A 115,343-nucleotide genomic window follows, 5' to 3' on the forward strand; every position below is an offset into this window, starting at 1 on the left:
TTTAACCCACCCGTAGAAGCGGTAGAGTTACTGTACAAAACCGTGCGCAAGTTGTCCAAAAATGGTACGCGCCCGGTAATTGCCATTGCTGGAAATCACGATAGCGCCGACCGAATAGACGCTCCTGACCCGTTGGCTCGGGAATGTGGCATTATCTTTATTGGATACCCACAAGCCGAAATCCCTCTCTTTCAGATTGAAGACGGTTTTGCTGTCACGAAGAGCGATAAAGGTTTTATCGAAATTACGCTACCGGCCTACAATTACCCGCTACGGGTTTTGCATACGCCCTTTGCCAACGAACTACGATTAAAACAGTTCTTAGGTTTAGCGAACAAAGAACAGGGCTTAAACGAGGCCTTACAACAAAATTGGAAGCAAATTGCCGACCGTTATTGCGATAAAGAAGGTGTGAATTTGCTGACAGCCCACTTGTATATGCTTAAGCGCGGTGGACAACAAGTTGAAGAGCCAGAAGGTGAAAAGCCCATCAAGGTGGGTAATGCAGATATCGTGTATTCGGACGGTATTCCGGATGCCATTCAGTATACTGCGCTAGGTCACCTGCATCGTTTTCAAGAAATGGGTGGTCACCGTTCGCCTGTTGTCTATGCCAGCAGCCCTTTGGCCTATTCTTTTTCAGAAGCTGGTCAGGAAAAATTTGTGGTGCTCGTAGATGCCAAGCCTGCACAACAAGTCAAGTACACCCCCATTCTATTAACGTCGGGGCGTCCTTTATGTCGCATGCGCTTTGAAGACCTTGATACGGCGGTAAGCTGGCTACAAGGAAACCCCAACACCTTAGTGGAACTCACTTTAGTAAGCGATGAATTCATAAGCTCCCAAGACCTCAAACGAATACATGAGTCACATGATGGAATAATTCACATTATACCTATTGTAAAACAACAACAAAACGACGCACAAACACGTACAAAAATAAATCTGGAACAGCAGGTAGACCAGCTCTTTAAGGATTATTTCACCTATCGATTGGGGCAAGCCCCGAATGCCGAGATTATGACGTTACTGCAAGAGGTTATGAACAGCACAAACGAAACGGAGGGCTAGCATGTTACCATTATATTTAAGCGTCGAAGGATTATACTCCTACCAGAAAAAGCAAGAAATCGATTTCACGCAACTGACCGAAGCCGGCTTATTCGGTATTTTTGGACATGTAGGCTCTGGAAAATCATCGATTCTGGAAGCAATCGGTTTTGTCTTGTACGGTGAGACAGAGCGCCTGAACAAACAGGAGAAACGCACTTATAATATGTTAAACCTCAAGTCGGACGCCGCCTGTATCGTCTTTGAGTTTCTTAATTTTGAAAACCGTAAGTTTCGCTTTGTCGCGCAATGGAAGCGAAAGAAGCGATTTGAGGAAACCAGTACCTTAGAGCGTTTTGCTTACGAATGGCAAGATACAGGTTGGTTGCCAATGGATTCTGCCGATGGCGGGCTCGTTACCAACCTGACCTATGCAAACTTCCGCCGTACCATCATTATTCCGCAAGGTCAGTTCAAAGAATTTCTAGAGCTAAAAGGGAAAGATCGATCGGATATGATGAAAGAGATCTTTAACCTAAATAGATTTGATCTGGGACCAAAAACGGCTCTTTTACAACGAGCCAACAACAGTAAGATCGAGCATGTCAAAGGCGCCCTTTCAGGCTTTGAGACTGTCAGCGCAGAGATACTGGCGCATAAGCTGGCTGATCTCAAAGACGCACAAGAGCTGCTGAGCACAACCAAAACAGCAACGTTAGCCCTAGAAGAGCAATGTGCCTGGCTCATTCAAGGCAAGCAGAACAGGACTGCTCTAGCGGCAAAAAAACAAGAATTAAATGTTCTGCATGGCGATAAGCCACGTATAGAACAATTAGATAAGGAACTGCGTACCTACGAAACCACCAATCAAGTATTTCGAGAGATCCTTAATGTAGCGCTCCGTCTCAACAAGGATAAGGAGCAGCTTACATATAAGATTGAACAGCTGTCCGTCAAAAAGAAAGACACCCTGGAGCGTCTCGAAGAAAAGGAACAACAGTGGCTCGCTATTGCCGAAGACTTCAATAAGCTCGAGATATTCCGCGCTGAGCTGGAAGACCTTAAGCTCCTGATCAGCAATGCTCAAAATCATGAGAAACTGACCATCCTCACCAAGCGCCTGAACGACGGAAAACCTTTCCTGGAAAAAGAACAGAACGTAGAGCATGAGCTCTCCGCACAAATAACCAGTAAAGAGGAAAATCTGGAAGAACTAAAGACAGCTAAGGTCGATACTGCAGAACTTTTAGCATTGGAAAACTGGTACCAAGCGAACGATAGCAACCAGGCACAGATTACCGATATCCAACAACGAATAGACAAATATCAAACAGATATAGAAGAGATTAAACAGATATTTGCGGACAAAAACTTCACCTCAGAAAATTGGGAAGAGCAGCTTGCCGAACAGGAGCGCACGCAAGAAGCTGCCCTAACCGAGCTACGCAAAACGGAGACACATCTAAAAGTACAACTGAAGTTGGCTGAGTTTGCAGACAACCTGCATGCGGGACACAGCTGCCCATTATGTGGCTCACTGGCGCACCCCGACCCTATGGTTGCCCACGGACTGGAAGAAAAAGAACAAGAGCTCGAGCAACAAAAGGCAGAGATCAAGCAGCGTATCCTCGCCTGGAAAGAAAACTCCACAGCCCTAAACCGCGCCGCAACGCGACTAAAGGATATGCTGACACAACAGCAACAATGGTCAGCAAGTCTTTTAGATGCCCAAAAGAAACAATCTTACCATTTGAATCAATTTCAATGGCGTGATTTTTCAGCAACGGATAAGTCTGCCTTCCTGCAATATAAAAACAAGAGCAAACTTGCCGAGGACAGTATCAAACAAGTGGAGCAAGAAATAAAGACGCTCCGCCAACAACTGACAGCGACCCAAGGTAAAGTCGAGAAATACAAAGTTTCCCTCAGCGAATTTGAGCAAGAGATTACTGTGCTCAACAGTTTGACGCATCAAAACATAGCGCAATTGCGTGCCTTGAAAGCGGCAGACTTCACCGAGAACAGTCCACAATCGTTAGCAGATCTGCAAGAAAAAACGGGTAGTAAGATTAAGTTCTTAGAACAGAGCCACCGAACACTCAGCGAGGAGCTGAATCTACTCAAAACAGCTTTAGCCACCGTTAATGCGGAGCGCGGTATTGCCAAAGAGCAATTTCAACAACTGGCGCAGCAGCATAACCAAAAGCAATCCGAAATATCCTCGCTCCTTGCGGAGCATGGATTTAACGATACCATGCAGGTACAACAGATCCTGCAAAAGAATCTAAACAGCGAGGCGATACGTCAAACAATTCAAGAGTTTGTCATGCAATTGCACCTTATCCAGAATAAAATAGCAGAACTGGAGCAATTGATTACAGACGACCAGTATAATGAGCAGGTTTTTGAAGAAAAAACGCAGTTATTACGACTGAAACAGCAAGAGCTAGAAATGCAAATCCGCTTGACGGGTGCACTGGAAAAAGAATGCGCTCACCTACAGGTAGAAGTTGCCAAAAAAGAAAAACTGGTAGAAGAGTACGAAAAGCTAAACGTCCGCAAGGCAAACCTCACCACCCTTGAAAACCTATTCCGTGGTTCGGGTTTTGTCAATTATGTATCCAGTATACATCTACAGCGTTTGTGCGAAATTGCCAATATCCGTTTTCGTCGCTTAACAAAAAACAGCTTAAGCCTTACTGTCAACGAATCCAATGAATTTGAAGTTATAGATTATCTGAACAACGGTTACCAACGATCTGTCAAGACCTTATCTGGCGGACAAAGCTTTCAAGCATCCCTTTGCTTGGCCCTAGCTTTGGCGGAAAACATACAAGCCTTAAATAGAGCCGATCGTAACTTTTTCTTCATCGACGAAGGTTTTGGTACCCAAGATATAGAAAGCATTAACGCCGTATTTGAAACCCTCCAATACCTACATCGCGAAAATCGTATTGTCGGTATTATCTCCCACGTCGAAGAACTAAAAGAACGCATCCCACGTTCTATTACGGTAACCAACGACACAGAACACGGCAGTCAGATTAAATATAACTAATACGAAAATGGGGATGATCTTTTAGAAAACATTCCCTATTTTCGCTACAAATAAACTCCAGAAATAATGAACGTCTACGAACTAATCTCCATAGGTCTTTATATGTTACTGATGATTCTCATCGGTGTTTATTCCTATCGAAAATCAACGAGTAACTCTGATGAATTCCTGATTGGAGGCCGTAAGATGGGCGCTGCCGTGACCGCACTCTCCGCTGGCGCTGCCGATATGAGTGGCTGGCTCTTAATGGGTCTACCTGGCGCTATGTATATTTCTGGTTTATCTGCGTCGTGGATTGCGATCGGGTTGACAATCGGTGCTTTTCTAAACTATATCTTGGTCGCCCCACGTTTGCGGGCCTATACCGAGGTAGCAAGTAACTCTATTACCATACCTGTCTTTTTAGAAAACAGATTTAAAGACAAGTCTCAGGTTTTAAAGATTACTTCTAGTCTTTTTATCTTAATTTTCTTTACGCTGTACACCTCTGCAGGTATGGTCTCTGGCGGACGTTTATTTGAATCTGCCTTTGGTATCGATTACCATACCGGCCTTTTGGCAACCAGCTTTGTTGTTGTACTCTACACCTTCCTAGGCGGTTTCCTTGCCGTTAGCTTAACGGATTTCGTACAAGGTACCATTATGGTCCTGGCGCTCGTTATCGTGCCTATAGTACTCTTTACCCAATTAGGCGGCGTAGCACTGACTTTCGAAATTATTGCCACTAAAGATCCTATCTACCTGCAACTCTTTCAGGGTACGACTGCCATCAGTATCATTTCCTTGCTGGCTTGGGGATTAGGTTACTTTGGTCAACCGCATATTTTGGTTCGATTTATGGCGATCGACAAGATCAGTGACCTGACCAAAGCGCGTCGTATCGGTATTACCTGGATGATCTTCACTGTTGGAGGCGCCCTATTGGTTGGTTTAGTCGGTATCGCTTACCTCTATCAATTTGACCCCGAACGCATGCAGTTGTTCGACGGATCAAAAGAACATGCGGAAACGATCTTTATACACTTATCACGGATCCTGTTTCATCCCTTGATTGGTGGCTTCTTACTTTCCGCTATCTTAGCGGCTGTGATGAGTACGATATCGTCTCAATTGCTTGTTACCTCCAGCTCGTTGACAGAAGATATCTACCGCGCCTTTATCAATAAGAATGCATCGGGTAAAAATTTACTGATGATGAGTCGCCTTTCCGTACTCATCGTGGCTGCCATAGCCTACATTTTATCCATCTCCCCGCAAGACAGCATCTTGAACTTGGTGGGAAACGCTTGGGCGGGATTCGGTGCAGCCTTCGGTCCGGTAATTTTACTTAGCCTATTGTGGCGCAAATCCACCAAATGGGGCACCCTATCGGGGATGCTAATTGGTGGTGTCACGGTCTTGTTGTGGGTATATGTACCGCACGACTATAAGGAGGTATATGAAATTATTCCAGGCTTTGTATTGGCTTTACTCACGAATATCCTGGTCTCCTTGCTTACACAACAAACCGACCCTACCATCGATGCAGAATTCGATGAAGTGGATCGCTTGGTACAAAAGGGTTAATTTGAGCAATTACTCGTAGCTTTGTAACCATGCAAAAGAAATATGCCATCATCGTTGCCGGCGGCACGGGAAGCCGAATGGGAAACAACCTTCCGAAACAGTTTCAGCTGCTTGCGGAACGCCCTATATTGATGCATACCTTAGCAAAATTTTCTGATAGTGCAGATGCTCCTGAGTTAATCGTTGTACTTAACAGTAGCATGATAAACTACTGGTATGATGAATGTAAGAAATATTCATTTACAGTAAAACATCACATTGTGGAGGGGGGCGAAACACGTTTCCAAAGTGTTCAGAATGGGGTTAACTATATCGCAGAAATGGAGCCGGCCGCTGATAGCCTGGTTGCCATCCACGATGCCGCACGCCCCTTGATTTCATCGGAATTAATAGATGAAGCCTACACAAAGACAGCAGTTTTAGGAGCTACAGTCGTTGCGCTTGCCAGCACAAATTCGGTACGTTACGGCACCGAAGCATCCAATAAAGCCGTCGACCGTTCGCAAGTGTGGATCGTCCAAACACCACAAACATTTCGGTGGTCCATCCTGTCAGAAGCATTCACGCAAGAAGAGCAACCGTTTTTTACCGATGACGCGAGCGTTGTCGAGCAGCTGGATATCCCTATCCATATTGTTCCCGGCGAACAACAGAACATCAAGATTACCTACCCCGAAGATCTAAAGATCGCTGAGATGTTGATCGCTCGAGAGTGAGGAAGAGGTGAAGGTGTAAAGAAGTAAAGGGGGTTAAGACGGTAAAGCAGTAAAGATCTACCAACTACCAACTACCAACTACCAACTAAAATCACCAACAAAGCCTTGTGGCTCTGCAAACTACAATCTAGGAACTACAATCTACCAACTAAACAAAAAAAAGGGATCCAAGCCTTGCCTGAATCCCTACCAACCATTTTACGTTGGTGACTAACCAGAATTATTACAAAAAGTATCTTTTTACGGAACGAGCACTGCACGTCCTTTTATTTTTCCTTTAGCAAGCTTATCATACACCTCCACGGCTTGTTCCATCGGGTATTTCTCGATATCAATTTTGATTTTCCCCTGACGCGCCAAAGCGATGACTTCTAGGAGTTCTGTTCGTGCGCCCCAATACGGTGTACTGATTCGCGTACCGTATGGCACAGCGGCAGCATGGAAATCCAGGTGTCCACCACCTAAACCGACAATCGTCAGGTCACCATCTAAGCCAACCACTTGTTGACCAATAGTTACCGTTGGACCAACGCCAACAAAATCGAGCACTACAGCAGCCTTCTTTATGCCTGTGATTGCTTTGATTTGACTTACGACATCTTTATCCGTCGTATTAACCACATAATCCGCCCCATGTTTCTTGGCTAAATCTAATTTATCACTCGATATATCGCCAGCAATAATTGTTGCTGCTGTAGTGGCCTTAAGAATTTGTAAAGCAACATGCCCCAAACCACCGATTCCGAACACCACCACAAATGCATCTGAAGTCAGTTTATCTTTGGAGCGACGAATCGCAGCATACGGAGTTAAAGCGGCATCAGTTAGCGGAGCCGCGATGACAGGATCTAGATCGCCAATGGGCGCCAATAACCTCGACGAAGGAACCAACATATATTCTGCCATTCCACCGTCAAGCCCTAACCCACCGCCAAACGCGTTTTCACTTTGGTGATCGCAATAATTTTCTCTCGACTCCTGACAAGGCTTGCAATGACCACATCCCCACGGACCATAGACCAACACAGCCTCCCCTTTCTTTAAGCCCTTAACGCCATCTCCCATCGCTTCAATCCATCCCGCGTTTTCATGCCCCAACGTAAAGGTTGCCGGATTCGGCCCTAAAATACCATCGTGAATAATATGTAAATCAGAATGACAAACACCCGCACCACCAATTCTTAGAAGAACCTCGTCTCCTTTTGGTGTTGGTTTTTCGACTTCTTCAATGCGTACATCATTTGTACCGTGGAATCTTACTGCTTTCATTTTAAATCGTTTTTAATTAACTACCTCAACTATTATAATAACGTCTATCCGACGAAAAACAGTATAAATTACCGTTAAAGGCAGTAATTATTTCTAGTAGCAACTAAACTAAAAACAGAAGAAAAGAGGAATTGTTTTCTTTAAAAGAAATAAAATAAAAATTCAAGATAAAAACACTTACAAATCGAGCACAAGCTGATCATAAGCGACATAAATCCCTTCGGGTAAGGATTCTTCGATTTCGGTATGTGTTCCAAAGCGATGGCTGATATGCGTCAAATAGGTACGCTTAGCTTTCACTTCCCCCGCAAAAGCAATAGCTTCATCACGTGTAAAATGTGAAATATGCGGTTCATGTTGTAAGGCATTCACCACCAGCACCTCCACGCCTTCCAATAAAGCCATCGTCTCCGCAGATACGGTCTTAGCATCGGTAATATAAGCGAATGTACCGATCCGGAACCCCATTACCTGCATCCGGTAATGCAACACCTCAAACGGCATGATTTCCTGATTTCCAATAACAAAAGAAACACCAGGTTCAATCTCCCTTAGCTCTAATTGTGGCACTCCAGGATACTTAAAAAGGGTAAAGGCATAATAAAACTCTCGCTTCAAGGCATCATGTGTTTCTGGTGTACCATAAATAGGAATCACCTCCTTTTGCACATAATTAAAGGCACGCACATCATCCAAGCCAGCGATATGATCTTTGTGAGAATGGGTCATCAATACAGCATCCAGGTGCTTTACACCGGCACGTAACATCTGGTACCGAAAATCAGGTCCCGTATCCACCACAAGGACAGTGTCATCAAACTCGATCAACACCGAAGTGCGCAACCGTTTATCGCGGGAATCCGTCGACGTACATACGTGACAAGAGCAAGCAATAACCGGAACCCCTTGCGAAGTACCTGTACCTAAAAAAGTAACCTTCAAAACTATTCCTCTAATTTTTTAACAACCTTGTAGAACTCTCGTTTTTTATCATCCAGCAAGCTTAGATCAATCTCCATTTCTTGCAACAGCTGAATCAGGGAATGTATCCGGACCTCTAAGGTCGAAAACTTATTCACCATAATCACCTTTGTATTCTGTATCAAACAAGCACCCGTCCGAAATGATCCTTTCTCATAGCGTAGCTTATAGCCCAGATCATTAAATATATCCTCCAGCTTGCCTAAATTATATTGCGTAAATGAAATCACGTTTCTTATTTTTTGAACAAAATATAAAACTTTACACGATTATAAAAATCCTGTCTATTTATCTTTTCAACACTATTTTTTCCCATGCATTGGTTAAGAACCCCGTACCGTAGGCAATCAATTGTGTATAAGCAGCTACGACAGCTAATAGCGCCACATCAAGGCGTTTCGTAGTTGTCCATGCGTGCAAGAACAAGCCCATCGTATACAAGGTCAAAAATAACCCACCCATGGAAGCCAAGCTGTTCACAACGATGCATGCACCATGCGTAGCCACGTTAATTAAAACAAGCAGCAAGAGCCCGACCAATCCGAGCACAAAAACAGCGGGCAGGGCATGCACGGGCTTCAGCTCCTTTGGAAATAATTTAAAGATATCAATCCGTCCTTTTCCAAACGCATTCGTTTGCTTGTAGAATTGTTGAAAATTAGCCCTTCGTTTATGATATACAAACGCTTCAGGAATTAGACCAACCCGAAAGCCTGATTCAATAATCCGAATACTAAATTCAATATCCTCCGATCGTCTAGAAAGCTTAAATCCTTTCGTCTGTTCATACACGGCACGTGATATCCCCATATTAAAGCTTCGCGGATGAAACTGTCCGACATGTTTCTTATTTCCTCGGATACCGCCTGTGGTGAACGGGCTCGTCATAGAATACGAAATAGCCTTTTGAATCGGCGTAAAAGATTCATGCGCCGCATCCGGCCCGCCGAATGCATCCCAGTTATCACGCTTAAGCCCATTGACCACCTGAAGTAAATAATCTTCCGGCACCAAAATATCGGAATCAAATACGATGAAGAAATCTCCCTTAGCACGCGCAAAACCATAATTGCGGGCAAAGCCTTGCCCTTCATTCGGTTTTACATAATAATGCACATCCAACCGATCCTGATAGCTCTTTACGATATCTGCAGCGGGCGCCGTGGATCCATCTTCCACGATAATAACCTCAAAATCAGTATACACCTGCAGCGTCAAAGAATCCAACAATTCTTTAATCTCCTGCGGTCTATTATAAAGCGGAATGATTATAGAAAAGAACATCTATATCACTTTGGCTATATGGTACTTATTTCTATCCGCTGAATTCCGGGATACCAACTCGGCAATAAAACCTGTCAGGAACAGTTGCGTACCAATTAAGATCGCCACCAAAGAAAGGTAGAATAACGGTTGATCGGTCACATTACGATATGGCGTACCATTGGCAATGCTCATCAATTTTTCAACGATCAGAAATAAGGTAATGAAGAAACCGATGACAAAGCTTATCGAGCCGATCGCCCCAAAGAAGTGCATCGGACGCTTACCAAATTTACCAACAAAAAAGATCGACATTAAGTCCAAGAACCCCTTTACAAAGCGGCCGGCACCGAATTTCGTCGTTCCGTACTTACGCGGATAATGCTGCACAATTTGCTCTTGGATATTCGTAAATCCGGCCCATTTGGCCAACACAGGGATATAACGGTGCATTTCACCATATACCTCAATACTCTTCACAACATCCTTCTTATATGCCTTCAGTCCACAGTTGAAATCATGTAGGTTATGAATACCGGACATACTGCGTGTTGCCGCATTAAACAATTTAGTTGGGATCGTTTTCGTCAACGGATCATAACGCTTCTGTTTCCAGCCCGACACCAAGTCTGCCCCTTTGTTCATCACCCGATCATATAATTCCGGAATTTCATCCGGGCTATCCTGTAGATCGGCATCCATGGTAATCACGACATCTCCCTCAGCGATATTAAAGCCCACATTCAATGCCGCAGATTTACCGTAATTACGTCTGAATTTAACGGCGCTAATCTGTTCGTGTTGTGTTTTGAGCTTTTCGATAACCGACCAAGAAGTATCCGTACTTCCGTCGTCAACCAACACAATCTCATATGAAAAATTATGCTGATTCATCACACGGCGAATCCAATCTGTTAATTCTGGTAAAGACTCCTCTTCATTGTATAAAGGAATGACAACCGATATATCCATATATAGTATTAAAAAACAAGATTGTCACTGGTAGGTATTGCATCACCTCCATTTCGGAAGATCCACCACCCCGTGACAATCCTATCCACATTATTTATCTGTATTAAATATTTTCTTGCTCTATCGAGGTCGTCCCATCGACATTACGCTTCACTTTTAAGAAAGCAGGCTTTTCACGTTTCAAAATTGCAGCTAATATCAGTGCAAAAACGAAATACATGATCAAATTTACGCCTAATCCCTTTAGGGTTTGTCCCACAGAAAATGTACGTAATTCATCTCTTGTTTTCTCGAGGTCCGCTACTTGTTTATCGATCAGGTCCTCTCCCGCTCCCATGCTTTCCATTGTTTCGATCGTCAGGTTGATCGTCTTATCAAAAACCACTTGCTGTGGTTCAGGAACGATCACATTAAATACTGCAGAACCGATACTGGAGATGATAACAGCAATAGCAAGCATCGTAAAGATTCCTTTAAGCGCCTGACTGAAAGTCCAGAAGCCACCAGCTACCGTACGCAGTAGCACCGAAAAATATGCTGTTAACGCAATCATAACAACCAAACTGGTACCACCGGCAATCATCGAGATCATTTTAAAATCCGAACTGCTTACAAGCAGGTACATCGATACAATGCTCACCACAAGGGAAATAATCCCTAAATAAACACCATACTTAATACCTTCTTTTTTAACAGCTTCTGCTGCGAACTCCTCGTTAAAATCCTGATTCATAAATTAGTTATTTATTAAAGTTTACAATAATTTGGTATGTAGCTAAATCTAAAGCACGGTTTTGCGATGCTTTTACAAATTCATCAAACTGTGCGTCTGTAGGTTTTTGCTCATTAAAGAAACTCATAACCGGGTAAAACAACTCCTTCATATCATCATTAAAAGACAGACTCTCCGCCACCTTACTAATTTCCGGATATGTGCTGTCTACCAATATCTGGTTAGCGATAACCGTTTCATAAATATTATACTCGTCTTGGAACTCATCCTCTTCAACCAGCAAAAATTCCTTCAAGTAATCATCCAATGACGGTTCGATTTCATCATCAGCGCACTCTCGAAGATACAAAAAGATATTTAACAATTCGGTACCGCGATCGATCGTATCCTCCTCAATAGCTTCCCACTCTGGAGAATCGAGGTAATCCCCTTCCAACTTCTGCACATCTTCAGCAAAGAAGTTAATCATTAACAAATCAAAGTATATTTCGCGTAGTTCCTCAAATTGCTGGTGATCGTCAAACACCGCGTCAAGAGCTGCTACTTTATCGACAAAAGGTTTATCCAACTCGAAAGCTTTCGCTAATTCGGTAGAGAATGCCGCGCCATCAATTTGCTCTGTTTTGGCATAAGCCTGAATTCCTGCATTAAATGCTAACTTTACTTTACCTTCCATAACTTATTTATTTTCTATCAGTTGATTATTATTGACAACAGCGAGAACCTTTCCCGTCAGCTCTTGACCCATCACTGGGCTGTTGGCAGATTTTGATTTATTTGAAGCCGCATTGAACACCCACTTCTCCGTCGTACTGAACACCACTAGATTAGCTGGTTCACCGACTGTTAGTGTAGGCACCTCACGTTTTAGTACAGCACGCGGACCAATAACAAGCTTCGACACAATCTCTTCGTCCGTTAACCCCGCACGCAGCAAGAAAGGTAATACGGTCTGAAAACCGATAATACCATCTTTCGCTATATGGAATTCCACATCTTTAAACTCGATTTCCTGAGGGGTATGTTGCGATACCACCGCATCGATCGTTCCATCACGTAGCCCTTTCAACAACGCTTTTACATCCTTTTTAGTACGCAACGGAGGATTTACTTTATAGTTGCTATCAAAGGTGACCACCTCATCGTCCGTGAACACTAAATTATGTGCTGCCACATCACAGGTAACCTGGATACCTTTTGCTTTCGCCTTTTTGATAAGCTCCAGAGATTCAGTAGTTGAAATAGTTGTGAAGTGAATAGGCGCTTCATTATACTCGGCTAAGAAAAGATCCCGCGACACCATTAATGATTCTGCAAGATTCGGTTTCCCTTTCATACCCAGGTATGTGCTCATCACCCCTTCATTCATCTGATTTCCGCCCGCAATAGATTCATCCTCCGCAAAAGAGATAATCAACCCATCAAAACCTTTCGCATACAGCAAGGCACGTCCCATTAATCCCGCTTGTTGTACACTGTGGTTACCATCACAAAAAGCAACCGCGCCTACCGTTTTCATATCATACAGCTCAGCCAGCTCTTTACCTTCACGTTTCTTACTCACCGAACCCACTGGGTATACATTAACTAGATTCCCTTTCGCCGCATTCACCACCAATGCCACTTCCGAACGGCTTTGTAGTGCCGGATTGGTGTTTGGATGAATAGCAACCTCCGTAAAGCCACCCGCTGCTGCCGCGCGCGTTCCAGTAGAGATATCCTCCTTAGTTTCCAAACCAGGCTCGCCAAAGTTACTGTTCAAATCAAAGAAACCTGCCGAAACAACAGCGTTCTTTGCATCGACCACCTGAACGTCCTTACCTTTCGGGGTGATGCTTTTAGCGATCTCACGGATACTGCCGTTCTCAATCAGCATGTCAACAATTTGTCCATCATGTTGATGCCCTGGCAAAACCAGTTTGGCCGCAGAAATCAATATATCACTCATGTATATTATATAAATATTTTAAAAACAATGAATTACAATCTATTATACCCTTATCAAGGAAGTTAAAATGATAAGATGGAGCTGTGTTATTACGAAACAGGTTCTGCTTTTTTTCTAGCGAAAAATCAATACTATATTGAACACAAGCAACCAATTTGGAGAACTGTCTCATTAAAGTACAAATTTAGAAAAATTTACCTTTTCTCACAAGTGTTTAATTTAGATTAAACCGCTACTCGCCCCACTTAAAGCTATCGACGTGGATATCACAAAGAGAAAGCACCCGATCCACCACCGTAGCCGCTAAATCCTCAAAGCTTTGGGGTAGACTGTAGAAGGACGGACTGGCCGGACAGATGATCCCTCCTGCTTGTGTTACCAATTGCATATTATTAATATGAATGGTACTTAACGGTGTTTCGCGCGTCACCATAATCAGCTTGCGCCTTTCTTTCAAGATCACATCGGCCGCACGTGTCGTTAAGTCAGAAGAAACCCCATGGGCAATTCGTGCCAGTGTTCCCATCGAAGCAGGCACCACGATCATCGCTTCATAATTAGCCGATCCCGATGCGAAAGGTGCCATAAAATCATTCTTGGAGTAAAAAGTAAAGGGATAATCTTTATACGATTCGTTCTGCAGTTCGAATTTCCACACATCTTTAGCATTGTCAGACATCACGACCGCAACATCCTGAACCTGGTCGGAAAGAAGCATTAACTTATCCAACAACACCTTTGCATATATCGATCCGCTAGCACCCGTAACGGAAACTACGATTTTCTTTTTCTTCTGTACCATATTATACAGGCAAAGCTACTAAAACAGGGCCGAATTAAGGTGTAAAAAAAATAAGGGCCGAATAGAATATCCGACCCTACATCTACCTATGAAAAACATGCCCTTGGGGAGGGCATAACAAAAATAACTTAATTATTAGGATAACCAAATTCTTTTAAGATATTTTTAATTCTTTGTAGTCTATAAACTACACTTATGTCGAAGAAAAATGACATCGTCTATATAAAAAAAAGAATACTGCTATTGAAAATCAAGCGCTTAACTTGTCCACAAATCAAATATTATTAACAATAATAAAAGTTACCGTATTTTTTTATTTAATTCGTGACAAAGATTATGCTGATGAGCTTACTTAAGTTAGAAGAATACATAGAAACGGGAAATCATCATGACCTAGAGATATTATTGGTTAATGCACCCGAGTTATTACGGGAAAAGACAAGCCATGATATTTCGCCGCTACTGCTCGCTTGTTATTACCACAAAGAGCAAGTCATAAAGACCATCCTAAACCACCTGACGACTATTACCGTGCACGAAGCATGCGCGATTGGACTGACGCAACAGGTTGAACTTATGGTACAACAAAAGCCAGACGTAATCGATGAACTATCATCGCACGGTTTTACCCCGCTTGGAATCGCTACCCATTTTGGACAGGAACAGGTGGTTCGTCTTCTTTTGGCGAAACATGCGGATCCAAACATATCTTCACAAAACGGTTACCATGTTTATCCACTCCATACGGCCATTACCGGTAAGTTTGATACCATCAGTAAAATGCTCGTAGAAGGCGGAGCCGCTGTCAATGTAGTACAAAGCTCTCGTATTACACCTTTGCACCTTGCTGCACAACAAGGAAATATCGAAATGATTATTTTACTGTTGGAGAATGGCGCCGATATCAGCATCAAGACCGACACCGGACTTTATGCAAGTGATCTGGCACAAGAAAAAGGATTTAAAGAGATTGCCGAAATCTTAAAGGTCGTTTAGCGCCTAAATAAAGAAGTCCCGATAGCACAGCGCAAACATTGTTTGTGCGTGCAATAGTGCTGATATACCTGCAATGCCGCTTGCGAATCGGCGGCATTGTGTATGGGTACACCTAGTGCATCAAATGAAGTAGTCACCTTATTTTTCTCTGCCGGCAAATGTGTAAGCCAACCCAATGCTTTGAGACGAAGCGCCTCCTCCCCAACTAGAAGGGCGTAGCTATACATTACCGGAATAAAAGCATTTATAAGAATGTGCGAGGCAAAAGTCTCCGTTAAACCTACGCGATGTACCTTTGTCTCCTTCGCAAATAGAAAATGACTTTGCCAATAAAGATTTACCTTTATTTTTTCGAATAACGAAAATATGTCCTTAGGCTGTTCCGCCGATTTAATCCGTTGAAACCAATATGGAGTTTCTCCATACAGTGCCGCCAGTTGGGCCATACGGATCGTTGGAAAATTAAAAGGACGCATCCGGAGGAACTTCCACTGGAAATGATCGTTATCCGTTAGGTTGTGTAACACCTGCAAATACCCATACTCACGCTGTAACGACAGCAGGTAGCTATCATCCTTAGCCCCTCTCAGCATACCCGCCATTCCAAAAAAGTAAGCTTCCAATTTCAGGGGTTCCTGGTGGTATCGTTTCACCAAGTTAAAATTGAGGGCTCGTCCAAAATCAAAAAAGGTATCCGCATTGACCTTCATCCCAAAAGCCCGACATACCATAACAAACAACACCCGTTCCCAATCGCCCTGCATCTCCTTGCTTAACGTTTGAATATCGGCCGCCCTTGTTTCGAGGCGCTCCGAGAGTGCGCGATCCAACATCTGTATCTGATAAGGCATTTCTACCGCAGGAAGATGCCGCGCACAGGGAATCCAATCGAACCCTTTCATGATATCGGCATACGTATCCAGTAAACGACCATCCACATGTTCCTGTAGGACAAGCGTTGGAATAATCGTACCATCCGCCCGAGTAACGGGCATCGGGTTTTTATACACGACATGCAAGATCACGTTATTATAGGCCGAATCCTGATCATGCTGATGACGACGCCAATCTGCGCCGTCCACATGAATTTCAACATGCCCATGCCAATCATAATCATCGATCAGGATATGGCTATGCATAAAATCGGGCCCTGCATTTCTGTTATGCCAACCGGTATGTAATATTTTGATTTTTTCGCCTGTCTGGCTACGTAATTCGAATTGGTTAAAAAGCCTTAATTGCCAGACGAAGTGTAACAACTCTTCTGCAATCATGCTTAAAGATACGAAAAACGTGGCGCCCCTACAACAGCCCTACACTTGCTCCTCCATCCAACGGGATGGCTGCACCGTTTAAAAATGCCGCATAATCGGACGCTAAAAAAGCAACCAAATAGCCGTACTCCATCGGATCTCCGAGTCTTTTTACCGGTATCTTAGCAATACGCTCTGCTTTCACCGCATCAAAAGAAACACCGCCCTGTTCTGCCTGCATCTCCATCAAACTGTTCAACCGATCGGTATCAAAAAAGCCGGTAAGCACCGCATTTACGGTAATCCCATCCGGCGCCAGCTCTGTAGAAAGCGATTTTGCCCAGCTCAGGAGCGCTGTACGCATGGTGTTGGAAAGAATCAACATGGGGCTAGGCTCTTTCACCGTCATGGACGATACATTGATAATCCGTCCCCACCCCTGCTGCCGCATATGCGGAATCGCCAACCCTGTGGTCCATACCGCATTCTGGAAAAGCAAGTCGAATGCTTGCTGATAGTCGCTTCCCCCCTTGCTAAGCACACCACCGGCCTTCGGTCCCTGCGTATTATTGATTAAGATATCTATATCGTTATGCGAAAAGAAATCTTCAACCGTAGCCTTATAGCCCGCAGGATCTGCAAAGTCCGTCACCACGTACTGATGCTGCTGCCCCAATGTGGTATCCAACTTAAACAATGTATCCTTCAACTTTTCCTCATTACGCGCCATCAGCGTCACATCCGCGCCACACGCCGCCAAAACCAAGGCTATCGCTTTTCCGATCCCGGAGCTACTCCCCCCAACTAATGCCTTTTTACCTTTTAATGAAATATCCATCATACTATCTTTATTGCGCTATTAAAACCGGAATTTTAACAGCATGTCTTAATTTATTAACTGTTTCTCCAAATACAATATCCTTCCATCCCTTATGCCCATGACTCCCCACAATCAAGAGATCCGCCTGATATTTATGGCATAAATCTTTGATCGCTTTCACCCGATTATTGTAGCCCAGCTCATAACTCACCTCATATCCTCTTGCTACAAAATAGTCCGCATACTGCTTCAATTGCGCCATATCTCCACGTGTCTCGTAATCATCACTTTGATGCCCGATATATTTCACCGCGGCGCTCTCTACAATATGGGTCAGCACCAACTTACTTCGTTGCGCAGGAAGACGCAGCGCTTGGCTGACCACCTTTTCATCAGACCGCGAGAAATCCAGCGCCAGTACCACCGTATTAAATGCCGGTGCTTCATAAAAAACCAAATCTTCAAAAGCCCGGTGCACATCCGCTTTCACAGCCCTTCGTTTCAGGAGCCACGGATAAATCAACGTCATGACCAACAAAACCAGGAGCCCAAAGGCTCCGGCTAAAATAAGGCCATCCAACAGGACACTGGGCGAACTTTTCAACCACCCTTTAGCCTCTTCGTATACCAATTTAAAATTCAACACCGCAATAATTGCAGCAATGAGCCAACTGATTGATTTCTTGAAAAAGCCAATCGCAAATTCGCCCATCTTTTCTTTATCACTTACAAAGTGAATCAAGGGGATAACGGCAAAAGCAAGCTGCATACTCAGTAACACCTGCGAGAAGATAAGCATCTGTCCCACCTCCTTATCGCCATAGATCAGAATCACGATCACCGCCGGGATAATCGCCAGCAAGCGGGTGATCAAGCGTCGGAGCAGCGGACTGATCCGCAAACGGAGGTAACCTTCCATCACAATCTGTCCGGCAAGCGTTCCCGTAATCGTGGAGCTTTGTCCGGCCAAGATCAAAGCAATGGCAAACAATTTAGGAGCCCAAGCGGATCCCAAGGTGGTTCCCAACAGGTGGTACGCATCTTGCAGTTCGGCCACATCGTGCATTCCCCGTTTATGAAAAACCGCCGCCGCCAAAATAAGGATTGCCGCATTGACAAAGAAAGCCAGATTCAATGCGATGGCACTATCAAAGAAATTATACTTCAAGGCTTTTCGGATCGACGGAGAATCCTTATTAATCTTACGGGTTTGCACCAAGGCAGAGTGGAGATACAAATTGTGCGGCATCACCGTCGCACCAATAATACCGATAGCGATATAAAGCGCGGCATTATTGGGCAGTGAAGGAATAAAACCTTTCGCCACTTCGCCCAGGTCGGGTTGTGCAAAAAACATCTCTACCAAGAAACACAGGCCAATAACGGTAACCGTCCCAACAATAAAAAGCTCCAACTTACGCATCCCCAACCGTTGCAGGTACAACAAGAGAAACGTATCCACAAAGCTGATCAGCACGCCCCATATAATATCGATCCCGAACAAGAGGTTCAATCCAATTGCCATTCCCAACACCTCCGCCAAATCACAAGCAGCAATCGCAAGTTCGGCCAGCACATACAACACAAAATTCATCCGCTTGGGATAGATCTCTCGATTACATTGCGCCAAATCCTTTCCCCGCACAATCCCCAATCGGGTGCATAAGCTTTGCAATAAGAGCGCCATCAGATTGCTCATCAGCAACACCCACAGCAGTGTATAGCCAAACTGGCTCCCGCCCGCCAGGTCCGTTGCCCAATTCCCCGGATCCATGTATCCGACACTAATCAAGTACGCGGGACCAAAGAAGCTCAGCATGCGCCTGAACTTCGATTTTCCTTTATGCACTTCTACACTTTCATGTACGTCGTCGAGGGATTTATGCGGTTGATTTTCTTGCATGAAGAAAATTAGCATATATCTGAGTAACATCAAAAAAAAAGCGAGATAAAAATCTCGCTTTCTCATTACACCCATTAATATCCCGGGTTTTGGGTAAGCTTGGTATTTCGATTCATCTCGTCCCTATTGAACGAAGAAAAATACATCTTATCTAACCAAACCCTGTTTTCAATCCCCGGGTCAATCGTATTCACCGTATAGTTATACGTATAATTGTCTTTATCATATTTATACAAAGAAACCTGTTTCCCGGGCTTCAGCGTACCAAAAATACTTATGATGGTTGCTTTACGTCCGATCGTCTGTCCGGCTATCATCCATCTGCGCGCATCAAAGAAGCGATGCTCTTCATACGCCAACTCCACGCGGCGCTCATTTCTATAGCGTTCCTTCAGCGCCTCACCGCTATCCGTAATAGCTGGCATACCCGCACGATACCGTACCTTATTCAACCACGTCTTTGCCTCCGCCTCTTCGCCCAACTCCAAACAAGCTTCTACATAGTTCAACACCGCTTCCGTGTAGCGCAAAACCGGCCATGGAATCCGTTGTCTCGTATTTTGATCCACAATCGCAGGATCCATATCGACAAACTTCTTGTAGTAATACCCGGTATACGACCCGTTCCAATCTTCCACCGGACTATTTCGGGTATCCAAACCATACTGTATTGTTTTGGTTCCCGAACCATTTCCAATTTCATACTGCCCGGTTTGAATCTGGTTATAAGGATCCCGGTTCTTCACATCATCGGTACGTGGTTTCCAGCCGGCGCCATCGTGCAGTATAGTCGCATAAAAACGTGGATCCCGATTTTCATAGGGAGCTGCTTTCTGGGCAGCATTGTTCCAGCTAAACTTAGTGCCATCAGTTAACTCATAGTCATCCACCAACAACTGCGTTGGCGTATTTCCCGCCCAGTTGTGGTAACCGTTCGGACCATTATCACGCCCTACCCAGCCACCACGTTCATCTTTTAGGTCAATAAAGAAACGGCCTAAGATCAGATCCCTTTTACCGTCTGCATCAGCCACTTTACTACCGCCCCCCATCGCAATGGCATTGTAATTCGCTTGACCAGCGGTAGCAGAAACCGGTCCTGTGAGGTCCAATTTATAAGCGTGCTCCGCATGATCCAACACCAATTTAGCAGCATCCTTTGCCTTTTGCCAACGTTCGCTACGGCTGCCCGAAGGATAGCCGATATATTCCGCCTTCGCGTAAGCGGCAATCGTTGGGGACTTCGCCTTCGCCGTTGCATTATCATACAGGTCACTGGCGGCATACGTTAGCACCCGCGCTTTTAGTGCCAATGCGGCCACCTCGTTCGCACGCCCATCCACCTTGGCAATACCTTTAAGGAGCAACGCGGCCGAATCGCAGTCGTTAACGATAAAATCAACACATGCAGCATAAGTCCCCCGTTCCTTTGTATAATCCGTTTCGCCCAGCTTATACACTTGGTTTACCAAAGGTACCGCGCCATAGAAACGTACCAATTGCTGGTAGTAATATGCCCGCAGGAAATACGCTTCCCCCAGCAGCTGCGCAGCACGTGTCGGATTATCAAACTTAGGATTGCGTAAGTTTCCGATTGCAATATTGGTGGCACGGATACGTGTATAAAGATTACCATACTGATACGTGTCCATAATGTAGCCTTGCTCGGCCGGATTAGAACGACTTTCCGTTACCGTATTTATATTTCTTCCCGGGTGTGTAAACAACGCTTCATCCGTCATGGAAGCCATCTGTTGCTCATAGAAACCACCGACCCCAAAGCCATTGTATATGTCAAAAACGAAAGCCTGTGACAGCGCTGCATCCTTCCATACCGCTTCATCCGAAGCCTCTCCCAACGGTCGGGTGCTTACAAAATCATCGTTGCAGGAAATCGCAAGCATGCCTATGCTTGCCATACAGATCATATATTTGAGTTTGTTCATGTTTTAAATTTTAGAATGAAACCATAACCCCAGCGTTGATTAACCGCGCTTGTGGGTAATATTGTCCCAGTTGGTTTGTCGACTCCGGATCATACACCTTTACCTTACTCCATGTCAACAGATTAAGTCCACTGACATACAGTCTGAGGTTACTTATCTTTATCTTTTCCAGCACATGACTAGGCAAGTTGTAACCGAGCTCCACATTCTTCAAGCGCAGGTAATTGGTACTCCGTAACCAGTACGTATTGTTGTAAGAATAATATTGGTCACTGCGATCGGTAATCCGTGGATGCTCACTGCTCGGGTTATCGATTGTCCATCTGTTTTCGTAGAAGTCGTGCAAGTAGTTACCAATAGCACCCGATTCATCCGTTCCCACACGCAGCTCGCCACCAGTCGCCCCTTGGAACAAGACACTCAGATCAAAGTTTTTGTATGTAAGACCTAAATTGACACCCCCTTGGAATGTTGGGTCTGTATTTTTATTACGACGCACCCGATCTTCTGGGGTGATCTTTCCATCGCCATCATAATCTTGGTACTTCATATCTCCCGGACGCAGATTATTTGTAATGGCACTATAGTCTAATGTATTGGCTGCTATTTCTGCCTGATCTTTAAATACACCATCGTAGATGTAGTACAGTCCCGCATTAATTGCACGTCCCGTACTCTGCTGCCAAGCTGGTGATCCCGGTGCTTCATCCCAGAAGATAATCTTATTCTTAGCATAGCCACCATTTACCGAAACACTGTAGCCCACTTCGCCCACCTTATCGCGCCATCCCACATTAAACTCCCATCCCGAGTTATCTACCTTACCAATATTTTCAGCTGGTAAAGTCATACCCGTACTTTGTGGGATCGAGGCATTTCGGCGCCATAGGATGCTATTTCTGCTGTTCTTAAATATATCAAACTCCGCATTCATCTTTCCGCCAAAAAACTGGAAATCAAAACCGAGGTTATAGTTATTCGCCACCTCCCACGTGATGAAGTTATTAGGCACGCGTTTTTCAAACAACGATTTGACCATCTCTCCACCTACGATATAAGATCCAAAAGCATACGTCGAAAAATATTGGTATTCCTGTAGTGCACCATCGTAATACACATTGTCATTACCCATCTGTCCATAGGAAGCACGGATCTTGAAGTAATTGACAAAAGGCACATTATTTTTCCAGAAATTCTCTTCCGAAACCAGGTATCCGAGCATCACCCCAGGAAAGAAACCATAGCGGCTATCTTCCGGGAACATATAAGAACCGTCGTAACGCCATAGGAACTCCGCCATATATTTACTCTTGTAATTATAGCCTACACGGCCAAAGTAATTTAACCGGGCACGTTCCCAGGCACCGCCATTATTATCCTTTTCAGCGTCGCCACCAGCAAATAAATAATCGATATTATCCGACAGGAAATACCTTCTAAAAGCACTTAAATAGTCGTTACGAATCGTTTCCCGGTTCACCCCTGCCAATAAGCTCAGGCTGTGATCTCCAATCTTTTTGTCGTAGCTCAAGACACCACCCAATAAAATATTGAGCTGATCTTCATCGCCCTGTGTCAAGCGTGGTTCAGCAGGTCCCCGAATACCACGTACCAACTTAGGGGTCACCCCATCATCTTCGTAGGCCCCCTGCCAAGTATAAAGATACCAAGGCGTCTGCCATAGCTTGGTCTTTTTCATATACTTATCCACCGATGCCGTCAAAGAAAGCTTCAGTCCTTCGACCCACGGATTTGTAATATCCACCTGTCCATTGGTCTGCAAGTAATAGCGTTTATCTCTGTTATAGCCTGTTTGATCCGTTGTAATCACCACCGGATTCTCTCCATGCTCAATATCCGGTCCCGGCATACCATTTGGCCAGAAAGCCGGCATTGTTGGGTTTCCACGCATCAGCATCCGGAAGATCGTCCCTGCCGATTTGGTCGAATAATTACGGTCCTCCTGCCGTCCCAACACCCCAAACTGTGTTTTAATATACGGGCTGATATTGGCATCCAGATTAATCCGGAAATCATATTGACTATAGCCTGTCGCCGATTTTTTATAGTAGCCATCCTGATCCTGGTACCCCAACGACAAGAGGTAGCGCACATCCTCCGAGCCACCATCGATCTGTAGGTTATGCCGTTGTTGTGGCGACCAATTTTTCAACGCTGCTTTGTACCAATCGGTATTCGGGTGCCCCCACGGATCCGAGCCATCTTTAAAGAGCGTGACATCCTCCCGCGTAAACGGTGCCGTTATAGTTGTTCCATTCGGACGTACATACTTATCTTCTGTACCAAATCCTTTTAGCGCATTGGCCCACTCATTCACCGGCAGCTTATAAATCTCCAATTCATTACGCATCTCACTATACTCCACGGCATCCGCCAGTTTCGGAATTACGGTCGGTTGCGAGAACCCTTGGTTAAAATTATAGGACAGCTTCGGTTTACCACTTTTGCCTCGTTTTGTCGTGACAAGAATAACCCCATTTGCGGCACGTGCACCATAGATGGCGGCCGAGGCATCTTTCAGCACCGATATGTTCTCAATATCCGCTGGATTTAGGCGTTCAAAACCACCTTGTCGCGCAGGGATCCCATCAATAACAATCAACGGACCGCTATCCCCCAGCGTATTTGTACCTCTGATCTTGATGCTGGATCCATCGTATCCCGGTTCCCCTCCACCATTTGTGGCGATCACCCCCGGCACGCGACCTGCAATAGCATTCGAAACATTGACAGAAGGCGACTTCTGCAACTCCGCCCCCTTTACGGCAACCACAGATCCCACTACGTTTTCCCTCTTCTGAACGCCGTATCCCACCACAACAACCTCATCAATATTGGCATTGCTATCCGTAAGCGAGACATCGATTACCGATTGATTGTTTACCGGAAGCGTCACCAAATCCTTCCCAATCATATTAAAAGAGAGGCTTCCATTGGCAGGAACCCGTTGCAACAAATACTGCCCATTCTCATCGGTTGTTGTCGCCATATTTGTGCCGACAATCTGTACCGTTACCCCCGCCATGGGCGCATTTGTTAGCGCATCCCGAATAGTTCCCTTTACCGTAATTCCATCTTGCGGAATGCCGTTGTGAACCGTTAGCACCGTTGCAGCATAGGCACTATTCCCGAACGAGGAATAGCCTGTACACGCCAACACAGCGCTACCGATCCAAAAGAGTTTCTTCAACTCCTTCTTGTAATGTCGATTTGTACGCATAAGCATTTTTAATTTGGTTTAGAATTAATTAATTATAGCTGAATAGTATTTGCGCTAAAAGATCAAATACACCTGTGATACCGGTCTAAAAGGAGACTTCTGTTTTGAAAAGGGCATAGGATTTCCTGGGCAAAAAATATCATTTTTTTTACCTGCAGCTATACCATCGAGCATAGCTATCCCACTAGAAACGCTATCTGCAAAAAACGAAGGGGCAACCAGAGAACATAACATCCTTGGTTATTCCGTGCGTGCAGATATTGTTTAAATCAAAACAATCTTCTAAAAATAAAAATTAGGTATTAAGGTTTATTTGATGCGTTAAGTACGATTCCTTTTGTTGTTCTCATGTTTACTTTGTGTCTGGTTTATAGTTTTATGTTGCTCATGGGCAAAATACAGTGTAATCTCTCCGTTCAAGAAATGTGGCTCATACCTCATAGTGTATGAATAACACTGTGTTAGTGTAACAAACATAAATAAAAAAACTTAAAATGCAAATTTTATATAACAATTAATATTTTATCTTTTTTCGGTATTAGTGGTATGAAGCAAAAAGGAAGAGTTACCCCTTTCACGCAGTATTTAATTGACGGAATAAGGGTAGCACGTTTGGAGCAAAATATATCCGGTCGAAAACTCTCTTTAGAAATCACAGGAAGCAACCCGACACGGATTGGCAGCATCGAGAACGAATATACCAATGACCGATACAGTCCGGAGTTATTGCAGCGCGCCATCGACTACCTCCATATGCGGGTGGAGGATCTCTTTCCGGCGGATATCCTGGCGCAGGACACCTTGCAGGAAAAGACAAAAATACCGATCCTGCGCAACATGAGTATCCGCGGTGCCCTACTCTCGCTCCTGGAGGAAGGCTATTTTCATACCCCCCGTTTGCGTTCAGAAATTACGGCACACTACAACAGTTTTCTGGGTCCGACCTTAACACGCAAAGACAGCGACTTCTCCGCTCAGCTGGAGCAGATGTATAACGAAGGCTTGCTGCACAAAGTCGAACCGGTGACCGATTGGGGCGAAAAACTAATCCGCTTTGTAACGAAGCGAATAGAAAGCAGGAACAGCTAATTATTTTACAACTATAAATGATATCTTTACTCAAGCTAACTAACTAGGAGCATACGAATCGGTGTAAGTGATGTCTTTACCTTGTTCCTTCTCCTAAACCAATTAACTTGATATTAGTATTAATTTATGACGGAAATTGTCATACCTATTCTTTCTTATGAAATTAATACAACGGTGCGTCAGTACCGGGAAGAGAAGCTTTTCACGCAAGAGGAGTTTGCTTTTCTCATCGGGCGCACGGTTACGGAGGTCATGGATTGTGAGGACCTTACGAAAGGAGAAAGCTACGACCTGAACTTCCTTAATCTGTTTGCACGTATTTTGGCAAAATCGCCACGTGACTTCCTCCTGAACCTCCATTCGCCTACGCCATTGGTTAAAGTCAAGGCAACGCAAAGCCGCTCGCAGAAGCATACCACCTACAAAGGTACCCTAACAGCTAAAGGCGTTCCGATCCGGCAGGATCATTATCATATTGCACACACAGCAACCCCTCCTATCCCCCCAGCAGATAGCGAACAGGTTTTACAGGTACTGGAAGCATGGCTACTGGAAGGCTTCTTCCGTCCCGGCGTGACCGGACTATTTCTCTATGAGACCTGCCTACAACACCTTGCTGCTGGCGATCAACGGATCCCTAAGGACTTCCGTCCGCAGCACCTGATCGATGCTTTAGCCGTACTGAGCGGTCGCCGCAAAAGGCCAAAATTGTTACCGATGCGCCGAGCACCCAAGACCGAAGAAAAGTGGATTCTCTACCAAGAAGACTGTTAACCCCATCGTTACCTGTTATTTATACCGCTTCTAGATTTTGTACAAAAACGTTAAAATGCTTTTAAAAGTCGATCCGTTTCGATAACTTAGTTATTAATTATAAACGCCAACATTATGCACAGTAAAACAGAATACCTGATATGGGATAAGATTGTCCATAGTGCTAAAACACGTGTCGACATTTCTACTATAGGTGTACGCGCTTCAAAAATCCATCCTGAAATTATGGATCAGCTGATTCTTCACATGATTGCGGGTTTTGCTTCCGGAGAAGATCATTACACCATTGCAACGAGCCTACACAATGAGCTGCGCCATATTGGCATCGAAGTACATGAGGATACCATCGATGAAATCATTGCCGATAAGCATGTTGTCTTCAGTGCAGAGATTTATGCGGCTTACCTCACCTTCTCGATGTTGGAAGATGGTCATACCGAGCATGAGGTACTGGGTTACATTACCGAGCTCCTGGATCGTCCGACCGTCTATTAAACCCCGGCTTGTTACCGGTTCGCTTCGTTGTAGTACCAGTTTAAGGTATCGTTTCCTACCTTTTCCGAATATGTAGATAAGGCTGAAAGCGAAGGGCTTGCTATGCCTGCTCCCCACGTTTCTGGTCCGACGAAAACACGGGCTTCGTCCCATACACCGGCATCGATAAACAGCTGTAGTGTCTGTGCTCCGCCTTCAATGAGGATGGACTGCACATCCATCAGGTAAAGTTGATATAGAATATTCTGCGGTAGGTAAAGATCAAAATTTTCAAGTTCAATATGTTTGATATGGCCCTTCCAATCCGTTCGCTTCGCATTGAAGACAATCGTTTCGGCTTCAGCATTATAAATAGCGGCATGATCAGGCACCTTTAGGTGCTTATCAATAAGAATACGCTTGGGATTCAAGCCATGCCACAAGCGCGCCGTAAGCTCCGGATTATCGACCAGTGCCGTTGTTGTACCTACTAAAATAGCGTCCTCCTCGGCGCGCCATTTGTGCACAAGCTGCTTGCTGGCCTTATTGGTTATCCACCTTTGTTCCCCTCCCTTTGGCGCGAAAAAACCATCGCCCGTTTCTGCCCATTTCAAGATTACATAGGGACGTTGCGCCCGAATACGTGTAAAGAAGCGACGATTCAGAAAACGGCACGCTTCCTCCAGCACCCCAACCAAGACCGGAATTCCTGCCTCTTGTAACTTCCGGATGCCTGTTCCATTGACGCGCGCATAAGGATCAAGACAGCCGATTACCACCTCACGGAAGCCGTGATGCACCAACATATCGGCACAGGGAGGTGTTTTTCCATGATGCGCACAGGGCTCTAAACTGACGTAGATCGTTGATTCCGCAAAGAGCAGAGCCGCCTGATCGGGTCCATAGGCCTGTATCACCGCACGTACCGCATTCACTTCGGCATGTGGACCACCATAGGGCGAAGTATACCCCTCTCCTAAGATTTTCCCCTGGTGTACAATCACTGCACCTACCATCGGATTTGGACTCACCGTACCCGCTCCCAGGACCGCGAGGTCCAGGCAACGTTGCATATATTTCTCTGCCGTTTGCATCATACAAACTTAGTATTTCAGAAAGAATTAATAAAGTCTTTCCCGCTTATTGTATGTTTGTAGTATGAAAAATTACAGAGCAATAGCGGATACATACCGGGATGACCTCCAATCCTACTACAATCAAGACGAAAGCCGTCAGCTGTTCCTCTTGGCTTTTTCTCATATCACGGGCATGAAAAGCGCACAATTTGGCCTGATGCAGCAGAGCACACCAAACAGCGCCATGACGGAGCAGTTTCTGTCTATCCTTGCCGAGCTTGCTACCGGCCGGCCGATCCAGCATATCTTGGGCAAGGCAGATTTTTATGGCGAATCTTTCTATGTCAATGCACATACGCTGATCCCTCGCCCGGAGACCGAGGAGCTAGTGGATTTGATTATCCGCAATCACCCGGACAGCGGACTTCGTGTGCTGGATGTTGGTACAGGTTCAGGCTGTATTGCCATCTCATTGGCGAAGCACCTGTCGGGGGCCCGTGTATCGGCTATTGACATCTCCGCAGATGCTGTTGCTGTAGCACGCAGAAATGCAGATCACCTGGAGGTGGATGTGCAATTTGTAATTGCGGATATCTTGGAATGGGACTTAATCCTGCAAGCGGATCAGCAGTTTGATATCATCGTAAGCAACCCACCCTATATCACTCCGAAAGAACAAGCGGAGATGCACCCGAATGTATTGCGTCATGAACCGCATACTGCTCTTTTTGTGGAGGAGCACAATCCGTTATTGTTTTATAATGCTATTGCCGACCTGGCGAAGGTTCATCTGGCTGTTGGCGGGGTGCTATACTTCGAGATTAATCAATATTTAGGTCCCGAAACGGTGGATTTGCTCCAAAAGAAGGGCTTTACATCTGTGGAATTGCTGCAAGACATCAATGGAGCGGACCGAATGATCCGTGCGAGCATAAAAAATTAACATTTTTTTAATCTGAAAAACAGTGTTTTAAAGGCCTACAGCAAAAATAATCGCTGATATAGTTTGCACCTATAAACATTTTTTCTACCTTTGCATCACTCCAAACAACGAAGGATACTTCGAAAAAAGAAAGAGTAAAGATTCCGTAGCTCAGCTGGTAGAGCAATACACTTTTAATGTATGGGTCCTGGGTTCGAATCCCAGCGGGATCACAAAAAAGCAACTTCAAAAGAGTTGCTTTTTTTATTTTTAATCCCCTGGAATGAAAACCTGGGTTCGATTCGTGAAGGCTCAGGGTTGTGCTTGTGGATTGAGCGGCTGAGCAAACTTTCTCGCTCAGGACTGTGTACGGGCATTGCGGGGCTGAGCAAATCCCAGCGGTATCACAAAAAAGCAACTTCAAAAGGGTTGCTTTTTGTGTTTTTAATCCCCTGGGATGAGAACCTCGGTTCGCTTTCCAGTTTAGACCGTGTTTCATTGTAAAATTTAGCGATCATTACCTGCTGTTATTTTTCTTTCTTCCCCTTTTCATCGTACTGTAATTACACGCTTTGTTTTCTCTGTATTCAATTTTATGTTCAGATAGAAGCTGTACAATTATTTCGTTTGTTTCATCTTCGTTAAACCCCATTTTTTCTCCGAGATCAATTTCATTGAGTTGACCGTCATTTTCTATTAATGCTTTGTAATATTTTTCTTTATTTTCCATAATTATATTTTTTTTGCACAGCGATCATCATGTGTGGACTAAAGGGTAAAAGATAGCTATCGTTTTCAGTAACTTGAATAAGTTCCATTAATGTTCTTCGCTTTTTGTTATTCAGCATATTGGCAAAGTATTCTTTATCCAACCATGCCATACCCTCAACCGCATAAGTATTTAAATAGGTTAAGCCTTGATTTATAAATTCATCTTTTAGCTGTTCTGGCTTATGATAAAATGCTTCTGCTAAAAGCCAAGGGAAATCATCGGGCGGATTGTGCATACCCCTTACTAATTCTTCTTTGCACATTTCAAAAAATGGCTTTTTGTGAATTAAGCCATTTAAAAGACCAACCAATGTTGATGCCGTATAATTGATGGCAAAACCCAAAATAATTCCATCATTCTTTAAAATACGTTTAGCTTCGGAAATGGCTAAATCTCTATCCTCCTTTTTTTGCAGATGATAAAGAGGGCCATGCAGTATTATTAAGTCAGCATAATCATTTGGAAATTCCAATTTTCGAGCTTCTCCTAAGTGTACAGAAAATCTGTTCTTTAATCTATTCGCTCTGTTTTGGGCGATTTGTATATGTTTTGAAACAGGCTCTACCAAATGAACGTGATGTCCTTTTTTAGCAAGCCATTCCGAATACTTTCCCGTACCACCGCCAATGTCTATTATTTTTGAAGATGAAGTTGGTATATATTTTTCTATGAGTGATTTAATTCTTTCAAATTCAAATACGCCCATTCCTTTGTCAAGTCGAGTTTCTTCGGATGCTCTATTGTAAAATAGCTCTATAGCTCTACTTATTAACTGTTTACTATTCATTTTTATTCATCGTGTCACCACATTTTGAAATGTTGAATACACCGCAAAAGTGATAATGCAATCGATTTGATAATCGTTTGTTTTGTTTAAGATTAAGAAATAAGTCGATAGGATTATCTGTGCATTAAAAACCAAAAGATTTCAATGCATTAATCACTCTGTTTTTAGAGTTGTCTTTCGAGTAAGACCAGATAATATGTTAGATATAGTATAACAGACCACAAAGATAGAAATTTTGGATTAATGTTTAATGGTGAATTCGTGGTAATTCACTCCTCTTGTATCAAATGCTGTAAATCGGGATCATTCTTGATGCGTTCTATTTCGCTTTCTAGAATATGCACGACGTCCGCTTTGACCTGCCTGTAATTGGCTTCAACGACCTGCTTCATATTGTCTTTGTCGCTTTCATCGGCAAAGGATAATATCTGCGGTATCTCCTTATAGGCTTTGGTTTCTCTATATCCAACTTGCGCTCTAAAGTTCGAACCGTATGCAAGTATCAGATTTAGTTCTTGACTAGGTTTAGTCTTATCGCTCACGCCGAACCGATGAGTATTATAGAAAATCCGTAAAAAGTATACAACAATCGTGGATTTGTCTTAAAGCCGTAGCACTTCACTTAGGCATCTTTGTAGTATCAAATTTTAAATACTTAGAGATGAAAAAAGTAATTCTTATAACGGGAGCAAGCTCAGGGATGGGCAAAGAATCCGCAAAAGCACTTATCCAACAAGGACATATCGTTTACACCGTAGCACGACGCATTGAGCAAATGCAGGATCTCAGCGAATTAGGCGGACATCCTATCCAAATGGATGTTACCAAAGAAAGTGATATCCAAAATGTAGTGGACACAATCATTCAAAAAGAAGGGAAGATTGATGTATTGTGGAACAACGCTGGTTTTGGATTGTATGGCTCTATAGAGGACGTACCATTGGACGAGGCTCGAAAGCAAATGGAAGTGAACGTTTTTGGAATGGCTGCAATGACACAAAAAGTAGTGCCCTATATGCGTAAAGCTAATTCCGGAATTATCATAAATACTTCTTCAATGGGAGGAAAAATGTATTTCCCGATGGGTGCCTGGTACCACGCAAGTAAACATGCAGTGGAGGGATTGAGTGACTGTCTACGTCTAGAGTTGAAACCTTTTAACATCAAAGTCGTGGTTCTGGAACCCGGATTTATTGCCACTGAATTTGGAGCTGTCCTTTTAGATCAATTTGAAAAGCTACCAAAAAATAGTGCCTATAAAAATATGATGGAAAAAATTGCAAAGGGTACAGCTGATGCTGCTAAAGGAAACGCTTCTTCTAAACCAAGTGTGATTTCAGATGCCATTGTAAAAATCGTCAATTCCAAAAGCCCTAAAACGAGATACAAAGTCGGTAAATTTTCTAAAATGATGCCTTGGATGCGTATCTATCTTGGCGACAAGTTATTCGACTCTATCGTGATGAGTCAGATGTAATCAGTAAATAATGTTTAACAATCTATAAATTAAGAAAGATGAAATCAATTAAGATTGTACTCTTATTGATAATGGGAATGTTCGGCAACGTATATGCTCAAACCAAAAATGAGATTTTGGGGACCTGGGAATCTGATAAAAAAGACGTAGTAATTGAAGTCTTTAAGCAGGGGGGCAAATACTATGGAAAATATATCTGGGGGAAGGAAATCGTTGAGAGCGATGGAAAAACCTCTAAAAAAGATATAAAAAATCCCGATAAAACTTTACGAACGCGAAACATTGTAGGTATCACAAGTTTAACCGGCTTAAAATGGAATGGAGAGGAATACATAGATGGAAAAATCTATAACGCTCCAAGCGGAGATACCTATAGCTGCAAGATTTGGATTAAAAACAATAAACTATCTTTACGAGGGTATTTAGGTTTTTCGCTGTTGGGACAAACGGCAGTTTTTCATCGATATCAATAAAAAACATGAACTTGATCGATTATACAACCAACTGGATAAAAGGCGAATTATTTGAAGCCAGATTAATTGTCGCCTTTGGTATTTTGACTATTACTGCGGGATTCCTGTTCTGGAAAATTGGAACAACTCCTAACGCAAAAGCCTTATTGATTCCCCTACTTGTGGTTGGCACTATTTATTCGGCAATTGGCGGAGGAATGTTATATTCAAACCCAAAAAGGATGATAGAATTACCACAAAAGTACGAACGAGACAAAATAGAATTTACAAAATCTGAAAAGAAGCGTGTTGATGATTTTCAATATGGATACAAAGTCTCAAAAATCGTAGCGACCATCTTTTTTACACTGACATTGATTATTTTCTGGACAACCAAAAACCCGATCTGGATGGGAATCGGTATCGCACTGACCTATTTTGCTTTAGCTGGATTGGTTATCGATTATTTTTCACAGGAAAGAGCAGCTATATACTACTCGCAAATTTTAAAGGAAATAGAAAAATGAAACCGATTATAAACATTAAAAGCATTTCGGACATCAATAATTTTGTACAGCACAGAACGTCTCACCCATTGGTTACGGTAATTGATTTTAGTAAAATGGATGAAATAATGGAAGAAGGCACTCGTGTCAGTTGTGATTTTTATTCCATTATGTTCAAAAACTATTGTGCCAACAATATGAAATATGGACGACAATCCTACGATTTTCAGGAAGGCAGCCTTGTTTGCATTGCTCCTAAACAAGTGGTAACCATGGATACTGAAATCGAAAAAAAAGAAGATATGATGGGATGGGGACTGTTCTTTCATCCCGATCTGTTACGTGGTACCTCTTTGGGTACAAAGATGAAAGATTATACCTTTTTCTCCTACGAAACTTCAGAAGCTTTGCATATGTCCGACAAGGAAAAGGAAATTCTGTACGACTGCATTCAGAAAATTGAAACCGAACTACGGGAGAACATTGACAATCATAGCCAAACGTTGATCGTGTCCAATATTGAACTTTTGCTCAATTATTGCCAACGTTATTATGGCAGACAGTTTATTACAAGAAATAACTTCAACAGAGACATTTTATCACAAGTAGAAAATATTTTACGTAAATATTTTAACTCCGAAGATTTAAAAAAAAATGGATTACCATCGGTAAGCTACCTTGCTGATAAAGTAAACCTCTCACCTAATTATCTGAGTGATCTATTGAAGAAAGAAACTGGGATGAATGCTAAGGATCATATACATCACCACCTGATAGAAGAAGCCAAAAATATTCTTTTAGGTACGAATAAAAGTATTAGTGAAATAGCTTATGAACTTGGGTTTGAGTATCCACAGTATTTTAGCAAATTATTCAAACAAAAAACAGGGAATACACCCCAGGAATTCCGGAATTTGAATTAGTAAGTATTATGAGTTTTAGGAAGTAAAAAAACACAATAAACGCCTTCCTCTCTCAACTATCTTCTAAAATTAGGCAGCGATTAATTCACTAAGCAGTTTCAAATCTTCCAACAATTGGTTCAAATTTTGTACCATAAGGTTTACAAAAAAGCAACTTCAAAAGAGTTGTTTTTTTGTTTTAATCCCTTGGGATGAGAACCTGGGTTCGATTCGTGAAGGCTCAGCGCTGTGTCCGGGTATTGCGGGGCTGAGCAAATCCCAGCGGCGCTCCTCTCCATCATTTTAAAACTCTCAATAAAACCATAGGTGTTATGGGACAAGAAATATCTAATTGCTGTTAAATTCTGGCTTGACAACTGGGCCAGCTAATCCATTTTTTTTTTGAATACGATGAACAGGTTCGAAGGACCATTTGTATCACTAATCCTATTAAAAGAATGTGCCATCAGATTCGTAAAATCACGAAGACTAAAGGTGCATTCAGTTCTGGGCAGGTTTTTGTAAAGTTAATGTGAAGACTTACTATTTTTCAAACAGTTGAAGCCTTCCACATTTCAAGCATTGAATAAATATAAAAACACACTTCATTGTGAGCTCCTCCCAGTTCGGGACTATTTGAAAGTCACAATAAAGGGAACATTCAAAAAATATTTATACTTCCTTTTATCCGTAATGTAGTAGCTACTACCTTCTTCTAGGCGCACTTCTAGTATGAGGCTTAACATAGGTTCCATTTTTACGATAATACCCCTTCACTTGGACAGTTCCCCCAGAGGCACTACCTGAAGGATAATTACTCACTTTGCTTCCAGGAGAGGTATAGCTACTATCCAAAGAAACTGCGCTAACTAAATTATCAGGTTTATAATGCGAGTAGGATGAATTTCTAATCCATCCATAATAGTTATTCCATTTTACTTTACTTCGTTCCGAATTACCCTTAGTTACATATATAGAGGAGCCTTTGGGAATAATAACTTTAGTAATGGTAGATTCTTTCGAATTACGAAAAACAACAGCATCCTCTGTTGTATACATAGTATAATAATTGGTTACACAAGAAGTGAAAAATGATAAAAAAAATATGATCATTACAAGTGAAAGGCCTTTTCTTTTCATAATTGAATTAATACAGTTCGCAATAGAAAAATAGTATTTTGCAATAAAATAGTTGTTTTTTTTGAGCAACACAATACAGCAAAACAACTAAACCATGAAGATTATTAATTATATTGAACATAAATTACGGGAATCCGTATTTAGCTTGTTTTATTTAAAAAAATAATTTGCTATTAAATTGCTGCACCGGTTTATCAAAAAAATAACGATTAACACAAATACCAAATGTAAAATATTACTAAATATGAGGCATCGATTACCTATTTGGGTAGATTTACCCTATATTAAAGGAAACAAATAAAAGGACTATTGTCCACTTAATTGTGAATAAGCCAGATGTTTAGAGAAAAACTGAAATTAGTAATTAAATAAAGGCGGAATGTGGGTATAGCAACTATTTTGAGTAAGTATAGGTTTTTCAGAATCAATTACTAATTTTAAAAAGAAGGAAATCGCACCAAACCTGTAACAAAAAAATGAGCAAGATAATATTTGATAGCGGAATATCCCTAGACGGCTTCTTTGCAGGAGACAACAGAGGCCCAGAGAACCCCATGGGAGGTGTTTCGGCACAAATACATTCCTGGATGTTCAATCAAAAAGCATTCTGGGCGTATCTTGGGGTCGAAGGCGGCAAGGAAGATACCCTTGATGGTACGTATATCAGAGAAACCATTGCACGCACGGGGGCCTTCATCATGGGTAAACGCATGTTTGAGGAAGGCGAGGCAAGTTGGCCAAATGACCTATACAAAGCAGATGTTTACGTGCTAACGCATGAAATACGAGAACCTTGGGTGCAAGAAGGTAGTACAACCTTTTATTTTATCAACGATGGCATCGAGAGTGCACTCGACAAAGCCATAAAATCCGCAAAAGGAAAAGACGTCAGAATACAAGGTGGCGCAAACACAATCCAGCAGTTTTTGAATGCCGGACTGGTAGACGAATTTTTCATACATATTGCTCCCGTGTTCTTAGGCAGTGGTATTAGACTCTTTGAGGGGATTGATAAAGATATCTATGATATTAAAATTATAGAAGTTTTACCGTCCGATTTCACAACGCACTTACGGTATAAACTGACAAAAAAGAGCGCCTCGCTCACACAATGAGTTCAATGCTCCCGTCATTAAACCAACGTCCACTAGCACCCAACAAGACACCTCCAAAAACCAAACGATGATAACGAAAAACGATATTCTAGCGCTAGAAAACCAACTTTACGACGCAATGAAAAGCAGTAACGTCGAAGCACTGGACAAACTGCTGCATAAGGATCTACTATTTATCGTTCCCAGCGGAGAAACCATCACCAAGGAAATGGGTTTAGAAACCTACCGTTCTGGAATGCTCAAAATAGATACACTTACACCAGCAATTGAAGCACTAAATATCATAGACGATCTTGCCATCGTTACCGTACAAATCAAGCTCAACGGAAATTACGGTGGGCAAGTCTTCGAAGCCCAATACAAGTATATCCGGTTTTGGAAAAAATTCGCTGACGGAATAAAAGTCGTAGGTGGAAGCGGCAGTTCAGTCTAACCCATAATGTCCAGGCAATCGATAAGGCCAGAGAAGCCCTCAAAAGAAGAAGTCCCAATAAAAAAACAGCCCCCAATTAAAATTGAGGGCTGTTTAGCAGAATATTACTTCTTAGCGCCATCAAAAACAAAAATATTCTGATAATGCTTCGTATCCTGCTGCGTAATTCCACGCGACGTATAGCCAAGATACAACTTACCCTTATACACCTTGATACCTTCCGATTCCATCGCCCCCAATTCGGTAATCCCAATACTCTTTAACGCATTTCGATCAGAGATAACGGCCACCTGCGTCCGTTCCTCCACGATATTACCGTTAAAATCAAAAATAGTAACATACGATTGAGACACATCATCGGTAAAAAAGCTACCAAACAAATTATAATTAGACTGCCCTTCGACATAATACAATTTATCCTTATGAACATCGAACCCCTGCCAGTCGTAATAAGTCGCATTAGCATTTCCATAGCCCGTTTTACGGAACTTCATCTTGGCAACCGGTGTCAGCTTCGTCAAATCCCGACAGTAGACAGTATAGCTCTTCTTATTCAAGGAAGATGGGTTATTCGTTTCAAAACCGTCCGTGCTTTCCACCACCGTGTTCGTCATCGTCGCCTGCCTCGCCTCACTCAACTTAAACACCATAAAGCAACGAAATACATTATTGGTCGGATCCGCATAATTAATCGTCAGTAAATCATTCTCGGCATCAATGGAAGGATGCATATCCGTATACCCTTTGCCAATATAATAATACTCATCACACTCATTCGTCTTTACCGTCTTTCCCTTGACATACTTAACACGGCCGATCAACTTTTCATTCCAGTATTCCCCCGCATTGTTGGCGCTCCCATACGCACCGATCCACACATACCGATCCGACCCGACCTCCTCCATCGCTGTATTGGTACCGTGTCCAAAGTAACTCAGCTTCATAAAGTCTGTGTTCGCGGTCAATATCGAAGTGTTTTTATTTACGGCAGACTTCACTAGATTAATCTGATGCTTTACAGCGCTCTCCCCACTCTGCGTATACCAGATCGAACCGTCGCTATCAAAATTAAACCCCTGCATCGCATTATTTCCCAGCAAAGCAGTATTTCGGCTATAGATATTTGCTGCCGCATCAAAAGCAGAAATATTGGTGGTCGACTTCTTATCGGTCTGGTCCACCGCAGGTTTTACTATTTCGGGAAGCGGAAATTTGGAGCAGCCCGCTAAGCTCCAAACACTCGCTAAACCTAACATATATTTTACTACTGTTTTCATATTCCTCAACATTAATACTGTTCAACTTTAATATCATCTACCCAAATACGATAATGTGCACTTCCCGAATACGGATAGGTGCGTATCACCACCCTGGTGTTCTTTGTCGCACCACTCACCTTCACCTGATGTTGGGTCGGTATCGTGGTCTGGTACAAAGGCCCCTTCGTAACCGGATCTACATTTGACTTCATGGTCACCGACGCTTGCTTATCGCTATCAATGACTCCCGTCGCTCCTGCATCTGTTATTTTGCCGTCCCCTTCGATCTGTATATAGTGCTTCAGAAAATCTTCCCCCCAATTGTGATAGGGTTCAAAATAAGCAGCGGTATTTGTTGTAATCAAAATATTGGCAGGAACATCGCCTAGTTTATCCAGCTTTGCCGTCCTCAAATTACCCGTAGCCGATGCGGATGCCAGACGGATTCCTCCAGTAAATGGAAACGCATTTTCACCATTCCAACCCGCATAATCTGCTGCTGTTAGATTTTTACCGTACTTAGCACCATCCCAATAAGCATCCCATAACACCGGAGCGCCCGTTGGACCCAAGTTGCCCGCAAAGGCGTTCGCCAGATTGTTGTTCCATGAGTTGGTGCGTATATCCGTACCTTTAATCACATCAGAGCGCGGGTCCATTCCTGCACGGATATCAGCTTCGATAGGCTGAACCCCAAATGCTTGATAGATCGGAGATCCGCCCCACCAGAAATCATCAAAATCTTTGTAGAGCACCACATTGCTTCCCAAAACCTCTTCCCGTGGTGTAGAAAACTGAAAATAACTCACATCTGAATCTACATTATTGGAGTTAACCGTTTTATGCACAATCCGAAACCAATACGTAGTATTTGGCGTTAAAGCGGCAAAGGCAAATCGATTAAAATCAAAGAAGTAAGATCCTGTCCCAATGCTAGTCGAGCTCAACCAGTTTACCTGATTGGCATAGCGGCGGATAGCCGGACCATATTGACTGGTTGCCAATTCCAGTTCGAACGTACGGGAAACACCTGAATTTTTAATGTATTTACCCCAATCCAATACTGCCATCCGTGGTAAAACCTTAACAAGCGTTACGGTTGGACTTTCCAGTGGATCTAATCCCCCATCTACTTTTACCCGGCTCTTTACGATGAAGCTATTCTTCAATCCACGACTGGCCACCTCCAGATTTATCTTGATCTGGATCTCTCCGGTCTGTGTAGGCACTCCGACCAAAGGGATATTAATCGTCGCATTTCCAGCCACTAAATTTGTGGACTGCGGCTCCCCTATCTTTAATCCTTTACTGCCGGGGCCTTCCAGCTCAAACTTCAGGTCAACTTGATCCGAAGATGCTCCCTTTTGGTAAGGCAGCTGCAACATTTGACCATCTACCGCCTGGTTGATCAGAAAACTAGAGGCAACAATAGGTTTGTCGAACACCAAGTTTCCTTCGTCCTGCGTAATTAAAACATCGAAACTCTTTCCCCCTTGTGTGATGTTCACCTTACCCTCGCGCGCGTTCCCTGTATTTTGCTGGACTTGGATCTGCACCTGCTGCTCCGACGCCCCTTTCCCCTCTCCAGAAGCAGGGCTCACGGTGATCCAATCCGTACTGGATGAAGCCGACCAGGAACCGGATGACTTTATGGCAAAGTCTTTGCTGTTTGCCAGGTACTCAAAGTTCAACCCATCGGATTGACGTTGAAAAAGGTTTAGGAGCTCGTCCTTGGAACATGAGCTCAATCCGCATAGTCCGATTAGCAACCAGACTATGCATCTATTTATTGAATAATTAATACTTTTCATTACTTCCTGCCTGAGATTTACCATTCATTGTTTTGACCTAAATTGGGATTGATATTAATGGCCGCTTGCGGTATCGGGTAATAGTACATCTTGTCCAACCATATCCGATCTAGCTTATACACCAGATTATTATCCGAATTAATCCCGTACGTTGTTGCCGCATCCCCCGCCTTAGCGGTGATTTGCACATACGTAACACCAGGTTCTGTCGCCGTCGGGCGCGGACTGCTCGTCGAGTAAAAACAGATATCATTCTTTCCATCGCCACTCATATCAAAAGGCTTACCGAGTTCGGGAATATATATACCTGCCATCTCGACCGTCAACTTCTGCCCTAGCTTCCATCGCATCAGATCGTCGCGTCTGACATCTTCCATCAGCATTTCAACCGCCCGCTCTCTACGCACTTCCAAAATCCATTTATCGGATACCCCTTCATAATAGTTTTGCAGGTACGGGTCGGCCACGGATGGCTCTTTCCCATTAACACCCGAGCGCTCCCGGAGCAAACGGATACTCTTGTTCCACTCTTCGGTATGCATTTCTCCCAGCTCGGCCTTCGCTTCGGCATAGTTCAAAAGAATTTCTGCAAAGCGGAATACAGACAGTGAGTTTTGACTACTGGTGTTGCTTTCAAAGGCATCATCGTCCATGTTCCATTTGATAATTCGATAATAGGTCAGCTGCGACCCCAAGCCCGGAAATACCTTGGCAAAATCGTTGGTCTCTGTGCCCGCTACTTTCTTCCGGTATGCCGGTGTGATAATAGACTGCTGTAAGCGATAATCCCGGTTTTTAAATTCCTCAGAAAAGACCTTCTTATTGTAGTTTGGGAGGTCCGTATAGCGCGAACCATCCAGGTTCAAGTACATATTGACAAAAGCTTTGGTAACCGAATTTCGCTGCCCCGCTGTTCCCGATGAAAAAAACCAAGAGGCATCATGTACCCTATTTTCCTCGATATTCATCTCATTGGAAAGGATCACTTCCTTATACTGCGGAGCCAGGCTTTTAAAAACTTTCTTGTAATTAGTACTTTCCTCTCCCACAGTCCCCAACAGGCCAAAAGGACTCTTGCTCATCAGCTCCTGCGATGCCGCGAGACTCGCTTGCAACCATTTCTCCGAATCCGCCAATCCGTGGTATTTCCGGAACGTACCCTCAAACAGGCAAATCCTAGATTTTAAAGCCAATGCCACATACCGGTTGATGACATTCTTATTGACATACTTATCTTCCTGGGAGCAGTGGAGTATCGCAAAATCCAGATCCTCCAGCACATGTTGCATCACCATCTCCCGCGGATCGCGCCCCTTGTATAACTGCGCCTCATCATTAGGGTCTATCGGTTCGCCATACCAAGGCACATCCCCAAATAGCTTGACCTTATCCCAATAAAACCAAGCGCGCCAAAAGCGGCCCACCCCTTCATAGTGCTTTACCAAGGCGTCATTGTTTAACTTAGCGGCCGATTTCTGTAGGTTGACCAAAAAGTAATTGACATTGTAAAGTTGTTCCCACGTACCTGCCGTCCAGTTGTTGGTCGTCAACGCATTAAACCCCGGTTTCAAAAAAGCTTCCGTCTGTGTGGTCACACTGATATCACTGTATTGATCCCCTCGAGTGAGATTCTCTACGGACGGGAGATAACGGGTTAAAAAACCATTTGCATAGGTTTTCAAAGCACTTTCTGAATCGAAATACGTCTCTGCCGAAATCGAACGAATCGGTTCCTGATTCAGATTTTTTTGACAGGATAAGAATAATATCGCAACGCTTAACCCTAACATATTTTTATTAAAATTCATCTCTCTTTATCTTTTAAAATGAAATATTCAACCCTACGGTATAGCTTTTTGTCATGGGATACCCATAGCCCTGACCATCTGTTCCAGTTACCGCACTATAGTCGGAGTCCCCTGCTGTAATCTGTTCCGGGTCATAGTTCGGTGCATGCTTCTTCAGTGGAGACCAAAAGAATAGATTCTCGCCAGAAAGGTAAACGCGCATCTGCCCGACACCATATTTCTTTAATACATCTGCCGGAATGGTATAATCTACCGTTAGATTCTTAAGTCTGGTATACCGTGCATTTTGGATGTAACGATCATTTGCAGCACGCAATGTACCACGTCCCGATGCCGCAAGGGAACCCCGCAACCGTGGCCAATAGGCGTTGGGATCTGGATTTTCTTCGGTCCAGCGGTCTGCATTTTGCCAAGGCAAGGAATAACCATAGGTCCGATTATACTGTCCCCAGAAGTAGCCCGATTCACCGGCTGGATACCAGTAGCGCTGCATAATTCCCTGGAAGAAAGCTGAAACCCCAATTCCTTTGTAGCGCGCACCAAGGTTGATTCCAAAATGATAGCGCGGTGATGAATTACCTATTTTGTATAAGTCACCATGATTCTGAAGGGTGTTGTTACCGTTGTCCACTTCTCCACTACCATCCAAATCGGCAAATTTCAAATCTCCCGCATTCCAGCTGACATTATCACCACTCCAAAATGTCTTAGACTGCGCCGTTACGCCCCAAGCCTGCGCCTCTTCGTCCGTAGCAAATAGCCCTTCAACATGATACCCCCAAATTTCACCAAGCTCCATCCCTTCGTAGTACGCATTAGAATACAACGTCGGTAAGGTGTTCGTCTTACTCGTATATTTGGTAATAATGGACTTACTATCCCATAAAGCCAGCTTCACATGGTAGTTAAAGTTTTCGCCATTCAAATTAAACTTGTCCTTATAGCCCAATGCCAATTCGAAACCACGGGTGCGCATATCGGCATTATTGCCCTTAGGTGATGTATAGCCCGCCACTGCCGGAATTTCCGCGCCTACGACAAACATATTGGTGGTATTCTTCTCATAGATGTCCGCAACAAAGTTTAACCGGCCCTGAAACAAATCGATATCCAACCCTAAATCTGTGGTTGAAGCCTTCTCCCAGGTCAATGTTCGTGGAATGGGTGACGGAGCCGAAGTATTGGACTCCTTCGTACCGTTAGTCAGTACGCCCGTAGATTTCGAAATAGCCATCATCTCCATATACAGGTATGGATCTACGTTTCCATTACCTGCCGATCCGATCGAAAAGCGCCACTTCAGATTATCTAACCACGAGATGCCTTTCATAAACGATTCCTGAGACATGCGCCACCCCACCGAGGCCGAAGGAAAGAAGCCCCATTGTTGATTGGATGGAAACTTTGAACTTCCATCGTAGCGACCACTAGCCTCTAAAAGGTACTTGCTTTTGTAATTATAGCTCACACGGTAAAAAGCACCGTTAAAACCCCAGGCATAACTTCCCAAATCCTGCAACGTCAAATTGGTTCCATCCATCAATGAAAAGTTCGGTTGATCCGGTTTCAACAACCCATCTTTCATCATCTGAATGGAGTAGTACTTCTTATTTTCAATATTCCAACCCGCCAAAACATCCAAATAATGATCGGCGGATAGCTGTGGTGTATAATTGACTGTAGCATTGGCGACATGGTATTCCGTTTCGTAATCGCGTTGATCCAGGTAGCTTAGCAATGGGTAGTTGATCTGCAAACCGGGCCCGTTCGAATAGCTTACGGGATTGCTCACATCATAGCGCTTGGAATGGTTGTACAGGTAGGTATAATCTCCCTTTAGCTGCAATACTTTATCGATCAGGTTTACAGTCAGAAAAGTGGTGTTTTTGAGATCAAATTTAAAGTTATCCCGGTAATTGTTTCCATCGGCCATCGCTGCATATCCGGTATACACAGCCGTAGCCGTCCAGGTGCCATCGGGGTTCTTGACCTTGGTCAACGGATACCCCTGATGTTCGATGTTTCGTGGGATCGTTAAGGAACTTGGGTTCCCAAAAGGTTGATGATAGGTTCTACGGATAAAATCTGTATTATTTTCCAGCCGTATCTTTTTACCGATATTGATTCCTCCCTTTGCCCTGAAATTGATCTGCTTGAATTTCTCATCTCCAATACGATAAATGCCACCCTGCTCAAAGTAGCGAGAGGAAACAATAAAATCCGAAACCTCTCCGCCCCCCGATAGATTCAGGTTATGCTGCATGCCATAGGTGGCTTTATTATAAAACTCATTATGCCAATTGGTCTCCCCATAATACTGATACAAGCCATTTTTATCGATATCCCAATCCAAATAACTGTTCTCGGGATCATTCTTGCGCTTTTTAAACTCATCTTCCCACGCTTGGCTCCACGGAAAGAAGTTATTGATACCCGTTGGCAAGGCATGTCGATACGCGACATGTGCCTCTTTAAAATTGTCGTACCAAACTTGAGGATCCGTTTCAAATTTTGGTCTTACGGTTTCCTGATAAACATTGAAGCTTGGGCTATAATTGATGCTTACCTTATCCCGCTTGGCTTTTTTAGTGGTCACCAAAACAACCCCAAATGCACCGCGCGCACCATAGACCGCTGTAGACGAAGCATCCTTCAAAACGGATATATTTTCGATATCCTCGGGATTGATTGCCGTTAAATCGGCTTCAACCCCATCTACCAGCGTCAATGCAGAACCACCAGCGCCAATCGATTGCGTGTTTCCACGGATATTAATCGTGGCACTACGGCTCGGCTTACCATCCACCATACTGATGTTCACACCGGGAATCTGCCCCTGTAGGGAGCGCAACACATAGGCATTGGGTCTATTGTGCACCTCGTCTCCCGATAAGGTCGAAACAGCGCCGACGACATTCTTTCGCAACTGGGTTCCATAGCCGACCACAACGACCTCATCTAGGGTATGGTCGCGAACCTGCAAGACCACCCGCAACTCTTCGGTATTTTTCACTTCCACGCTTGCTTGGTCATACCCAACCGCAGTAAAATGCAAGATGCTTCCTACCGCAGGTGATTTTACCGAAAATCGTCCTTGGGCATCGGTATACACCACTTCCAAACCATCCCCTACACGGACAGTAACATTCGCTAATGGCTCATTCGCTGCATTGACGACCTGCCCTCGAATCTCTTTTTGCTCCATCATAATTCGTGCAGAACTATCGGAAGCGAGGGCTATTTGTGGCCAAATAAATGGCATGGCAAGCCCAATCAAAATTGGTTTTACAATTTTTGGTCCCATAATTTTATATTGTGTTAATACGCTACGCTTATTGTTGTCTCTTTACGGTTGGTGTTTTTAATAATTGGATCAGTGCATCCTTTAAGGCATCCACTTGATTGTCGGGCAAGTCTAGAACGACATGTTTACCCTGTTTTCCTTCCTCATAAAACATAAATCCCTTATCATCGATTGTAATTTTCCCTAAAGCGGACTTCTGCCACACCAGGCTGTTGGGGTTAAACACGTAATAAACAGAAGTGAGATCCCAGGTTGGTCGATCATAAGGGTATGGTCTATATCTTTTATAACTATCGACCAGTGGATGATGTCTCGCCCACTGGTAATCGGTCTCTATATTTTTGCCGGGGTAGATCACTTTCTTCCCAATTTCAAATGGCGATACAACGATCTGTCCCGGCCAGTTGGCAAACAGAAATTGCGCCGACGGAATATCGTGAATGACATTAAACTCGGCCCGCTTTTTTTCCCCGAATGAACCCGCCATGAGAGAGAGAAGTTTCACTTTCTTTTGAACCAATTCACGTCCAGACAATTTTGAATATTGATCGGCCTCGGTCTGTAGCAATCGCGCTAGGTTCGTCGAAAACCCGATGGAAATAATGGTGACCGATTGATCTTTCTGCGCGGCCAACAATTTACGATACAATATATGTGCTTCAGGCAGAGCTGCATGATTCTTCACGCTATAGCGGTACCGCACAGAATCTTGGTTCATTTCCACCATATTCCTGCTGTAATCGACATAGTCATCAATATGCACACCATCTTCAATACGACCGATCGGCACCGATCCGTATCCATACCACGTATTGAGCATATCGATCAGCCGCGTCGAATAAGCCGAGCTCTTATTATTCATGATCCCCAATACCTTGGCGCGCTTTTGATCGGCATATTTATACAAAATATCAATAGCCATGACATCATCAATATCATTTCCCATATCGGTATCCAGAATGACCAATGCAGGACTTTCCTTTTTAAGGTGTTGCGCAGAAGCTGTTATACATATCGTACCGAACAGCAAACTGAAGCCAAGCGCTAAAAATTTAATTCTTTTCATGGGTTTAACAGTTATAAGCCTGCATATATGATTGCCGCTAGGCCGAGTATAAAAAATAAAAACATGGCGCTCAGCATCGCTTTGGTTCCGCGCGGACCACCACTAAATTCTTTCCACACAAAGACACCCCACAATGCGGCCACTAAGGTCGCCCCTTGTCCCAAGCCATACGAAATGGCTGCACCGGCTTTTCCTGCCGCAATAAGATTTAAAGCATTCCCCAAGCCCCATATCATACCCCCAATAATCCCTGTCAAATGATTGCCCAGACTACCGCTAAAATAGGCCCGGTAACTGGTTGCTTCTCCAACAAACGGCTTTTTCATGATGTAGCTATTAAAAATAAAATTGCTCAGGAAGACGCCAATGGCAAAAACAAAAAAGGCTGTATAAGGTGTCATTTTTCCCACTTCTGGATTCACGAAATTTTGTAAGTCCATCGAGGCTGCCACAAACCGATAAAAGAATGCCATTAAAACACCGGCAACAATAGACAGGATAATACCACGATTTGAATGATTCTGAGCACTCGTGTTTGCTTTCAATTGATAGGCACGGGCATTGATCAAAATAGCGATGACGATGAGCACAACGCCGAACGCCAGATAATAGGGATTACCACTTTGTGCGCCTGAATAATTTACAATTACCCCCAATACCAAAGCTATTCCGATTCCCACAGGAAATGCGACCGACATTCCTGCAATCGCGATGGAAGCAGATAACAGGATATTGGCCGCATTGAAAATAATACCGCCCAATAAAGCCCGGAGAAGATTAGTGGAAGAAACTTGTTTTAGGTCGGCCACGAAAGATCTTCCCTCCGCCCCTATACTTCCTAAGGTAAAGGCTGAAATAATAGAAAACAGCAATATACCCAGCACATAATCCCAATAGAAAAGTTCAAATCGCCAATTCTTACTCGCTAATTTCTGGGTGTTCCCCCACGATCCCCAGCAGAGCATGGTCACGATACAGAGTACCACAGCTAATACATATTCTTTTACTATAAACATGGTTAATTGGTTATTTGGTTATCAAATCTTAAAAGTCAATACTTAATTCATGGAGAAAGGGAGCTGAGGATTGTGCTCCATTACGTGTGACGGAAATGCCAGCCGCGTGATTTGCCAAAGCGATAGCTTGATGTAAGCTATAACCTTTACTCAAAAATGCAACAAAAGCACCATTAAAGACATCACCAGCAGCTGTCGTATCTACCGCGACAATCTTTTCTGCAGCAAAGGCATGTTGGTTATTTTCCTGAAACAAGAGTACGCCCTTGCTCCCCATGGTGACCAGCACAATGGCAGGCCCTTTAGCCGCGAGCAACGAGGCGGCCTTACCTGCGGTTTCTGCATCTGTAACCTCTGTCTGGGTCAACGTAGAAATCTCATGCTCATTGGGCGTGATGATATCCACAAACTGCAATATATCTGCCGCCAATTCGGCGGCCGGCGCAGGATTCAGAACAACCAGCGCACCGCGCGATTTTGCATACTGCGCCATTTGGCGAACTGTTTCCAAGGGGATTTCCAGCTGCATCAACACAATGGCATCGGCGTCAATTAATGCATCAAGCTTACTGTAATCATCAACATGCAGTGCATTGTTAGCCCCCGAGGCTACCACAATTGTATTTTCGGCCTTTTGATCTACCGTAATCAAAGCTATCCCAGAACTAAGTTTTGCATCATATTCGATATGGGTCACATCAATGCCCTCTTCTTGCAGATGAGCAACCGCCTCTTTTCCAAAAAGATCATTCCCTACACGTCCTACAAAACTTACATTCGCGCCCAACCTCGCAGCAGCTACGGCTTGATTCGCCCCCTTGCCGCCTGGATTCATCAAAAATTCCCCACCTAACACCGTCTCGCCTGGTTTTGGAAAATTCGAGGTCTTAACAACCATATCCGTATTGGAACTGCCGATCACAATGATTTTTTTTTGTTTCATTATTTATTATGGTAAAATGGTATCTAATAATTGGTTACCTTTTGCGATAACGTTGTCGCTAATATAAAAACAAAATACTATATATAGCAAACACAACCCTGATATTTAATAATTTAATAACAACAGAAATCGCGTAACGATCATACCAAACTCCCTCATTTTAAACCAAAAAAGCCCTTTAAAAGGCTTTAATCTGTTTTAAAATAATCTTTAAAAATGTTTAATTATATTATTTATTAGATAACAAAAAGTTTACAGCGTATTGATTATCAAGGAATATATTGTACTGATTTCCGCGCAATAAGCTTTGCTTCCAGTACAATATTCGTCGGAGCAGACGCTTGGCTGGCCCCCATTTGATCCAGCAACATCTTTATGGCCAGCTGCGTGATCTCTGTAATAGGGTGAGAAACAGATGTAATTGGAACAGACAGAAAATCTAAATAGGATGAATTATCGATAGACACGACAGAAATATCTTCTGGAATCGACATCCCCTCTTCTCGTATCGCTTTCAGTGCCCCAAGCAATATGGTATCACTAAGTGCCATAATTGCGGTGGGCTTTTGCGATTGTTTCAGGAGTATTTTTGTTTCCAGATATCCTTCATCCGTCGTAAAGCTGCCTCCTTTCAAATAGGAATAACCGATATTATGTTTCTTTAATGCCTCCAAATAACCTTTTACTCGGTATTGATTGGAAATGGTCTGCACATCTCCTTGGATACAAGCGATCAGTGTATGTCCATGCTCCACCAAGTGTTCCATCAATTTAAACGCTGAATCAAAATGATCGGTTGCTACATAGGGGATTTTGCTTTCTTCAAAAAAGCGGTCAATAAATACGGTGGGCACTCCGCCCTTCTCTAGGAGTTCATAGTTCTTCCGCCCACCCACGGGAATCGCTAAGATACCTTCAATATTTTGCGTCAAGAAGGTCTTGATTAATTTGCGTTCCTCTTCGGGGTCATTCGCACAGTCGCTCATCAACACCACATATCCTTGGGCGTACAGTAATTTACTGACCGTACTGGCGACCAAAGAAAAGAACGGATTATTAAGCGTAGGAACAATCAGGCCAATGGTACGACTCTTATTCAATCGTAGGGTTTTTGCCGCCATATTGGGGATGTACCCTTGCTTCTTGGCTTCGGCAAGGACCGCAGCCTGCGTCGCTTCAGAAATACGGTATTTCTCCGCTGTACCATTCAGCACCCTAGAAACAGTTGTTAAGGATAAGCCCGTTTCCTGAGCAACGGTCTTTATAGTTACGTTTCCTTGCATGGCCATATGTTTTCTTGAGATTTACTGAACGTGATAGCGTTACCCGACTAGGGATACAAATCAAAAATAATAAATTCCATGTACTATTTAGGATTGATTTTTTGCAAGATGAATGAGATGATGAAAGAGGCTACTCTTATCAGTTGTGATTTTTTCCATTATGTTTAAAAACTATTGTGCCAGCCATATGAAATACGGACGACAATCTTACGATTTTCAGGAAGGTAGTATCGTTTGTATCGCCCCCAAACAGATATATACACTACCGACCTTATCAATAGTCTTACAGTACAAAAAAACAAGCACCTAAAGCATTTTGTATAAAAATATACTTTTTTAACAAAATATAGTATATTTACATACCAACTCAGTGTGTATGAAATATGATATTTTAAAAAATGTTGTCAATCTGCTTGAAGAATTTGAGGCAAATATTTCTCAAGACAGAACATATCCTAATGATATCGAAGGCTTTAAAAGATGGATAGTCGACAACTATAAAGATGAGGAGAGAAATAAGGAGCCTAATTGGGAAGGAAAAGAAAAGGGACGTAGTGCGGAAAGTGTCATCAATACTTTAATCGTCCATATGAATAGATATGCTAAGAGTTATTCCAAATCGGCAATATTCGGTTCAGAATTCTCTACGCAGGAGGATTTTATTTACCTCATTAACTTAAAAGCTTTCGGCGAAATGACTAAAATGGAATTGATAAAAAGGAACGTACACGAAAAACCAGCAGGAATGCAAGTTATTAACCGCCTAATTGCTCAAGGTTGGGTAAATCAAACTGATTCTGACACAGACAAAAGAAGTAAAGTTTTAAAAATCAGCAACAAGGGAATGCAGATTTTAGAAAGGCAAATGGATAAAATAAGAAAAGCAACTGAAATAGTTACAGGAGATTTAACCCATAACGAAAAAATGGATTTAATCAGGTTGCTGAACAAACTCAATGATTTTCATCAACAGATCTACGATAAAAATATTGACCCAGAATATTTATTGAACGATGTTTTAAAAGATAGAAAGGGATGAAGAAAAGAATAGCCGTTATTGGTTCCGGTTTTTCGGGATTATCCACAAGTGCTTATTTGGCAAAAGCGGGTAATGAAGTTTCTGTATTTGAAAAACACGATCGACCAGGGGGAAGAGCAAGACAATTTTCTACCGCACAAGGTTATGTCTTTGATATGGGACCAAGTTGGTACTGGATGCCGGATATTATTGAAAGCTTTTTTGCTGATTTCGGTCATAAAAGTTCTGATTTCTTTGAGCTGATTACATTAAATCCGCAGTTTGAAATAATTTTTTCACAAGATAAAATTAGTGTCCCTAAGAATCTAGAAGAACTTAAACTCTTGTTCGAACAAATTGAAAAGGGCGCAGGCTTGCAATTAGAAAAATTCATGAAGTCGGCTAAATTCAAGTATGAAGCTGGAATGCAGGATTTTGTGAACAAGCCTTGCCATAATTGGTTTGAGTTCATTTCTCCAAAAATAGCAAAAAGTGCATTGAAATTAGATTTGTTGACTAACTTCAGAAACTATGTCGCAAAATACTTTAAGAATGAAAAATTAAGAACATTGATGGAGTTTCCTGTAATTTTTCTGGGTGCATCTCCAAAAAATATTCCCGCATTGTATAGTTTGATGAATTACGGAGGTTATGCGCTAGGAACACATTACCCAAATGGCGGTTTTTATCAATTGGTGTTGGCGATGAAAAAAGTAGCCGAAAACCAGGGTGCTGTTTTTCATTTTAATAAAACCGTTGAAAGTATAAATACACAAAATGGCAAGGTAAGCTCTTTAACCATCAATGGCGAAATCTATGAGTTTGATGCTGTCATAGCTTCTTCAGATTATCACCATACGGAAACACTCCTAAATAAAGAGTATAGAAATTATTCGGAAGCATACTGGCAAAACAAAACATTTGCTCCATCAAGTTTGATCTATTATTTAGGTATCAAGCAATCTATTCCCAACCTCAAGCATCATACACTTTTCTTTGAGAATGATCTGGACGAACATATTGATTGCATCTACGGAGCGAAGAAATGGCCGGGGAAACCACTGTTTTATACCTGTTGTCCATCAAAGACAGATAATACCGTTGCCCCCAAGGGTAAAGAAAACCTGTTTTTGTTGATGCCTTTAGCTATCGGAATCAACGATGAGGAGTTTGTCCGGGAACAATATTTAACGGAAATGCTTGCAAGAATTGAGAAACATACAGGTGTAGCCGGTTTACGATCCATGATTGAATACAAAAGAAGTTACTGTGTTAGCGATTTTGTTTCCGACTACAATGCGTATGGGGGGAATGCTTACGGATTGGCAAACACACTCGGTCAAACTGCGGTTTTAAAACCTAAAATAAAAAGCAAGAGATTGAAAAACTTATTCTATACCGGCCAATTGACCGTTCCTGGCCCCGGCGTTCCCCCTTCCATCATATCTGGAAAAATTGTAGCGAATGAAATAATCAAACTTAAACACGAAGAGCTATGAAAAAGTTATTCGATGAACTATCGCACTCGGTAAGTAAGATAACAACGCAAAAATATAGTACGAGTTTTTCCTTGGGAATTTTAGCGTTGAAACCATCTATTCGTTCTGCAATATATGCAATATATGGTTATGTGAGATTAGCAGATGAAATCGTAGACAGTTTTCACGGGTACGACAAAGAGAAACTATTGAATCGGTTAAAAGCTGAAACCCACGCTGCCCTGCATGAAGGGATTTCGCTCAATCCTATTCTACAATCGTTTCAGGAAACAGTAAATCAGTATAAAATTGACAAAAGTCTAATTGAACAGTTTTTACATAGTATGGAGATGGATTTGCAGAAAATAGAGTACAATTCAGAGCTATACGAAGAATATATTTTTGGTTCAGCGGAGGTAGTTGGGCTGATGTGTCTGCAAGTTTTTACAGATGGGAATATGGAAAAGTATAGTGAATTGAAGCCTTACGCAATGAAACTGGGATCAGCTTTTCAGAAAGTTAATTTTTTAAGGGATCTAAAAGATGACTATCAGATTTTGGGCAGGACTTATTTTCCGAATATTGATATGTGCATATTTGATAATTGTGTGAAATGTGAAATTGAAAAGGAAATAGAAAAAGAGTTCAAGGAGGCTTTAATCGGGATTAAAATGCTACCCAATTCCGCAATGTTTGGGGTTTATTTAGCTTACAAGTACTATTTATTGTTGTTCCGGAAAATAAAAAGAAGATCTTCCAAAGAGATACTGAACAACAGAATTCGGGTTCCTAATTCTGAGAAGGCATTGGTGGCATTCAAAAGTTATGTAAGATATAAAACTGCTTTTCTATGATCAAATTTACTGGCTTACTAATATCAACGACATTCTTTTTTATGAGTTTTAACTCAACCGACTTGGATGAAGTAAGGACTAATTACAACAAGCTCGTATCAAACAAGGCGTTGTGCGAAAAAATGATTGCGGAATTGATGGAAACAAAAAACAATTCAGCCACACATTTGGCTTATTTAGGTGGTTCACAAACCATTTGGGCAAATCACGTCTTTAGCCCGATAAGTAAACTCCATACATTTAAAGAAGGGAAGAAAAACATTGAGCACGCACTAGAAAAAGAACCATACAATATAGAATTAAGGTTTATTCGGCTTTCAGTTCAAAAAAATGCACCTTCATTTTTAGGATATAAATCAAACATAAATGAGGACACCGAATTTATTAAGGAAAACCGCCACCAAATTGGATCGGCGATTTTGCAAAAGAACATTGAACCGTTTTTAAAAGACTAAACTATGAAACATCAGTTATACAGGGAGCAACAATTGTATTGCGATATCGAAACAGCCTGGGACTTTTTCTCTACTCCCATGAACCTTTCGAAGATCACACCCAAAGATATGGGCTTTACAGTTCTGTCTGACTATTACTGCAAACAGATTGTTGAAGGAATGGTTATCGATTATACCGTTTCGCCATTGCTGAAAGTTCCCTTGAAGTGGAGAACGAGAATTACCCATGTGGCCCCCAATAAAAGCTTTACTGATTTTCAGGAGAAAGGGCCGTATAAATATTGGAGTCATTTTCACGAATTTATTCCCAACAAAGACGGAGTGTTAATGAAAGACACGGTAGATTATGAATTGCCTTTCGGCTTTTTGGGGAAGATGGCACATTTACTTTTTGTAAAAAAGAAATTGAAGGACATCTTTGATTTCCGCTATGACGTTTTAGAGAAACTTTTTACCCCAATAAAGAACTGATATGGCTTTTTTAATCACATTGGTGACCTTTATACTAATGGAAGGGGCAACCTGGATTATCCACAAATATGTTATGCATGGTTTTCTTTGGTTTTTGCACAGGGATCATCACGACCACAGCAATGAGGGCATTCTTGAAAAAAACGACTACTTCTTTGTCATATTTGCTATACCAACCATCGCTTTGATGTATTTCGGTTCACTTGAAAACTTCAATTATCTGTTTTATATCGGGTTAGGAATTATGCTGTACGGTATGGCCTATTTTTTTGTGCACGATATATTTATTCATCAACGGATTAAATTTCTGTCACAAACTCGAAGTCCCTATTTTTTGGCGCTACGTAGGGCACACAAACAACATCACAGGCATATCGGAAAAGAAAATGGCGAGTGTTTTGGTTTTCTATATGTGCCTTTAAAGTATTTCAAAATGTATTTTAATTCCGCAAAAAAATGACGGCATATACTTATTCCTCCATATTGTTTCTTACGGTCATTATTTGTTTCATTGCATCTTACGATAGAAGAATTCGCTTTAACCGTTATTTTGGAGCGTTTATAAAGGCTGCAATTTTAGTTGCTATTCCATTTATTTTATGGGATATATGGTTTACGGCAAAAGGTGTCTGGTGGTTCAATACAGATTACACCCTTGGATTAGTGATAGCGGGATTGCCTCTTGAAGAATGGCTTTTCTTTATTTTCATTCCGTTTTCATGCGTGTTTACCTATTTCTGTTTTGAAAAGTTTTTCAAATTAGGATGGCTATCCGTATTTAATAACCTGATCGTTTTCGTTAGTGTGATTGTCTGTTCGGTTATTGCTTTGTTGCACTATGACAAAATCTATACATTGGTCACAGCCGTCGCTACCATAATTACTTTAATCTATCTACATTTTATTGTCCGGGCAGATTGGATTGGCAAGGCATCTCTGGTGTTTACTATCTTGATGTTAGGCTTTTTTCCTGTAAATGGCGTGCTGACGGGCACAGGATTAGAAACACCCATAGTGAATTACAATCCGGGAGATTTTCTGGGTATACGGATACTAACGATACCAATTGAGGATGCCGTCTATGGATATACACAATTTCTTTTGGTGCTTTACTTTTTTAAAATATTTCAACATACGCCTGATGAAAGCAAAAAGTTGCGCAAGAGACAGCGCATTGAAAGTATATAGAGAAGCGTTGCTAAAAAACAACCCATAACCTTTAAATCAAAGCAATGGAGAGAAATAATGTAGTACTGGTCGATGAAAACGACAATGCAATTGCCGAAATGGAAAAATTGATTGCGCACGAACAAGGGTGCCTTCACCGTGCATTTTCGGTATTTATATTTAATGATAACGGAGAGCTTCTTTTACAGCAACGGGCAGGTCAAAAGTATCACGGAGCAGGGTTATGGACGAACACTTGTTGTTCACATCCGCAATGGGGAGAAGATGTTGGCTTAAGTGCAGAAGAGCGGTTAAATTATGAAATGGGACTGGAATGTAAACTAAAATTGGTCTATTCATTTATCTACAATGAGCGGGTGGAAAATAATTTGACGGAACACGAGCTGGATTATGTTTTTGTTGGTTATTCTAAACAAAATCCTGTTTTAAACAAAGATGAAGTGAGCGATTATAAATGGATGTGTATAGATGAAATTTTAGCTGATATGAAAAATAATCCATCGCATTACACGGTCTGGTTCAAACAGGCTTTTCCGGAGTTACTTTCAAAAATCAATCGATAAAATAGATGTTAATCTGACGGCACATGCCAGTCTATTCCGTTTGTTCTTACATCTTGGCGCTGCATTGCGCTACAAAATGCTCAAACCTACGATCTGTATTGCGCATAACAGGTCCATGACCAAAACAAATAATAGCCGGATTCAGTTCTGCTAGCTTCTGGAGCGATCTTATATTGCGCTGCTGATCCGTGGTAAATATAGGTGGAGGGAGCCGAAGCCCTGTCACTGTAGTGAGTACATTCATATTGGTTACCACATCGCCTATGATAAGGACCCCATCTTGCTCACGGAATAAAGAAATATGACCTGGCGAATGTCCCGGTGTCTCTACTACCGTAAAGTTCCCCACCTTATCGTTTTCAACGATTGTCCGTTCTACTTTATGGCCCTGCCCTGCCCAAAACTTTTGTTGAAGCTTTGCCAACCAATGGTGTGGTGTCGGGTAATCATGCGTTACCAGCCCAGTCTCGGTCCTAAAAACTTCATTGGGATGACAGTACAAAGGCACTTCAAACTCCGCGCAGATCCGATCACTACAACCTTGATGGTCTGCATGCGCATGAGTAAGCACATGTGTATGAATAGGTATCTTTTGAACAGCTTTCTTTATCTGCGCGTAGGAACTCCGTATTCCGGAATCCACCAATACATTTTCAATAATATAACAGTTTATGCCGTTGCGTGGCAGCAGTGAAATCTGGAAAACTTCGGAAGCAATTTGATGTAGCATAGTTTTTTTTTTACAAAACTACAGCACAGATCATGCTTCCCTAAGGACATTTGTCCTATAATGCGTTAGGTCTATGTATCTGTCCTTTTGCCCGTGTCAGCGAGCGTTGCGTAATCCCTAGGTACGAGGCCAAGTCCTGCGTCGCTGTTCGATGTACAAGCATCGGTTCATACAAAAGGACATGGCGATATTTATCTACGGCAGACCTATTGTTGTAGTTCAGCATATAGCACTCTTTTTGGTTATACTCCTGTTCCATCACTGACTTTACAACCGCAGTCCAAGCCGTCACCCTATCAAGCAGCAGCTGATAGTCTGGAAAACTTATTCTATAAATCACGCTATCTTCCATAGCCCTGAAACTCCTTTTGGATTTTCCCTGTGCCACAAATTCCGCAAACGAGGTAATAAATTCCTTTTCAAACTTGAAGCAGGTTATGTTTTCTTTTCCTACGTTGTCATTGGCATATCCTTTTACAGACCCCTTAGCGATAAAACCAATATAACGACAGGGCTCATCCTCGCGAACAAAAAAATCACCTTTCTTTAAGTGTATAGGCTTAAAAAAAGGTATAGAAAAGCTGATTTCTTCGATCGATAATTTGCCATCTGAGGCTAGATAATGTTCTAATACGTCGTTCATTTTGCCGTTTGTCTATTTTTTCATCTCGTTTTTCTATGAATTACATCCCGTATGCAGCAGTCAAATCTACCAATTATTGTACATTCAAAAAATCGACAAGTGTCTTGGAATCGTCCAATAAAAGCAAGGACTTATCCTCGACAATGTGTAATTTTGTAGGCTATAAAAATCGCTACTACGCTACTAAAAGTGTGGTAGCGATGTTTAAAACTTACTAAACTATTTATCGATAAAGAATGAAAACACAAAAAGAGAATTACCCGTTGGTGAGCTTTATTGTAGGCTTTTTGGTATGGCTATCCGCCACCGTATTATTTAGAGTTGCCGGTCAACATTTTTTTATTGTCGACAATGCATTTGTATTAATCACATTGTATATCATTCTAATTCCAGCTCTCGGTCTCCTCGCTACAACCGTATTTAATAAGTTCCAGTTAAACAACCTTGAAAGTGTGAAATCGGCCGCGATTATGGTATTGCCCGGAATGCTTCTTGACACGGTATGTGTGCAATTTTTTGAAAAGATATTCACCAATATGCCTGAAATATATAGCAAAACCTTTGCTTCCTGGCTGATGTTTGCCTATGCGACGGTCTTAGTCTTTGGCTTGTTGCGAAAAAAACAAGGGACAGAAAAATAATAGAGAGATCGTAATTAAAAAGAAAAAGCAACGTGTGTACCGTTGCTTTTTCTTTTTGTATCTCTTGGCTTATTTCGCTTGTAGTGCCGCTCCTTCAAATTGGATACCTGCCCAACCGTGCGTTATAAAATTGCGTATATTCTGATGATCAGTTCCGGTAGGATTTTTTAGCACGTCCTCCCGGTAGAAAGCACCAAAAAGTGCTAATACCGCTTCCTTTTCCAGTTGTTGAAGCTTTGCAAAGCTAAAAACTTTGCAAGAACCATTGTTTTGATTCGCTTCATTTACCGTATCACCGTTCGTAAACTTTGTTGGTGTAAAATCATAATGCGCATCGATATATGCAATAACATCATTAAATTCAATAGTCTGTGGGTCGTTTTTTAGTTGTTCTAAAAGCATTTTATAAGTATTAGGATGATACGCTTCCCTGAAGCGCAAAGCTCAAATATAGCTGATAATCGGGATTTTTTCATACCACAATTCTCCCTAATATTGTCCCATACGATGAACTAAGCTTCACAGCATGAAAACAGTACTATTAAGTGTCCTTTGTATATTAACGGCAATGACCGCTTGCACCGAGGAAAAAACAGACGGTTTACCGTTGTTGCTTTCACAATGGAATACGACATCGATCATTCCCTTTTTAACAAAGCAAAATAAGTATATCTACGTCGATAAAAGCACGTTAAAGCCGCGCTCCAACCAACAGTTTCGAAGTGCCTCCCCATATACCAGTACCGGCTTCGCTGTCGTCGAAAATGAAAAGAATGAATCGGCAATCATTGACGGAAATGGAAAAATAGTAGTGGATTTTTCTCAACACGAGATTCGCTTACATACGATAAATGGATTAACACTCTACAAGAAGCAAAGTGAGTATGAAAAGAAAATGCCCTTTTGGCAATGGGAATGGAATATCTTAGGTGGCGCCATAAAAAAAGAGCAGACTTATCGTAAAATTGAAATAGGCGTTTTGGAAACCAAGCAGGTTCTCCTCCAAAAAGATCTGCCCTATCTCGATGAAAGTTATTATCTCAATTTTACACCTGTTGATGAAAATCATGTCTTTTGGAACGGGACACTATACAAAATAAAAAAGAACCGATTCCATAAAATGGAAGGTAACATCGTAGAGCTCCTAGAAAACAAACGCATGCTCAAAACTTCCAATGGATCCTTTTCCATGTACGGCATACATCAAAACAAAGCTTTACTCCATGGGTTAAAAGGTAGTGAGACGCTCTCCATAACATTTAAAGGCACCAACCTTGTTCTACATGAAATCAATAAAGAACGCTATGAACCACAAGTCCCTAAGCTGTTGGTGGATAGTAAAAACAATAACGTCTACCCTTTTCCGCAGTATGAAAAGGCATTTCCAAAGGAAATCACTAAAGCAACGAGCACACAAATCGATTTTATCAAAAAAACCTCATTGGTGTATTCTATTACGAACTCCCCTTACTTTTTGCTTGGCGTCTTTAATTACGATTCTGATGTATGGGCCTTCGACTGGCGCTACATCGATACCCTAGGGCAGGTTGAGGATCATATCGACCTGTATAATTTCAAGGTTTTGGATCAGGTGGGTAATTTGGTTTGGCCAGATCGAAAAATGATTTTTCCCGACCACTACAACGTTGAAGGGTGGAAATTTGGAAAAATAGCCGGGTATGAAGGGATGAATGATCGATTCCTGATCCCGATTGAGAACAAAGAGCAGCAGCGCACCATGGGCTTATGGAATAGTAAAAATCATACCTGGGAGATAGCGCCGGCATACCATAAAATACTGCTTCTGGATTCCGAAAAGGATATTTATGCCCTTCAAAAGGAGAATGACGGACTGTATACCCTTTACGACAATAAACATAAAAGAGACATCGGTTCGACAGGATATCAATCCATAAATTCGGATGGTTTGGTGAGCTGCAAACTGGATGCGCAACACACGATTTATTATTATATCGATATATCCTCTGGACTGGAGTATCGGGAGAAGTAAGGTTTACACGCCAAATGTGCCCCTATTTCCTCTAACATATACTTGCCAGGTTGGGTCTCGTTTGATTAAATTTACAACATGAAAAAAACTTATTTGGCCGCTTGTATATCCTTGGTTTTGATGGCCTCGTGCAATCAAAGAAAGGATAGTACCCAACACGCACAGAACAAACCAAAACAGGATACAACCGGGTTGGTCCATGCAGAATCAAGTTCTTCAGCAGTGACTCCGCAGGAGACTGCTGAACAGTGGTTAAAAAGTATATTCAAAACCAAAGATTCAGAGAAATACTTTCCCGACTATAATGTGGAGGAAAAGCTTTGTACCAAGCGTTATCAAGACTTTATAGCTGAATCTGGTGAGCTATATGGCCCCTCCAATTTAGATGATTCACAATTTCTAGCAGCCGAAAAAAAATATAAAGCCAAATGGTCTGGCATATACCCGATATCGGAACAAGAAATGTGGCTTTTTGGTCGAGGAAATGGAGATATCGGTGAGTTAAAGGCGTTAACGATCAGCAAGGTTAAAGACTTGGTTTTTAGGGTGGTTATTGATTACGGCGCAGGTATCAAAACGGAAAATGAAGTAACCCTCGTTGCGGAGGATGGGACCTACAAAATCGATTATTGCAAAACGGAGTTTTTGTAACCAAGAGGATCCTAGACCTCTTTGGCTACAAAAAACTTCTTAGATACGTCTAAAGCAACTGTTTATGCGTCATAAGATAAGCAAGCGCATCTTTAACCGCAGACTCGCTATCTTTCGGGTTAAACCCCAACTCATTTCTCGCCTTGGAAATATCAAAGTTTTGCTGTAAGCCCGAGAACATCGCTATCTCTTTGGTTGTAATGATAGGAGGCTTCCCTTTTAGTTTTGCCGAAAACTGCATTAAGGCAGCGATAGCAAACAACATGCACTTTGGAACAGCAGCAGGAATTCGCAGTTGGAGCTCCGGATAAAACTTTTGCGCAAGCTTAGTGGTATGGGTAATGGTCATACATTTTTCATTCGCAAGAATATAACGCTCACCTGCAAGCCCTTTCTGTGCCGCAAGAAAACAACCTTCGGCTACATCCTTTACATCGACCCAATTAAGTGCAATGTTCGTATCTACAGGAATTTGTTTATTGAGAATCAGTGCTAACACACCATAAGAGACATTAAGCGGTAAAAATGCCTCACCACCAATCATGGCGCCTGGCATTACCGAGACCAATGCTATCCCCAATTCCTCTGCCAATCTAAAAGCGAGTTTCTCTCCATCATTCTTCGAGTTATAGTAGGCATCCCTTCGGTCGGGGTTGTATCCATTACTCTCTCGGGTGGGTACATGCGTATAGTCTAACGCAGCGATAGAACTGACATAGACAATTTTCTTCACCCCCTCCTCCGCTGCAGCCTCAATCGTGTTGCGCGTTCCCTGCATATTCACATCGTAAATTTCCTGCTGTGGATCTTTCGCCCACAATTTGAAGGCTGCACCAACAGCGTAAAAGGTATCGACACCTTGTAACGCCTTTCTAAAGGATTCTTTATCTGTAATATCCGCCTGAACAACTTCACAGTCTAGTCCATCCAGCGCCGTACGATTTTTAAGGTTACGCACAGAGGCCCGAACCGCAAAGCCCTTTTGTATTAATAACCTAACGAGATTGGTTCCCAAATGTCCGTTAGCACCAGACACTAAAACTAATTTTTTATCTACCATGTTCTTGATTTTAAATAGTAAGACAAAGTTCAGCCTTACTCCTTCAAAACCACTTCACAAATGTTACCTAATGATTTGCTTTCGGATACGACTCAAGCTTTTCGGATTCATTCCCAAAAAAGAAGCGATATATTGCATCGGAACATGATGTAACACTTCTGGATACTCGTCCATCAACCTTAAATACCGTTGTTCAGCAGTAAGCGTCGCCAACTCTCTTGCTCGCTTTTCATTATAAGACAAGGACTGCTGAAACACATGGATACTAAAATCTTTAAAGGCAGAGCTTTGCTCAATTAATAGATCAAGACTTGCTTTGGAAACACGCAAAAGTTCACAGGCCGTCACACACTCTACATTCTCTTCTGCTCGAGTCTGGTTAGCAAAGTGCGTGTAGGACGTTATAAAGCCCGGCGGGCAGTTGATATGGGTGGTAACTTCGTCGCCTTTATCATTATAATGGAATAAACGAACAAAGCCCGATACCACAAAATAGAGATACATCGGAACTTTTCCTTCTTCTTCAATCACGCTATTTTTTGGACAGCTTATAGGCTCTAAATAACGCGTGCAGAGCACCTTCTCCTGATCGGAAAGCGTTACATATTGGGTAATAACTTCAATTAACTTGGTATGCATGGTCTGTTGTTATTCGCAGCTAATATACCATCAATCTGATTCATGTGCCGCATCATATGATTGATATAGAACTGAAAGACATCTCCCAGTTTGAGTTTCAGAAACTTGGTAATAGACAATTCAATTTTCACTTTATTTAAACTGACGGTTCTTGCGCTATTTAGGAGCATAATCAATTTATCCTGCTGCTCCAGAAATCGATCCAGAACCGCCCCATCGAGCTTACTGTTTAACGGGTTCTTATCCTTAAACGTTTTCATCTTATTTAGCTTTCCCTTTGGCAGCATACTCTTCGCAAAATACCCACCCAACATCCCGCTCTTAAATTCTGCTTCGCTCGAGGAAGATGAATGACGGATATCGCGCTCCATCACGGGTAAGTAGAAATCTCCATATAAGTTTAAATGCTCCAAACACTCCAGCACATTCCAGGAAGCGTCGCTTTCCCGCCAGCGTAACTGCGCCAGATCATAAGATTTCAACTGGTTCACCTGGCTGATGATCATCTCCGTCTCGGATAAAAGCTTTTGTATAAATTGTTCTGTCTGCATAACCTTTGTTTTATGCAAAAATGAAAATTGCAACGTTCATAAATCTTGATTGATATCAAGACTTTTTAAGTCGCGACAATGTTTCCGGGGTCATACGTAAATAATTTGCGATATGCCGGCTCGGAATTTCTTGAAACAGTTGCGGGCTCCGCTTTAACACGCGTTCATAACGCTCTCGGGGCGAACTGGTTAAAACATCAACCTCGCGTTCCAACTGCAAAACAATCAACTCCTCCAAAATCTTGATCCACAGCGTACGGTTCGCCTCTTCTTGCAAAAAATTGTTGATCTGCGCCTTTGGAATAATACGAACAACCGTCTTTTTGATTGCCTGAATATACAGGTCCGAAGGCTTGCCTGTCAAGAATGAATCCAACGAAACAACTAAATCATGCTTGTACCCCAACCGAACAATCTGTTCATTTTGATCGTCCAAAACAAAGACACGCAGGCTACCCCGCTCCACATAATATAAATTAGTATCGATGGTACCACTTACTGTCAAAAACTCGTTTCTCCCTACAACGACTACCTTCTCTGATAGTGCAATAATCTCTTTCATTATCTAGTTTTCCCTAAAACTACCGATTAAATCCAAAGCACCCTTCCAAAGGGTGCTTCTTCCCTTTAAGCCATCGGGCTACCATCTCCATGCCGGCAACAGAAAATGTAATGCCATTCCCACCGAATCCCAATACAAAATAGCTCTTTTCGAAATCATCATGTGTTCCCACATACGGCAGTCCATCTTTCGTCTGTCCGAAAGTACCGGCCCACGAAAAATCGCAGATAAAAGGAACGTGCGGCAAGTATTTCCTCACCGATGTCTCGAGCCTTTCTGTCTTCTTATCCAGTAAGCGATCCCGCCTTTCTGGATCACGGAACGGTTCATCCTCCCCACCGATCAGCATCCGCCCATCATCTGTCGTCCGCAAATAGATATAAGGATCTGCCGTATTCCAAACCAACAGGTTGTCGTATTTCTTTAACGGCACAGAAGTCACCTCCGAAACTATAGCGTAGGTACTGATCAGATCAACAAACTTTTCCCGTATCAGGTTAACGCTTTCATACCCTACACAATAAATAATCTTCTTTGCACTTATCTGTACGCCTGTATCTAGGGACACCGCATGTGTCGTCCTCTGGTATGTCGCCTTGGTGAGTTCCGTTTTATCGAATACCCGTAACCCTCTTCGACTATTAAACTCAAGCAACTCATGCACCAGTTTAAAAGCATCCACGCTTGCCCCTTGTGTCGATAAAATCCCCCCATAGGTACCTACAATATCAAACGCCTTTTCTATTGCCTCCGCCTCCATCCACTGCACATCAAAACCGACGGATTTCCGTGCTTCCAGCTCCTTCTGTAATCCGACAACATCTTTTTTAAAGGCCGCGAAATACAAGGACTGCTTACGTTTAAAACCTGCTTTAGACTTTATTTCCTGACATATCTTCTCCAATCGGTCGATACCATCCGAACAGGCCTTATAACTTGCAATTGCATCTTGTTCCCCAATATCTTCTATTAGCTTATGCAATGGCGTATCGATCTCATACTGTAACATCGCCGTCGTTGCAGATGAACTACCGAACCCGATCTCCCGCTTATCGATTAAAACCGTGTCGTATCCATCCTCCATACATTGGTGCGCGATTAAGCTTCCCGTGATTCCACCACCGACGACCAGTACTTCGCAAGAAAGATTTTCCCTTAACGAAGGATACGATTGTATGATACCATTCTTAACCAACCAAAAGGGTTCATTCGACTTTAAGTCCATAGCAATTCAATTGATTCCAGAATGAAGATAACAAAATTATATGTATATCGCCCCTGCGCCTACTTTTATATATTTCTTTAAACCTTATTGCGTAAAAAACTAAAACAGCCATCCACATGATGGGTCACACCGACTAAAAAAGTCAACGTATCGCCGATACACTTTGTAGCATCGGCGTCTGCAATGATGGCAAACCCGAACGACATTGCTGCATAGTTATAACGGCGAAGACTACCAGACAACGACAATGCGACGTCATGCATGGACATGTAAGCATCGACAACAGACCTGCGAACAAAGAAGATAGGAATCAACACAAACCTGACGTACATTAGCACGATGACGGAAGCCTTTAATCCAATGCCCTCCGTCGATCACCTTTCGTCTATCGACATCCCCGCATCGCACTCCTTCCATACGACCAAAACGTCGTCGGGAAGCATGCAAGTGACTTCCTTTACTGTTTCGCGTGTCGACTATAGCACAAAGCGTATAGGCTAGATAGCAAAGCTGACAGGAATTGCCACAAAGGCTGCTCGCGTTACTACGGAGAGGTCAGTGTTTATCGTACAAAATAGCCCGTACAGCCTTTAAACCTAGCATTTGAACATACCTCCTCCCAACAAAATCAATTATTCACATCCGAATGTAACTTTTTTTTACAAGCAAAACTAAACACTTGTTTAAATTAAACATTTGTTTAAATTTACACACTATTTTTCAAAAAAGGCATGAATCAAAAGCAACTGGAAATACTAGAAATCGCTGAATCCTTGTTTGCCAAAAATGGATTTGAAGGCACTTCGGTGCGCGATATCGCACAGGCGGCAGGCATCAATGTCGCGATGATCAACTACTATTTTGAGTCAAAGACCAACCTCTTGGAGCTGATTGTTAAGCGCGCGGCCGAATCGTATAAAATGAGACCTGAAGAATACAACGAGGAAGTGGACTCTTTTAAACGATTGGATAAAATGATTGAACATTATGTCAATTCTAAAATCAACAATAAAGACGTCTACCAGCTTCTTTTTACAGAGGCAACGATAAAAAAACGTATTATCAATTCCACGGTTTTCAAGGAGCTTCGTAAGCATAATATCCAACTGATCAAGGAAGTGATAGACTACGGTCATGCACGTGGCGACTTCCGTTACTACGACCCATTGCTGATCAACAGTACGATGATCGGCACCTTGATGAACTTTCGAATGAACCGTTCTCTTTATGAGGAGCTGTTGATCTTGAAGCCCGATGAGGACTTTGATGACATGCAAAAAGAACTACTGCGCACACATTTAAAATTTACCATAAAAGCAATCTTAACACATGAGAATAAATAATTGGAGCATGGCCATGTGCATGCTATTCTTTTCTGCCGGTAGTTTTGCCCAAGAAAAGAAACAGCTGAGTTTGGAAGAGGTTATGCAGCTGGCATACCATAATTCAAACGATGCGAAGGTGTTAGACTCCAAAGTCAAAACACGACAATTGGAGTACGAAGCTTCGAAAGACAGCCAACTGCCCGAAGCGAAACTATCTGGAACTTATCTGATGATGAACAGTCCAACCGTGGACTTAAAAATTCCGGTCGGAGGCGGAAGTGAAGCGCCCGATATAGCGACAAACAGGTTGTTCTTAGGCCAACTTGCTGTGAATATGCCACTCTATACAGGCGGTAAAATAAAAAACAGCATCAAATCGGCCGAAGACAGCTGGAAATCAAGCGAGCTGCAAGCCATTGCAGAAAAACAAAATCTCGCCATACAGGGAATGCACCTCTACATCGCCCTCTACAAAGCGCAACAAACGACCCACCTCATTGCGGAGAACATCAAAAAATCAGAACAACAGGTACTCGACTTCAAAGCCATGGAAACCAATGGTGTAATTGCGAGAAACGATCTCTTGAAAGCACAATTACAATTATCCAACTACAAGGTTTCCTACCAAGAAGCGGTTAAAAATGTCAAAATATTGAGCTATCAGCTGAGCACCCTTTTGGGGCTGGAAGAAAACACCGATTTTGAAGCGATTACATTGGCTAAAAATCCAGATGCTATCCTGCTCCCGGGGAACCCAAATGATCGCTACGAAATAAAATCATTGACCGCCCAGAAGGATGTGGCCCAAGACCAGCTGAATATCACAAAATCAGCGTACTACCCGACTGTATTTGCAACGGGTGGTTATGCTGCACTGCAGGTGCACAACATCGTGACGGTTACCAATGCCGCCAACATTGGGTTGGGGGTATCCTATGATATTGGTGCGCTTTACAAGAATAAAAAGAAGGTAAATGTGGCGAGACAACATATCGAGGAGGTCGACCAAAGCTTAGCGCAGACACAGGACCGCATCAAAACACAAATCCAAGAATCACAACAAGAGGTGGTATTGGCTAAAGAAAAGCAAAAGCTTTTCCAAGAAGCCTATGAGCAAGCAAAGGAAAACTACCGAATTGTACAAGATAAATACAATAACGGCGTCGCAGATACCGATGATCTGCTCGAGGCCGATGTACAGCAATTACAAAGTCAAATCAACCAAGCTATTGGGGATGCTACAATCGTGGAGAAATACTACGATTTATTGTTCGCCAGTGGTCAACTTAATCTAAAATAGCATAGAAATCATGGAAAATAATATAGAAAACAAAAAGTCATCCAATCCCAAATTTATTATTGTATTGGTGGCAGTTGTCCTTTTGGGTGGCGGATTCGGCGTATATAAATACCTACACAGTCAGCAGCACGAAACGACCGATGATGCACAAGTAGAACGAAACCTCAACCCTATTATACCGCGCGTAGGCGGTTACATCGACAAGATCTACGTGAAGGATAACCAAATGGTCAAAGCAGGCGATACGTTGTTCACGATTCAGCGAGCAGACTATGATGTGCGTGTGGAAGAGGCACGTGCCGCGGTATCGGTCGCCGAGAAATCATTTGAAGTATCCAAGGCTGATGTTTCGGCAACACAAGCAAATGTAGCAATCTCGGATGCCACCATCTTATCCAATACGGGTACGATCGAAGGTGCAGAAATTAAACTGCAACAGGCAAACAATGATTTCGAGCGTTATGCGAATCTGTATAAGAACCACTCCATTACTAAACAGCAATACGAGCAAGCACTTACCGCCAAGTTAGAAGCCGAAAAACAAGTTGATGTTCTAAAGCAGCAGCGTAATGCGAGCAGCTCACAGAAACAGGCTGTTATCAGTAAAACAAGCGTTGCCAATAAGCAAACATCGGTGGCAGAAGCTAACATCCAAAAAGCAAAGGCTGTTCTTAAAGCGGCGGAGCTGAATGTTGCCTACACCGTGGTAACGGCCGCTGTAGATGGTCAGGTTTCCAACATTAAACTACAAGAAGGACAGATGGTTAATCCGGGTCAATCATTGTTTTACATTATCAATACACAGGAAACATGGGTGGTTGCCAACTTTAAGGAGACACAGCTGAACAAGATTCGTGCTGGCCAAAAGGTAGAAATCAAAGTGGATGCTTTCCCCGATAATACTTTTGAGGGTGAGGTGGAGTCATTCTCTCCGGCTACTGGTTCAAAATTCTCGTTGTTGCCTCCAGATAATGCGACAGGTAACTTTGTAAAAACTGTACAACGTCTACCGGTAAAAATCATATTGGCCGCATCCAACAAACAAGAACTCATTCAGATGTTACGTCCTGGAATGAACGTAGATGTCGACGTTCATATTAAATAAACGCTATGCAAACATTGACTGGAAATGACAGTTTGGTCGAATATGGAGTCAAACGTGCATTAATAACATTTACCTGTATCCTATGTGCCTTGTTGGAAATTGTCGACACGACCATTGTCAACGTCGCACTCAATGATATGAAAGGTACCCTGGGCGCTACCCTTACCGATGTAGCCTGGGTGATTACCGCTTACGCAATCGCCAATGTTATCGTTATCCCGATGACCAGCTGGCTATCGCAACAATTTGGTCGCCGCAACTACTTTGCGGCTTCCATTATCATTTTTACCCTTGCCTCATTCCTCTGTGGTAACGCCACAAATATTTGGGAACTCGTAGCCTTTCGGTTTATCCAAGGGATGGGTGGTGGTGCGCTGCTGGTAACCGCGCAAACCATTCTCACGGAGACTTATCCGCCCGAAAAAAGAAGTATGGCGCAAGCGATCTATGGGATGGGAATTATCGTAGGCCCTACGTTGGGACCTCCCCTGGGTGGATATATTGTCGATAACTACTCTTGGCCGTATATCTTTTACATCAATGTGCCGCTGGGTATCTTAGCGACAATGATGGCTATTTCCTTGGTAAAGAGTCCAAAATATGGCAATAAGCAATCGGCTCGGGAAGTGGATTGGTGGGGCATGATTTTCTTGATCATGTTTATCGGATCCCTACAGTTTGTGCTGGAACATGGCCAACAGGATGATTGGTTTGAGGACTCGACCATTTTGGTGCTGTCGATCTTATCATTCTTCGGTTTGTTTTTCTTTATCTGGCGTGAGCTTACCTACGCGAAGCCGATCGTAAACCTTCGGGTGTTGAAGGATAAGAACCTGCAGGTGGGTACCGTGATGAGCTTTATCCTCGGTTTTGGGCTATTTGGATCCACCTTTATCATTCCGCTTTACACCCAGTCTATTTTGGGGTGGACAGCGACTGATGCAGGACTGTTGCTTATACCGAGCTCCATTATGACGGGGATCATGATGCCTTTTATCGGTAAGATGATACAATCGGGCGTCCCACAGAAATATATGGTGGCCGTCGGACTTTGCATCTTTTTTGGCTTTTCTTTCTTCATGTTCGGCCTGATCACGAACGATACCGGTGCGGAGCACATGTTCTGGCCACTCATCATCCGTGGCGTTGGATTGGGCTTGCTATTTGTACCTGTTATGACGTTGTCTTTATCGACACTTTCAGGGAAAGCAATTGGTGAAGGAGCTGCTTTTACCGGTATGAGCCGACAGCTGGGTGGCTCTTTTGGGATTGCCTTAATTACCACGTTTATCTCCAGAGATACACAGCACCATCGGGTGGACCTCATCTCGCACTTGGACCCTTCGCGGTTCGAGGTGCAACAGCGGATTGCCGGGATGCAATCAAATTTTATAAGCAAAGGATTTAGTCCGAATGAGGCACTCGCGAAAGCACACCAACTGATCGAAGGCACCGTCATGAAGCAGGCGACCGTATTGTCTTACATGGATGTTTTCCTATACCTCGGGGTTCTGTTTTTAATCTGCGTACCTTTTGTACTGCTGATCAAGCAAGGCAAAAATAAAGTGGATATGTCGAATATGCATTAATAGGGTTAAGAGTTAAGGAGTTAAGAGGTTAAGGAGTTAAGAAGTGAGGTGGTGAAGTCGTGAGATTGGAGTTTATGGACTGTAGCAAAGCCGTAGGTATAAAACCACCCCACATAAAACAAACACGAGCCACAGGCTCGCGCTAGCGAAGCGACAAGACCGTTGCTGGCGCGAGCTTTTAGCTCGTGTCCGTCGATTAATCCATAACCAAACAAGCCACGGGCTCGTGCTTGCCAAGTATCACAAGTTCTCCCAACGTCATTCCGAACGAGATATAAGGAGGAATTTATGACCTGTAGTTCGTTTACCTACATGCTTCGTAGATCCCTCCACTCTCGGGATGACGATTTGCCTACTGGAACAAGACTTACACTATATAGAGCACAAGAAATTTTCATTTTATACCGCTTACAAAGCTTCTGGCTATCCTTAACCACTCCATGTCGCCTGAGGAATATTTGCTCCTGTACAAACTTGTCTATGCACAGCCCATCCCTGCAAATATTCCTAGCGACGAGTTTTGCTTACTTTTTCGGCAAAAAGTAAGATGCCTGGCCGGCATAGAGGCCGTAGTTGGGCTAACAAGTTAGAGAGTTAAGAAGTGAAGTGAGATTAGAGGGTTAAGGTGCTTCGTAGATCCCTCCACTCTCGGGAGGATGAAACAGGATAAAATCAGAAAAAAAATTCTATATCATTATTAAGGTAGTGTTATATTTTTTCTATTTTAACCACCAAACTTTCATGTAGAGAAAAAATAGATTAAATTTAAGTTGTTAATAATAAAATATTTAACAATGAAAAAATCTACATCGAAATTCGACAAAGTCTTGAACAGTTCGAGACAATTCGGAAAGGTAAACCACGAACCTGACTCGAGCAAAGAAATCCAGATCAATACCCCCGAAAAAACAATGCCCTTTTCGGATCAGATCGGAAACTATCAGCGCAACAAAGGAATTCCCTCCAAATCCTTTGACAACAGCAAAATCTACATCGTTGGAAGTGGTATTGCAGGCATGGCTGCCGCCTATTATTTTATACGTGATGGACACATTCCGGGAAAAAATATCATCTTCCTAGATCAACTCCATGTGGAAGGTGGTTCCTTAGACGGCGCGGGAAATGCAAAAGAAGGTTATATTATTCGTGGTGGACGCGAAATGGACATGACCTATGAAAATCTATGGGATCTCTTCCAAGATATTCCAGCCCTCGAGCTGCCTGCACCATATAGTGTGTTGGACGAATACCGCCTCGTGAATGATAACGACCCCAATTATTCCAAATCCCGCTTGATACACAAACAAGGTCAAGTGCAGGATTTTAGCAAATTTGGAATCGAGAAAAAGGATCAACTCGCCATCATCAAATTACTGCTCAAGAAAAAAGAAGAACTAGATGATCTAACTATTGAAGATTATTTCAATGATTCCTTTCTGAACAGTAACTTTTGGTACTTCTGGCGTTCTATGTTCGCCTTTGAGAACTGGCACAGCTTGTTGGAACTCAAACTATATATGCATCGCTTTCTCCATGCTATTGATGGGATGAAAGACTTTTCTTGCCTTGTATTCCCTAAATATAACCAGTTTGATAGCTTTGTCACACCCTTAAAAAATTTCTTGGTCGACAAAGGCGTACAGATCCAATTCAACACACTCGTAGAAGACCTGGATATTCAAATTTCAGGAACAACGAAAGTTGTCCAGCATATCCTAACCAAACAAGACGGTAAGACCGTTAAAATCGCTGTTGGGCCCGAAGACTTTGTGATTGCGACAACGAGCTCCATGACAGAAAGCACCTTTTATGGCACAAATGATACAGCTCCGAATATTACCATCGATAATAAAAGTGGTAGCGAGAGCGATGGCTGGAAGCTATGGAAAAACTTGGCTACCAAATCAGACGTTTTTGGTCGGCCACACAAATTTTATAGCGATATTAAAAAATCATCTTGGGAGTCCGCAACCTTAACATGTCGACCTTCTGCGTTTGTCGAAAAGCTAAAAGAACTCTGTGTCAATGACCCCTACTCGGGCAACACGGCAACGGGCGGGATTATTACCATTACCGATTCCAATTGGTTGATGAGCTTTACCTGTAACAGACAGCCTCACTTTCCAACCCAGCCAGATGATATCCTTGTGATTTGGGTATATTCTCTCTTTATGGATAAAAAAGGTAATCATGTTCAAAAAACAATGCCCGAATGTACCGGAAATGAAATCCTGTCTGAGCTATGTTACCATCTAGGTATTAGCGATCAACTGGACAATGTCATTGAAAATACCATCGTACGCTCCTCTTTCATGCCTTATATCACTTCCATGTTTATGCCACGTGCCCAAGGTGATCGCCCGCGTGTTGTGCCCGAAGGATGCACCAACCTCGGTTTAGTGGGACAGTTTGTAGAAACAAACAATGATGTGGTATTTACGATGGAGAGTTCTGTGCGTACGGCAAGGATTGCTGTATACGAGTTGCTTAATCTAAACAAACAGGTTCCAGATATTAATCCGTTACAATACGATATCCGTCATCTCTTAAAAGCCACCCAGGCATTGAATGACTATAAACCGTTCCTAGGCGAAGGTTTCTTACGGAAAATCCTCAAAGGAACTTACTTCGAACATATACTGGTAGAACGGAAAGAGGAAAAAGAAGAACATGAATCATTCCTCACCGAACAGCTTTCAAAACTGAAGGACTGGATAGGCACCTTTAGAAACTAGGTTTCCTGAATATCAAAAAAACTCATTACTTTTAGGGAGAATAACGCAAATCATCACGAGGCAGGTTATTCTCTCTTTTGCTTTACCGGATTTTTTTACACTAAAAACAATCAGTAATGAAAAACGCACATAGAATCACAACATACCTCTTCCTTATTAGCACTGTACTAGCAGTTTTTGCCTCCTGTTCTTCATCCAAGCCTGAAAAAGCCATCCCTGTTACAAATTTTGACGTCAATCGTTATTTAGGTACCTGGTATGAAATCGCTCGATTTGACTTCCGTTTTGAAAAGGATCTCGATAATACATCGGCGCAGTACAAGCTGGATGATGCCGGAAATGTAATCGTCCTGAACAGTGGTTACAATTACAAAAAGAACACCTGGGAGAAAGCCGATGGTCTCGCTAAATTCAGAGGCGATAAAAGCACGGCCGCACTAAAGGTTAGTTTTTTCGGTCCTTTTTATTCGGGATACAATGTCATTTCGATGGACGATAATTACCAGTATGCTTTGATCGCGGGTAAAAATTTGGACTACCTCTGGATTCTTGCACGGGAAAAAACTATCCCAGACGATGTTAAAGCAAATTTCCTTAAGGTTGCACAGGAAATCGGCTATGACACGAACCGATTGATCTGGGTGAAACAGGATCGAACGAACAACCCGTACCTTCAAGATAGAAAATAAGAGGTATTTATGACTAAGACTATACTACTCGTTGGTGGCACCGGCTTTATTGGGAAGCATCTTATTACGCATTTGACCGTTTTAGGCTATTCCCTCCACGTCTTAAGCCGGAGCGAACGCAGTAGCGACAACCAATTGGTGCGTTATTACACTTGGAATATGGAGACCGGTTATATAGATGCCCAAGCTTTTGACAGGGTATCTACGATTATCAATATGACTGGCGCCAATATCGGCGAAAAGCGTTGGACCGCCAAACGCAAAAGCGAGATTATAGAAAGTCGCGTCAAGTCTTTGAACGTACTCTATCACTATATTGAGAAATACAAACTACCTATCGACACGTTGATTTCCTCTTCTGCCGTAGGTTTTTATGGCGCTATTACGCGGGAAGATATATTTACAGAAGAGTCGCCCAGTGGAACCGATTTTCTGGCGACCACTTGCCGGCAATGGGAGAACGCAGCGGAGCGATTTGCTGACTTAGGGGTTAAAACCATCATTCTCCGCAAAGGAGTCGTTATCGGTCCAGATGGTGGGATGTACCACAAACTAGCGCCTCTTGCGAAGCTAGGTATTAACACCACCTTAGGCAGTGGCAAGCAGTACCTACCATGGATCGATGTTCGCGACCTGGTGCAGATATACAGCTTTCTATTGGTCCAAAATCCACCCTCAGGTGTTTTCAACGCAACCGCCTCTGCGCACATTACCCTAAACGATTTCTCTAAAGCACTGCTCCGTGCTGTCGGCAAAAGGAGTATTTTGCCTAATGTCCCCGCCTTCCTTATCAAACTGTTGTTGGGAGAAATGTCCATCATGTTGCTCGAAGGTTCCCGCGTCAGTAATGAAAAAATCAAAAGCGCAGGTTTTCAATTCAGCTATGATACACTCGAGAAATCACTCGAGAGCCCTGCGCACCAGAAAAACAGAAGCTAGCGGCAAATCGCCTAAAACAGAACTTCCCTCCTGCTGCACAAAACCATGCTCCTCCAAGAGCTCCAACACAGGGTGGTCCACATACTCCTGGACCCATATATTTTCATACGAACGACACACAGAAAGGCACTTATCCAGCAAAGCCATATATACAGCTGAGGTATTGTATTTAGCTAAGATACCAAAATCGGCAATACGTATGGAACGTCCCCCTTGAAGCGATGCAGGCTTTTGTCCTTTGGATGTAATCCGTGCATAGCCTGCTGCACGCCCATCAACATACACCACCAGCCATTGATTGGACATACTGTTGAGCTCCATGACAAGTTTTTCCTTGGTAAGTTCCTGTCGCATATGATTGTCCAATACGTCTGGCGCTAACAGAGGTCCCAGCTTTTCTACGGTGAGTGCTTGCGTAAGCTCCATTAATACGTCTACCCCTTGCTCGGTAGCTACTGTAAATTTGGTAATAATTTCCATCGCTATATGTGATCTAATGCTCCAAATCTAGCAAGCATCACACAGAAAGAAGCATACAGTTTAAGCACATTACAACGATACAGTTAGGCGCCCATCGCCTGCCCGACAGCCCGTATCGCTTCGATCTTCTGTGCGGAGAGACGGTCTGCAAAGACAATCCTAAAACAAGAATCATACTGGGTTGAGAACGAGAAAGTATATCCCGGTGTAAACTGTACCCTCCACTTTTCACATTGCCTATAAAAGAGATCCATATCCGTATCCTTGGGCAGCTTCACCCAGCCATTAAATCCGCCCGAGGGCGTAACAAAAGATGTCCCTTTGGGAAAGCTATCGGCCAAGATATGAGTAACCTGATACGCATTTTTCGCCAGCTGCATCTTAAACGCCCGAAGATGGCGATCGTAACTTGTTCCCGACAAAAGACGCTTCATCACTTCTTGATAGATAGGCGAAACAGTACTGCCTAGCGTAAATTTAATTTGTTCGGCACGCTCCGTAAATCGACCTGCCGCCAACCAGCCCAAGCGAATACCTGGAGACACGGTCTTGGCGTATGAGGAATAAGAAAGTACCAAACCGCGCTTATCCAACGCCTTTAACGGCAGGGGGCGCTGCCCGTGGAAGCCTAAGTCTCCATATACATCGTTTTCAATAATAGCCACGTCATAGCGGTCAGCCACAGCCAGCAAAGCCTCCCTCTGGTCGTGAGAAAGTATCGTTCCCGTAGGATTATGATAATTAGGCGTAACGATAACCGCCTTTATGGCATTCTTGTCGCAGGCTCTTTGCAGCATATCCACATCAAAGCCCTCCTGTGCATCAACAGGGATCTCGATGACTTTTAACCGCAGCACCCGTATCACTTCGAGCATCGAAAAGACGCACGGACTTTCTATGGCCACAAGGTCTCCTGCCTCACACACGCTTGCTAAAGCGATATGCAAAGCCTGCAGAGCACCATCGGTAATGATCAACTCTTCCATACGGATGGGTGTACGATAGAGTGCCGCACGCTCCATGATCTTCGCTTTTAGTTCAGGGTCTCCGTCAAACGGATAATAGCGCAATAATCCAGCACCCTCTTCACGAACCACCTGCTGCATCGTGCGCAACAATAGTTTCTGGGGCATAACCACATCGCCCGGAGCAGCCACATGAAAGGCCGATTGATGACGTTGGTCTCGACGAACAGTAGTCGCCTCTAAGTGATTCCTAAATACGGGATCATGAACCACGATTAAAGGGGACACACGATCCGTAGAAATAAGTGCTGGTCGGGTGCTAACGAAATAGCCGGACTGCGGTATACTCTCTACTAAACCTAAAAGAACCAGATGTTCATAGCCCTTTTGTATCGTACTCATACTCATCTGGTACCTTTCCTTCAACATACGGACTGACGGAAGCTTCTGCCCTGCCTTAAGAACACCTTCCCTAATATCTCTCTCGATCTCTGCCGTAAATATTTCGAACTTGTACCCGCGCATATCTGTACCCCTTGTTTGTAAAAAATTAGACCCCTGTACTGCAAATCTAACTAAAATTAGAGACGATAAAAGCACCCCACCCTTTTCCATAAAAAATGGCACCTAAAGGAAATCACTATTGTGACCTCCCTAGGCACCACCTTTACGACTACCAAATTACTATATCTAGTATCCTGGGTTTTGTACCAGGTTATAGTTGGTATTCAGCTGATCTAGCGGAATAGCCAACCAATAGGTCTTTGGACTTTCAAATACACGCACACCACCCTCTTTCATCGGTTTAACTTGATAGAAATCATTCTGCGTTTTACCGGCCAAATTCCAGGACTTCTGCTCGCGGGTCATCTCAATATGAGCAATCTTCCAACGGCGGATATCATGAAAGCGTCTCCCTTCCATAAAAAACTCGATCGAACGCTCCTGCTGCAGTACTTTACGCAATGATTCACCGCTAGGGATGCCGCCTACAATTGCCCAAGAAGCCTCAAAATTAGGAAGCCCAGCTCTGCGACGCACCTTATTAAGGTAGGTAAGGCTCTGCGCACTTAAACTCCCATTGTACTCGAAGTCCGCCTCCGCATAGTTAAGGTATAGCTCCGCCAAACGCAACAATGGAATCTGGTACTTATTGGAAGTAATGACATCGCTTGTTGCATTATACGAATCCACCTTAGAGATCCATTTTTGGCAATAATAGCCATTATCCGATTGGTATTCATTTTTAGGATCTCCATCATTCTGTTGCATCTCGCCCCGACGACTACGAATGGTAATGGTTCCACCATTGATTTGATAACTGCCGCGATCAAAACCCACCGATGCGTAGAATCGAGGTTCTCTATTACGGTTCAATAGGGCCGTACTATCGCCAGGCGCCACCGTGTATAAGTTGAGGTTCTTTGTCAAAGGATCTACATCCATCGGAAGTCCGTTCTTGGAATAATAACTATGGATACAATCCCAAGTTGGGAATACATAGCCCCGGAACCCTTTACTTGAATACGTCTTAAACCCAATCCGAGGTGCTATGTTACGGATCGTATAGGCAACAGAAGCTTGGTTTCCGAAGCCAAATAAGATCTCATCGGTATTCCAAAATGAGCCCGACCCTTCGCCAACAAATGTGGAGTGGTAGTTTTGAATACCGCGTTCCATATCGGGCTTATTCGTTGCACTCGGACTTTCGTACAGCTTGTAACCATTCGACTCACAGTAATCGATCGCTTCTTTGGCCGTAAGCATCGCCAAGCGCCATTTCTCTTTATCAAATTGTTGCGGAATGAGGTTCTGTCCATCTTCGTTCTTAAAGCCCGCATAGAAATCCGAATTGCCATTCACTAAGGGCGATGCAGCATAAAGCAGCAACCGTGCCTTTAGTCCCATGGCAGAAGCTATCGTTGCGCGCCCCAACTCATCGTTCCCCCAACTGTTCGGTAAATATTGTACCGCTTCATTATATTTCCCCACAATAAAGTCTACACACTCGTTGTACGGTCTTCTTTTCAAGTATACGTCTTCGTCTCCCGCATTCAAGGGGATCTCCCCTTGTACGAGAACTGTAGGGCCATAGTATTCCAATAAGATCTGGTGGTAATAAGCAATTAAGAAATACGCTTCTCCCTTCCAATGCTTTAGATTCTCTGGCGTAATATCAGGTACTTTATCAATATTGGCAATGAGGTTGTAACAGTTACGGATGGATTCGAAGATATTATAGCGCCACGCACCTGTTGGAAAGGTCGAAACGGTAGACCATAAACCATAATAGGTACTGCTGGATGATTCTAACCCGTAAATCAAGCTTTTATACGTGAAATACCGAACAGAACCATAATAGCCTGAAATAAAATCACCTCCAGCAAACATATCAGGCATTACTTGAAGGTTAAAGCGATCTGGCATGCTACCATACAGGGTGTATACGAAACGTTGTGTTTGTAGTTGTGTACGGTAGATATCCTGAATGGTTGCCTTTCCTTCGGGCACCACATCTAAGTATTTATTGCAGGAGGTCAATAGCAATAGACCTGTAATAATAAGTTTTAACTTTTTCATCTTACGTATTCGTTAAAATTGACACTGTATACCCATTTTCGCCGTGCGCTGCAACGGATACTTCAACCCATTGCCATCTCCCATTTCTGGATCCCAGTATTTAAAGGAATGCAGGGATAGCAAGTTTGCTCCGGAGACATACATTCGGATCGTTTTATTGAACCGGAATCCCATCTCGGCATACTTTAATCTGATGTAGCTCGCATCTTTAACCCAGAAATCAGAACTTTGGATGTTGTTGACATTCCACGTAGAGCTCAGCCGTGGGTAAGCCGCGTCAATATTTTGGTTTTCTTCCGACCAGTGATCATCAGCGATATATTGTGTGATATTAAACCCAAATCGGCCGGCGTCAACAAATGGATGCATATTGTTCATCCGCAAGGAAACTCTATTTGCCCCTTGAATTAAGAAAGAAAGGTCAAATTTCTTGTAGGATAATGCGCCATTGAAGCCGTAAATGATCTCTGGAATGGTGGGATAGCCCAATGCAGTAATATCATTCCCGTTGATACGATTATCGCCATTCAGATCTTTATATTTAATATCACCGGGTTTATAGGTGGAGAACTCTTGTGTTGAACTGTTATCAATATCTTGTTGATTGGCAAAAAGTTTATCTGATACCAACCCATAAATGGTATTGATCGGCCGCCCGATTACGGATGTATACGGATATAATAAACGAGGTTCATCTTTTGCTACGACCTCATTATGCGCATATGTAAAGTTACCTGTTGCCGAGAAACTGAACTGGTTGGCATAACTGCGCTTATAGGAAACCGTAAAATCAACGCCATTGTTCTTGACCTTTCCGATATTGGCATAAGGCGTTGTGCCGGCAAGACCTACCGATGTTGGAAGGGACAAGCGTTGCATGAATATACCAGAACGGTTTTCATTAAAATAATCAATGGTGAGGCTGAATGCTTTTGCTATTTCTACATCCAAACCAATATTTGCTTTCTTTGCCTGCTCCCAGGTAGCGTCTTCGTTTCCGACAATAGACACCTTCGGTCCGCTGGTGGATGAAAAGTTAATACCCTTGTAAAAGTTCAACGCATTACTCATCGTTACCGTTGTCAGGTACGGAAACCGAGAACTTAAAGCATCGTTTCCGGACAAACCATACGAAGCTCTAATTTTCAGTAGGTTAATTGTATTTTTAAGTCCTTTAAAATAGGGTTCATTGGAGATTAGATACCCCACCGCTGCCGATGGAAAAAAGCCATACCGTTTTCCGGATATAAAGTTCTCCGAGCCATTGTAGCCGAAGTTAACCTCTGTAAAGTATCGTGTATCGTAGTTATAGGTTAAACGGCCAGCCAATCCCTGTTGGCGAAATGGGAGGATATCGTTTTCTTCCGCTTCCGGCGTGTTCTTTACCTGTTCTTTGGCGTGCATAACCACCATACCATTGACTTCATGGCGTCCAAAAGTGCGATCGTAATTCACAGATCCTTGGACCGAGTATTCGCGATGCCCCGCACGGCCCACAGAGGATGTTAGGTATGTACTTCCCGGAGTGCCGATACTTTCGGTCGTAAAATTGTACGTACCATCCGGATTTACCGTATAATTATCGTTTACCTTAAAGTAGAACGGCGTGAAGGTCCGATATGTCCCCGAATAGGTGTAATTGTAAAAGGATGTTAGAAATTTAGCGCTCAAACCTTTCACCAACGATCCAAGGTCTTGATCGACGTTAAGTACCGTGGTGAGGTAGGAATAATACCGGTTTCCATATCCTTTACTGAGCAATGCATATGGGTTCAGGTCAATCGGACCAACATCCCACGATGTATTATTTCCATACCGCACAAAGGTATCCCCCTCTTCGGCGGGCAATGTTGCCGGGAAACGAACGGGATTGGCGCGCATGGTGTAGTAAAATAAATCGGTCACATCTTCTTGCGGACGATCGTTGTACCACAGCTGTGTATTCATCTTAAGGCCAATACGTGTACTCTTAGTCACATCTGAAGACACATTACTCTGGAACAAGAACTTTCTGTTGTTGATCCCTGTATCGTAGTTTCCTTCCTTCGGTTCCTTGATTATACCATTCTCGTTAAAGATCGACGTATTCAAGAAATAGTCCACTTTCTTCGTTCCCCCCGTAAGATTGAAGTTAAAGTTTTGGTTCATGCTAAAGTCCTTAAATAGCATATCATACCAGTTATTATCTGGAAAGATATAGGGATTCAGCTTATTCCGCGTCCCGTCTATTTTCTCTTGTGAATAGAACGGAACATAGGTCTGATTGGCGGGGGTACTGTTCTTCACCGCTTCATTATAGTTCTCCATGTAGGTCACCCCGTCTGCAATCTTTTGGACAAAAGTAGGCATAGAAACCGTGTTATCTAAACGGACATTAATCAACATCTTCTCTGTGTTGCGTCCAGATTTGGTATTGATGATAATGACCCCGTTTGCCCCACGACTACCATAGAGTGCGGTTGCCGTTGCGTCCTTTAGGATGGAAAAGGACTCGATCGACTCGGGTGGTATGTTGTTTAACATGGTCGAGTTTATCTCGACACCATCCAAGACAATCAATGCCGTGCGGTTAGATCCAAAAGTAGAAATACCGCGGATGTAGAAATTCGCTTGGTCATACCCCGGCTCGCCCGAAGGCTGGCTTGCAATAATGCCGGGAATATTTCCCGCGAAGGCCGTACTCAGGTTACTCGATGTTGTTTTCAGGTCGTCCGGCTTTACGGACTGCACCGCACCGACCACACTAATCTTCTTTTGTGTACCAAAACCGACCACGACCACTTCCTCTAAATCACTAACAGTCGATTTAAGCGTAATGCTGTGCTCCTTATCGCTATCGATGGCAACCTCTTGGCTTTCGAAACCAATAGCGGTGATTACCAAGACAGCCGAAGGCTTATTGTGCTTCAAGCTAAAATATCCCTGTGAGTTGGTTGTTGTGGCATCCGTGGCCTGCTTAATCTTTATACTAGCCCCACCGATTGGCGTGCCTTTATCAGACATGACCTTACCTTTGAACAGGTAAGATTGCATTTTTTTCAACTCCTCGGTGTTTTGTTTTTTCACCACGAGTACGGTGGTTCTATCAATCTCAAAATCGAGTGCTAAACTTCGAAATAAATCTGTTAACACCACATCTAAGCTGCTGTTCTTGGCTTGTACCGTTACTTTACGATTTTTGTCTAAGAGATTGCTATTATACAAAAAGTCGAAGCCCGTTTGATTTTGAATTTCCGAAAACACAGCTTTTATAGGTTGGTTTTGAAAATTCAGCGTAACACGTTGTCCATATAGCTCGGCTTTTACCTGTGTGGTAAAAATGAGCAGAAAAATGACTGCAATCTTCATAATCACGATGCATTTAATCCAGGTTCTAGGCGGAAAGCTCCGCTTTTTATCAGTTATTTTATACATTTGTTCATATTGTTTGGTTAGTAATAGTCTTTAGCGAGTACTATTAGGATTTGACTGAATAATTCTTTGCGGAAGTGTTGGTAGCACTTCCGTTTTTTTGTAGGTTATATTTCTATTTCATAACAATCACCCTCCTATTCTCAATTTTAAATTTATACGATGATATTTTTTCGAGCTGCCGAAGCACATCTGATAACTTCTCGGTTCGCTTGATGGACCCCGAAAATCGATCGTTGGATTGGTAGCGAACATCCGAACCATCGATTTGGTACCAATCGTTCAGCTTGTCCAGCACTTGATGTATATTATCTTCCGCAAAGCTAAATCGGCCGTTTTTCCACGCTAACACCTCACTGTTATTGCTTTTTTGAACGGTGAAATTATTCTTTGCAACATCGTAAAGGGCTTGTTCTCCAGGACGTAACGCCGCGTGCTGATCCTGGTAATCGATCTGCACTTTTCCGGTTATAAGGCTCGTAATCATATAGTTTGGGGTATAGCAGTTAACATTAAACTCCGTACCCAGGACCTGAATCTGTTGTCCACCTCCTGCTACGGTAAACGGACGGCTCTTATCATGCTTCACACTAAAATAGGCTTCCCCTTGAATATGGACATGCCGTTTTTGGGCTGCAAAAGTACTTGGGTAACGAATCGTACTGTTGGAATTAAGGTATACGATACTGCTATCGGAAAGGACCAGTTTGGCGGTGGCCCCTTTTGGATTGGAAAATGTTATTTCTTCTTGCTCCCTGCCTGGAACAGGTTTGCTCCGAAAGACAACTTCATTGTTTTCATCAACGCGTACTTCGAGCCCCAAGTCGTGATAGGTACGCGATTTATCGCTATGGATCTCCTCTTTTTTTCCGCCTGAAGAGGAAACTATGATACCAATATTTTGCGGTAATATCACATCGTTCACCACCAACTGATCGGACTGTAATTCTTTTTTATCCAAGGTAAAAGGGAAAAAGTAGAAGATCAATGATACTGCAGCAGCTGCGGTTGCCAACGCGATCACCACTTTGCGCGTAATACGGCGGCCTATAGGACGTACTTTACGATCCTCCTCGAGCGCTACTTTTACGCGCTGAAAAATAAGTTTTTCCTTAAAGGCATATAGATCCAATGCTACAGCAGTATCTTCGGGTTGCACCTCCTCCATCAACAATAGAAAATCTTCTTCGCTAAGCTTATCCATAGCTTGGATCAGCGTATTCAGTTGATCTTTGGTTAGGGTATGGTCAAAATATTGCCTAAAGAGGTCGTGTATATGGTGCTCGTTCATAAATGGTTTCTGTTTTGGTATAAACAGAACACCATAAAAAAATAAATGGTCTAGTCCTTTTTACTTTTTTTCTAAAAATTACAGAATAACAGGAGAACGAGCAGATCTGCTTTTCGTATTTTGGACTTAATAACCTTGGAAGCTACGACTAAATGGTTCCTAACGGTGCTGTTCGAAATTCCTAATTTGTTTGCTATTTCCTCATACGAGAGCCCTTCGATTTTATTTAACAAGAATACTTCCTGCTGCTTGGGAGGCAAAATTTGAATAATCCGCTGCAGGTGGTCCAGACCATCTCGACATATAATTACTTTCTCCGAATCATAATGTGGGGTCGTGAAATGTGTCCAAAGTCGTTCGAAAGCTTCTTGCGATCTTTTTATTCCCCGTAGTTTATTATAGGCTTCCCGCCTGGTCAGCACCAAGATAAAATTCCATAAGTTACTTTCATCCAGAAGTTGATCGCGGTATTTCCATAATTTAATAAATACCTCTTGGACAATATCGTCGCTCCACCCGGTGTCTTTCATTAAGATGAGTGCATTTTTATAGACTCGCGAAGCATATTTCTCGAAAACAACCTGAAAAGCATGTTCATCATTACTTTTCAATAATTGGATTAACTTCAGATCCTCTGAACCCATATCAATCAAAAATCTAGGTGGTATAATTAATCCGAATATACAAACTATTTTGATTCAGCGGCACGTTATCTCCCAGAGTAAAAGAATATTTTTTGATTTGACCTAGTAATTAATAAAAAAAATCAAAAAAAGAGCACGTAAAATTTTTCATTTTTTTTCGGGAGAATAAAAAGCCCCACAACCGTTTAGCGGTGTGGGGCGTATTTGTTAGTTAATAAATTGGTAATTGTAGTGTTTTAATTGCTTCCCAACAGCTCGGCAAGCTTCTTTTCAAGCTCTTCACCATGCAACCTTGCAGCAACGATCCGTCCTTCGGGATCTATCAGGTAGTTTTGTGGTACAGCGCGGATTGCATACCGTAAAGCTGCCTTATTTTTGAAATAGTTCAGATCGGACAAGTTGGTCCAGGTCAGACCATCATTCGCTATCGCTTGTATCCAAGCCTCTTTTTTATGATCTAAGGAGACCCCGACAATCGTGAAATTTTTGTCCTTGTATTTTGCATACGCTTTAACCAGGTTTGGGTTGTCCTGTCGGCACGGCTTACACCACGATGCCCAAAAGTCCAACAACACATACCGACCTCTAAAGTCCGACAACCGAACCGTATTGCCCGTTGCGTCTGTCTGCTCAAAATCTGGTGCCATCGAGCCGACTTTAATCTCCTTAGCTGCCTCAATCTGGTTTTTAAACTCTACCCCCTCTTTACTGGATTTAATCCGAGCGCTCAACCCTTCAAAAAGCGGTTCGATCTTCACGACATCGAGCTCACCCGAACTCAGGAAGTTTAATGCCAGCAAGCTAAAATAAGAATCTGGATAGGATTCGATATACGTTTCATACCGCGTACCAATCGTACTATACAATGCCTCTCTCTTTTCTTCTAGCATTTTCTTCAAGTTCGGATCATCCGTGGCTCGTGCCGCACGTGCCAGCTTACTCATCTCGCCCAAAGCAATTGTTTCTTTGAAAATAAGATATTCTTTATTGAGATTTCCTTGTGTAATCACGGCATTGACCATCGAATCCTTGCTCTGCAAGAGCACCGTACCGGGCTCCAAATAAAAGTCCTTGGAATCATGAACCATACTTTTTTCACCTTCGTTATGAACCAAACGAAGGGTTGCCGGCATAACTTCACTAAACTGAACCTTAAATTGGAAGTTCCCTTTCTTGAGGTATGTCGAATCGCGGAAAACGGTACCGTTTACCACATAGCTCAGCATCAGTTTCTGTCCCGTTCCCTTCCCTACGGTTCCCTTGATTACAGCTTTATGTTGTGCCGAGATTAATCCCGGCAAACTTAACAGCGCTAGGAAAAACAAACGTTTTCCTAGGGCGCCCCAATTTTTATTAATCATAACCTTCGTTTTGTGTTAAGTTAAAATTCATTTGTCTTTCTCTACGTGGAATCGGATACAGGGCATCTGTATCTTGCCAGTATTCGGGTTTCAACGCGCCGATAACAGCACTGACTTTGTTTGTACGCTTCAGGTCGAACCAACGGTGGCTCCATTCGCCAAACAGTTCCCGACGGCGTTCATCCGCAATAGAAGCTAAAGCTTGATCCTTAGATGCCATTGCGATATCATCTACTTTGGCACGTTTACGAATCTTATTTACATCGGCCGCTGCACCGCTCAAATTATTAAGGTAGACTCTTGCTTCGGCGCGAATAAAGTATTGCTCCGAGATACGCAACACCACGTCAAACTCATCTCCCACGCCCGTACGCACCTTATACTTGTGCATAAATGGGTATCCCGCGGAGGTACCGATCCAAGCCGCTTTACGGGCATCCTTTTCTTCATAAAGGCTCAATAAAGTCGGGTGTATAATAATACTTGGAACTGTTCCAGGCGTAGGAACACTGTTCAACCCCGGTGTAGTATACCCTGCATAAGAAACATCAAAAGCGAAAATGGCATCCACACTCGTGTTCTTCCCGAAAACCGTATTTAGATTCTCCGATAAAATATAGGTACTGGATTGGTCAATCACCTGTGAGGCTAAACGCTCCGCTTCGGGATAATCACCTAAATAAAGCTTAACCCGTGCTAACAAAGCTGTTGCCGCCCACTTATTGGCTCGATCGCGCTTTTTTGCAGGATATTCAACCGGCAGGAGCTCAACTGCTTTTTCCAGATCACTCACAATTTGCTTATAAACAGTCTCCTTGGCCGTCCGTGGTGCCAGCTCCGTTTCCTCAATGTGGGTCGATAACACCAGCGGCACATCCCCATAAAGGTTAACGAGATAAAAATAAGATAATGCACGAATGAAGAAAGCCTCTCCCATCGCCTGATTCTTCACTGTTTCTAAGAAAGGTGCTGCCGGAACTCCCTCAATAATTGCTGTAGAACGGTATACCCCGACATACAGATCCGACCAAGTTGTCCCTACACTTTCATCGTTGGAGACCAAACTATTGTTTTTATATGGATCATATCCTGCCACCGTCGCGCTCAAATCATCGGCTTGCATACCGTTGTTCAAGGAAAGCATACCAATGCTGTTGGCATTGCCAGCGTTGTACATCCCCGCAATAGCGGCTTGTAATCCGGACACATCTTGAAACACCACTTTGGTTTCTACGGCATCCTTCGGGTTTCCTACATCCAACCACTTTTCACAACTTGTGAACAAAGCGCAGGTTACTAGAAGAGTTATATATAGCGTTGATTTTTTCATAAGGTCAATTATAAAGTTGTTTGAAGTCCGACTGTAAACATGCGTAACGGAGGTACCGCTAAACCTTGTGTCTCCGGATCGAAACCGAGGTATTTACTAAAAGTTAGTAGGTTCTGCCCACGTAGGTAAACACTCAGGTTTTTCAGTCCCAATGGTTTTACTGCTTTCTCCTCAAACTGGTAGGTTAATGACACATTTTTTAAGCGGATAAAGGATGCATCTTCGAATACCGCATCTGAATATTTATAGCGATTGTATGCAATAGCGGCCGGTCCAGAACGCATCGTCGTATAACGGAAAGGTTTGTTCAATACATCGGCGACCAAATTGTTTCCGATGCCAGGAATCACCGAGCTACCCTCGTAATAGATATTGTATCCATCCTTCTTCACGAAAGAAAACAGAAAGTCCAAACTGAAGTTCTTATACTGAAAGCTGTTGTTAATACCGCCAAAGAATTTAGGATCTTGATTTCCTGAAACAATCTGATCCCCCTTTCCAGTCGTTACAAAAGACCCTGAAGTAATCGTGCCATCTCCATCGAAATCCTCGAACTGCGCAATTCCATCTTCAAAACCTAAGAAGTGGTAGTTTTGCGCAACAGATAAAGACTGTCCCACAACATAACTATTGGCCAGAGATGATTTATTCAATCCCGGATAGCTTAACAGTTTGTTCTGTGATGCTGTAAAGTTGATCGATGTGCTCCACGAAAAATCTCGTCGTGCGATATTCTTCGTCGTAAGGCTGAACTCCCATCCTTTATTTTGGACCAATGCCGGTAAATTAGCCAGATATGTCTCAAATCCTGTTTGTGTAGCTATAGGCACCTGAATCAATAAATTATCGGAACGATTGCGGTACCATGCTGCAGTAAATGCTAATCTATCCTTTAGAAAGTTAAGGTCTAATGCGAATTCCATTTTTTTGGTGACTTCCCAGCGGAAATCTTTATTGGCCAAGGTTAATGGCATTAGTGAAGATACCCCACTGTAGTTACTCGCAAAAGCACTGGATGCATAAGTCGCTAAGTAAGCATAATCTTGATACGGGTCATTTCCAATCGTACCGTAACTACCGCGGATCTTACCAAAGTTGAGCCACTCCAAGTTATCCTTGATAAATCGCTCTTCGCCAAAAATCCAAGCGGCACCGATACTTCCAAAATTTCCAAACTTATTACCGGGGCCAAAGCGTGAGGAACCATCACGTCTAGCATTGACATTCACGATATACTTGTTTGCCATCACATAGTTCAGTCGTGTAAAACCTGATAAGTAGCGACTCTCGACATTACCGCTGGCGGTAAATTGCATCAATACGGAGGTTAAGCTCTTGTATAATGCATCATTGGTGAATGAACCAATAAAAAATAAAGGTTGCGTAGACTGTGTGTTCAAGTATGTACCGCCCAAAAGTGCTTCTAAGCGGCCTGGTCCGAGTGTACGCTGGTAGGTAAACTGCGGTTCTACCGATAGGTTTTGGTTGTTGTTCAAATTGTATGACAACTGTCCGTTCACCGTCGTATTTGGATTCCGCGACTCGCGGGTGATCGCCCGATAGTTTTCATTGCTGATGCGATTAAAGCCAAGCTCTGTTTTAAATTCCAAACCTGGCATAATCACATATTTCACGCTCCCGTTCAACAACATGTTATGCGTTGTCGCTTCCATCGGTGCTTTCAGCGCTGCGGCTGGATTTTGGTAACTGTTGTGCCAAAAGAATGTACCATCATCCTTATGCAAAGGCAGGTTTGGCGGCAAGGCGTAATAATAGCTGATACTTGCTGAAGGGAGGTTGTTTAAATTTCTGGTATATGCGCCCGAAAGGTTCACAAAAAAGCGTGCATTCTGGGAATGTGTCTGCATATTAAAACGGATCGTACTCTTTTTATCGTTGAAATTGTACGGAAAAATAGAGTTCTGTGTGCGGTGGTTCGCACTGATCAGGTATTGTGCTTGAGATGATCCACCCGAAACGCTCACTGTACCATCCACCATACTAGCGGTATTGCCATATAGGTAATCGATAAAGTTAGTATAACCTTCACCAAAGCTCAGCAAATCCGGGGCATTGGCCAGTGTTGGAGTGATTTTATCGTTGGCGAAAGCCTGTCTACGAATCGCTAAATAGTCTTCCGTTCCTAACATCTTTAAGCCGTTGACCAACTGGCTCACGCCAGAGTAGATGTTTGCGTTTACCTTCATGGCGCCTGCTTTACCCTTTTTGGTGGTAATAATAACCACACCATTTGCCGCTCTTGAACCGTAGATTGCCGTCGCATCGGCATCTTTTAGGATATCGATACTCTCGATATCGCTCGTCGGGATATTATCCAATGGACTAAAGCCGCCGCCGACTACACCATTTACAATTTGGTTTCCGGAAGTTTGCTCAATCGGTGTAGACGTAAAAGGCACCCCATCCACGATATACAACGGTCTTGTCGCACCATTGATGGTGTTCACCCCACGTATTTCAATATTGACCTGGCTACCAGCAATACCTGAACCTTCGGAAATATAGACTCCGGGAACGCGTCCCGAAAGTGCTAATAAAGGATTGGAGACTGGTTGCTTCTCCAACTCTTCTGTACGTACAGTGGATACAGCGCCTGTGGTCAACCTTTTGGATGTCTTACCGTATCCGATAATCTGTACCGCATCCAAGGGGTTATCTAAAATCTCTAAGACAACATTGCCCATTGCCTCACGACAGCCGACTTCTTTCGTCTGATACCCTACAAAACTGATCACCAAGAAACATCCTTTAGTGACATTCTTTAGGGCAAAATTTCCTTTTACATCCGAAAGGGTCGACCGTCCCACCTTTTTCATTACAATGCTCGCTCCGACCAACGGTTCACCATCTTGATCAACCACACGGCCTTCGACATTGATAACATCTTGAACAGGTGCTTCGATGGACTGCGCTGGTTTAGCTGCGCTCTTGGTAATAGAGATACCTTCCTTTGTGATATGGTACGTCAAAGGCAGATGCTGAAATACTTCATTCAATGCATCTTTTAATTCCGCATTCTTCAGGTTAACAGAAACTTTATAGTGATCTTGTAATGTTTTATTGTCGTAGAATACATCGACTCCACTTTGCTTCCGCATTTCTTTGAGGACTGTGACTAATGGTGCATTTTGCATCTTTAGTGTGATACGTTGTCCAAAGGTTTTTGCCTGTGTCTGCAAGAAGCAGAAAATCAGGAAGGTGCACACGAGCCGCGCACGAAGAGTTAATTGGCGAAAGCACATTCGGAGCCTTTGCCGTTCAAATTTGTTTGAGTAATTCATTAATTCAATGGGTAAGTTAATGGTTGGTTTATATATACTGTTTGTTTATTAAAATAAGGTAAGACACTAGTATGGCATAACATATATCTTGTCACCATCAGCTTTAAAGCGGACCATCTTGGCGGATTCAATAAATTCCAGCACCGACGAAAGGTTCTTCTTTCTGGAAATCCATCCCCCGGCCTGCAGATCTTTTGGTAGCGATTTATCGTAAATCATTTCTACATTGTACCAGCGTTCTATTTTACGTAATGCGGTTTTAAAGTCGACATTCTTAAAGGCAAAATCGCCCTCTTTCCAATCGGTAATATTTTCGATATTCGCCTGTCTCACCTGCAACTGTCCTTGTTTATTGAGGGCTTGTTGACCAGGACTTAAAAGCCTTTGCTCGGTCGCTGTACGTAAACTAATCGAACCTTCTAACAACGTGGTCGATATAAAGGGTTCATTTTCGTAAGCGTTGACATTAAACTGTGTACCAATAACTTCAACATCTTGCCCTTTGGTCTTCACTATGAAAGGATGGCTTTTGTCTTTAGAAATCTCAAAATAGGCCTCTCCCCGTAATTTGACTACGCGTTTGCCTTCGGTCACCAAATTAGCCATATACTCCAGCTCCGAGTCGGAGTTCATCCATACTTTTGAACCGTCGGGTAATACAATAGAGTACATCTGTCCGCGAGCTGTCGTCAATACGTTAATTTGATCGGTGGCGGATGTTTTTGTGTCCATACGGTATATGAGCTCGCCATCGCTCCCCTTTTCAATCTTGATTCCTGCTTCTTGCGCAATCTCCCCATTTCCTGCTTCCTCCAAATTTATTATACGCCCATCTGCGAGACGCAATGTAGCGCCATTTGTTCCTGCCGGAATTTCTTTCACAACGGTAGGTTGATTGCTTTCCCCTGAAGATTTTATGTTTATAAGTGCCAATCCGGCAATCGACAATACGGCCACAATACTGGCGGCAATCGACAGCTTACGCCATCCGATACGCTTTAGGCGACCAGGCAAAGTCTTGATCTCGTTATCTACTTCAATTTCTTCTTGCTCACGCAAGATATAGGTGAGGATTTGATTTTGCTTCTCCTCCCCAAGCGTATAGTGCGGCAATGGTTCATCGGTTGCATCCGGAATCAAACGCTTTACTTCTTGGCTAAACATGGGGTCATTGATATAGTCCCACAATTCTTGCTTATCGCCATCATGGATATTTTGCGCAAAATAAAGGCTCATCAATTCCTTTAGTCTGGCATTCGACTTGTTCGTTTCACTAGCACGCATATGTAAGCTTTGTAAGACCCATTTATAAGTATGACACAGAAGTCAAACTAAATGGGGAGATAAAAAATGATTTTTTTGAAAAAAAAATTGAAAGGTATAAACAGGTGGTCACTAAGAGAATAATAGAGCAAAGAGAATACTATACGCCAGTCCGCTATTCCGAAAGTGTGTACGAATCTTTTTGATTGCTTCTTTCATATGGGAATGAACGGTTTCATAAGATACATTCATCTGATCTGCAGCATCTTTATACTTTAACCCTTGGATATGACACAGCTCGTAGGCGGCCCGCTGTTGTGGGGTTAGGATCTCGAGTGCTTGTTCGAGAATAACGGAAGCTTCTTTGAGATCAAGCACATTATCGGTGGTGTGCTCTATCTCCTTGTGCTCCATACTGTTCACCGATTTAGCATCTTGAGCCAACTGGCGAAGGATATTGTAGGACTGATTGCGTACTACCCGATTGAGATAGGCTCCAAAATTAGCCACCTCCGTTAGTTTTTCTCGGTGTCTCCAGATTTTGAAAAAAATATCCTGAACAAGTTCTTCGGCCCAATAATCGGAATGTGTTAACCTTTTGCCGGAGCTGTAGACAAAATGGCTGTATTGCTTGAAAAGTACAGCAAAGGCATGACGATCGCCGTCCGCTATGCGTACTAACAATTTCTTTTCCTCTTCAGATGCGCTACTGGTCATAAAATTTCGTTCCAAAACTACAAAAAAGCTTTTTAAATTATCAAGCTTGATCAGCAGGCACTGTTAATTTTGAGGAGCGCCTCATTTGGAGGCAATAAAGCAAGGCTGCCACGTCGTTGCGCTTCTCGCTTGACGTGACAACACCTTGTATCTACTAAAGAGAAGTTTTCACCGTACGGGTGTCGGTTTTCATCATAGTTAGATCGACGTATGATATGACTTGTCCAAAATTTTTGGAGGACTTACTTTTCACCTTCTTTCCATCTACCCACAAGTAGGGATGTTTTCCAACAAAGGAAGCGCGCCAAATGACAGAGGGAGTTCCTTCCTTATACTGCATCGTTGTGGCGCGCTGCCCCATCTGGGTAACAGCAAACAACTGCCCTCCAATTTTAACATTATCCACCTTAATTTGTCCCACTTCCGCAGGTAGCTGAGAGCAGGTTTTTATACCATTCAGGTCCATTGATGGCGATATTCCGACCATATCGTGTACGATATTTCTAATTAAAACAAAGGATACCTCCGGATAGTCCCCATTGTTTCCCGTCAGTTCCGATTGTTCATGTACATAGTCTATTTTAGAGATAATATATTTCAACCATTTCCATCCAAGTTCATGCTGACCATACTTAAAGAATATTTCCGGAATATACGTGATGGCCTCAATATTTTTTGGCAGTCCAGCATCAGAAGACAACTGCTTATCAATAAATTCCAGGTACTTAAAATGCCGTAAACTAACTGGATCCGTAATTTCTTTGAGCGGTAGAAACCATGAATTTTCTTTGCCCCAACCACTTACAGGCTCTCCTTTCAAATTATACCCTCTATTGTAAAGGCTATCGTTGTTCAGCACGCCCCATTGGTTGTTAAAGTACCATTTTAGTTCAATCGATTTATTTTTATACAACTTTGCCAGATTTTTATCTCCTCTATGCAAAGCTATTTCACTAAAGGCCTCCAATGCCTTATATTGAGAACCGATTCCATCCCCCGCTTCAATTAATGTCTGATCGCGATGTTCATTGTACGTTGCCGTGCCAACAAATATATTTCCTGTACCGGTGCTTTCCGCTACGCCATTCCTTTTTTCTGTATCATGCAACCGAATAAAATCATTCACGGCCTTTGTACAATAGGTCCAGATAAAACCGTCATCGATATATCGGCGATCACCGGTCCACTGATAAAGCTCCAAATTTTTCTCTACCAGCTCGAATACGGCGGGTATTTCACGAACAAAGTTGTTATCACTTCTATAATCTAACTTATAGGGAGAGCCATCGAAATTGATCGCCCAAAGCGGAAACCACTTTTTCGCAGAATCTGCCGAGGAAGCAAAAGCACGCATCATCGTGAAGTTTTCTTCTTCCAGGCCCAAAAGATGTGCGCCAATTATTTGATGACAAAAATCGCGCGAGTAAAAAGCGGTCCGCAAGGGATATCCAGCCCAATAGGATGGTATGTAATCAACCAGAGCAGCCGTTTGTCCTTTCTTATAAATATCAATGGGGCCACGCTTCCCCGTTACGACAAAAGACCGAGCCTTATCTTTCGCCCAATCGAAAATTTCCACCAATTCTTTGTTATCGGATTGAAGGGTAATTTCATGCTGAGCGCTGACTTTGGGCATCAAAAAACAAGATAATATAGGAACAAGGCAATATTTAAAAACATGCATAAATGAGATACTAAGAATTAAAAAAAAGAAAGCGTCTAAAAAGACGATGTTTCGTCACTGCGAGAAGCTTAGCAATGTGGCAGTCTTTGATTATTTTCAGAAGATTGCCACACCTTCGTTCCTCAGGTTCGCAATGACGTTTAACGTCTTTTTAGACACCTCCAAAGGATATACTACACGTTATTTGTAATCTGGGTTCTGTTCTAAGAGCGGATTTCGCTGTCTCTCATCTCTAGGAATAGGCAACAAATAGTGCTGCGGAAAAAATTTCCGTTCCTGGAGAACATCAATCTTATAGGTTTTAACCTTCGTTTGGTCATTCCTGATGATGGAGATTCTACGGGCTGGTTTATTCTCCGTTATTTCGGCAATTTTCCATCGGCGCACATCGAAGAAACGATGGTCTTCAAATGCCAGTTCGATACGTCTTTCGTGTTGTATCTTTGAAAACAACTGGGTGCCTGTCGCGGTAATATCAGGCAAAACATTGGTGCTTGCACCTCGCGCTCGCTGACGAATTTTATTGATATACAAACGTGCTGTCGATTCATCTCCTAATTCAAACATTGCTTCCGCATAGTTCAAATAAATCTCACCCAATCTCATGTAAATCCACGGCTGGTTCCCTTTGTCATTCCACGGATTGCGGAGACTTTCGTTCATGAATTTACGAATGGTGTAGTGCGTCTTTGAAGCATTCCAATCATCAATACCAAATTCACTATCCTTCCCACTTTGCGCTCTGTTTCCAGTTGAAGAGATAAAAAATTCAATCTCTCTCCCACGAAACTGTTGTCCATCACATACGATAGAAGCATAAAATCGAGGCTCTCTATTCAACCAAGGTTTTCCATCTATATACTCCTGCTCCGTCGGTGCACTCCCGTCCGCCATTTCATAGGCATCGACCATATCCTGTAACACACAGGTTCTAGACCATCCCGTAAAACCATTGGGCGAATCGGTCCAATCAAAGGAATGTCCAAACTCCGTATTAAATTGGCGCATAAAAATAATCTCGGGACTAGTGTTCCGCAGAAACAACTCCTTGTAGTTTGGATCTAAACTATAGACCTGCCCTCCATTCTCTTGCAGCGTGATTACTGCTTTTGCAGCATCCGCGGCAGCCTGCCATTTACTTTTTTCCTTTGATGGGTTCCAGTATGCACTGGCAGCATAAAGTAAAACGCGGGACTTTAGTGCCAAGGCAGCCCCTTTGGTGGCACGACCAAAGTTCACATTGTCATACTTAGCGGGCAATAGCTGCGCAGCTTTATCCAGTTCAGCAACAATAAATGCAACACACTCTTGGTAGGTATTGCGTGGAATTTTCATTTCACTATCGAGATCAAAACTCTTTACGACTAAGGGAACACCGCCAAAACGAGCAATAAGATCCGCATAGAGAAAAGCTCTTAAAAAGGTTACTTCGCCAGTCAGGCGATCCACTTTTGCCTTATCGGCTTTTAGCAACCCAATATTATCAAAGAAAATATTACAGTTTTTGATGGACTCATAGTACGCATTCCATGTTGTATAATCGCCCAGTTGATCCGGCGTTACTTCTCCTCTATTATAGAGGTACGGATTACCAGAGTTAAAATTATGGTACGCTTCATCCGATATATAGCGTAAACCAAAATTACCGAATCCATCACGCAGTTCGGTGTAGCGTTTATTTACATACGTCTCTGTTAATTGCAGGTCTGAAAAGATTGCTTCTCCTGTAAAGGAGTCCAAGGGTTTTACATCCAGAAAATTGGAGCAAGACAGGGTACTGGACAGCAAAATAACGCCTATATATTTTATTATTCTATTGTTCATCGTTCAAGTTGTTTAAATTAGAAACTAACATTAAGTCCTACACTATAGATCCTTTGCTGTGGGTAATACATCCCTCCGGCATTTGTCCCTTCAGGATCTTGAACTTTAATGTGATCTATTGAAAACAGATTGAAACCGCTCACAAAAATCCGTAGGTTATCCATTTTTATACGTTCTAACACTTTTGGCGACAAATTATATGCTAGTTCTATGTTTTTCAATCGAATAAAAGAAGCATCTTTTAACCAAAAGGTTGAATTTCGGGTATTAAAGGTATCATCGCGATCAAAAGCTCTTGGATACAATGCATTGGGCGTTTCAGTCGCGGAAATCCAGCGATTATCAAAGTATGTTACATCACGGTTGTAGCTTCCCGGACGGATCATCTGTTTTGCGCGCCCTTGACCTTGCCACAGCACATTCAATTCAAAATTTTTCCACTTTCCACCCATCGATATCCCGTAAATAATTTCAGGTATTGCACTTTCATAAATGCGGACCATATCGTTGCTGGTAATATTACCATCGCCATCCACATCGACATACTTGATATCACCAGGTGCTGTATTCAACAGGTGTGGTCCACTATTTACTTCCTCTTTGGTCTGGTATATACCATCGGTCTTGTAAACGAGCCAGGAATCGATGCTATGCCCTGTTCTGCGTTGCCAATCAGGCACACTAACGGCTTCATCAAAGAAGTGGATTTTATTTCGTACGAAGGTGAAGTTACCGCCTACAAAGTAGTTGAAATCATGCACCTTACTGCGATACATAACACTCGCTTCAATGCCTCGATTTGAAATCTCGCCAATGTTTTGATCCGGTAATGTTAACCCCGTATAACGAGGTACAGAAGCTTGCTTTTGCGTTAAGATATCTGTACGCATGGAGTAGAAATACTGTAGATCAAAGCTGAGTGACTGGTTAAACAACACCGACTCGAAACCAATATTTTTTGTATCCACTTTCTCCCATGTAATTCCTGGATTAGCTAATCTCCCCGGTGTAAAACCTTTCCCTCTTTTGGGGTCCACACCAAAAAGGGCACCATCGCCCAAATTGAACGTACTTAAGTACTGGAAAGGATCCACGCGATCATTTCCTAGTTTACCCCACGAAGCTTTTATTTTCAGCTCATTAATAGCCGGCAGGTTCTCTTTAAAAAAATCTTCTTGTGAGATACGCCAAGCAGCTGCTATTCCTGGGAACCAGCCCCAACGCGCATCGCTTGTAAAATTCTGCGAACCATCACGGCGTAGGGTGAAGTCCATTAAGTAACGATCTTTAAAGCCGTAGCTTAAGCGACCAAAGTAATTCTGACGTGCCGAGATGGTGGCCTTGCCATCATTATTTTTTTGGTTATCACTCCCCGCAAACATATAGTCTACTGCATTGCTCAAAAAGTCACGTCGGTAAGCAGAAAACCAGTCTCCGCGCGATTTACTCTGTTCATAAGCCGCAAAGACATTGATATTATGCTGTCCAAATATTTTCTCGTAGCCTACTTTGAAATGCCATGTATCCGTTCCATTATCATCGTTCCTTTGACTTAAGTTTATATTCGCTTCACCTGTCGTTTCGCGGATATTATTGTATTCTTTGGTCGCCGGATTATAGCGATAGGCATCCCACATATCGTTGAGTCTCTTCTCATTTCGTACCTGTGAGTCAAATGCGCCATACCCTGAAAAATATAGTCCATCAACAATCCAAGGCGCTTTTAGGTTGAAGCCTACTTTAGTGTTCAAGAAATTATCCTTTATTTTTTGGTACCCCGTTGCTCCCGCGGCCAAGAGCGCTAGGTTATTTCCCCAAGAAATACCTGGCCCTGGAAGGCCGTTTGGATAATAGTCGTGCAAAAACGGATAGGCATGAAAAGCTTCCCAGAAGAAAGTGCCCATGTTATAATTCGAATTGTGCCTATTTTCCTGACGCGTTCCTACCTCAACCAATAGCGAAAGGTCACGGTTAATTTTAGCATCTAGATTCGCACGGAATTGAACGGTCTTAAAATCTAAATTGGTATTTCGAAAACCTGGTTTCTGGTACAACAATCCGCCCGACACATAATACCGTATACGCTCGTCTCCACCACGCAGTGAAAGGGAGTGCTGGCTTTGGGGAGACCGTGTAAAGACAACATTCATCCAATCGGTGTTCGCATACAGCAAGGGGTCTATTGTTCCGTCTTTGTAGCCATTTTTAATGTCCTTATACTTCTCATTTCGACCAAAGTGTGCATTAATTTCATCGTCGTATACCATGTACTGGTAGGAATCCATTAGTTTTGGTGTTCGTGTATTTTCTGATAACCCAAAATTTCCTTCATAGGTAATGATCGGTTTTGTGCCAGTACCTCGTTTTGTCGTAACTAAAATAACACCGTTGGCCGCTTGCGCACCATAAATAGCGGCCGAAGCATCCTTTAACACCGTTATACTTTCGATATCACTGGGATTCAGACGCTCTATGCCCCCTCTATTAGCGACCCCATCAATCACATATAAAGGACTGTTATTACCCAAAGATCCTTTACCCCGGATATAAATTTCGGAAAAATCATTCCCCGGTTCACCGGAACGGTTGTTGGCAATCACACCTGGCATCCGCCCGACTAGGGAGTTCGATAAATTGGGAGCCACCGATTTTTTCAATTCGTCCCCCGAAACCTGACTGATCGATCCCGTCAAAGTTGCTTTCTTTTGCGTACCGTAGCCGACAACCACCACTTTTTCTAATTGTGCCAAATCCTCGACCAACACGACATCCATCATCGTTGCCCGATAAGGTACATCCTGCGTCAAGTATCCCACATACGAGAACTGTAAAATAGGATCAACGCCTTCGACGGCCAGGGAAAACTGACCGTCACTGTTGGACTGCGTCACCTTATCGGAATTTTTTAGCTTAATAGACACACCGACCAAAGGTTTCCCATCCTGATCCCGTACAGTACCTGATGCGACCTTCTCTTGGTTTTGAGGTTTTCGTTTGATGAGCACACTATTTTTACCTACAAAATCTGCTTGAAAGGCATGTTCTTCCAAAATAGGGAGTAGAATGTCCACCCATTTCTTGTTACGGACGTCAATTTCTTCAATGCGGATTCTTTCAATGGCGTTGTCGTTATAAATAAAGGAAACATTGGTCTGCTCTTCTATAGTAAGTAAGAGGTTCTTTAGTTTCACATCCCGAAAACGCAAGGAAACGGTTGCCTGCGCCTTCGATTCATTTGCCGTTACTGTTACGGTAAAAGCAATAACAAAAAAAATAATTAATTTGACCATTAACAGCCACTTAAAGCAATACGGAAATAACACATGTCTTCCTGCATGTGATTTTTTTTTCATAATTTTATGGTATTAAAGTTAATCATTAGAGCATCTAACTTTCCTAGGGTGCGATGCTCATTGGTTAAAAATGCTTAGGTATGTCTTAATCTATTAAGATGTACCTTTTTTTTAGGTTCCTTTTTTAATTCATAATCAGCTATTTTATATATATGGTATCTTTCTCAATTCTATAATCTAACTTCCCCCCCGTCTGCTTTAGCAAATCCAATACTTGGATATAAGTTTCTCCTTCAAACTTACCGGTAAACACCTGATTACTTTTTCCCTGATCCTCTACAATCACTGTTTTATCGTACCATCGTCCAAGCTTTTTCGCCATCTCGTCCAAGGAATCACCATCAAAGACAAGCTTATTTTTGACCCACATAATTTCTGCAATATCCTGTTGTATCGGGCTCACTGTCTGCTCTATCCTTTCCTCCCGGGTTACTGGGGATACCTCGGACGTTGTCTTTATCATCTTGAAATTTTCGGTTGACACAGCGACCCGGTCGCCTGGTTGCATGATACACTCTTCATTGTCTCCCTTTCCAGGAACACGCAGTCGCACCACACCTTCAATAAGTGAAGTTACTGTCGCTTTATCATCCGCATAGGCACGCACGTTAAACATGGTTCCTAAAACTTGGATCTCACTCTCTTTAGCTTTGATATAAAGGGGTAAACTCTTATTTTTCGCAACAGAAAAAAATGCTTCGCCGACCAGCTCCATCTTCCGACTTTCCTTACCATATCCCTTCCCTATCTTCAGTTGGCTATCATTATTTAGCCACACCGTAGTGCCATCAATAAGTTTAAAGAATTTTCGCTGACCTTTTGTGGTCTGAACATACTCCCATTGATGATCGGTAGATCTTGTCTTTTGAATGAGTAAAAACATCCATACCCCCGCCAAGAGACAAATGACACAGACCGCAATGCGTAAAACACGCTTATCACGAAACATCCGGAATGGGCTTTGGGGAAGGTGCTTAACGGCAGTATGATCCAGGTCGTGTGGCCGGAACTTCTTGTAAATTTCTTCGGCTTCTTCTAAACTTTCCGCTTGATTTTCACGAATATATCGGAGCAACACCATCCTCTCGGGGTCTTCATTCACACAACGCTCCAAAAGGTGCTCCTCCTCCGTTGTGAGGCTTTTGTCCAGGAACTTGCCGAGTAGCGCTACAAATTGTTGATCGTTGATATACATGGTTTATATGTGGTGTCTATATCAAAGACACCGATAAACCATAAAATCACCATAAGAATTTTACTTTTTTTTGCGTAATGCTTTTAAGAGCCTCTGAAGGGCATTTTGAATATGTTTATCTATCGTATTTACAGATATGTTCATGATTTCGGCGGCCTGCCGATACGAGTATTGCTCCTCTTTGACAAGTTTAAAAGCTTCTCTTGTTTTTTCGGGTAAGTTTAGAATGGCTTGATGGATGATCTTGAGGTCTTCGTTCGTAATAAAAATTTGTTCGGGACTACTGTCATTGATTAACTCATCTTTTAGTTCATCTTGATCGGTATACACCAATTGTCTAACCCTAAATTGATTTAAACATTTATTTTTTATGGCGCGCAAAATATACTGTTCAACAGATTTGATTCGCATGAGATCGCCTTCTAAGCGCCAGATCTGCCACATAACTTCCGAGACAATATCTTGCGCCATATGCGCATCCCCAAGGTAAGATGCGGCGTAGTTTTCCAGCGCCCTATAATTTGCCATAAAATAAGCCTTAAAAGCCTCCTCCTCCCGATAGTGAGCAATTCGTACTTTATCCTCTTCTAATAATGGTTTAAAAAGCATTCTTCAACTTGGTTAGCGCAAGCCAAGGTAGCAAATTGTACAATTATTACGAACATTAATGTTACAATTCAGGAATCACCCCATACCTTAGGTCGTTCCAATGGTTCGCAACGCCTTCTTAATAATATAGTTGGTTTCCTTGGTGTCGCTTTCCCGTTTCCATCTTGCGCAGAGCGATTGCACAAAATCGGGTCGGCTTTTGCTGGCATCATTGAGCCAGTTCCCGACGCTATCCTGTACATACTTAGATGCATCGGACCGCAGCGGTTCCAACAGCGACAAGGTCAATTCCGGCTCTTGTTTTAAGACTTCGATATGGGCGCACCAAACTCCTCTCGGACGTGTCGCTTCGGTGACAAACCTCCGGACATTTGCATCCGTACTGGTTGTCCAGTCGACCAGCACGTTGATACTCTCCTGTAAATGAAGGGTTATATGTTTTCGAACCGCCATCCAACAGATCTCTCGTACTCCAAAGTGCGTATCAGCTGCAAAAGGTCGAATCCGCGCCAACATTTCTGGGAGGCTTATCGCAGCATTTCCTATCATATAAGTAGCCCAGCAACGCACCAGATCAGCCGGATGCTGCGCTAATATTTCCACGAAAGGATCATCATTGTTACGCAGGCTTTCATGAAACAAGGTGATGCCAATAGTTTCATTTATTGTATTGACCGTTTGTTTTTTAAGTGCATCAATTGCTTGTAATATAGGTTCCTCATAGGTCGATCGGTTATGTGCTACCAATACATGGTGCAACAATAACCGTTGATCTACGGCGAGCCATTCTACCAAGTTAGCTGTTTCTATCTCGCCTCTGTTCAGTTGATCCATCACATCCACAGGGATATCGTTTTTACTTCGTGCACCTTTACGCTTCACTTGGTCCATGACTATGCTTTCCGTTTTACATTGTTTATTTTTACAAAGTTTTGAAAGTAAATTCAAAATAGCAATACCGCATAATTTTATCCCTATGGGTTAAAAAAGTCAATTTTATATGGAAACAAAAGAACGTACAGTAGAAGAAAAAATATGTCCATTGGAATTTGCTGTGAATGCCATCAGTGGGAAATGGAAAGTACCAATCGTGTGGCGTATTAATCAAGGTGAAAAACGACCAAGCGAAATGTTGCGTGGCATTGCAAAAGTAGATAGACGTGTATTAAACCAACAACTGAAAGAACTTGAGCAGGATGGTATCTTATCCAAACAATCCTTCAATGAGCTTCCGCCTCGGGTGGAGTATACACTAACCCCACTCGGCGAACAGTTAGTGAAAGTATTATGGGAGCTCAACCAATGGGGTTCGCTCTTGTTGGAACATAAAAAATAAGTGGCCCTACATGCTTCGTTAAACAGATAGGACCACTTACTAAATGAGTTTTTTGTCGAATTAGCGAATAGCCTTGCTCACCTCAATAGGGAGATCAGACTCTAAAACTGTTGCGCCATCTGCAAAAACAGCGCGATATTTAGCTGCACGCTCCGTTGGGCTGCTTAGTTTATCATATGTGGGTGCAGCCGAAATCATACACAGGACGCCTTTCGCTTTAAAGAAATCGTACATCGCTTGGTTGGCTTCTTTGATTTCAGGCCCAATGTATACAATCATCCGGTCGTATGGAAGTCCAGAAGCCTTAAAAGCTTCGAGATCCTTAGCCGTTTTGATATGCATAGAAAGGTATTGCTTGGGATTTTTATCTAAATAAAAGCGAGCCTGCTCTACATTATGCACCGTTACCCATACCCAGGCATATGCATTATGTTTCCGGATAATTTCTGCTGTCGTTTCTAAGGGAAGATCTTTCTTATCCAGGTTGAGAATGGTTTTTCCTTTGGCCCACACGATCATCTCGTCCAGGGTATTAATCTTGTATTTGGTTGGATTCCCTTCATGATCCTTGAGTTGGAGCGCTTGAAGTTCTTTCCAGGTATAGTCCGCTACTTTACCGGTTCCTGTCGTGGTACGCTCCAAAGTCGCATCGTGCACCATAACCGGCACACCGTCTTTGGTTAATCGGGGATCGATTTCAAAGATGGCAGTCGTGTGTTTCAGAACGGCTTCCATTGCTGGGATTGAGTTTTCCGGCATATGTCCTTCGATAGTTCCCCGGTGCCCAGCAATAATCTTTTTACCCGGTGCATACCTAAAATAAGCATACATCTCGTCCACATTCTTGAATGTTAGTTTATGCAACTTCTGTGCAAAGGATGCTTCTCCCTGCGTAAGCAAAAGCAGCAAAGAAAGTCCCGCATATAGTTTTTTCATTAGGTCTTGATTAAAGGTGGAAAATTAAGCATTTAGCTTTAACAAATTAAAGCCTTTATGTGTATCTAATGTTATCAACGTGAGGGCCGAGTTTTCTTGCACCAGCATACGATAATTCTTTAAAGGCATCCCCAATTGATGCGCCAAAAACAACCTGTTTACCCCATTATGTGCAACCACAAGAATAGTTTGCCCGTCGTGTTTCGCTACTAATTCTGTATAAAAACTATCCAACCGATCGAGCACCTGCTGCCCCCGTTCGCCGGTACGTCCAGCGGGAAAGCTCGTAGGATCAGCCAACCAATTGGCCCAAGCTTCCGGATCATCATGGATAAAATCGTGTGCACGTTGTCCTTCCCACAGCCCAAAATCAACCTCGATCAAACGCGCGTCCGGGGTCACTTCTTGCGGCCTCCCCGATGCTATTTCCGCTGTGCGTACAGCACGTTGCAAAGGCGAGGAATAGACGTGATCAAAGTGATAGTCCTGCAAAACCTTATTCATCCGACCAGCCTGTAGTAGACCGCTATCATTTAAGGGAACATCTGTTCTCCCGCAGTATTTATTTCCATCAGCATTGTATGCCGTCTCCCCATGTCGAAGCAAACAAATTGTCACCATTTATATATAATTTAAATCCTTTAGTTTATTCTTGAAACATTGATATTGCTGGGCATACATAGGCTGTAAACGTGGATTAGGAAGCACTTCTTTTTCTATCGTAGTCATGGCTGCTGCTGCGGCAATCAACGAATCGTAATACGTATGAGATGCCGCCATTATGGCCGCTCCAAAAGCGCCACTCGCCTCTTTACATTTATAAACTGGGACATTCAAAATCGATGCACGCATCGCCAACCAAACGTCACTATTGCTTCCTCCACCGGCCGAATATACAGCTTGCACGTGTTCTCCTGATAGCGCTTCAATCATTTCATATGCGAGCCTTTCTATAAAAGCTACCCCCTCGAGATTCGCCGCAAAAAGCAGCTCACGGCTGATACCTTCGGGCATGAACCCTCTTGCTTTTGGCGCCATAATGGGATATCGTTCCCCTTCTTGACGCAACGGCCAAGCCAGTTCTCCAGTAGGAATCAGCGCTTCGGCAGCGATAGTAAGAGACTCTAAATCGTCTGAAAAATCAATTGTAATCCAATCAGCACCTGTATTACTCGCCCCCCCAGGCATCCAATATCCTTCAGGATGTCGGTGACTGTATACCGTGCCCGATGGATCAATCACATTTTTTTGGGTCACGCCTTTAATCACGAGGGTCGTACCGATGGTGGTATTCCAATCGCCTGGCTTTACCGCTCCCGATGCCATCTGCGTTGCACAGCCATCGGTCATGCCAACCACAACGGCAATTTCACCGAGCCCCAAAGCTGTCGCCAAGTGCGGTAATAGCGTACCGACAACGGTACCTGAAGGCATAATATCCTGCAGCCAACTTCGTTTTAACCCCAGTTCCTCACACACAAATGAAGGCCATTCAAGGGTTTCCAAATCATACCCCGATTTCAAGACATTGGTATAATCCGTCATATGGTAGTTTCCAGAAAGTTGACCTACTATATAATCCGACGCATGTATCCAAAGGGCTATATCATCGACACGTTCCGGAAAAGTATCCACGAACCAACACATCTTACTGATACCACTTGAAGCATTAAAACCAGTATAGCCGTGCTTTACATAGCGTTTCGCAATTTCCTGACACCGTTCCCCTTGTGCAGCAGACCGTGGATCGCTATACATCAACGCATCGTGAATAGGACGATTCTGTTTATCCAAGGGAATGACGGTTCCCGAAGTGGAGGTCACCGAAATAGCGCAAATATCGCTCTTATCGACCCATGTCGGTAACTCCGCAGTTAATGAGCTGAGCATTTCCATGGTTTTGGTCCACCATATCAGGGGAGATTGCTCTTGACGAAATGTATCCGACAACTCAAATTTTTGCGCTTCTGACGCAACCAACTCGCCTAATTGATCAACTAAAACAATCCGTGCGCCTTGTGTACCAACGTCAACACCAAAAAAGTAACGCTTCTCCATTAGGCTCCCACTTGTTTAAAGGTTTTTCGTGCACTTTTCCATTCCTGGTATAGCTTCTCAAAGGCTTCATGATTTTCTGGATGCACCTCCTCCAACAGTTGCGGCTGTGCTTGCTTCACCCCCAAGGCAGTATTACATACAAAAACGCCACCGAGTACAGAAGCTTGCCGGAAGGTATCTCGAATCTTGATACTCTTCCCGAACAAATTGGCCATAAATTGACGCAGCTTTCTGCTTTCAACGCCGCCGCCACATGCCCATATATAGGATTCGTGATGCGGAGATACGGCGCACAAAAACTTATAATTTTCATAGATACTACAGGCGATATCCCAAAGGATAGCAAAGACGAAACTGCCACGCGTTAACTGATGGGAAACTGGCGCATTAAATATAAAACCTCCTTTGGTCAGCGGCTCTTCCTCATCGGCAATAAGCGATCCCAATGACGCCACACACTGCGAGTAGGTGGCAAGCTCCAGTTCTTTTTCGATCACATCATATCCTTCATTCGGGTAGAATATTTCCTTCAAACGTTGATAGTTCAGACCCGTTACGCCCGCATTAGCCTCCAAAATAAAGCTCCCCTGATCGATATGACGACTCGTCCAGGTACGTTGTTCATCATCCTTTTCATAAGAATCAACAATTTTGATAATCGGTGTTGTTGTTCCTGATACGATAACAACATCATTGGCCGAAGGAACCATACTGCAAATCGCGAGCTGTGTGTCCCCTCCTCCTACCACAACGACAGCTTCGGGATTGATCGATAAAGTGGAAGCCACAACGGGTGTAATGGTCCCTAGGATCGAGGATGCATCTTTCAACGGGGGTAAAATAGGAGCAGAAAGACCGAACTGTGCTAACAAGACATCGGACCAAACCTTTTTTTCTACGTCATACAAAAGCGTCTCCGAAGCTTGCGAATGTTCATATCCCACCACGCCCGAAAACTGGAACTGAACCCAGTCACTGATACTCATAAAGGAGTCGATCTTTTCGAATATTTCGGGATAAACCTCGCGCACGCCAACAAGTTTAAAAGCAGAGAACAAGGATGTCGGATAACGACCCGATAAATTATATACCAAATCTTTATCCTGTAAATCCTTTTCCCATTTACGACCGCGATGATCGATATTCGGCATGCCTAATAATGAATTACCGGCCTTATCGATAATCACAATTCCTTCTCTTTGGCTCGTTGCTGTAACCGCTTTTATCTGCACATCGCCCGCCTCCACTAACGCTTGTTGTGCCAATCGTAGAATCTGGTTCCACAATGTATTGGGATCAAAATAAATAGAATCTTCGTATCGGTGATCGGATTCATACTGTACATTCTCCCGTTTTATTCCAAGAATCTCACCATCTACCGTGCAAACAGCCACACGTGCGTTTCCGGTACCAATATCAACAATTAAATAGGCTTCTCTTTTTGTTGTCATAGTTAGTTTATTGGGGTTTTATCCAATACGGTTTTGTTAACCAATTGCTTGATGGACCTATTGCCGTTGTGAAAAAACTCACGTAAGTTGTTGTTCATAATAAAAGCATGATGGTCTTCCACCTCATGGGTTGCTCCCGCAATATGCGGTGTGGCCAGCACATTTTTATTCAAAATCATTTTATAATCGACTTCATCCGGTGGTTCGTTATAAAAAACATCCAGCACAGCACCCCGAATTTTTCCCTGTTCAATGCTTGCGAGCAAGTCATTTCTATTGACCACCGAGGCACGTGCCGTATTGACAAATATAGCATCTTGATGCAACAGTGAAAGATAGCGATGATCGATCATGCCTTGTGTTTCTGGCGTTACCGGGAGGTGGATCCCCACGACATCACAGGTAGCAAAGAGTTCTTCCAGTTCGACCTTTTTAAAGTCTTGCTCAGGAGCCGTATAGTAAGGGTCAAAGTAATAGATCTCGCAAGGAAAACTAACGAGCATCCGCGCTATATGTTGCCCCACCGCTCCAAAGCCTACCATACCGACCTTTTTGCCGGCCAATTCATTTCCCTTGAACTGCAAATAAGACGTGTGTGCACCCGCTCCCCAGTTTTTACCGGCTAACCAGTTTACCGCCGGTATCGTGTTGCGAAGTAAGGTTACGACATTGGCTATAAACATTTCGGCTACAGCCTGTGCGTTTCTTGCTGGTGTATTGAATACCGGTATTCCCAATTCTGTTGCAACTGCCAAGTCAATGTTCGATGGCGTACCGCGGCAAATGCCTACAAATTTTAAATGTGGATTTGCATATAGAACATCGGCTGTAATCTCATCGTGCTCAGAAATCAAGGCGTCAGCCCCCGTTTCTTTCAATAGTGTCGTTAATTCATCTGGGTTATAGGCTCGCCCTTGTGGCTTCCATGAACGATAGATGACTTCATCAAAGAGACCCTTTAACTCATTTAGCGCTTTTTCATTTTCATATGGCGCTGTTAACAATACTTTCATAAGGTTATTCTAATTCTAATATTAATCTTTAATCTACTGTTTCTACACGCGGTTGTGCTTCCAGCACAGGTGCCGGAAGCGTAATAAATTTGGTTAGGATGGCGGAGAGCAGGTATAGGCCTGCCAAAACCCAGACAACGCCCTCACTTCCTATGGTTCCAATGAGTAACCCGACTAAGGCTGGCCCCACGAAAACCGGTAGCCCGGCACCCAGGTTTAAAATGGCCATGGCCGCACCTTTATGCTCTTTGACCAAGGAAGGCACCAATGCGGATAATGGGACGTACCCTGCCAAAAGGGCTCCCCAAGCGACACCAGCAATCATGACGGCCCAATAAGAACCTTCAAACCAAATGGGTGCATAGTAGAACCCGACCGTTGTTATCGCACAACCGACGCCACCGAACCACATAATGGTACGTTGCCACCCCAAGCGATCGCCTACAAATCCAAAAATCAGGTTAAACACGATATTACTTGTAAAGATCGTTCCCCATATCTGTAACCATTCTTTGGTGCTAAAACCATGCTCAGCCATATATATGGGCAGGAATACAGGAAAGGCGAATTGCGCTGTCGTGTTGATCACCCGAACAATACCTCCAAGAAGAACTTTCGGTTCCTGTCGCACAATAGTTAAACCGTGCAGCAGCTCCTTACGTTTATCTTCCTTGCTTGAAATTTTTGTTTGGAACTTATCTTTATTGAGTACTAAAGCAAAAAAAGCCCCGATCAAAACCCATAAAATAGAAGACCATAATGTATTCTCATAGCCCATACGCTCGAGTGCCCAACTGGAGTAATACGCCCCCAGAACATTCAACCCTCCCGTGAATACAAACCAAAACCAACCTACGGCCCTGCCTAACATATCCTGTGATGTTCGGTAATTGATCCAAACCATAAACGAATACGCAAACAGCGGATAGCCAAACCCACGGATCGCATAAAACAGCAACATGTTGTTAAAATTTAGCTTGGCCATCCCCAACGACACAAAACCAACTGTACCAATAAGATAAAGCAGCAACCCCATGGCCATAGCTTTTCGTGGTCCGTAATTCTCAGCCAGAACGCCCGAAAACCAAGACGAAATAGCAATGGTTATACCGTATACTGTAAAAAGGGTCGCCGACTGCCCCATATGCATACCATGCTCAATCAAGTAAGGACTTAACCAGCCCTGCTCCACACCATCCCCCATCATAAAGAAGAGAATACCGAGATACCCCCATTTGAGATGGCCAGGAATACCCAGCCTATCCATTGTGTTATTCTGTGTCATTTACATTATTTAAGTTTAGATTGATTTATTTCTTGGTTCTTTTATATCATATTAAGTCGTATATCGAAGTTGCGTACGCACAAAATAGTGATCGCTAGGCCATACACCCTTATAGGCATCTTTGACAATGGTCGCATCCTCCCCGTTGATAGGACCACGAACAAAAATGAAGTCTATTTTCTTTGACCGCTTCTGCACGGCCGGATCGTTGGGCTTAAAGCCATGTGTTGTTCCTTCCGGTTTTTCATTTCCTTTAGCCTGCACATACGAGTCTAACCATCCCGCTTGCAACACGTCCTGATATACTTTATTGTTCATGTCAACATTAAAGTCACCTGTCATAATCTGAATGAAATCAGCCTGATATGGAGCAGACTCATCCAAGACCACCTTTATTTGTTGTTCTTTAGCCTCTTGACTCACATGATCCAGGTGCAGGTTCACCAGCCGGATTTCACGCTGCGCCACCCGATCCCAAAGTCGTACCCAACAAGCATTGCGGGCACGGGCTGATCCCCAGGATAAACTACCAGCCTTTAACGGTGTATCCGAAAGCCAGTACCCACCGGCCGTCAGCAGTTCAAATCTCTTTTTAGAGAAGAAGATTGGATTTTTAGCGATACCGTGATACCCTTCCTTAAATGCATCCATCTCTGGTCCATCAAACCCAAAGGCGAAATAATCGGGCAGCTGCTCCTTCAAGTCGAGGAACTGCCCCCGCAATACTTCTTGAAAGCCAATCAAATCGGCTCCTTGTTTTTTGATAACAGCGACACAAGCCTCGCGACGATGTTTCCATCCCAAACCTTTCGCGGCATCTTCTTCCAAGTCGACACGGATATTACAAGTCATAACGTTCAGTACACTTGATTTCGCTCCACTAGAGAAGGCTTGCACTTCCAGTCCCCCCAAGAAAGGTAGGGCTCCAAGTATTCCTGCTTTCTTTAGAAATGTACGACGGTTTGAGGTAACGTTTTTTTTCATGGCAACTTGATTAAACAGTTTCTATTAGGTCTTCGCCTAGATACGCCCCAGATTTCAGTAACACGGTCCGCAGTGTGGCGACATCTACCTCAGCTGGCGTCACCCCGTTACGGACGGCTAATCGCGCAGCATGTCCTGCTGCTTCTCCCATAGCCATACAAGGTGCCATGACCCGAATAGCCGACATGGCTTCGTGTGTCGTAGAAATCGAACGACCAGCAACCAGAAGATTCTTTATTTTCTGTGGGACTAAGGAGCGGTATGGAATATCATAACTATCGCCGCACCAGGTAAGTGTACAGCCCCCGCCCTCCGGGTGGTGAATATCTAGCGGATAACTCGCAACCGCCACCGCATCATCAAATCGACGGCAACCTAAAATATCATCGGCCGTCATCACATAGTTCCCAACAATACGACGCGTTTCTCGAATTCCCAAGAAAGGAGCCATCTTGGTGAAATGGGAGTTTTCGAATCCCGGCACAAACGCTTGAAGATAGCGTTGAATTTCTTCGACTTGCTTACGCCCTTCAATCTCACCAAATGTTAAACTTTCTGGATCCGTACCATCGACTCCATTTATCCGGGACATATTGACCCACACTTCCCCTTCACGAAGGCCTGTAATTAAAATCGTTCGCTCCACCGGTAAATGGTATCCCGCGGCACGTGCCTTCTCCATTACACTGCGGAGACCGACAACGATAAATTGATGGTTCTGTCCAAAATATTCTGCCGGGATAAAATCTGTCAGATAGGTACGCGGCTCTTCCGCAATAGACATCCGCAGCTTATCGGTATCGACTCCGGCCATACAGAACATTAACGTTGGCGGTTGTGCGCCCCCCACTTCATTCCCTTGTTCACAAGCCACACCGGCGCGAAATGCAACATCAGCATCTCCCGTACAGTCAATAATGGTTTTTGCCAAAATGACCTCACGTCCCGATTTGCTCTCTATGATAACACCTTTCAAGGTATCCCCTTCCATAACGACGCCTGCGGAAAAGACATATAGCAACACCTTTACCCCCGCTTCCTCGAGTACTTGAAGGCCCACATTTTTTACCGCTTCAGGCTCGACCAGTGTTAAACTCATATGTAAGGGGCACGGTCTATGTTCCGAAGCGGCATCGACCGCTTTCAATCGATCAATAAATTTTTGGGGCAACCCTTTGATGATCTGATTCCCCTTTTGACCAAGAAAGCCTAAGATTGGAAGACCAATAGTCATGTTTCCGCCAACAAAACTGCGATTATCAATTAAGGCAACTTGTAGTCCGTCAGCAGCGGCAGCCTGTGCGGCAATGATACCCGCCGGCCCTCCACCAACAACTAAAACATCTACCTCTAAACGAACTGGAGTCTCTTTTGCGGGCTCCAAGATAGTTTTAACTTCTCCCATAACAATATAACTTTACAATATTTTACTTTAATTATCTGTATTTACGACTTCCAGAGACGGCTTTTCCTTTTTCACCATTGTCCACAGGATGAATACCGCAATGGGGTGCATAAAAGCCATCACGATAAATATCGTTCCCGCGCCCAGCGACCCCATCATCTGTCCCACAAAATAGTTGAACAAAATAGCCCCCAACGCCCCAAAACCACCTGCAATTCCCAAGACAGAAGCTACATTCTTCACGGGAAAAGCTTCGGCTATCACCACCGAAACAGTAAACAACCAACTTAAGCAAGCCACGGCAACCAGAGCGAAAATTACAATGGTTAAATACGGGTCAGACACATAAGCCGTCAAGCAGCATAAGGGAGCCAACACCGCCACACAACTCAACATAATCTTACGCGCCAATAGTGGTTCTTTTCCCTTCCTTACCATTTTATCGGACCAGGCGGAAGTTCCAATTGCTCCGATATCGGCGACCAAGAAAGGAATCCAGCCAAACATACCGATCTGTGCTAGTGTCAACCCGCTCTCTTCTTGTAAATAACCGGGCAACCAAAACAGACAGAAGTACCATACCGGATCACTCACAAAGCGAATTAATAATATCCCCCATAATGTTTTAGTCTTCCATAATTGTCCCCATGTAAAACCCTGCTCCATACCTCCCTTATCGGCATCCCCTGCCACCTCTTCACGAATCTCTGCAGGTGGTTCAACATAGATCAAAAACCACAGCAGTGCGATGATTAGCCCAACGACACCAGCCACAATAAATACGGTATGGAAATTATAGCGCATAGCGAGCCACGCGACCAGTGGAGGTGCTATAATCGCACCGATCGAACTTCCTGCAATACAAAGGCTGTTTGCCGTCGCTCTCAATTTTCCAGAAAACCATACGGTAACCACTTTTAGCTGGGCTGGAAAATTAGTCGGTTCTGCAGCACCAAGCATCCCGCGAAAAAACAGAAAGGAACCAAAAGTGCGCGACATTCCACCACCCAGACAAGCCACCGACCACCCCAAAATACCGACCAGCATCACCTTACGTTCTCCAAACTTATCCACCAACCAACCAGAAACCGGATACATCAACGCGTAAAAAACAGTAAATACATTTAACACGAGCGCATAACCATCATCTCCCAAATTAAACTCGGCTTTCAACATCGGTTTTAGGATGGAAACAATCTGGCGATCGTAGTAATTGAAAACAATGGCCAGAAAAATAACGAATATGATGTACCATCTTCTTTTATGGGCAGGAATCGACAAGGTAAACTTCGACATAAGGTAGATTTGGTTATTGTTTTTTAAGTAACATGTCAAATGTAAAAATAAAAGAATACAAAAAGAAACATTTTTAAATAAAAAAAAATAATAGTCGAAAAGAAAAAAGCTAAGTATATTTGTACTGCATTAACTTATTTGTTGAATTATGATGAATATCACGGACAGACACGAATTCATTCTAAAACACTTAAAGGAAAAAGGAAAGGTAACCATCGACTGGCTCTGCGAAACCATGAAAGTATCGAGTGTAACCATCCGAAAAGACCTTAAAGTATTAGAGGAAAAAAACTTACTCTTCAGGATTAAAGGAGGTGCATCAACTTCCAACCCTTACGCTATTGATCGCCCAATCCTGGTCAAAGAATCCATCAATAGCGATGAGAAGCAACGGATAGCGCAAGCAGCGTTAAGCCTAATCAAAGACAACGACTCCATTATGATTGGATCAGGCACGACAGTCTTTACCTTAGCCAAAAACATAGAAGCTTCGCATGTAATGACCGTAATCACACCGGCCCTAAAAGTAAGCCTAGAACTGAGCGGGAAGCCTAATATCGATGTTTTACAGCTGGGCGGCTTAATCCGATCTAACTCCTCTTCTGTTGCAGGACAATATAGCATGCGGATTCTCGACGAGATAAGCTGCGGGATCTTATTTCTCGGTGCAGACGGCATAGACCTGGAGTTCGGCATCTCGATCAGCAACTTACCCGAAGCTGCCCTCAATCAAAAAATGATCGAAACATCCCAAAAGGTTGCGATCCTGGCCGATAGCAGTAAATTTGGCAAAAGAGGTCTCGGCAAAATCTGCGAACTTATCGACGTAGATTATATCATCACAGACAATAAGGTATCCCCAAGTATCGTCAAAAATATCGAAGACCTAGGCATTAAAATCATCATTGCCTAACTCCCCTTTCCTACATTTTTTTTGAAAAAAGATTTTTAAATTTCTGGTTTAAAAATCTTTTTTTTATTTTCGAAATGTTTTAAAACCAAATAGACCATTGTTGTTTTTGAATAAAAAATAATATAATTAAGCCAAAATAGCCGATTATAACAATTTCAAAACACAACATTAATATTAGTTTAACATTATACACCTACTTTCGAAACAGTTTTAAAGATATTGTAAGAACATTAAATAAGTTTTTAATACATCTACAGAAAAACCTATTAATTATTAATACACATAAGAATGAAAAAACAATTACATCTCATTTTTTTGTTGTGCTTGCTTCCCATGGGCATCTTATGGGCACAACAAAAGAGTATTAGCGGGAAAGTAACCGATCAAGATGGAAAGCCTATTGAAGGTGTAACCATCAGTATCAAGGGACAACTAAATGCCTTGACCCAAACGAGCTCTAGCGGGGAATATCGAGTTCAAGCTCTTCCGGGCAATGTCCTGACTTTCGTCAATGTAGGATTTACAGCTACAGAACGAACGATTGACAACCAACAAATCATCAATGTTACCTTAATGGCCGATCTGACAAACTTGGATGAAGTGGTGGTGGTCGGATATGGTACACAGAAAAAGGTGAACCTAACTGGCGCTGTATCTACTATTAATAAGGAGCAACTGGAAAGAAGACCTGTCACCTCTACCTCGGCTGCACTACAAGGGCTTGCACCAGGTGTAACCGTCACCTCACAATCTGGCGCACCAGGTGGAGACCAAGGGCAGATTCGTATTCGGGGCGTCAACTCTTTTGGAGGATCTGATTCGGAGCCTTTGGTTATGATTGATGGTGTTGCGGGTTCTCTAGATAATGTAGACGCCAATTTAATTGAGAATATTTCCATCCTTAAAGATGCGGCCTCCGCCGCGATTTACGGATCCCGCGCTGCTAATGGTGTAATTTTGGTGACAACAAAACGGGGTAAAGATCAGTTTGGCTTAAATTATCGCGGCTATACAGGTTGGCAAGATGCGACGTTCATCCCGAAGGTGACGGATGGCGCAACCTTTATGAAGGTATTCAATGACGCCAATATGAACGATAATGGATCGGTTATATATAGTGAGAAAGATTTCGAGGAATTTCAGAAGCTTTATTCCGAAGATCCTGACAATTTCGATTGGCAAAAGGCCATTCTGAGCGGCTCTGGATTTACGCATAACCACTTTGTTTCCTTAAACGCTGGCGCCGGTAAAATTCGTGTTGCCCCATCTTTAGGCTATGTTTCGCAGGATGGACTGATTGACAATACGGGATTTAAGCGCTATACCTTTAGAAACAACATGGATATAAACCCGAACGAAAAGCTGAATATCCGCTTTGATCTTTCGGCCGTGAACGGCAATCGATCTCAGATAGCAAACGAAGGAACGATCTGGAATTACTTAGGACGCATGCCTACAAACATCCCGATTCGCGTTGCAAATGGTCTTTGGTCTGAGGGCTGGGTTAAGAACAATCCCGTTGCTTTTATCGAAGACGGAGGGAATCGAACGGTCAACAACTTAGAGTTACTTGGAAATCTTTCCATTAACTATAAGCCTGCAGACTGGTTAAGTTTAACCGGAATGGCGGCCCCGCGGTACCGGACGCGCAATATCCACGACTTTGCAAAAGCCGTGATGACGTATTACGAAGATGGTAACGAGGCCGGAACAGCACTTCCTTCTACGGAACTAACGGAATCCGCATACCGTTATTTCAACGGAAGTTATTCCTTTCAGACGACTGCACAGAAATCAATTAAGGATCACAATTTCAGTGCTATGGTGGGTACATCACGCGAGTCATATGACGAGAAGTACTTGATGGGGTACCGTCGTGATTTTACGTATGATACCTACGAAGTCTTAAATGCCGGCGCTGACACAGAAACAAAGAATAACGGCGGAAACCAATACCAGTGGTTACTGGTCTCAACTTTTGGCCGTTTTAACTACGATTATAAAGGACGCTATTTATTTGAAGCGAACTTGCGTTACGATGGAAGTTCACGCTTTGCCAAATCAAATCGGTGGGCTTCATTTCCGTCATTCTCGGCCGGTTGGCGCCTATCAGAAGAACCATTTATGGCCGCTGTAAAAAACCAGATCAATCAGTTGAAGTTACGTGGTTCCTGGGGAAAGTTAGGAAATCAAAACATTGGTACCACCTATCAGCCATATATCGAAACCCTGAACCTGGGAAGTATATCGTCGGGGGGCAGTGTCTTGCAAATGATTGCATTGAACACGATGGCAAATCCGGGATTACTTTGGGAGGAAACAACGATGTCTGGCTTGGGGTTAGATGCGACCTTGTTTAACCACTTTAGTTTTACATTCGATTGGTATAAAAAGCAAACAGACGGCATTTTGATGAAGCTTTATGTTTCGGAGCTCTACGGAAAAAATGCGCCATTCCAGAATGCCGCCAAAGTGCAAAACCAAGGGTGGGAAGCAGCCGTTCGCTATGATAATCAATTTGGCGACTTCAAAGTCGGTATTGGTGCCAATATATCCGATGTGCGTAATAAAATCGTAGACATGAAAGGTCAGGTTTCAGGCACCTTGCTGAGACAACAGGAAGGATACGCTATAAATTCCATTTTTGGATATGTCTCTGATGGTCTATACCAATCGCAGGAGGAAATAAAAAATGGACCTACACAATTTGGAACCCTAAAACCAGGAGACATTCGATACAAGGATATCGCTGGAGCATTTGACAATAATGGAAATCCTATCCCGGACGGTAAGATTACAGATGCGGATAAGATTATAATCGGCAGCACTATCCCGCGCTATACTTATGGTATAAATTTAGACCTAGGCTACAAAGGTATCCGTTTTAATGCTTTTTTACAGGGCGTTGCGAAAGCGAATGGATACCTGGACTCGCATTATGTTATCCCAGCAGTCAACTCCTCTGCCATTAAGCCTTGGCAATTGGACTATTGGTCTGAAGACAACAAGGATGCTAGTCTTCCTCGTGTCTCGATTACTTCTACAAACAATACACAAAACTCTGATTTTTGGATGCGTAGTGCTTCTTATCTGCGTTTGAAAAACGTACAGCTGGGCTACGAAATTCCAAAAAGCTGGTTAGCCAACACGAAGATCGGGGGCATCTTTATCTACGCCAACGGTCAAAATCTTTTTACCAAAACAAACTTCTACGAGGGGTATGATCCAGAAATCAACTACAACTCGGGCGCCCAAGATGGCGTAACCCTAGGTTCTGGAAACTTCTATCCACAAGTTAAGGTATACACG

The 115,343-nt window shown here is 43.0% G+C and carries 100 protein-coding genes and 1 tRNA gene (2 of these 101 only partly in view); 39 read left to right on the top strand and 62 right to left on the bottom strand.

The features are described from left to right. The 4 genes from E2P86_RS10730 to E2P86_RS10745 all read left to right on the top strand — a co-directional run. On the top strand, positions 1–1,071 hold the 3' portion of the coding sequence (locus tag E2P86_RS10730; protein WP_134432924.1) for a metallophosphoesterase family protein. Its footprint begins 156 nt before the window's first position; 1,071 of the gene's 1,227 nt are visible here — the last part of the coding sequence; its start codon lies off the left edge, out of view; the stop codon is at positions 1,069–1,071. Between the two features lies 1 nt (position 1,072). After that, positions 1,073–4,108 (top strand): AAA family ATPase, encoded by a 3,036-nt coding sequence (locus E2P86_RS10735; protein ID WP_134432926.1) that lies wholly within the window; start codon positions 1,073–1,075, stop codon positions 4,106–4,108. Between the two features lie 66 nt (positions 4,109–4,174). After that, complete coding sequence (putP, locus tag E2P86_RS10740; RefSeq protein ID WP_134432928.1) at positions 4,175–5,674, top strand: sodium/proline symporter PutP; 1,500 nt, start codon at positions 4,175–4,177, stop codon at positions 5,672–5,674. A gap of 29 nt (positions 5,675–5,703) precedes the next feature. Next, positions 5,704–6,390: a 2-C-methyl-D-erythritol 4-phosphate cytidylyltransferase gene (locus E2P86_RS10745; RefSeq protein WP_085471610.1), complete on the top strand. Its 687-nt coding sequence runs from the start codon at positions 5,704–5,706 to the stop codon at positions 6,388–6,390. Positions 6,391–6,630: 240 nt separating this feature from the next. Here the strand turns inward: E2P86_RS10745 and E2P86_RS10750 are convergent, their stop codons facing one another. The 9 genes from E2P86_RS10750 to E2P86_RS10790 form a co-directional block, all read right to left on the bottom strand. Further along, complete coding sequence (locus E2P86_RS10750) at positions 6,631–7,659, bottom strand: NAD(P)-dependent alcohol dehydrogenase (protein WP_134432930.1); 1,029 nt, start codon at positions 7,657–7,659, stop codon at positions 6,631–6,633. Between the two features lie 177 nt (positions 7,660–7,836). Continuing rightward, positions 7,837–8,601, bottom strand: coding sequence for an MBL fold metallo-hydrolase (locus E2P86_RS10755; RefSeq protein ID WP_085471608.1), 765 nt, complete (start codon positions 8,599–8,601; stop codon positions 7,837–7,839). Between the two features lie 2 nt (positions 8,602–8,603). Further along, on the bottom strand, positions 8,604–8,870 hold the full coding sequence (locus E2P86_RS10760; RefSeq protein WP_085471607.1) for a hypothetical protein: 267 nt from the start codon (positions 8,868–8,870) through the stop codon (positions 8,604–8,606). Between the two features lie 58 nt (positions 8,871–8,928). Further along, positions 8,929–9,924, bottom strand: a complete 996-nt coding sequence (locus E2P86_RS10765) for a glycosyltransferase (RefSeq protein WP_134432932.1) — start codon at positions 9,922–9,924, stop codon at positions 8,929–8,931. Continuing rightward, on the bottom strand, positions 9,925–10,875 hold the full coding sequence (locus E2P86_RS10770) for a glycosyltransferase family 2 protein (RefSeq protein WP_134432934.1): 951 nt from the start codon (positions 10,873–10,875) through the stop codon (positions 9,925–9,927). Between the two features lie 103 nt (positions 10,876–10,978). Beyond that, positions 10,979–11,608, bottom strand: a complete 630-nt coding sequence (locus tag E2P86_RS10775) for a DUF4199 domain-containing protein (RefSeq protein ID WP_085471604.1) — start codon at positions 11,606–11,608, stop codon at positions 10,979–10,981. Between the two features lie 7 nt (positions 11,609–11,615). Next, positions 11,616–12,284: a hypothetical protein gene (locus E2P86_RS10780; RefSeq protein ID WP_134432936.1), complete on the bottom strand. Its 669-nt coding sequence runs from the start codon at positions 12,282–12,284 to the stop codon at positions 11,616–11,618. Positions 12,285–12,287: 3 nt separating this feature from the next. Beyond that, on the bottom strand, positions 12,288–13,556 hold the full coding sequence (locus E2P86_RS10785; protein ID WP_085471602.1) for a dihydroorotase: 1,269 nt from the start codon (positions 13,554–13,556) through the stop codon (positions 12,288–12,290). A 232-nt stretch (positions 13,557–13,788) separates the two neighbouring features. Beyond that, a complete protein-coding gene (locus tag E2P86_RS10790; RefSeq protein WP_085471600.1) occupies positions 13,789–14,358 on the bottom strand; it encodes a UbiX family flavin prenyltransferase in 570 nt (189 codons plus the stop codon). A 342-nt stretch (positions 14,359–14,700) separates the two neighbouring features. Between E2P86_RS10790 and E2P86_RS10795 the strand changes: the two genes are divergently transcribed. After that, a complete protein-coding gene (locus E2P86_RS10795) occupies positions 14,701–15,354 on the top strand; it encodes an ankyrin repeat domain-containing protein (protein ID WP_085471988.1) in 654 nt (217 codons plus the stop codon). On the opposite strand, the gene E2P86_RS10800 is transcribed toward E2P86_RS10795, so the two are convergent. From E2P86_RS10800 to E2P86_RS10820, 5 genes are all read right to left on the bottom strand, one after another. Next, entirely contained in the window at positions 15,351–16,628 is a 1,278-nt protein-coding gene (locus E2P86_RS10800) for a DUF2851 family protein (RefSeq protein ID WP_134432938.1), read from the bottom strand. The genes E2P86_RS10795 and E2P86_RS10800 overlap by 4 nt on opposite strands. 28 nt (positions 16,629–16,656) lie before the next feature. After that, the gene (locus tag E2P86_RS10805; protein ID WP_240775494.1) at positions 16,657–17,448 is read right to left on the bottom strand and encodes an SDR family oxidoreductase; all 792 of its coding nucleotides are present in this window, start codon (positions 17,446–17,448) and stop codon (positions 16,657–16,659) included. 7 nt (positions 17,449–17,455) lie between these two features. Beyond that, positions 17,456–19,330, bottom strand: coding sequence for an Nramp family divalent metal transporter (locus tag E2P86_RS10810; RefSeq protein WP_134432940.1), 1,875 nt, complete (start codon positions 19,328–19,330; stop codon positions 17,456–17,458). A gap of 74 nt (positions 19,331–19,404) precedes the next feature. Next, a complete protein-coding gene (locus E2P86_RS10815; RefSeq protein ID WP_134432942.1) occupies positions 19,405–21,276 on the bottom strand; it encodes a RagB/SusD family nutrient uptake outer membrane protein in 1,872 nt (623 codons plus the stop codon). A 10-nt stretch (positions 21,277–21,286) separates the two neighbouring features. Then, positions 21,287–24,517 (bottom strand): SusC/RagA family TonB-linked outer membrane protein, encoded by a 3,231-nt coding sequence (locus E2P86_RS10820; protein ID WP_134432944.1) that lies wholly within the window; start codon positions 24,515–24,517, stop codon positions 21,287–21,289. Positions 24,518–25,063: 546 nt separating this feature from the next. On the opposite strand from E2P86_RS10820, the gene E2P86_RS10825 reads away from it, so the two are divergent. The 3 genes from E2P86_RS10825 (at position 25,064) to E2P86_RS10835 (ending at position 26,875) form a co-directional block, all read left to right on the top strand. Further along, a complete protein-coding gene (locus tag E2P86_RS10825; protein WP_085471597.1) occupies positions 25,064–25,606 on the top strand; it encodes a hypothetical protein in 543 nt (180 codons plus the stop codon). Positions 25,607–25,732: 126 nt separating this feature from the next. Next, positions 25,733–26,380, top strand: a complete 648-nt coding sequence (locus E2P86_RS10830) for a hypothetical protein (protein WP_134432946.1) — start codon at positions 25,733–25,735, stop codon at positions 26,378–26,380. 114 nt (positions 26,381–26,494) lie between these two features. Next, positions 26,495–26,875, top strand: a complete 381-nt coding sequence (locus E2P86_RS10835) for a hypothetical protein (protein ID WP_085471595.1) — start codon at positions 26,495–26,497, stop codon at positions 26,873–26,875. Between the two features lie 11 nt (positions 26,876–26,886). Here E2P86_RS10835 and ribD read toward each other — a convergent pair whose 3' ends face one another. Next, positions 26,887–27,948 carry a bifunctional diaminohydroxyphosphoribosylaminopyrimidine deaminase/5-amino-6-(5-phosphoribosylamino)uracil reductase RibD gene (gene ribD, locus E2P86_RS10840; protein WP_134434039.1) on the bottom strand — a complete coding sequence of 354 codons (1,062 nt, stop codon included), beginning with the start codon at positions 27,946–27,948 and terminating at the stop codon, positions 26,887–26,889. A gap of 64 nt (positions 27,949–28,012) precedes the next feature. On the opposite strand from ribD, the gene prmC reads away from it, so the two are divergent. The 3 genes from prmC (at position 28,013) to E2P86_RS10855 (ending at position 29,356) form a co-directional block, all read left to right on the top strand. Beyond that, positions 28,013–28,873 carry a peptide chain release factor N(5)-glutamine methyltransferase gene (gene prmC / locus E2P86_RS10845; RefSeq protein WP_134432948.1) on the top strand — a complete coding sequence of 287 codons (861 nt, stop codon included), beginning with the start codon at positions 28,013–28,015 and terminating at the stop codon, positions 28,871–28,873. Positions 28,874–29,012: 139 nt separating this feature from the next. Further along, positions 29,013–29,085 (top strand) — tRNA-Lys (locus E2P86_RS10850). Further along, a complete protein-coding gene (locus tag E2P86_RS10855) occupies positions 29,054–29,356 on the top strand; it encodes a hypothetical protein (RefSeq protein WP_134432950.1) in 303 nt (100 codons plus the stop codon). Before E2P86_RS10850 ends, E2P86_RS10855 begins: the two co-directional genes overlap by 32 nt. Before the next feature lie 13 nt (positions 29,357–29,369). Here E2P86_RS10855 and E2P86_RS10860 read toward each other — a convergent pair whose 3' ends face one another. From E2P86_RS10860 to E2P86_RS10870, 3 genes are all read right to left on the bottom strand, one after another. Beyond that, positions 29,370–29,582, bottom strand: coding sequence for a hypothetical protein (locus E2P86_RS10860; RefSeq protein ID WP_085471592.1), 213 nt, complete (start codon positions 29,580–29,582; stop codon positions 29,370–29,372). Next, on the bottom strand, positions 29,572–30,411 hold the full coding sequence (locus E2P86_RS10865) for a class I SAM-dependent methyltransferase (protein WP_134432952.1): 840 nt from the start codon (positions 30,409–30,411) through the stop codon (positions 29,572–29,574). Before E2P86_RS10865 ends, E2P86_RS10860 begins: the two co-directional genes overlap by 11 nt. Before the next feature lie 269 nt (positions 30,412–30,680). Beyond that, positions 30,681–30,953: a hypothetical protein gene (locus tag E2P86_RS10870; protein ID WP_240775495.1), complete on the bottom strand. Its 273-nt coding sequence runs from the start codon at positions 30,951–30,953 to the stop codon at positions 30,681–30,683. A gap of 119 nt (positions 30,954–31,072) precedes the next feature. Between E2P86_RS10870 and E2P86_RS10875 the strand changes: the two genes are divergently transcribed. From E2P86_RS10875 to E2P86_RS18435, 5 genes are all read left to right on the top strand, one after another. After that, entirely contained in the window at positions 31,073–31,888 is an 816-nt protein-coding gene (locus tag E2P86_RS10875; protein ID WP_134432954.1) for an oxidoreductase, read from the top strand. A 38-nt stretch (positions 31,889–31,926) separates the two neighbouring features. Then, positions 31,927–32,361 carry a DUF2147 domain-containing protein gene (locus E2P86_RS10880; RefSeq protein WP_134432956.1) on the top strand — a complete coding sequence of 145 codons (435 nt, stop codon included), beginning with the start codon at positions 31,927–31,929 and terminating at the stop codon, positions 32,359–32,361. Positions 32,362–32,366: 5 nt separating this feature from the next. Then, entirely contained in the window at positions 32,367–32,867 is a 501-nt protein-coding gene (locus E2P86_RS10885) for a hypothetical protein (RefSeq protein ID WP_134432958.1), read from the top strand. After that, positions 32,864–33,769 (top strand): helix-turn-helix domain-containing protein, encoded by a 906-nt coding sequence (locus E2P86_RS10890; protein WP_134432960.1) that lies wholly within the window; start codon positions 32,864–32,866, stop codon positions 33,767–33,769. Before E2P86_RS10885 ends, E2P86_RS10890 begins: the two co-directional genes overlap by 4 nt. Positions 33,770–34,206: 437 nt before the next feature. Beyond that, positions 34,207–34,284 (top strand): hypothetical protein, encoded by a 78-nt coding sequence (locus E2P86_RS18435; RefSeq protein WP_449448552.1) that lies wholly within the window; start codon positions 34,207–34,209, stop codon positions 34,282–34,284. 169 nt (positions 34,285–34,453) lie between these two features. Here the strand turns inward: E2P86_RS18435 and E2P86_RS10900 are convergent, their stop codons facing one another. Then, entirely contained in the window at positions 34,454–34,807 is a 354-nt protein-coding gene (locus E2P86_RS10900) for a hypothetical protein (RefSeq protein WP_134432962.1), read from the bottom strand. A 557-nt stretch (positions 34,808–35,364) separates the two neighbouring features. On the opposite strand from E2P86_RS10900, the gene E2P86_RS10905 reads away from it, so the two are divergent. Further along, a complete protein-coding gene (locus E2P86_RS10905; RefSeq protein WP_134432964.1) occupies positions 35,365–36,003 on the top strand; it encodes a dihydrofolate reductase family protein in 639 nt (212 codons plus the stop codon). 67 nt (positions 36,004–36,070) lie between these two features. Then, positions 36,071–36,436, top strand: coding sequence for a nuclear transport factor 2 family protein (locus E2P86_RS10910; protein WP_134432966.1), 366 nt, complete (start codon positions 36,071–36,073; stop codon positions 36,434–36,436). Between the two features lie 104 nt (positions 36,437–36,540). Here E2P86_RS10910 and E2P86_RS10915 read toward each other — a convergent pair whose 3' ends face one another. From E2P86_RS10915 to E2P86_RS10950, 8 genes are all read right to left on the bottom strand, one after another. Further along, a complete protein-coding gene (locus tag E2P86_RS10915; protein ID WP_134432968.1) occupies positions 36,541–37,713 on the bottom strand; it encodes a hypothetical protein in 1,173 nt (390 codons plus the stop codon). 11 nt (positions 37,714–37,724) lie between these two features. Further along, on the bottom strand, positions 37,725–39,506 hold the full coding sequence (locus E2P86_RS18440; protein ID WP_166785188.1) for a BACON domain-containing protein: 1,782 nt from the start codon (positions 39,504–39,506) through the stop codon (positions 37,725–37,727). Between the two features lie 17 nt (positions 39,507–39,523). Further along, on the bottom strand, positions 39,524–41,314 hold the full coding sequence (locus E2P86_RS10925) for a RagB/SusD family nutrient uptake outer membrane protein (RefSeq protein ID WP_134432972.1): 1,791 nt from the start codon (positions 41,312–41,314) through the stop codon (positions 39,524–39,526). A gap of 13 nt (positions 41,315–41,327) precedes the next feature. After that, positions 41,328–44,618, bottom strand: a complete 3,291-nt coding sequence (locus E2P86_RS10930; RefSeq protein ID WP_206367960.1) for a SusC/RagA family TonB-linked outer membrane protein — start codon at positions 44,616–44,618, stop codon at positions 41,328–41,330. 28 nt (positions 44,619–44,646) lie between these two features. Then, positions 44,647–45,684, bottom strand: a complete 1,038-nt coding sequence (locus E2P86_RS10935; protein ID WP_134432974.1) for a nucleoside hydrolase — start codon at positions 45,682–45,684, stop codon at positions 44,647–44,649. A gap of 11 nt (positions 45,685–45,695) precedes the next feature. Beyond that, the gene (locus E2P86_RS10940; RefSeq protein ID WP_085471574.1) at positions 45,696–46,700 is read right to left on the bottom strand and encodes a GRP family sugar transporter; all 1,005 of its coding nucleotides are present in this window, start codon (positions 46,698–46,700) and stop codon (positions 45,696–45,698) included. Between the two features lie 28 nt (positions 46,701–46,728). Beyond that, positions 46,729–47,643, bottom strand: coding sequence for a ribokinase (gene rbsK / locus E2P86_RS10945; RefSeq protein WP_085471573.1), 915 nt, complete (start codon positions 47,641–47,643; stop codon positions 46,729–46,731). Positions 47,644–47,912: 269 nt separating this feature from the next. After that, complete coding sequence (locus tag E2P86_RS10950; RefSeq protein ID WP_166785189.1) at positions 47,913–48,926, bottom strand: LacI family DNA-binding transcriptional regulator; 1,014 nt, start codon at positions 48,924–48,926, stop codon at positions 47,913–47,915. Positions 48,927–49,302: 376 nt separating this feature from the next. Between E2P86_RS10950 and E2P86_RS10955 the strand changes: the two genes are divergently transcribed. The 7 genes from E2P86_RS10955 (at position 49,303) to idi (ending at position 54,953) form a co-directional block, all read left to right on the top strand. Next, positions 49,303–49,965 (top strand): MarR family winged helix-turn-helix transcriptional regulator, encoded by a 663-nt coding sequence (locus E2P86_RS10955; RefSeq protein ID WP_085471571.1) that lies wholly within the window; start codon positions 49,303–49,305, stop codon positions 49,963–49,965. After that, the gene (locus tag E2P86_RS10960) at positions 49,962–51,443 is read left to right on the top strand and encodes a phytoene desaturase family protein (RefSeq protein WP_134432978.1); all 1,482 of its coding nucleotides are present in this window, start codon (positions 49,962–49,964) and stop codon (positions 51,441–51,443) included. The genes E2P86_RS10955 and E2P86_RS10960 overlap by 4 nt, the downstream gene beginning before the upstream one ends. Then, complete coding sequence (locus E2P86_RS10965) at positions 51,440–52,276, top strand: phytoene/squalene synthase family protein (protein ID WP_085471569.1); 837 nt, start codon at positions 51,440–51,442, stop codon at positions 52,274–52,276. Before E2P86_RS10960 ends, E2P86_RS10965 begins: the two co-directional genes overlap by 4 nt. Beyond that, positions 52,273–52,731 (top strand): hypothetical protein, encoded by a 459-nt coding sequence (locus tag E2P86_RS10970; RefSeq protein ID WP_085471568.1) that lies wholly within the window; start codon positions 52,273–52,275, stop codon positions 52,729–52,731. Before E2P86_RS10965 ends, E2P86_RS10970 begins: the two co-directional genes overlap by 4 nt. 3 nt (positions 52,732–52,734) lie before the next feature. Next, positions 52,735–53,202 carry an SRPBCC family protein gene (locus E2P86_RS10975; protein WP_085471567.1) on the top strand — a complete coding sequence of 156 codons (468 nt, stop codon included), beginning with the start codon at positions 52,735–52,737 and terminating at the stop codon, positions 53,200–53,202. 456 nt (positions 53,203–53,658) lie between these two features. Further along, the gene (locus E2P86_RS10985) at positions 53,659–54,390 is read left to right on the top strand and encodes a lycopene cyclase domain-containing protein (RefSeq protein WP_134432980.1); all 732 of its coding nucleotides are present in this window, start codon (positions 53,659–53,661) and stop codon (positions 54,388–54,390) included. A 44-nt stretch (positions 54,391–54,434) separates the two neighbouring features. Continuing rightward, a complete protein-coding gene (gene idi / locus E2P86_RS10990; RefSeq protein WP_085471564.1) occupies positions 54,435–54,953 on the top strand; it encodes an isopentenyl-diphosphate Delta-isomerase in 519 nt (172 codons plus the stop codon). Between the two features lie 46 nt (positions 54,954–54,999). Here idi and E2P86_RS10995 read toward each other — a convergent pair whose 3' ends face one another. Together E2P86_RS10995 and E2P86_RS11000 are read right to left on the bottom strand one after the other, a co-directional pair. Further along, a complete protein-coding gene (locus E2P86_RS10995; RefSeq protein ID WP_085471563.1) occupies positions 55,000–55,683 on the bottom strand; it encodes an MBL fold metallo-hydrolase in 684 nt (227 codons plus the stop codon). Between the two features lie 55 nt (positions 55,684–55,738). Further along, positions 55,739–56,326 (bottom strand): Crp/Fnr family transcriptional regulator, encoded by a 588-nt coding sequence (locus E2P86_RS11000; protein ID WP_134432982.1) that lies wholly within the window; start codon positions 56,324–56,326, stop codon positions 55,739–55,741. A 236-nt stretch (positions 56,327–56,562) separates the two neighbouring features. On the opposite strand from E2P86_RS11000, the gene E2P86_RS11005 reads away from it, so the two are divergent. Next, positions 56,563–56,967: a DUF5367 family protein gene (locus E2P86_RS11005; RefSeq protein ID WP_134432984.1), complete on the top strand. Its 405-nt coding sequence runs from the start codon at positions 56,563–56,565 to the stop codon at positions 56,965–56,967. 69 nt (positions 56,968–57,036) lie between these two features. Here the strand turns inward: E2P86_RS11005 and E2P86_RS11010 are convergent, their stop codons facing one another. Further along, positions 57,037–57,369, bottom strand: a complete 333-nt coding sequence (locus tag E2P86_RS11010; RefSeq protein WP_085471559.1) for a HopJ type III effector protein — start codon at positions 57,367–57,369, stop codon at positions 57,037–57,039. Positions 57,370–57,493: 124 nt separating this feature from the next. On the opposite strand from E2P86_RS11010, the gene E2P86_RS11015 reads away from it, so the two are divergent. Then, on the top strand, positions 57,494–58,978 hold the full coding sequence (locus E2P86_RS11015) for a hypothetical protein (protein WP_134432986.1): 1,485 nt from the start codon (positions 57,494–57,496) through the stop codon (positions 58,976–58,978). Positions 58,979–59,056: 78 nt separating this feature from the next. Then, positions 59,057–59,629 (top strand): hypothetical protein, encoded by a 573-nt coding sequence (locus tag E2P86_RS11020; protein WP_240775496.1) that lies wholly within the window; start codon positions 59,057–59,059, stop codon positions 59,627–59,629. A 49-nt stretch (positions 59,630–59,678) separates the two neighbouring features. On the opposite strand, the gene E2P86_RS11025 is transcribed toward E2P86_RS11020, so the two are convergent. From E2P86_RS11025 to E2P86_RS11050, 6 genes are all read right to left on the bottom strand, one after another. Beyond that, complete coding sequence (locus E2P86_RS11025; RefSeq protein ID WP_134432988.1) at positions 59,679–60,689, bottom strand: NAD-dependent epimerase/dehydratase family protein; 1,011 nt, start codon at positions 60,687–60,689, stop codon at positions 59,679–59,681. 63 nt (positions 60,690–60,752) lie between these two features. Beyond that, the gene (locus E2P86_RS11030; RefSeq protein ID WP_134432990.1) at positions 60,753–61,328 is read right to left on the bottom strand and encodes a Crp/Fnr family transcriptional regulator; all 576 of its coding nucleotides are present in this window, start codon (positions 61,326–61,328) and stop codon (positions 60,753–60,755) included. Beyond that, positions 61,313–61,879: a DinB family protein gene (locus tag E2P86_RS11035; protein ID WP_134432992.1), complete on the bottom strand. Its 567-nt coding sequence runs from the start codon at positions 61,877–61,879 to the stop codon at positions 61,313–61,315. Before E2P86_RS11035 ends, E2P86_RS11030 begins: the two co-directional genes overlap by 16 nt. Positions 61,880–61,934: 55 nt before the next feature. Continuing rightward, positions 61,935–62,441 (bottom strand): Crp/Fnr family transcriptional regulator, encoded by a 507-nt coding sequence (locus E2P86_RS11040; RefSeq protein WP_134432994.1) that lies wholly within the window; start codon positions 62,439–62,441, stop codon positions 61,935–61,937. Positions 62,442–62,460: 19 nt separating this feature from the next. After that, on the bottom strand, positions 62,461–63,666 hold the full coding sequence (locus E2P86_RS11045; protein WP_134432996.1) for an NAD(P)/FAD-dependent oxidoreductase: 1,206 nt from the start codon (positions 63,664–63,666) through the stop codon (positions 62,461–62,463). A 77-nt stretch (positions 63,667–63,743) separates the two neighbouring features. Beyond that, a complete protein-coding gene (locus E2P86_RS11050; protein ID WP_134432998.1) occupies positions 63,744–63,998 on the bottom strand; it encodes a hypothetical protein in 255 nt (84 codons plus the stop codon). Positions 63,999–64,005: 7 nt separating this feature from the next. Between E2P86_RS11050 and E2P86_RS18205 the strand changes: the two genes are divergently transcribed. The 8 genes from E2P86_RS18205 to E2P86_RS11085 all read left to right on the top strand — a co-directional run bounded on the left by E2P86_RS18205 (position 64,006) and on the right by E2P86_RS11085 (position 73,348). After that, positions 64,006–64,167 carry a hypothetical protein gene (locus E2P86_RS18205; RefSeq protein ID WP_166785190.1) on the top strand — a complete coding sequence of 54 codons (162 nt, stop codon included), beginning with the start codon at positions 64,006–64,008 and terminating at the stop codon, positions 64,165–64,167. A gap of 230 nt (positions 64,168–64,397) precedes the next feature. Continuing rightward, positions 64,398–65,009, top strand: a complete 612-nt coding sequence (locus tag E2P86_RS11055) for a TetR/AcrR family transcriptional regulator (protein WP_085471552.1) — start codon at positions 64,398–64,400, stop codon at positions 65,007–65,009. Further along, complete coding sequence (locus tag E2P86_RS11060) at positions 64,996–66,291, top strand: TolC family protein (RefSeq protein WP_085471551.1); 1,296 nt, start codon at positions 64,996–64,998, stop codon at positions 66,289–66,291. Before E2P86_RS11055 ends, E2P86_RS11060 begins: the two co-directional genes overlap by 14 nt. Positions 66,292–66,301: 10 nt before the next feature. Next, entirely contained in the window at positions 66,302–67,396 is a 1,095-nt protein-coding gene (locus tag E2P86_RS11065) for an HlyD family secretion protein (protein ID WP_085471550.1), read from the top strand. Positions 67,397–67,401: 5 nt separating this feature from the next. Next, complete coding sequence (locus E2P86_RS11070) at positions 67,402–68,985, top strand: DHA2 family efflux MFS transporter permease subunit (RefSeq protein WP_134433000.1); 1,584 nt, start codon at positions 67,402–67,404, stop codon at positions 68,983–68,985. 794 nt (positions 68,986–69,779) lie between these two features. Continuing rightward, the gene (locus E2P86_RS11075; protein ID WP_085471548.1) at positions 69,780–71,720 is read left to right on the top strand and encodes an oleate hydratase; all 1,941 of its coding nucleotides are present in this window, start codon (positions 69,780–69,782) and stop codon (positions 71,718–71,720) included. Between the two features lie 116 nt (positions 71,721–71,836). Beyond that, positions 71,837–72,409, top strand: a complete 573-nt coding sequence (locus E2P86_RS11080; RefSeq protein WP_134433002.1) for a lipocalin family protein — start codon at positions 71,837–71,839, stop codon at positions 72,407–72,409. A 9-nt stretch (positions 72,410–72,418) separates the two neighbouring features. Next, positions 72,419–73,348 carry a TIGR01777 family oxidoreductase gene (locus E2P86_RS11085; RefSeq protein ID WP_134433004.1) on the top strand — a complete coding sequence of 310 codons (930 nt, stop codon included), beginning with the start codon at positions 72,419–72,421 and terminating at the stop codon, positions 73,346–73,348. On the opposite strand, the gene E2P86_RS11090 is transcribed toward E2P86_RS11085, so the two are convergent. From E2P86_RS11090 to E2P86_RS11170, 17 genes are all read right to left on the bottom strand, one after another. Further along, positions 73,310–73,828: an N-acetyltransferase gene (locus tag E2P86_RS11090; protein ID WP_134433006.1), complete on the bottom strand. Its 519-nt coding sequence runs from the start codon at positions 73,826–73,828 to the stop codon at positions 73,310–73,312. The two genes, E2P86_RS11085 and E2P86_RS11090, sit on opposite strands and share 39 nt — an antisense overlap. Before the next feature lie 83 nt (positions 73,829–73,911). Continuing rightward, a complete protein-coding gene (locus tag E2P86_RS11095) occupies positions 73,912–75,318 on the bottom strand; it encodes an aminotransferase-like domain-containing protein (protein ID WP_134433008.1) in 1,407 nt (468 codons plus the stop codon). Positions 75,319–75,483: 165 nt separating this feature from the next. Beyond that, positions 75,484–77,373: a RagB/SusD family nutrient uptake outer membrane protein gene (locus tag E2P86_RS11100; RefSeq protein WP_085471543.1), complete on the bottom strand. Its 1,890-nt coding sequence runs from the start codon at positions 77,371–77,373 to the stop codon at positions 75,484–75,486. Positions 77,374–77,385: 12 nt separating this feature from the next. Then, complete coding sequence (locus tag E2P86_RS11105) at positions 77,386–80,721, bottom strand: TonB-dependent receptor (protein ID WP_134433010.1); 3,336 nt, start codon at positions 80,719–80,721, stop codon at positions 77,386–77,388. A gap of 178 nt (positions 80,722–80,899) precedes the next feature. Continuing rightward, a complete protein-coding gene (locus E2P86_RS11110; protein ID WP_134433012.1) occupies positions 80,900–82,075 on the bottom strand; it encodes a FecR family protein in 1,176 nt (391 codons plus the stop codon). 71 nt (positions 82,076–82,146) lie between these two features. Further along, entirely contained in the window at positions 82,147–82,719 is a 573-nt protein-coding gene (locus E2P86_RS11115; RefSeq protein ID WP_085471540.1) for an RNA polymerase sigma factor, read from the bottom strand. 236 nt (positions 82,720–82,955) lie between these two features. Continuing rightward, positions 82,956–84,080: a TlpA disulfide reductase family protein gene (locus tag E2P86_RS11120; protein WP_134433014.1), complete on the bottom strand. Its 1,125-nt coding sequence runs from the start codon at positions 84,078–84,080 to the stop codon at positions 82,956–82,958. Beyond that, positions 84,073–85,410: a RagB/SusD family nutrient uptake outer membrane protein gene (locus E2P86_RS11125; RefSeq protein ID WP_134433016.1), complete on the bottom strand. Its 1,338-nt coding sequence runs from the start codon at positions 85,408–85,410 to the stop codon at positions 84,073–84,075. The genes E2P86_RS11120 and E2P86_RS11125 overlap by 8 nt, the downstream gene beginning before the upstream one ends. Positions 85,411–85,418: 8 nt before the next feature. Further along, positions 85,419–88,565, bottom strand: a complete 3,147-nt coding sequence (locus E2P86_RS11130) for a SusC/RagA family TonB-linked outer membrane protein (protein WP_166785191.1) — start codon at positions 88,563–88,565, stop codon at positions 85,419–85,421. Positions 88,566–88,778: 213 nt separating this feature from the next. Continuing rightward, positions 88,779–89,996 (bottom strand): FecR family protein, encoded by a 1,218-nt coding sequence (locus E2P86_RS11135; protein ID WP_134433020.1) that lies wholly within the window; start codon positions 89,994–89,996, stop codon positions 88,779–88,781. Positions 89,997–90,107: 111 nt separating this feature from the next. Continuing rightward, positions 90,108–90,692, bottom strand: coding sequence for an RNA polymerase sigma factor (locus E2P86_RS11140; RefSeq protein WP_134433022.1), 585 nt, complete (start codon positions 90,690–90,692; stop codon positions 90,108–90,110). 154 nt (positions 90,693–90,846) lie between these two features. Continuing rightward, positions 90,847–92,328, bottom strand: a complete 1,482-nt coding sequence (locus E2P86_RS11145) for a hypothetical protein (RefSeq protein ID WP_134433024.1) — start codon at positions 92,326–92,328, stop codon at positions 90,847–90,849. 228 nt (positions 92,329–92,556) lie between these two features. Further along, positions 92,557–94,200, bottom strand: a complete 1,644-nt coding sequence (locus E2P86_RS11150) for a RagB/SusD family nutrient uptake outer membrane protein (RefSeq protein ID WP_085471533.1) — start codon at positions 94,198–94,200, stop codon at positions 92,557–92,559. Positions 94,201–94,217: 17 nt separating this feature from the next. Beyond that, positions 94,218–97,553 carry a SusC/RagA family TonB-linked outer membrane protein gene (locus tag E2P86_RS11155; protein ID WP_134433026.1) on the bottom strand — a complete coding sequence of 1,112 codons (3,336 nt, stop codon included), beginning with the start codon at positions 97,551–97,553 and terminating at the stop codon, positions 94,218–94,220. A 139-nt stretch (positions 97,554–97,692) separates the two neighbouring features. Continuing rightward, positions 97,693–98,748 carry a FecR family protein gene (locus E2P86_RS11160; RefSeq protein WP_134433028.1) on the bottom strand — a complete coding sequence of 352 codons (1,056 nt, stop codon included), beginning with the start codon at positions 98,746–98,748 and terminating at the stop codon, positions 97,693–97,695. A gap of 60 nt (positions 98,749–98,808) precedes the next feature. Next, entirely contained in the window at positions 98,809–99,357 is a 549-nt protein-coding gene (locus tag E2P86_RS11165; protein WP_085471530.1) for a sigma-70 family RNA polymerase sigma factor, read from the bottom strand. Positions 99,358–99,444: 87 nt separating this feature from the next. Further along, entirely contained in the window at positions 99,445–100,248 is an 804-nt protein-coding gene (locus E2P86_RS11170; protein WP_134433030.1) for a DNA alkylation repair protein, read from the bottom strand. A gap of 109 nt (positions 100,249–100,357) precedes the next feature. Here E2P86_RS11170 and E2P86_RS11175 point away from each other — a divergent pair, with 109 nt between their 5' ends. Further along, a complete protein-coding gene (locus tag E2P86_RS11175; RefSeq protein ID WP_085471528.1) occupies positions 100,358–100,693 on the top strand; it encodes a winged helix-turn-helix transcriptional regulator in 336 nt (111 codons plus the stop codon). Positions 100,694–100,753: 60 nt separating this feature from the next. Here E2P86_RS11175 and E2P86_RS11180 read toward each other — a convergent pair whose 3' ends face one another. The 9 genes from E2P86_RS11180 to E2P86_RS11220 are packed head-to-tail and all read right to left on the bottom strand — an operon-like array spanning position 100,754 to position 111,121. After that, on the bottom strand, positions 100,754–101,629 hold the full coding sequence (locus tag E2P86_RS11180; RefSeq protein ID WP_134433032.1) for a glycerophosphodiester phosphodiesterase family protein: 876 nt from the start codon (positions 101,627–101,629) through the stop codon (positions 100,754–100,756). Between the two features lie 24 nt (positions 101,630–101,653). Beyond that, on the bottom strand, positions 101,654–102,250 hold the full coding sequence (locus tag E2P86_RS11185) for a histidine phosphatase family protein (RefSeq protein WP_134433034.1): 597 nt from the start codon (positions 102,248–102,250) through the stop codon (positions 101,654–101,656). Continuing rightward, complete coding sequence (locus tag E2P86_RS11190; protein ID WP_134433036.1) at positions 102,251–103,687, bottom strand: FGGY-family carbohydrate kinase; 1,437 nt, start codon at positions 103,685–103,687, stop codon at positions 102,251–102,253. After that, positions 103,687–105,138 carry an FGGY-family carbohydrate kinase gene (locus E2P86_RS11195; RefSeq protein ID WP_134433038.1) on the bottom strand — a complete coding sequence of 484 codons (1,452 nt, stop codon included), beginning with the start codon at positions 105,136–105,138 and terminating at the stop codon, positions 103,687–103,689. Before E2P86_RS11195 ends, E2P86_RS11190 begins: the two co-directional genes overlap by 1 nt. Before the next feature lie 2 nt (positions 105,139–105,140). Beyond that, positions 105,141–106,151, bottom strand: coding sequence for an NAD(P)-dependent oxidoreductase (locus tag E2P86_RS11200; RefSeq protein WP_134433040.1), 1,011 nt, complete (start codon positions 106,149–106,151; stop codon positions 105,141–105,143). Positions 106,152–106,179: 28 nt separating this feature from the next. Then, positions 106,180–107,436 (bottom strand): MFS transporter, encoded by a 1,257-nt coding sequence (locus E2P86_RS11205; protein WP_085471522.1) that lies wholly within the window; start codon positions 107,434–107,436, stop codon positions 106,180–106,182. Positions 107,437–107,487: 51 nt separating this feature from the next. After that, positions 107,488–108,420: an endonuclease/exonuclease/phosphatase family protein gene (locus E2P86_RS11210; protein ID WP_134433042.1), complete on the bottom strand. Its 933-nt coding sequence runs from the start codon at positions 108,418–108,420 to the stop codon at positions 107,488–107,490. A 10-nt stretch (positions 108,421–108,430) separates the two neighbouring features. Beyond that, positions 108,431–109,825, bottom strand: a complete 1,395-nt coding sequence (locus tag E2P86_RS11215; RefSeq protein ID WP_134433044.1) for an FAD-dependent oxidoreductase — start codon at positions 109,823–109,825, stop codon at positions 108,431–108,433. A gap of 27 nt (positions 109,826–109,852) precedes the next feature. After that, positions 109,853–111,121 carry an MFS transporter gene (locus E2P86_RS11220; protein WP_134433046.1) on the bottom strand — a complete coding sequence of 423 codons (1,269 nt, stop codon included), beginning with the start codon at positions 111,119–111,121 and terminating at the stop codon, positions 109,853–109,855. 148 nt (positions 111,122–111,269) lie between these two features. On the opposite strand from E2P86_RS11220, the gene E2P86_RS11225 reads away from it, so the two are divergent. Then, positions 111,270–112,034: a DeoR/GlpR family DNA-binding transcription regulator gene (locus E2P86_RS11225; RefSeq protein ID WP_200811736.1), complete on the top strand. Its 765-nt coding sequence runs from the start codon at positions 111,270–111,272 to the stop codon at positions 112,032–112,034. 288 nt (positions 112,035–112,322) lie between these two features. Next, positions 112,323–115,343, top strand: the 5' portion of a protein-coding gene (locus E2P86_RS11230; RefSeq protein WP_134433048.1) for a SusC/RagA family TonB-linked outer membrane protein. The gene runs 24 nt beyond the window's last position; only the first 3,021 of its 3,045 coding nucleotides appear in the window; it begins with the start codon at positions 112,323–112,325; its stop codon lies beyond the right edge, outside the window.

The organism is Sphingobacterium psychroaquaticum, assembly GCF_004421025.1.
Classification (GTDB): Bacteria; Bacteroidota; Bacteroidia; order Sphingobacteriales; family Sphingobacteriaceae; genus Sphingobacterium; species Sphingobacterium psychroaquaticum.

What these genes read in the sequence shown, in the direction of transcription:
- E2P86_RS10735 (WP_134432926.1), top strand. Translation starts at nt 1,073, where the DNA reads ATGTTACCATTATATTTAAGCGTCGAAGGATTATACTCCTACCAGAAA.
- putP (WP_134432928.1), top strand. Translation starts at nt 4,175, where the DNA reads ATGAACGTCTACGAACTAATCTCCATAGGTCTTTATATGTTACTGATG.
- E2P86_RS10745 (WP_085471610.1), top strand. Translation starts at nt 5,704, where the DNA reads ATGCAAAAGAAATATGCCATCATCGTTGCCGGCGGCACGGGAAGCCGA.
- E2P86_RS10750 (WP_134432930.1), bottom strand. Translation starts at nt 7,659, where the DNA reads ATGAAAGCAGTAAGATTCCACGGTACAAATGATGTACGCATTGAAGAA.
- E2P86_RS10765 (WP_134432932.1), bottom strand. Translation starts at nt 9,924, where the DNA reads ATGTTCTTTTCTATAATCATTCCGCTTTATAATAGACCGCAGGAGATT.
- E2P86_RS10770 (WP_134432934.1), bottom strand. Translation starts at nt 10,875, where the DNA reads ATGGATATATCGGTTGTCATTCCTTTATACAATGAAGAGGAGTCTTTA.
- E2P86_RS10775 (WP_085471604.1), bottom strand. Translation starts at nt 11,608, where the DNA reads ATGAATCAGGATTTTAACGAGGAGTTCGCAGCAGAAGCTGTTAAAAAA.
- E2P86_RS10780 (WP_134432936.1), bottom strand. Translation starts at nt 12,284, where the DNA reads ATGGAAGGTAAAGTAAAGTTAGCATTTAATGCAGGAATTCAGGCTTAT.
- E2P86_RS10785 (WP_085471602.1), bottom strand. Translation starts at nt 13,556, where the DNA reads ATGAGTGATATATTGATTTCTGCGGCCAAACTGGTTTTGCCAGGGCAT.
- E2P86_RS10790 (WP_085471600.1), bottom strand. Translation starts at nt 14,358, where the DNA reads ATGGTACAGAAGAAAAAGAAAATCGTAGTTTCCGTTACGGGTGCTAGC.
- E2P86_RS10795 (WP_085471988.1), top strand. Translation starts at nt 14,701, where the DNA reads ATGAGCTTACTTAAGTTAGAAGAATACATAGAAACGGGAAATCATCAT.
- E2P86_RS10800 (WP_134432938.1), bottom strand. Translation starts at nt 16,628, where the DNA reads ATGATTGCAGAAGAGTTGTTACACTTCGTCTGGCAATTAAGGCTTTTT.
- E2P86_RS10805 (WP_240775494.1), bottom strand. Translation starts at nt 17,448, where the DNA reads ATGATGGATATTTCATTAAAAGGTAAAAAGGCATTAGTTGGGGGGAGT.
- E2P86_RS10810 (WP_134432940.1), bottom strand. Translation starts at nt 19,330, where the DNA reads ATGCAAGAAAATCAACCGCATAAATCCCTCGACGACGTACATGAAAGT.
- E2P86_RS10815 (WP_134432942.1), bottom strand. Translation starts at nt 21,276, where the DNA reads ATGAACAAACTCAAATATATGATCTGTATGGCAAGCATAGGCATGCTT.
- E2P86_RS10820 (WP_134432944.1), bottom strand. Translation starts at nt 24,517, where the DNA reads ATGCGTACAAATCGACATTACAAGAAGGAGTTGAAGAAACTCTTTTGG.
- E2P86_RS10825 (WP_085471597.1), top strand. Translation starts at nt 25,064, where the DNA reads ATGAAGCAAAAAGGAAGAGTTACCCCTTTCACGCAGTATTTAATTGAC.
- E2P86_RS10830 (WP_134432946.1), top strand. Translation starts at nt 25,733, where the DNA reads ATGACGGAAATTGTCATACCTATTCTTTCTTATGAAATTAATACAACG.
- E2P86_RS10835 (WP_085471595.1), top strand. Translation starts at nt 26,495, where the DNA reads ATGCACAGTAAAACAGAATACCTGATATGGGATAAGATTGTCCATAGT.
- ribD (WP_134434039.1), bottom strand. Translation starts at nt 27,948, where the DNA reads ATGCAAACGGCAGAGAAATATATGCAACGTTGCCTGGACCTCGCGGTC.
- prmC (WP_134432948.1), top strand. Translation starts at nt 28,013, where the DNA reads ATGAAAAATTACAGAGCAATAGCGGATACATACCGGGATGACCTCCAA.
- E2P86_RS10855 (WP_134432950.1), top strand. Translation starts at nt 29,054, where the DNA reads ATGGGTCCTGGGTTCGAATCCCAGCGGGATCACAAAAAAGCAACTTCA.
- E2P86_RS10860 (WP_085471592.1), bottom strand. Translation starts at nt 29,582, where the DNA reads ATGGAAAATAAAGAAAAATATTACAAAGCATTAATAGAAAATGACGGT.
- E2P86_RS10865 (WP_134432952.1), bottom strand. Translation starts at nt 30,411, where the DNA reads ATGAATAGTAAACAGTTAATAAGTAGAGCTATAGAGCTATTTTACAAT.
- E2P86_RS10875 (WP_134432954.1), top strand. Translation starts at nt 31,073, where the DNA reads ATGAAAAAAGTAATTCTTATAACGGGAGCAAGCTCAGGGATGGGCAAA.
- E2P86_RS10880 (WP_134432956.1), top strand. Translation starts at nt 31,927, where the DNA reads ATGAAATCAATTAAGATTGTACTCTTATTGATAATGGGAATGTTCGGC.
- E2P86_RS10885 (WP_134432958.1), top strand. Translation starts at nt 32,367, where the DNA reads ATGAACTTGATCGATTATACAACCAACTGGATAAAAGGCGAATTATTT.
- E2P86_RS10890 (WP_134432960.1), top strand. Translation starts at nt 32,864, where the DNA reads ATGAAACCGATTATAAACATTAAAAGCATTTCGGACATCAATAATTTT.
- E2P86_RS18435 (WP_449448552.1), top strand. Translation starts at nt 34,207, where the DNA reads ATGTGCCATCAGATTCGTAAAATCACGAAGACTAAAGGTGCATTCAGT.
- E2P86_RS10900 (WP_134432962.1), bottom strand. Translation starts at nt 34,807, where the DNA reads ATGTATACAACAGAGGATGCTGTTGTTTTTCGTAATTCGAAAGAATCT.
- E2P86_RS10905 (WP_134432964.1), top strand. Translation starts at nt 35,365, where the DNA reads ATGAGCAAGATAATATTTGATAGCGGAATATCCCTAGACGGCTTCTTT.
- E2P86_RS10910 (WP_134432966.1), top strand. Translation starts at nt 36,071, where the DNA reads ATGATAACGAAAAACGATATTCTAGCGCTAGAAAACCAACTTTACGAC.
- E2P86_RS10915 (WP_134432968.1), bottom strand. Translation starts at nt 37,713, where the DNA reads ATGAAAACAGTAGTAAAATATATGTTAGGTTTAGCGAGTGTTTGGAGC.
- E2P86_RS18440 (WP_166785188.1), bottom strand. Translation starts at nt 39,506, where the DNA reads ATGAAAAGTATTAATTATTCAATAAATAGATGCATAGTCTGGTTGCTA.
- E2P86_RS10925 (WP_134432972.1), bottom strand. Translation starts at nt 41,314, where the DNA reads ATGAATTTTAATAAAAATATGTTAGGGTTAAGCGTTGCGATATTATTC.
- E2P86_RS10930 (WP_206367960.1), bottom strand. Translation starts at nt 44,618, where the DNA reads ATGGGACCAAAAATTGTAAAACCAATTTTGATTGGGCTTGCCATGCCA.
- E2P86_RS10935 (WP_134432974.1), bottom strand. Translation starts at nt 45,684, where the DNA reads ATGAAAAGAATTAAATTTTTAGCGCTTGGCTTCAGTTTGCTGTTCGGT.
- E2P86_RS10940 (WP_085471574.1), bottom strand. Translation starts at nt 46,700, where the DNA reads ATGTTTATAGTAAAAGAATATGTATTAGCTGTGGTACTCTGTATCGTG.
- rbsK (WP_085471573.1), bottom strand. Translation starts at nt 47,643, where the DNA reads ATGAAACAAAAAAAAATCATTGTGATCGGCAGTTCCAATACGGATATG.
- E2P86_RS10950 (WP_166785189.1), bottom strand. Translation starts at nt 48,926, where the DNA reads ATGCAAGGAAACGTAACTATAAAGACCGTTGCTCAGGAAACGGGCTTA.
- E2P86_RS10955 (WP_085471571.1), top strand. Translation starts at nt 49,303, where the DNA reads ATGAAATATGATATTTTAAAAAATGTTGTCAATCTGCTTGAAGAATTT.
- E2P86_RS10960 (WP_134432978.1), top strand. Translation starts at nt 49,962, where the DNA reads ATGAAGAAAAGAATAGCCGTTATTGGTTCCGGTTTTTCGGGATTATCC.
- E2P86_RS10965 (WP_085471569.1), top strand. Translation starts at nt 51,440, where the DNA reads ATGAAAAAGTTATTCGATGAACTATCGCACTCGGTAAGTAAGATAACA.
- E2P86_RS10970 (WP_085471568.1), top strand. Translation starts at nt 52,273, where the DNA reads ATGATCAAATTTACTGGCTTACTAATATCAACGACATTCTTTTTTATG.
- E2P86_RS10975 (WP_085471567.1), top strand. Translation starts at nt 52,735, where the DNA reads ATGAAACATCAGTTATACAGGGAGCAACAATTGTATTGCGATATCGAA.
- E2P86_RS10985 (WP_134432980.1), top strand. Translation starts at nt 53,659, where the DNA reads ATGACGGCATATACTTATTCCTCCATATTGTTTCTTACGGTCATTATT.
- idi (WP_085471564.1), top strand. Translation starts at nt 54,435, where the DNA reads ATGGAGAGAAATAATGTAGTACTGGTCGATGAAAACGACAATGCAATT.
- E2P86_RS10995 (WP_085471563.1), bottom strand. Translation starts at nt 55,683, where the DNA reads ATGCTACATCAAATTGCTTCCGAAGTTTTCCAGATTTCACTGCTGCCA.
- E2P86_RS11000 (WP_134432982.1), bottom strand. Translation starts at nt 56,326, where the DNA reads ATGAACGACGTATTAGAACATTATCTAGCCTCAGATGGCAAATTATCG.
- E2P86_RS11005 (WP_134432984.1), top strand. Translation starts at nt 56,563, where the DNA reads ATGAAAACACAAAAAGAGAATTACCCGTTGGTGAGCTTTATTGTAGGC.
- E2P86_RS11010 (WP_085471559.1), bottom strand. Translation starts at nt 57,369, where the DNA reads ATGCTTTTAGAACAACTAAAAAACGACCCACAGACTATTGAATTTAAT.
- E2P86_RS11015 (WP_134432986.1), top strand. Translation starts at nt 57,494, where the DNA reads ATGAAAACAGTACTATTAAGTGTCCTTTGTATATTAACGGCAATGACC.
- E2P86_RS11020 (WP_240775496.1), top strand. Translation starts at nt 59,057, where the DNA reads ATGAAAAAAACTTATTTGGCCGCTTGTATATCCTTGGTTTTGATGGCC.
- E2P86_RS11025 (WP_134432988.1), bottom strand. Translation starts at nt 60,689, where the DNA reads ATGGTAGATAAAAAATTAGTTTTAGTGTCTGGTGCTAACGGACATTTG.
- E2P86_RS11030 (WP_134432990.1), bottom strand. Translation starts at nt 61,328, where the DNA reads ATGCATACCAAGTTAATTGAAGTTATTACCCAATATGTAACGCTTTCC.
- E2P86_RS11035 (WP_134432992.1), bottom strand. Translation starts at nt 61,879, where the DNA reads ATGCAGACAGAACAATTTATACAAAAGCTTTTATCCGAGACGGAGATG.
- E2P86_RS11040 (WP_134432994.1), bottom strand. Translation starts at nt 62,441, where the DNA reads ATGAAAGAGATTATTGCACTATCAGAGAAGGTAGTCGTTGTAGGGAGA.
- E2P86_RS11045 (WP_134432996.1), bottom strand. Translation starts at nt 63,666, where the DNA reads ATGGACTTAAAGTCGAATGAACCCTTTTGGTTGGTTAAGAATGGTATC.
- E2P86_RS11050 (WP_134432998.1), bottom strand. Translation starts at nt 63,998, where the DNA reads ATGTACGTCAGGTTTGTGTTGATTCCTATCTTCTTTGTTCGCAGGTCT.
- E2P86_RS18205 (WP_166785190.1), top strand. Translation starts at nt 64,006, where the DNA reads ATGACGGAAGCCTTTAATCCAATGCCCTCCGTCGATCACCTTTCGTCT.
- E2P86_RS11055 (WP_085471552.1), top strand. Translation starts at nt 64,398, where the DNA reads ATGAATCAAAAGCAACTGGAAATACTAGAAATCGCTGAATCCTTGTTT.
- E2P86_RS11060 (WP_085471551.1), top strand. Translation starts at nt 64,996, where the DNA reads ATGAGAATAAATAATTGGAGCATGGCCATGTGCATGCTATTCTTTTCT.
- E2P86_RS11065 (WP_085471550.1), top strand. Translation starts at nt 66,302, where the DNA reads ATGGAAAATAATATAGAAAACAAAAAGTCATCCAATCCCAAATTTATT.
- E2P86_RS11070 (WP_134433000.1), top strand. Translation starts at nt 67,402, where the DNA reads ATGCAAACATTGACTGGAAATGACAGTTTGGTCGAATATGGAGTCAAA.
- E2P86_RS11075 (WP_085471548.1), top strand. Translation starts at nt 69,780, where the DNA reads ATGAAAAAATCTACATCGAAATTCGACAAAGTCTTGAACAGTTCGAGA.
- E2P86_RS11080 (WP_134433002.1), top strand. Translation starts at nt 71,837, where the DNA reads ATGAAAAACGCACATAGAATCACAACATACCTCTTCCTTATTAGCACT.
- E2P86_RS11085 (WP_134433004.1), top strand. Translation starts at nt 72,419, where the DNA reads ATGACTAAGACTATACTACTCGTTGGTGGCACCGGCTTTATTGGGAAG.
- E2P86_RS11090 (WP_134433006.1), bottom strand. Translation starts at nt 73,828, where the DNA reads ATGGAAATTATTACCAAATTTACAGTAGCTACCGAGCAAGGGGTAGAC.
- E2P86_RS11095 (WP_134433008.1), bottom strand. Translation starts at nt 75,318, where the DNA reads ATGCGCGGGTACAAGTTCGAAATATTTACGGCAGAGATCGAGAGAGAT.
- E2P86_RS11100 (WP_085471543.1), bottom strand. Translation starts at nt 77,373, where the DNA reads ATGAAAAAGTTAAAACTTATTATTACAGGTCTATTGCTATTGACCTCC.
- E2P86_RS11105 (WP_134433010.1), bottom strand. Translation starts at nt 80,721, where the DNA reads ATGAAGATTGCAGTCATTTTTCTGCTCATTTTTACCACACAGGTAAAA.
- E2P86_RS11110 (WP_134433012.1), bottom strand. Translation starts at nt 82,075, where the DNA reads ATGAACGAGCACCATATACACGACCTCTTTAGGCAATATTTTGACCAT.
- E2P86_RS11115 (WP_085471540.1), bottom strand. Translation starts at nt 82,719, where the DNA reads ATGGGTTCAGAGGATCTGAAGTTAATCCAATTATTGAAAAGTAATGAT.
- E2P86_RS11120 (WP_134433014.1), bottom strand. Translation starts at nt 84,080, where the DNA reads ATGATTAATAAAAATTGGGGCGCCCTAGGAAAACGTTTGTTTTTCCTA.
- E2P86_RS11125 (WP_134433016.1), bottom strand. Translation starts at nt 85,410, where the DNA reads ATGAAAAAATCAACGCTATATATAACTCTTCTAGTAACCTGCGCTTTG.
- E2P86_RS11130 (WP_166785191.1), bottom strand. Translation starts at nt 88,565, where the DNA reads ATGCAAAATGCACCATTAGTCACAGTCCTCAAAGAAATGCGGAAGCAA.
- E2P86_RS11135 (WP_134433020.1), bottom strand. Translation starts at nt 89,996, where the DNA reads ATGCGTGCTAGTGAAACGAACAAGTCGAATGCCAGACTAAAGGAATTG.
- E2P86_RS11140 (WP_134433022.1), bottom strand. Translation starts at nt 90,692, where the DNA reads ATGACCAGTAGCGCATCTGAAGAGGAAAAGAAATTGTTAGTACGCATA.
- E2P86_RS11145 (WP_134433024.1), bottom strand. Translation starts at nt 92,328, where the DNA reads ATGCCCAAAGTCAGCGCTCAGCATGAAATTACCCTTCAATCCGATAAC.
- E2P86_RS11150 (WP_085471533.1), bottom strand. Translation starts at nt 94,200, where the DNA reads ATGAACAATAGAATAATAAAATATATAGGCGTTATTTTGCTGTCCAGT.
- E2P86_RS11155 (WP_134433026.1), bottom strand. Translation starts at nt 97,553, where the DNA reads ATGAAAAAAAAATCACATGCAGGAAGACATGTGTTATTTCCGTATTGC.
- E2P86_RS11160 (WP_134433028.1), bottom strand. Translation starts at nt 98,748, where the DNA reads ATGTATATCAACGATCAACAATTTGTAGCGCTACTCGGCAAGTTCCTG.
- E2P86_RS11165 (WP_085471530.1), bottom strand. Translation starts at nt 99,357, where the DNA reads ATGCTTTTTAAACCATTATTAGAAGAGGATAAAGTACGAATTGCTCAC.
- E2P86_RS11170 (WP_134433030.1), bottom strand. Translation starts at nt 100,248, where the DNA reads ATGGACCAAGTGAAGCGTAAAGGTGCACGAAGTAAAAACGATATCCCT.
- E2P86_RS11175 (WP_085471528.1), top strand. Translation starts at nt 100,358, where the DNA reads ATGGAAACAAAAGAACGTACAGTAGAAGAAAAAATATGTCCATTGGAA.
- E2P86_RS11180 (WP_134433032.1), bottom strand. Translation starts at nt 101,629, where the DNA reads ATGAAAAAACTATATGCGGGACTTTCTTTGCTGCTTTTGCTTACGCAG.
- E2P86_RS11185 (WP_134433034.1), bottom strand. Translation starts at nt 102,250, where the DNA reads ATGGTGACAATTTGTTTGCTTCGACATGGGGAGACGGCATACAATGCT.
- E2P86_RS11190 (WP_134433036.1), bottom strand. Translation starts at nt 103,687, where the DNA reads ATGGAGAAGCGTTACTTTTTTGGTGTTGACGTTGGTACACAAGGCGCA.
- E2P86_RS11195 (WP_134433038.1), bottom strand. Translation starts at nt 105,138, where the DNA reads ATGACAACAAAAAGAGAAGCCTATTTAATTGTTGATATTGGTACCGGA.
- E2P86_RS11200 (WP_134433040.1), bottom strand. Translation starts at nt 106,151, where the DNA reads ATGAAAGTATTGTTAACAGCGCCATATGAAAATGAAAAAGCGCTAAAT.
- E2P86_RS11205 (WP_085471522.1), bottom strand. Translation starts at nt 107,436, where the DNA reads ATGACACAGAATAACACAATGGATAGGCTGGGTATTCCTGGCCATCTC.
- E2P86_RS11210 (WP_134433042.1), bottom strand. Translation starts at nt 108,420, where the DNA reads ATGAAAAAAAACGTTACCTCAAACCGTCGTACATTTCTAAAGAAAGCA.
- E2P86_RS11215 (WP_134433044.1), bottom strand. Translation starts at nt 109,825, where the DNA reads ATGGGAGAAGTTAAAACTATCTTGGAGCCCGCAAAAGAGACTCCAGTT.
- E2P86_RS11220 (WP_134433046.1), bottom strand. Translation starts at nt 111,121, where the DNA reads ATGTCGAAGTTTACCTTGTCGATTCCTGCCCATAAAAGAAGATGGTAC.
- E2P86_RS11225 (WP_200811736.1), top strand. Translation starts at nt 111,270, where the DNA reads ATGATGAATATCACGGACAGACACGAATTCATTCTAAAACACTTAAAG.